This window comes from Pseudomonas fluorescens, assembly GCF_002837185.1.
Taxonomy (GTDB): Bacteria; Pseudomonadota; Gammaproteobacteria; order Pseudomonadales; family Pseudomonadaceae; genus Aquipseudomonas; species Aquipseudomonas fluorescens_AM.
Genome location: NZ_KZ477986.1, coordinates 137,425 through 235,286 on the forward strand (window position 1 = coordinate 137,425; position 97,862 = coordinate 235,286).

Annotated in this window: 76 protein-coding genes and 3 pseudogenes; 59 read left to right on the forward strand and 20 right to left on the reverse strand. The window is 61.9% G+C overall.

Annotated features, from left to right (window positions below; all coding sequences use genetic code 11):
• Positions 1 to 68: 68 nt before the first annotated feature.
• The 3 genes from CIB54_RS02725 to phhA all read right to left on the reverse strand — a co-directional run bounded on the left by CIB54_RS02725 (position 69) and on the right by phhA (position 2,508).
• Positions 69 to 1,262: an amino acid aminotransferase gene (locus tag CIB54_RS02725; protein ID WP_101218484.1), complete on the reverse strand. Its 1,194-nt coding sequence runs from the start codon at positions 1,260 to 1,262 to the stop codon at positions 69 to 71.
• A complete protein-coding gene (locus CIB54_RS02730; RefSeq protein WP_065949695.1) occupies positions 1,262 to 1,618 on the reverse strand; it encodes a 4a-hydroxytetrahydrobiopterin dehydratase in 357 nt (118 codons plus the stop codon). Before CIB54_RS02730 ends, CIB54_RS02725 begins: the two co-directional genes overlap by 1 nt.
• A gap of 98 nt (positions 1,619 to 1,716) precedes the next feature.
• A complete protein-coding gene (gene phhA, locus CIB54_RS02735) occupies positions 1,717 to 2,508 on the reverse strand; it encodes a phenylalanine 4-monooxygenase (RefSeq protein WP_065949694.1) in 792 nt (263 codons plus the stop codon).
• A 257-nt stretch (positions 2,509 to 2,765) separates the two neighbouring features.
• On the opposite strand from phhA, the gene CIB54_RS02740 reads away from it, so the two are divergent.
• From CIB54_RS02740 to CIB54_RS02920, 36 genes are all read left to right on the forward strand, one after another.
• Positions 2,766 to 4,328 (forward strand): sigma-54-dependent transcriptional regulator, encoded by a 1,563-nt coding sequence (locus CIB54_RS02740; RefSeq protein ID WP_065949693.1) that lies wholly within the window; start codon positions 2,766 to 2,768, stop codon positions 4,326 to 4,328.
• A 327-nt stretch (positions 4,329 to 4,655) separates the two neighbouring features.
• Positions 4,656 to 5,396 carry a flagellar basal body rod protein FlgF gene (locus CIB54_RS02745; RefSeq protein WP_065949692.1) on the forward strand — a complete coding sequence of 247 codons (741 nt, stop codon included), beginning with the start codon at positions 4,656 to 4,658 and terminating at the stop codon, positions 5,394 to 5,396.
• 70 nt (positions 5,397 to 5,466) lie between these two features.
• Entirely contained in the window at positions 5,467 to 6,252 is a 786-nt protein-coding gene (flgG, locus tag CIB54_RS02750; RefSeq protein ID WP_057721328.1) for a flagellar basal-body rod protein FlgG, read from the forward strand.
• 52 nt (positions 6,253 to 6,304) lie between these two features.
• Complete coding sequence (gene flgH / locus CIB54_RS02755; protein WP_065949691.1) at positions 6,305 to 7,000, forward strand: flagellar basal body L-ring protein FlgH; 696 nt, start codon at positions 6,305 to 6,307, stop codon at positions 6,998 to 7,000.
• A 27-nt stretch (positions 7,001 to 7,027) separates the two neighbouring features.
• Complete coding sequence (locus CIB54_RS02760; RefSeq protein WP_065949876.1) at positions 7,028 to 8,116, forward strand: flagellar basal body P-ring protein FlgI; 1,089 nt, start codon at positions 7,028 to 7,030, stop codon at positions 8,114 to 8,116.
• A gap of 4 nt (positions 8,117 to 8,120) precedes the next feature.
• Complete coding sequence (gene flgJ, locus CIB54_RS02765; protein ID WP_065949690.1) at positions 8,121 to 9,386, forward strand: flagellar assembly peptidoglycan hydrolase FlgJ; 1,266 nt, start codon at positions 8,121 to 8,123, stop codon at positions 9,384 to 9,386.
• Positions 9,387 to 9,396: 10 nt separating this feature from the next.
• Positions 9,397 to 11,442 carry a flagellar hook-associated protein FlgK gene (gene flgK, locus CIB54_RS02770; protein ID WP_101218486.1) on the forward strand — a complete coding sequence of 682 codons (2,046 nt, stop codon included), beginning with the start codon at positions 9,397 to 9,399 and terminating at the stop codon, positions 11,440 to 11,442.
• Between the two features lie 14 nt (positions 11,443 to 11,456).
• Positions 11,457 to 13,058 (forward strand): flagellar hook-associated protein 3, encoded by a 1,602-nt coding sequence (locus CIB54_RS02775; RefSeq protein WP_101218488.1) that lies wholly within the window; start codon positions 11,457 to 11,459, stop codon positions 13,056 to 13,058.
• Positions 13,059 to 13,336: 278 nt separating this feature from the next.
• On the forward strand, positions 13,337 to 14,266 hold the full coding sequence (locus CIB54_RS02780; RefSeq protein ID WP_101218490.1) for a ketoacyl-ACP synthase III: 930 nt from the start codon (positions 13,337 to 13,339) through the stop codon (positions 14,264 to 14,266).
• A 264-nt stretch (positions 14,267 to 14,530) separates the two neighbouring features.
• A complete protein-coding gene (locus CIB54_RS02785) occupies positions 14,531 to 15,946 on the forward strand; it encodes a flagellin N-terminal helical domain-containing protein (protein ID WP_065949686.1) in 1,416 nt (471 codons plus the stop codon).
• Between the two features lie 79 nt (positions 15,947 to 16,025).
• Positions 16,026 to 16,376: a flagellar protein FlaG gene (locus CIB54_RS02790; protein ID WP_065949685.1), complete on the forward strand. Its 351-nt coding sequence runs from the start codon at positions 16,026 to 16,028 to the stop codon at positions 16,374 to 16,376.
• Between the two features lie 81 nt (positions 16,377 to 16,457).
• Positions 16,458 to 17,867 (forward strand): flagellar filament capping protein FliD, encoded by a 1,410-nt coding sequence (gene fliD / locus CIB54_RS02795; protein ID WP_065949684.1) that lies wholly within the window; start codon positions 16,458 to 16,460, stop codon positions 17,865 to 17,867.
• 140 nt (positions 17,868 to 18,007) lie between these two features.
• Entirely contained in the window at positions 18,008 to 18,412 is a 405-nt protein-coding gene (gene fliS / locus CIB54_RS02800) for a flagellar export chaperone FliS (RefSeq protein WP_065949683.1), read from the forward strand.
• Positions 18,413 to 18,437: 25 nt separating this feature from the next.
• Positions 18,438 to 18,734, forward strand: a complete 297-nt coding sequence (locus CIB54_RS02805; RefSeq protein WP_101218651.1) for a flagellar protein FliT — start codon at positions 18,438 to 18,440, stop codon at positions 18,732 to 18,734.
• A 170-nt stretch (positions 18,735 to 18,904) separates the two neighbouring features.
• A complete protein-coding gene (locus CIB54_RS02810; protein WP_101218492.1) occupies positions 18,905 to 20,380 on the forward strand; it encodes a sigma-54 dependent transcriptional regulator in 1,476 nt (491 codons plus the stop codon).
• A 110-nt stretch (positions 20,381 to 20,490) separates the two neighbouring features.
• Positions 20,491 to 21,702, forward strand: a complete 1,212-nt coding sequence (locus CIB54_RS02815) for a sensor histidine kinase (protein WP_065949681.1) — start codon at positions 20,491 to 20,493, stop codon at positions 21,700 to 21,702.
• A 6-nt stretch (positions 21,703 to 21,708) separates the two neighbouring features.
• Positions 21,709 to 23,085, forward strand: a complete 1,377-nt coding sequence (locus CIB54_RS02820) for a sigma-54-dependent transcriptional regulator (protein ID WP_065949680.1) — start codon at positions 21,709 to 21,711, stop codon at positions 23,083 to 23,085.
• Between the two features lie 271 nt (positions 23,086 to 23,356).
• On the forward strand, positions 23,357 to 23,686 hold the full coding sequence (gene fliE / locus CIB54_RS02825) for a flagellar hook-basal body complex protein FliE (RefSeq protein WP_017134937.1): 330 nt from the start codon (positions 23,357 to 23,359) through the stop codon (positions 23,684 to 23,686).
• 16 nt (positions 23,687 to 23,702) lie between these two features.
• Positions 23,703 to 25,478: a flagellar basal-body MS-ring/collar protein FliF gene (fliF, locus tag CIB54_RS02830; RefSeq protein WP_065949679.1), complete on the forward strand. Its 1,776-nt coding sequence runs from the start codon at positions 23,703 to 23,705 to the stop codon at positions 25,476 to 25,478.
• Positions 25,471 to 26,487 carry a flagellar motor switch protein FliG gene (fliG, locus tag CIB54_RS02835; protein WP_057721344.1) on the forward strand — a complete coding sequence of 339 codons (1,017 nt, stop codon included), beginning with the start codon at positions 25,471 to 25,473 and terminating at the stop codon, positions 26,485 to 26,487. Before fliF ends, fliG begins: the two co-directional genes overlap by 8 nt.
• Positions 26,488 to 26,497: 10 nt before the next feature.
• A complete protein-coding gene (gene fliH / locus CIB54_RS02840) occupies positions 26,498 to 27,262 on the forward strand; it encodes a flagellar assembly protein FliH (protein WP_101218494.1) in 765 nt (254 codons plus the stop codon).
• Positions 27,252 to 28,610 carry a flagellar protein export ATPase FliI gene (gene fliI, locus CIB54_RS02845; RefSeq protein ID WP_101218496.1) on the forward strand — a complete coding sequence of 453 codons (1,359 nt, stop codon included), beginning with the start codon at positions 27,252 to 27,254 and terminating at the stop codon, positions 28,608 to 28,610. Before fliH ends, fliI begins: the two co-directional genes overlap by 11 nt.
• Before the next feature lie 3 nt (positions 28,611 to 28,613).
• The gene (fliJ, locus tag CIB54_RS02850) at positions 28,614 to 29,063 is read left to right on the forward strand and encodes a flagellar export protein FliJ (RefSeq protein WP_065949676.1); all 450 of its coding nucleotides are present in this window, start codon (positions 28,614 to 28,616) and stop codon (positions 29,061 to 29,063) included.
• Positions 29,064 to 29,247: 184 nt separating this feature from the next.
• Positions 29,248 to 29,553, forward strand: a complete 306-nt coding sequence (locus CIB54_RS02855; RefSeq protein WP_065884552.1) for an STAS domain-containing protein — start codon at positions 29,248 to 29,250, stop codon at positions 29,551 to 29,553.
• Positions 29,550 to 31,268: an ATP-binding SpoIIE family protein phosphatase gene (locus CIB54_RS02860; RefSeq protein ID WP_065949675.1), complete on the forward strand. Its 1,719-nt coding sequence runs from the start codon at positions 29,550 to 29,552 to the stop codon at positions 31,266 to 31,268. The genes CIB54_RS02855 and CIB54_RS02860 overlap by 4 nt, the downstream gene beginning before the upstream one ends.
• Positions 31,269 to 31,298: 30 nt before the next feature.
• Positions 31,299 to 31,643, forward strand: coding sequence for an Hpt domain-containing protein (locus tag CIB54_RS02865; RefSeq protein ID WP_065949674.1), 345 nt, complete (start codon positions 31,299 to 31,301; stop codon positions 31,641 to 31,643).
• A gap of 83 nt (positions 31,644 to 31,726) precedes the next feature.
• A complete protein-coding gene (locus CIB54_RS02870; RefSeq protein WP_101218498.1) occupies positions 31,727 to 33,010 on the forward strand; it encodes a flagellar hook-length control protein FliK in 1,284 nt (427 codons plus the stop codon).
• 212 nt (positions 33,011 to 33,222) lie between these two features.
• Positions 33,223 to 33,723, forward strand: a complete 501-nt coding sequence (fliL, locus tag CIB54_RS02875) for a flagellar basal body-associated protein FliL (RefSeq protein WP_065949672.1) — start codon at positions 33,223 to 33,225, stop codon at positions 33,721 to 33,723.
• Between the two features lie 9 nt (positions 33,724 to 33,732).
• A complete protein-coding gene (gene fliM, locus CIB54_RS02880) occupies positions 33,733 to 34,701 on the forward strand; it encodes a flagellar motor switch protein FliM (protein ID WP_010166091.1) in 969 nt (322 codons plus the stop codon).
• A gap of 34 nt (positions 34,702 to 34,735) precedes the next feature.
• Positions 34,736 to 35,203, forward strand: coding sequence for a flagellar motor switch protein FliN (fliN, locus tag CIB54_RS02885; RefSeq protein WP_065949671.1), 468 nt, complete (start codon positions 34,736 to 34,738; stop codon positions 35,201 to 35,203).
• Position 35,204: 1 nt separating this feature from the next.
• Positions 35,205 to 35,639, forward strand: coding sequence for a flagellar biosynthetic protein FliO (gene fliO / locus CIB54_RS02890; protein WP_065949670.1), 435 nt, complete (start codon positions 35,205 to 35,207; stop codon positions 35,637 to 35,639).
• Positions 35,639 to 36,382, forward strand: a complete 744-nt coding sequence (gene fliP / locus CIB54_RS02895; protein WP_032895954.1) for a flagellar type III secretion system pore protein FliP — start codon at positions 35,639 to 35,641, stop codon at positions 36,380 to 36,382. The genes fliO and fliP overlap by 1 nt, the downstream gene beginning before the upstream one ends.
• A gap of 4 nt (positions 36,383 to 36,386) precedes the next feature.
• Complete coding sequence (gene fliQ, locus CIB54_RS02900; protein ID WP_057721355.1) at positions 36,387 to 36,656, forward strand: flagellar biosynthesis protein FliQ; 270 nt, start codon at positions 36,387 to 36,389, stop codon at positions 36,654 to 36,656.
• Between the two features lie 4 nt (positions 36,657 to 36,660).
• Positions 36,661 to 37,446 (forward strand): flagellar biosynthetic protein FliR, encoded by a 786-nt coding sequence (fliR, locus tag CIB54_RS02905; protein ID WP_065949669.1) that lies wholly within the window; start codon positions 36,661 to 36,663, stop codon positions 37,444 to 37,446.
• A 3-nt stretch (positions 37,447 to 37,449) separates the two neighbouring features.
• Positions 37,450 to 38,586, forward strand: coding sequence for a flagellar biosynthesis protein FlhB (gene flhB, locus CIB54_RS02910; RefSeq protein WP_101218500.1), 1,137 nt, complete (start codon positions 37,450 to 37,452; stop codon positions 38,584 to 38,586).
• Positions 38,587 to 39,115: 529 nt separating this feature from the next.
• Positions 39,116 to 39,343 (forward strand): hypothetical protein, encoded by a 228-nt coding sequence (locus CIB54_RS02920; protein ID WP_101218504.1) that lies wholly within the window; start codon positions 39,116 to 39,118, stop codon positions 39,341 to 39,343.
• Between the two features lie 142 nt (positions 39,344 to 39,485).
• Here CIB54_RS02920 and CIB54_RS02925 read toward each other — a convergent pair.
• Positions 39,486 to 39,739: pseudogene (locus CIB54_RS02925) on the reverse strand (DUF6124 family protein).
• A 582-nt stretch (positions 39,740 to 40,321) separates the two neighbouring features.
• On the opposite strand from CIB54_RS02925, the gene flhA reads away from it, so the two are divergent.
• From flhA to yegS, 15 genes are all read left to right on the forward strand, one after another.
• Complete coding sequence (gene flhA / locus CIB54_RS02930) at positions 40,322 to 42,436, forward strand: flagellar biosynthesis protein FlhA (RefSeq protein ID WP_101218506.1); 2,115 nt, start codon at positions 40,322 to 40,324, stop codon at positions 42,434 to 42,436.
• Positions 42,437 to 42,448: 12 nt separating this feature from the next.
• Positions 42,449 to 43,765: a flagellar biosynthesis GTPase FlhF gene (gene flhF / locus CIB54_RS02935; protein WP_101218508.1), complete on the forward strand. Its 1,317-nt coding sequence runs from the start codon at positions 42,449 to 42,451 to the stop codon at positions 43,763 to 43,765.
• Between the two features lie 105 nt (positions 43,766 to 43,870).
• Positions 43,871 to 44,704: a flagellar synthesis regulator FleN gene (fleN, locus tag CIB54_RS02940; RefSeq protein WP_003192912.1), complete on the forward strand. Its 834-nt coding sequence runs from the start codon at positions 43,871 to 43,873 to the stop codon at positions 44,702 to 44,704.
• On the forward strand, positions 44,701 to 45,441 hold the full coding sequence (fliA, locus tag CIB54_RS02945; protein ID WP_065884564.1) for an RNA polymerase sigma factor FliA: 741 nt from the start codon (positions 44,701 to 44,703) through the stop codon (positions 45,439 to 45,441). Before fleN ends, fliA begins: the two co-directional genes overlap by 4 nt.
• 167 nt (positions 45,442 to 45,608) lie before the next feature.
• Positions 45,609 to 45,983, forward strand: coding sequence for a chemotaxis response regulator CheY (locus CIB54_RS02950; protein ID WP_015885173.1), 375 nt, complete (start codon positions 45,609 to 45,611; stop codon positions 45,981 to 45,983).
• 18 nt (positions 45,984 to 46,001) lie between these two features.
• Positions 46,002 to 46,790, forward strand: coding sequence for a protein phosphatase CheZ (locus CIB54_RS02955; RefSeq protein ID WP_065949663.1), 789 nt, complete (start codon positions 46,002 to 46,004; stop codon positions 46,788 to 46,790).
• A gap of 11 nt (positions 46,791 to 46,801) precedes the next feature.
• Positions 46,802 to 49,036, forward strand: coding sequence for a chemotaxis protein CheA (locus CIB54_RS02960; RefSeq protein WP_101218510.1), 2,235 nt, complete (start codon positions 46,802 to 46,804; stop codon positions 49,034 to 49,036).
• Positions 49,037 to 49,084: 48 nt separating this feature from the next.
• Positions 49,085 to 50,224, forward strand: coding sequence for a protein-glutamate methylesterase/protein-glutamine glutaminase (locus CIB54_RS02965; RefSeq protein WP_101218512.1), 1,140 nt, complete (start codon positions 49,085 to 49,087; stop codon positions 50,222 to 50,224).
• On the forward strand, positions 50,224 to 50,964 hold the full coding sequence (locus CIB54_RS02970) for a flagellar motor protein (RefSeq protein WP_065949886.1): 741 nt from the start codon (positions 50,224 to 50,226) through the stop codon (positions 50,962 to 50,964). The genes CIB54_RS02965 and CIB54_RS02970 overlap by 1 nt, the downstream gene beginning before the upstream one ends.
• Positions 50,965 to 51,106: 142 nt before the next feature.
• A complete protein-coding gene (motD, locus tag CIB54_RS02975; RefSeq protein ID WP_065933782.1) occupies positions 51,107 to 51,994 on the forward strand; it encodes a flagellar motor protein MotD in 888 nt (295 codons plus the stop codon).
• Between the two features lie 50 nt (positions 51,995 to 52,044).
• Positions 52,045 to 52,833 carry a ParA family protein gene (locus CIB54_RS02980; RefSeq protein ID WP_101218514.1) on the forward strand — a complete coding sequence of 263 codons (789 nt, stop codon included), beginning with the start codon at positions 52,045 to 52,047 and terminating at the stop codon, positions 52,831 to 52,833.
• Positions 52,833 to 53,630 carry a CheW domain-containing protein gene (locus CIB54_RS02985; protein ID WP_101218516.1) on the forward strand — a complete coding sequence of 266 codons (798 nt, stop codon included), beginning with the start codon at positions 52,833 to 52,835 and terminating at the stop codon, positions 53,628 to 53,630. The genes CIB54_RS02980 and CIB54_RS02985 overlap by 1 nt, the downstream gene beginning before the upstream one ends.
• A 79-nt stretch (positions 53,631 to 53,709) precedes the next feature.
• Entirely contained in the window at positions 53,710 to 54,192 is a 483-nt protein-coding gene (locus tag CIB54_RS02990; RefSeq protein WP_057721368.1) for a chemotaxis protein CheW, read from the forward strand.
• Complete coding sequence (locus CIB54_RS02995; RefSeq protein WP_065949889.1) at positions 54,193 to 54,585, forward strand: DUF2802 domain-containing protein; 393 nt, start codon at positions 54,193 to 54,195, stop codon at positions 54,583 to 54,585.
• A gap of 262 nt (positions 54,586 to 54,847) precedes the next feature.
• Positions 54,848 to 55,768, forward strand: a complete 921-nt coding sequence (gene yegS / locus CIB54_RS03000) for a lipid kinase YegS (protein WP_065949890.1) — start codon at positions 54,848 to 54,850, stop codon at positions 55,766 to 55,768.
• Here yegS and CIB54_RS03005 read toward each other — a convergent pair.
• The 3 genes from CIB54_RS03005 to CIB54_RS03015 all read right to left on the reverse strand — a co-directional run bounded on the left by CIB54_RS03005 (position 55,727) and on the right by CIB54_RS03015 (position 58,049).
• Positions 55,727 to 56,386 carry a response regulator transcription factor gene (locus CIB54_RS03005; protein ID WP_065949891.1) on the reverse strand — a complete coding sequence of 220 codons (660 nt, stop codon included), beginning with the start codon at positions 56,384 to 56,386 and terminating at the stop codon, positions 55,727 to 55,729. The genes yegS and CIB54_RS03005 overlap by 42 nt on opposite strands.
• Positions 56,383 to 57,276: a sensor histidine kinase gene (locus CIB54_RS03010; RefSeq protein WP_065949892.1), complete on the reverse strand. Its 894-nt coding sequence runs from the start codon at positions 57,274 to 57,276 to the stop codon at positions 56,383 to 56,385. Before CIB54_RS03010 ends, CIB54_RS03005 begins: the two co-directional genes overlap by 4 nt.
• Positions 57,277 to 57,602: 326 nt before the next feature.
• Positions 57,603 to 58,049 carry a hypothetical protein gene (locus CIB54_RS03015; protein WP_101218518.1) on the reverse strand — a complete coding sequence of 149 codons (447 nt, stop codon included), beginning with the start codon at positions 58,047 to 58,049 and terminating at the stop codon, positions 57,603 to 57,605.
• Between the two features lie 566 nt (positions 58,050 to 58,615).
• Between CIB54_RS03015 and CIB54_RS03020 the strand changes: the two genes are divergently transcribed.
• Both CIB54_RS03020 and CIB54_RS03025 read left to right on the forward strand, forming a co-directional pair.
• Positions 58,616 to 59,551, forward strand: a complete 936-nt coding sequence (locus CIB54_RS03020) for a chemotaxis protein CheV (protein ID WP_065888359.1) — start codon at positions 58,616 to 58,618, stop codon at positions 59,549 to 59,551.
• A 40-nt stretch (positions 59,552 to 59,591) separates the two neighbouring features.
• Positions 59,592 to 60,395 carry an MOSC domain-containing protein gene (locus CIB54_RS03025; RefSeq protein WP_065949894.1) on the forward strand — a complete coding sequence of 268 codons (804 nt, stop codon included), beginning with the start codon at positions 59,592 to 59,594 and terminating at the stop codon, positions 60,393 to 60,395.
• Positions 60,396 to 60,444: 49 nt separating this feature from the next.
• On the opposite strand, the gene CIB54_RS03030 is transcribed toward CIB54_RS03025, so the two are convergent.
• From CIB54_RS03030 to CIB54_RS03065, 8 genes are all read right to left on the reverse strand, one after another.
• The gene (locus CIB54_RS03030; RefSeq protein WP_065949895.1) at positions 60,445 to 60,726 is read right to left on the reverse strand and encodes a pyrimidine/purine nucleoside phosphorylase; all 282 of its coding nucleotides are present in this window, start codon (positions 60,724 to 60,726) and stop codon (positions 60,445 to 60,447) included.
• Between the two features lie 198 nt (positions 60,727 to 60,924).
• On the reverse strand, positions 60,925 to 61,467 hold the full coding sequence (locus CIB54_RS03035; RefSeq protein ID WP_065949896.1) for a 3'-5' exonuclease: 543 nt from the start codon (positions 61,465 to 61,467) through the stop codon (positions 60,925 to 60,927).
• A gap of 73 nt (positions 61,468 to 61,540) precedes the next feature.
• Complete coding sequence (locus tag CIB54_RS03040; protein ID WP_101218520.1) at positions 61,541 to 63,424, reverse strand: acetyl-CoA carboxylase biotin carboxylase subunit; 1,884 nt, start codon at positions 63,422 to 63,424, stop codon at positions 61,541 to 61,543.
• A 105-nt stretch (positions 63,425 to 63,529) separates the two neighbouring features.
• Positions 63,530 to 64,291 carry an enoyl-CoA hydratase/isomerase family protein gene (locus CIB54_RS03045; protein ID WP_065949898.1) on the reverse strand — a complete coding sequence of 254 codons (762 nt, stop codon included), beginning with the start codon at positions 64,289 to 64,291 and terminating at the stop codon, positions 63,530 to 63,532.
• A complete protein-coding gene (atuD, locus tag CIB54_RS03050; protein WP_101218522.1) occupies positions 64,288 to 65,445 on the reverse strand; it encodes a citronellyl-CoA dehydrogenase in 1,158 nt (385 codons plus the stop codon). Before atuD ends, CIB54_RS03045 begins: the two co-directional genes overlap by 4 nt.
• Positions 65,446 to 65,462: 17 nt before the next feature.
• The gene (locus CIB54_RS03055; protein ID WP_101218524.1) at positions 65,463 to 67,079 is read right to left on the reverse strand and encodes an acyl-CoA carboxylase subunit beta; all 1,617 of its coding nucleotides are present in this window, start codon (positions 67,077 to 67,079) and stop codon (positions 65,463 to 65,465) included.
• Positions 67,080 to 67,082: 3 nt separating this feature from the next.
• A complete protein-coding gene (locus CIB54_RS03060) occupies positions 67,083 to 67,955 on the reverse strand; it encodes an SDR family oxidoreductase (RefSeq protein WP_101218526.1) in 873 nt (290 codons plus the stop codon).
• Between the two features lie 12 nt (positions 67,956 to 67,967).
• On the reverse strand, positions 67,968 to 69,746 hold the full coding sequence (locus tag CIB54_RS03065) for an acyclic terpene utilization AtuA family protein (protein ID WP_101218528.1): 1,779 nt from the start codon (positions 69,744 to 69,746) through the stop codon (positions 67,968 to 67,970).
• A 154-nt stretch (positions 69,747 to 69,900) separates the two neighbouring features.
• Here CIB54_RS03065 and CIB54_RS03070 point away from each other — a divergent pair, with 154 nt between their 5' ends.
• Together CIB54_RS03070 and CIB54_RS03075 are read left to right on the forward strand one after the other, a co-directional pair.
• Positions 69,901 to 70,524 (forward strand): TetR/AcrR family transcriptional regulator, encoded by a 624-nt coding sequence (locus tag CIB54_RS03070; RefSeq protein ID WP_101218530.1) that lies wholly within the window; start codon positions 69,901 to 69,903, stop codon positions 70,522 to 70,524.
• Positions 70,525 to 70,616: 92 nt separating this feature from the next.
• Entirely contained in the window at positions 70,617 to 71,405 is a 789-nt protein-coding gene (locus CIB54_RS03075) for a substrate-binding periplasmic protein (protein ID WP_065949904.1), read from the forward strand.
• A gap of 361 nt (positions 71,406 to 71,766) precedes the next feature.
• Here CIB54_RS03075 and CIB54_RS03080 read toward each other — a convergent pair.
• The 5 genes and pseudogenes from CIB54_RS03080 to CIB54_RS03105 all read right to left on the reverse strand — a co-directional run.
• Positions 71,767 to 72,741 (reverse strand): annotated as a pseudogene (locus CIB54_RS03080) (DUF6396 domain-containing protein); the annotation flags it as partial.
• 56 nt (positions 72,742 to 72,797) lie between these two features.
• The gene (locus CIB54_RS03085) at positions 72,798 to 74,078 is read right to left on the reverse strand and encodes an SEL1-like repeat protein (protein ID WP_101218532.1); all 1,281 of its coding nucleotides are present in this window, start codon (positions 74,076 to 74,078) and stop codon (positions 72,798 to 72,800) included.
• Positions 74,078 to 75,985, reverse strand: a complete 1,908-nt coding sequence (locus tag CIB54_RS03090; protein ID WP_101218534.1) for a phospholipase D-like domain-containing protein — start codon at positions 75,983 to 75,985, stop codon at positions 74,078 to 74,080. The genes CIB54_RS03085 and CIB54_RS03090 overlap by 1 nt, the downstream gene beginning before the upstream one ends.
• The gene (locus CIB54_RS03095) at positions 75,982 to 78,687 is read right to left on the reverse strand and encodes a type VI secretion system Vgr family protein (RefSeq protein ID WP_101218536.1); all 2,706 of its coding nucleotides are present in this window, start codon (positions 78,685 to 78,687) and stop codon (positions 75,982 to 75,984) included. The genes CIB54_RS03090 and CIB54_RS03095 overlap by 4 nt, the downstream gene beginning before the upstream one ends.
• A 364-nt stretch (positions 78,688 to 79,051) precedes the next feature.
• Positions 79,052 to 79,603: an RNA polymerase factor sigma-70 gene (locus tag CIB54_RS03105; protein WP_065951085.1), complete on the reverse strand. Its 552-nt coding sequence runs from the start codon at positions 79,601 to 79,603 to the stop codon at positions 79,052 to 79,054.
• Positions 79,604 to 79,903: 300 nt separating this feature from the next.
• On the opposite strand from CIB54_RS03105, the gene CIB54_RS03110 reads away from it, so the two are divergent.
• The 4 genes and pseudogenes from CIB54_RS03110 to CIB54_RS03125 form a co-directional block, all read left to right on the forward strand.
• Positions 79,904 to 80,656 carry a thioesterase II family protein gene (locus tag CIB54_RS03110; protein WP_065951086.1) on the forward strand — a complete coding sequence of 251 codons (753 nt, stop codon included), beginning with the start codon at positions 79,904 to 79,906 and terminating at the stop codon, positions 80,654 to 80,656.
• Positions 80,657 to 80,707: 51 nt separating this feature from the next.
• Positions 80,708 to 93,619 carry a non-ribosomal peptide synthetase gene (locus CIB54_RS03115; RefSeq protein ID WP_101218539.1) on the forward strand — a complete coding sequence of 4,304 codons (12,912 nt, stop codon included), beginning with the start codon at positions 80,708 to 80,710 and terminating at the stop codon, positions 93,617 to 93,619.
• A 151-nt stretch (positions 93,620 to 93,770) separates the two neighbouring features.
• Positions 93,771 to 96,845, forward strand: coding sequence for a hypothetical protein (locus CIB54_RS03120; RefSeq protein ID WP_101218541.1), 3,075 nt, complete (start codon positions 93,771 to 93,773; stop codon positions 96,843 to 96,845).
• 221 nt (positions 96,846 to 97,066) lie between these two features.
• Positions 97,067 to 97,862, forward strand: a pseudogene (locus tag CIB54_RS03125) (hypothetical protein); the annotation flags it as partial.

Genomic DNA, 97,862 nt, shown 5'->3' on the forward strand with positions numbered 1-97,862 from the left:
CTAAATATAAGCTGGCTGATCCACTGCTATCGGGGGCAAGCCCCCTCCCACATTTGGCCTCGGTTCCGTCAGCCAGAAACGTCGGCGATGGCTTGGGCCAGTAGCGTCAGCCGTGTCGCATCAACCCCGGCCACATTCGCCCGGCCGGAACTGACCATGTACACACTGTGCTTTTCACGCAGCTGCCTGACCTGCTCGGCACTCAGACCGGTATAGGAAAACATCCCACGCTGTGTGCCGATATGGGCAAACCGCTCGGCCAGGCCGTGGGGCGCCAGTGCTTCCACCAGCCCGGCGCGCAGTTGCGCAATGCGTGAACGCATGGCTTCGACTTCGTCGCTCCACTGCTGTTTGAGCTCGGCATCGCCAAGGATGGTCGCAACCACGGCGGCACCATGGTCCGGCGGCGTCGACCACAGGTTGCGCGCCGTATTGGCGAGCTGGCTGCGCACATCCATGAGCTTCTCGGCATCTGCTGCACACACGATCAATGCGCCAACGCGGTCGCGATACAAACCGAAGTTCTTCGAGCACGAACTGGTGATCAATACTTCCGGCAGTTCAGCGGCAAACAGGCGCACCGCCCAGGCGTCCTGCTCCAGGCCGTCGCCAAAGCCCTGGTAGGCGAAGTCGATCAACGGCAGCAATTGGCGCTCGCGCACAATCCGCAACACCTGGCGCCAGTCATCCCGGGACAGGTCGAACCCGGTCGGGTTGTGGCAGCAGGCATGCAGCAGCACCACATCACCCTTGGGCACGTTGGACAGGGTGGCGAGCATCGCCGCCACATCCAGGCGATTGTCGCTGCTTACGTACGGGTAATGACTGACCTTGAGCCCGGCCTTGGCGAAAATGGTTTCGTGGATCGGCCAGGTCGGATTGCTCAGCCACACACCACGGCCAGGCAGGCTGTGGGCGATAAAGTCGGCGCTCAGGCGCAGGGCGCCGGTGCCCCCCGGCGTCTGGGTGGCGCCGGCACGGCGTTCGGCGATCAACGCCGAACCGGCGCCCAGCACCAGTTCGCTGATCAGTGCGCCGAAGACGGCATCGCCGTGCCCGCCGATGTAAGTCTTGGTGGCCTGGGTATCGACCAGGCGCTGCTCGGCACGTTTTACCGAGTCCGGGATCGGCGTCAGGCCCTGGTCGTCCTTGTAGACGCCCACGCCCAGGTCGAACTTGTCCGGGTTGGCATCCTGGGCGTACAGGTCCATCAGCCCGAGAATCGGGTCGCCGGGCACGCGGCCAATCGCATCGAAGTGCATTACTTGCGGCCCTCGGCGCGCTTGGCCACTTCATCGGTACGCGCGGCCATGATGAAGTCGTTGCGGTGCAGGCCCTTGATGGAGTGGCTCCACCAGGTCACGGTGACTTTGCCCCATTCGGTGAGCAGGCCAGGGTGATGGCCTTCGGCTTCGGAGATTTCACCCATGGCGTTGGTGAAGGCCAGGGCGAACTTGAAGTTCTTGAACAGGAAAACCTTTTCCAATTGCATCACGCCATCGCGCACTTCGATGTTCCAGTCCGGGATCTGTTTGATCAGCTCCGGCAGTTCTTCATCGCTGACTTGCGGGGCGTCGGCGCGGCAGGCTTCGCAGTGGGCTTGGTTCAAGGTGGTCATGGGCGGTGTCCTGAATTCGAATGTTTGAAGGTCAGTGGCGTTACCCTAAAGCAACGCGGGGCCAGGGAACAGACTCACCTGGCCTTATAACGTAAGGTTCAAGCGGCTTTTGGTTTGGGTGGAAACTTTGGCGCGTGCAGGCCCAACTCCATACCACGCTCGACCATGCCCATGATGTCTTCCTGCGCCACGTCGAACAGGCGCTTGAGCTCGGGCAATACGAAGTACAGCGGCTGCAGAATGTCGATGCGATACGGCGTGCGCATGGCTTCCAGCGGATCGAACGCCTGATGTTCGGGCTCGTCCGACAGGCAATACACACTTTCTTTAGGCGAAGACAGAATGCCGCCACCGTAGATGCGCCGGCCTTCAGGGGTATCCACCAGGCCAAACTCGATGGTCATCCAGTACAGGCGCGCCAGGTACACCCGTTGCTCCTTGGTGGCCGCCAGGCCGAGCTTGCCGTAGGTGTGGGTGAATTCGGCGAACCAGGGGTTGGTCAGCAGCGGGCAGTGACCAAAGATCTCGTGGAAAATATCCGGCTCTTGCAGGTAGTCCAGTTCTTCGCGGGTACGAATAAAGGTCGCCACCGGAAACTGCTTGCTGGCGAGCAATTCGAAGAAGGTCTGGAAGGGGATCAGCGCCGGCACGCGAGCGACTTGCCAGCCGGTAGTCTCGGCCAGTACTTGGTTGATCTCGCCCAGTTGCGGGATGCGATCCAGGGGCAGGCCGAGCTTGTCGATGCCGTCCAGGTATTCCTGGCAGGCACGGCCCTCGATCACCTTCAACTGGCGCGTGATCAGGGTGTTCCACACCGCGTGTTCTTCCGGCGGGTAGTGGATAAAACCTTGCGCATCGGGCTCGCGGGCCACGTAGTGCGTCTGCTTCATACGGCTCTCCTGCTAGGCATTCGTTCTTGTTATGTCCTGCTGTGTGTCTATTGATAACCCGGGCGCGGCGGGTTTCCACCCGGTTCAAAAGCCTTTGCGTAAGAAAAGTTACTGTTTTTCGTAAACTATTCGTTACGTATGCAGGACTGGTCGCGACCATGGGCTGGGAAAAGCCCGTCTACTGTCACATAATCTTGACGACTTTCTGCGCCAAGCGGCAAATAGACGCGGCGCCTTACCCACTTTCGGACCTTTTCATGCGTATCAAAGTGCATTGCCAGAACCGCATCGGCATCCTGCGGGACATCCTCAACCTGCTGGTGGAGTACGGCGTGAACGTCGCCAAGGGCGAGGTCGGCGGCGAGCATGGCAACGCCATCTACCTGTTCTGCCCGAACCTGGTGAACATGCAGTTCCAGGCGTTGCGCCCGCAGTTCGAGGCGATAGCCGGGGTGTTCGGCGTGAAAAGGGTAGGGCTGATGCCCAGCGAGCGTCGGCACATGGAGCTCAATGCGCTGCTGGGTGCCCTTGAGTTTCCGGTGCTGTCCATCGACATGGGTGGCTCGATCGTCGCCGCTAACCGTGCGGCGGCGCAGTTGCTGGGTGTGCGCGTGGACGAAGTGCCGGGCATTCCGCTGTCGCGCTACGCCGAAGACTTCGACTTGCCGGAGCTGGTGCGCGCGAGCAAATCGCGGATCAACGGCCTGCGGGTCAAGGTCAAGGGCGATGTGTTCCTGGCCGATATCGCGCCGCTGCAGTCGTCCGAACACGACGACAGCGAAGCCATGGCCGGCGCGGTGTTGACCCTGCACCGCGCCGACCGCGTAGGTGAGCGCATCTACAATGTACGCAAGCAGGAACTGCGCGGCTTCGACAGCATTTTTCAAAGCTCCAAAGTCATGGCGGCGGTGGTGCGTGAGGCGCGGCGCATGGCGCCGTTGGATGCGCCTCTATTAATAGAAGGCGAAACCGGCACCGGCAAAGAGTTGCTGGCGCGGGCCTGTCACCTCGCCAGCCCGCGTGGGCAATCGCCTTTGATGGCGCTCAACTGCGCCGGTCTGCCTGAGTCGATGGCCGAGACCGAGCTGTTCGGCTACGGCCCCGGTGCATTCGAAGGGGCCCGCGCCGAAGGCAAGCTGGGGCTGTTGGAGCTGACGGCGGGCGGTACGTTGTTTCTCGACGGCGTAGGGGAAATGAGTGCACGCCTGCAGGTGAAGCTGCTGCGCTTTTTGCAGGACGGCTGCTTTCGTCGTGTCGGCAGCGACGAAGAGGTGTATCTCGATGTGCGGGTGATCTGTGCGACCCAGGTCGATTTGTCCGAACTGTGCGCGCGCGGCGAATTTCGTCAGGACCTCTATCACCGCCTCAATGTACTGTCGCTGCATATCCCGCCGTTGCGCGAATGCCTTGATGGGCTGGCGCCCCTGGTCGAGCATTTTCTCGATCAAGCCAGCCGACAGATTGGTTGCCCACTGCCCAAACTGGCGCCTGCCGCAATGGACAAGCTCAGCCACTACCACTGGCCGGGCAATGTGCGGCAGTTGGAGAACGTGCTGTTCCAGGCGGTTTCGCTGTGCGAGGGCGGGACGGTGAAGGTTGAGCATATTCGCTTGCCCGATTACGGCGTGCGCCAGCCGCTTGGGGATTTCTCGCTGGAAGGCGGGCTGGAGGAGATTGTCGGTCGGTTCGAAAAGGCCGTTCTGGAAAGTCTCTATGCCGAGCATCCGAGCAGTCGGCAATTGGGCAAGCGCCTGGACGTATCCCACACCACTATCGCCAACAAACTGCGTGATTACGAAATCCTCAAGGCCGGGAAATAATCCGCTGACACACTGCGGTTAAAATGTGGGAGGGGGCTTGCTCCCGATAGCGGTGTGTCAGCCACAGATTGATCGACTGACCCACCGCCATCGGGAGCAAGCCCCCTCCCACATTTGATTTGCGTCGCCTACAAGACCGAGGCTTGCCGTGAGCGGCAGTAGTCCGCCGTTTTTTCGACTCTCGCCCATGCTCGAAATCTTGCTGCTCACCCGAAAACCCCCGCCCCGCCTGCACTTCAGCCATTTTTAAAAAGTTGGTTCGCAAATTGCTTAAGCCTCCTCAGTACAACGGTGGGCGGCAAGCGTCCGTCAGAAAGAGGATAGAGCGTGGACAAGTACCTTTATGTGGCAATGACCGGCGCCAGCCAGAATGCTCTGGCGCAGAAGGCCCATGCCAACAATCTGGCGAACATTTCCACCAATGGTTTCCAGCGCGACTTGGAGCAGGCGCGGTCGATGCCGGTGTTCGGTGACAGCTTTCCGGCGCGGGCCTTTGCCCTGACCGAGCGGCCGGCTACCGACTTCACCCCCGGCGCGATGATCGAAACCGGGCGTGACCTGGACGTGGCCGTCAGCGGCGACGGCTGGATGGCCGTGCAAACCCCGGATGGCGGCGAAGCCTACGTGCGCAGCGCCAGTATGAACGTGGACGCACTGGGCGTACTGCGGGCCGGCAACGGTATGCCGATCATGGGTAATGGCGGCCCGATTGCCGTACCGCCCCAGCAGAAAATCGAAGTGGGTTCGGACGGCACCATCAGCATCCGCGCCATGGGCGAAGGACCGCGGGTGATGGCGGAAGTGGACCGCATCAAGATGGTCCAGCCCGACCTCAAGAACATGACCAAAGGCCTGGACGGCACCATTCACACCAAGGATGGCCAGCCGGCCCAGGCCGACGCGAACGTCAAGCTGACCTCGGGCTTCCTGCAGGCGAGCAACGTCAATGCCGTTGAGGAAATGACCGCGGTATTGGCGCTTTCCAAGCAGTTCGAGCTGCACGTCAAGATGATGAACAGCGCCAAAGAAGACGACCAGGCCATGACCCGCGTCATGCAGATGAGCTAATCGCCTTAGCGGGCGTTTAAATAAACAGTGCAGCACGGCGCCAACAAACAGGCGCACAGAGGAGAACAGCATGCTTCCGGCTCTATGGGTTGCCAAGACAGGCCTGTCCGCCCAGGACACCAACCTGACGACCATTTCCAACAACCTGGCGAACGTGTCGACCACGGGTTTCAAACGTGATCGCGCCGAGTTCCAGGACTTGCTCTACCAGATCAAGCGCCAGCCAGGCGCCCAGTCGACCCAGGACAGCGAATTGCCGTCGGGTCTGCAACTGGGTACCGGTGTGCAGATCGTCGGCACCCAGAAAAACTTCAGCGCCGGTAACCTGCAACAGACCGGTCAGCCGCTGGACATGGCAATCAACGGCCGTGGCTTCTTCCAGATCCTGCAACCGGATGGGACCACGTCCTACACCCGTGACGGCACCTTCCACCTGGACTCCAACGGCCAGATCGTGACCGCCAACGGTTTCGCCCTGGAACCTGCCGTCGTGGTTCCGGCAGACGCCAAGACCTTTACCGTCGGCAACGACGGCACCGTGTCCATCACCGTGGCCGGCAACCCGGCGTCGCAAGTGATCGGCAACCTGCAAACCGCCGACTTCATCAACCCGGCCGGCCTGCAGGCCATGGGCAACAACCTGTTCCTCGAAACCGCCTCCAGCGGCGCGCCGCAAATCGGCACCCCAGGCCTGAACGGTTTCGGCACCACGCTGCAGAGCACCCTGGAAACGTCCAACGTCAGCACGGTCGAGGAGATGGTCAACATGATCACCACCCAGCGCGCCTACGAGATGAACTCCAAGGTGATCTCCACCGCCGACCAGATGCTCTCGTTCGTTACGCAGAATCTGTAATCAGTCTATGGGGCGCCTTCGAAAGCGCCTGCAACACCGTGAGGTTAGGGTCATGAATCGCTTTGTTTCTGTTCTGGCATTGAGTGGGATCGCCGTACTTACGGGCTGTGTCGCCCCGTCGCCGAAACCCAATGACCCGTACTATGCACCGGTGTTGCCGCGCACGCCGTTGCCGGCGGCGGCCAACAATGGCTCGATTTACCAGGCCGGTTTCGAGCAGAACCTGTACAGCGACCGCAAGGCGTTCCGGGTCGGGGACATCATTACCATCACCCTGAACGAGCGCACCCAGGCCAGCAAGAACGCCAACTCGCAGATCGGCAAGACCAGCAAAGCCAGCCTGGGCCTGACATCGTTGTTCGGTGGCGTACCCAACACCAATAACCCGCTGGGCAGTGGTGACCTGAGCCTTGACGCCGGTTACAGCGGCGACCGTGCCACCAACGGCAAAAGTGCGGCGGCCCAGGGCAACACGCTGACCGGTTCGATCACCGTGACCGTGGCTGACGTATTGCCCAACGGCATCATTGCTGTACGCGGTGAAAAGTGGATGACCCTCAATACCGGCGACGAGCTGGTGCGCATTGCCGGCATGGTGCGCGCCGATGACATTGCCACCGACAACACCGTGCCGTCGACGCGGATTGCCGATGCGCGCATCACCTACTCGGGTACGGGTTCGTTTGCCGATGCAAGCCAGCCGGGCTGGTTCGACCGTTTCTTCCTCAGCCCGCTGTTCCCTTTCTAGGTGGCCATTTTGAACGTCAAGCAACTGATGGCGGCGGTAGTGTTGCTGTCCCTGAGCGCCGTCTCCCAGGCCGAACGCCTGAAAGACATCGCCAGCATTTCCGGCGTGCGCTCCAACCAGTTGATCGGCTACGGGTTGGTGGTCGGCCTCAGTGGCACGGGTGACCAGACCACCCAGACCCCGTTCACCCTGCAAACCTTCAACAACATGCTGTCGCAGTTCGGCATCAAAGTGCCGGCGGGTTCGGGCAACGTGCAACTGAAAAACGTCGCGGCGGTGTCGATCAGTGCCGACTTGCCGGCGTTTTCCAAGCCGGGGCAGGTGGTGGACATCACCGTTTCGTCCATCGGTAACTCGAAAAGCCTGCGTGGCGGTACCTTGCTGATGACGCCGCTCAAAGGTATCGACGGCAACGTCTATGCCATCGCCCAGGGCAACCTGGTGGTGGGCGGATTCGACGCCGAAGGCCGCGACGGATCGAAGATCACCGTCAACGTGCCGTCGGCCGGGCGCATTCCGGGTGGCGCCACGGTTGAACGCACCGTGCCGAGCGGGTTCAACCAGGGCAACAGCCTGACCCTGAACCTCAACCGTTCCGACTTCACCACTGCCAAGCGCGTGGTCGACAAGATCAACGACATGCTCGGCCCAGGCGTGGCCCAGGCCATCGATGGCGGCTCGGTGCGCGTGACTGCGCCTCTGGACCCAAGCCAGCGTGTGGACTACCTGTCGATCCTGGAAAACCTTGAGGTGGACCCCGGCCAGGCGGTGGCCAAAGTCATCATCAACTCGCGCACCGGCACCATCGTGATCGGCCAGAACGTCAAGGTCTCGCCGGCGGCGGTGACCCACGGCAGCCTGACCGTGACCATCACCGAAGACCCGATCGTCAGCCAGCCCGGGCCACTGTCCAACGGCCAGACTGCCGTGGTCCCGCGTTCGCGGGTCAATGCCCAGCAGGAAGCCAAGCCGATGTTCAAGTTCGGCCCCGGTACCACCCTGGACGAGATTGTCCGCGCGGTGAACCAGGTGGGCGCGGCCCCCGGCGACTTGATGGCGATCCTCGAAGCCCTGAAACAGGCCGGCGCCCTGCAAGCCGACCTGATCGTGATCTGAGGCCATGGTCATGGATATGCGCAAGAGCGGTCTTACCAGCACGGCGGACTCGGGGTCTTACTCCGACCTGAACCGGCTTAACCAGCTCAAGGTCGGCGACGACAAGAACAGCGAAGGCAACATGCGCAAGGTTGCGCAGGAGTTCGAGTCGTTGTTCTTGAGCGAAATGCTCAAATCCATGCGTTCGGCCACCGAGGCCCTGGGCAAGGACAACCCGATGAACACGCCGGCGGCCAAGCAGTACCAGGAAATGTATGACCAGCAATTGGCGGTGTCGATGTCCCGCGAAGGCGGGGGGATCGGCCTGGCCGACGTGCTGATGCGCCAGATGCAGAAGAACAAGCCGGTGGACGCCCAGGCCGCCACCTTGCAGGGCCCCGCCACGGCCGAGACGGTGAAGAAGGTCGATGTGCCGACTGAAATCGCCGCCGGCACCCAGGCCGAGGGACCGTTGGGGCGCTCCAATGGCCAGCGTCCGTTGTGGGCCTACCGCGTCGCCGAGCCACAGGCCGGTGCCGCTGCGTCCCACAGCAACGACATGGAGCTGATGAACCAGCGCCGTATTGCCTTGCCAAGCAAACTGACCGACCGCCTGCTCGCGGGGATCGTGCCGAGTACCCAGGTCGAGGCCAAGGTCGCGCCGCTGCGCAACAGCGCCGCCGATGACAATGTGATCAATAGCGGTGCGCGCAGCGTTGCTGTGCCGAGCGCGAAGATGCAGGTCTACGGTCGCGCCATTGCCCAGCCACCGCTGGCACCGGCGAAGAAGGCCTTCAGCTCGCAGGATGAGTTCGTCGCCACCATGTTGCCGATGGCCAAGGCCGCCGCCGCGCGTATCGGTATCGATCCGAAGTACCTGGTGGCCCAGGCCGCCCTGGAAACCGGTTGGGGTAAATCGGTGATGCGTGCCGAAGACGGCAGCAGCAGCCACAACCTGTTCGGCATCAAGGCCGGCCAGAGCTGGCAGGGCGGCCAGGCGCGGGCGATCACCAGCGAGTTTCGTGACGGCGCGATGGTCAAGGAGACGGCGCAGTTCCGCTCCTACAGCTCCTACCAGGACAGCTTCCATGACCTCGTGACGCTGCTGCAAAGCAATGATCGCTATAAAGAAGTTGTGAAATCAGCCGATAACCCGGAACAGTTTGTACGCGAGTTGCAAAAAGCCGGTTATGCAACCGATCCGGCCTACGCCAGCAAGATTTCGCAGATCGCCAAAAATATGAACAGTTACCAGAATTACGCTGCCGCTGGCGCAACCACACATTTATAAGGTCTGAACCATGAGTTTGCTCAGTATCGGGATGTCAGGGCTCAATGCCGCTCAAGGATCGCTGTCGGTCTTGAGTAATAACATTGCCAACGCCAACACCTCGGGTTATTCGCGTCAGCAGACCACGCAGAATGCCAATGCCAACAACCCCTACGGCGGTGTGTATATCGGCAGCGGCACGACCCTGGCGGATGTGCGCCGGGTGTATAACGAATTCCTCGATGCGGCCTACCAGAACAGCACCGCGCTGAGCAACGACGCCAAGGCGTATGCCAGCCAGGCCAGCGCCATCGATAAGACCCTGTCGGACAAGACCACCGGCATGTCCTCGGTACTGAGCGGTTTTTTCGCCGCTGTGCAGACTGCGGCGGCCAACCCCAGCGATGTGTCCGCCCGGCAAGTGCTGCTGACCAGTGCCCAGACCCTGAGCAACCGTTTCAATTCGATCTCCGGCCAGTTGAACGAGCAAAAACAGTCGATCAATGGCCAGCTCGGCACCATGAGTGATCAAGTCAACCAGTTGACCTCGTCGATTGCGTCGCTCAACAAGCAGATCACCCTGGCCCAGGGCTCCGCCAGCAGCGCCCCGGCCAATCTGCTGGATGCACGCAACGAAGCGGTGCGTTCGCTCAATGAACTGGTGGGCGTGACCACCAGTGAAAAAAACGGCGTGTTCAGCGTCAGCACCGGCACCGGCCAATCTCTGGTACTGGGCGATCAGTCCAATACGATTTCGGCGGTCCCGAGCAACAGCGATCCGAGCCAGTACACCATTCAACTCAATGCTGGTGGCGGCACGGCGATCGACCTGGGCAATGTGCTCAGCGGCGGCAGCATCGGCGGCCTGCTGCGCTATCGCAGTGACGCACTGATGCCGGCCATCAATGACCTGGGGCGAATCGCCCTGGCCACCGCCGATACCGTCAACAGCCAGCTGGGCCAGGGCCTGGACCTGAACGGCGACTTTGGTTCGTCGCTGTTCAAGGACATCAACAGCGCGGCCGCCATCGCCCAGCGCAGTCAGGGCGCGATGGGCAACAGCAGCGGCTCCGGCAACTTGAACGTGAGAATCAGCGACACCAGCAAGCTGTCGACCTACGACTACAAAGTGACCTTTACCAGCGCCAACAACTACACCGTCGTGCGGTCCGACGGCAAGGCCATGGGCGCGTTCGACACCAACACCGCGCCGCCGCCGGTCATCGAAGGTTTCACGCTGGCCCTGGATGGCAAGGGCCCGATGGCAGCCGGTGACAGCTTCAAGGTCAGCCCCACCGCCAACGGTGCCAGTGGTATCGGCACCGGACTGACGGACGCCAATAAAATTGCATTCGCGGGGCCCTTGCTGGGTGAAAGCAGCAAGACCAATCAGGGCACCGGCACATTTACGCCGCCGTTCCTGACGCAGCCTATCGATATTCATGGCGGCGCCGACACCGCTCAACTGCGTACCGGCATTGAACACTCCATGCCGGTGAAGATGGTCTTCGGCAAGCCTGCGGCAGACGGCACCCAGGGCTACACCCTCAATGACGCCCAGGGTAATCCGATCGGCACCGGCACTATCGTTCCGGGCCAGGGCAACAAGATCACCGTCGACGTCCCGATGCGCGATGCCAATGGCGCACTGCTGGTGCCGGCCAAGAGCTTCAAGTTCGATACCACCGTCGGCGGTTCGCCCGCTGACGGCGACAGCACCACGTTTTCCTTCAACGCCTCGGGCAAGTCGGATAACCGCAACGCCCAGGCGATGCTCGACCTGCAAACCAAGGCCACGGTCGGCCTGTCCGATGGCAGTGGCGGCGGCGTGAGCCTGGTGACGGCCAACAGCCGCCTGGTCTCGACCGTCGGCGCCAAGGCCGCCTCCGCCGCCACCGACACTACCGCCACCGGTGCACTGCTCAAGGCCAACCAGGATGCGCGCAACTCGGTGTCCCAGGTCAACCTGGATGAAGAGGCGGGCGATATGATCAAGTTCCAGCAGTACTACACCGCGTCGTCGCAGATCATCAAGGCTGCGCAAGAAACCTTCAGCACGCTGATCAATAGTCTTTAAGGGAGTCTGGGACGATGCGTATTTCCACTGCTCAATATTTCGAAACCAGCTCGACCAAGTATTCGGATAATTACTCCGGCGTGGTCAAGGCCCAGGAACAAGCCAGTTCCGGCGTGCGCGTGCAAACCGCGGCAGATGATCCGGTGGCGGCGGCGCGCTTGTTGCTGCTGCAACAGCAGAAAGACATGCTGGGGCAGTTCAACGGTAACATCACCAGCCTGAAGAATTCGCTGACCAACGAAGAAAGCGTGTTGGCCTCGATCGACGATGCCTTGCAGCGTGCCACGCAACTGGCCCTGCGTGCCGGCGGCTCGGTGAGCGATGCCGATCGACGCTCGATTGCCAGTGAAGTCGGCGCGATTGAGGATCAAGTCCTGGGCTTGCTCAACAGCAAGGACTCTTCCGGTAACTACCTGTTTTCCGGGTCCAAGACCCAGACCCCGCCCTACAGCCGCAACAACGATGGCACTTACAGCTATCAGGGCGACGAAACGCCGCTGAGCCTGCAGGTTTCCAATACCCTGAGAGTCAGCGCAGGCGATACCGGCAAGACCATCCTGGAGGGCGCGGCCAACTCCAGCCGTACCCAGGCCACGTGGCTGGCGCCCGTGCCGCAGACAGTACCGCCGACTGTCAACGACAACAAAGTGGCGCTGTCGGCCGGGTTGGTGACGTCGAGCAGCGACTACGCCGGCAAGTTCGCTGACGGCCAGCCGTACAAACTGACCTTTACCAGCAGCACGCAATATAAAGTCGCCGATAAGAACGGCAACGATGTGACCTCGGAGATTGCCGGCAACGGTACCTTCGACGCCGCCAAGGAAGGCAGCTCCAGCGTGGCCTTGCGCGGGGTGAAATTCGACATAACCCTCAACCTGGGGGACGTCACGCCAGGCGCCAACGCCGATGCGCTGGTCAAGGACCGCTCCTTCAGCCTGGAGGCCAAGCCGGACACGTTCAGCGTCTCGCGTACGCCCAGCAATGCTTCCACTGCGCAGCTGACCGGGGCCCGCGTATCCAGCCAGGCGGACTACACCAGCACGTTTCCGACCAATAGCGGCGCACTGATCAAGTTCACCAGTGCGACCGCCTATGAGGTGTATGCGCAGCCCTACTCGAGCGACAGCAAGTCCATCGCCACGGGCGATACCGGCGGCGGCACCACGGTAACGGCCGCTGGCGTGACATTTGATGTCAGTGCCGGGCCGCCGCAACCGGGCGACCAGTTTTCCGTGGGGGCCAATACCCAGAAGACCCAGAATGCGCTCGATACCCTCGGCCAACTGCGCAAAGCGCTGGAGCTGCCGGCTGACGGCAATCCTGCGGCAACCATCAAGCTCAAGGACGTGCTGGACGCTGCCATTGGCAACCTCGCCAACTCCAGTTCCCAGATCACCAACGTACGCGGCTCCATCGGTGCGCGGGGCAATGCCCTGGATATCCAGGCCAGCGAAAACACCAGCGTGGGTATCGCCAATACCAGCACCATGAGCGACCTGGCCAACATCGATATGGGCGAGGCGGCGATCAACCTGACCCTGCAACAGACCATGCTGCAGGCTTCCCAGTTGGCGTTTGTGAAGATTTCCCAACTGAGCCTGTTCAGCCGCATGTAATAAGCGCGCTCGGCAAGCGGCCTCCCCTGGCGACAGGGGAGGCCGTTGTCGTTTCTGGCCGCACAAATGTTGCGGCGTTTTACATAAAGCGCGCAAAATTGAGTGACCTGTGAGTCATAAAGCGCATCTTCACTGTATCGTGTGAAAAGGATAAGTCGTCACAGGGGTCCTTGCGGGGCGGCTTTCAGCGAATTTTTTGGGGTTATCCCCTTTTATTGTCAGCACTTCGGGCGCAGGCCCTGGGGTGTTCTCCAGCTATTTAGTATTGGGAAGCCACAATGATTGGCATAAAAAGCATCGCCAGTTACGTGCCGGCGGACGGTATCGATAACTACGCCCAGGGTGCCAAATTCGCCAAGGATGAGGAATTCATCATTGGCAAGATCGGGTCGGCCTTCCTGCCGCGCAAGGAAGCCGCGCAGGAAACCTCCGATCTGTGTGTCGAAGCGGTCAACGCTTTGTTTGCCAGCAACCCGGACTTGAAGCGCGAGTCCATCGACGCGGTGATTGTCGTCACTCAGAACGGCGACGAAGAAGGGCTGCCCCACACCGCAGCCATCGTCCAGGACAAACTGGGCCTGCCAACCCACGTGGCCGCCTTCGATATTTCCCTGGGTTGTTCCGGTTACGTATACGGCATCTACGCAATGAAGGGCTTCATGGAAGCCACCGGCCTGAAAAACGGCCTGCTCATTACCGCCGACCCGTATTCGAAAATCGTCGACCCGCAAGACCGCAACACCACCATGCTGTTCGGCGACGCCGCCACCGCCACCTGGATGGGCGAAGACGCGCCGTGGTTGCTGGGCAAGTCCAAGTTCGGTACCGACGGTTCCGGCGCGCCGCACCTGAAGGTCAGCGACGGCGTGTTCTTCATGAATGGCCGCCAGGTGTTCAACTTCGCCTTGCTCAAGGTGCCGGCGCATTTGCACGAGCTGCTCGATGAGTCGGACCTCAAGGCCGATGACATCGATGCATTCTGCATTCACCAGGGCAGTGCGGCCATCGTTGACGCCGTGGCGCGACGCTTTGAAGATGCGCCGGTGGACAAGTTCATCAAAGACATGGTCGAGACCGGCAATACCGTGTCGTCGAGCATTCCGTTGCTGCTGGAAAAGCATGTGATGAATGCGGCCTGGCAGCGCGTGGCCATCAGCGGTTTTGGTGTGGGCCTGTCCTGGGGCTCGGCGATTCTGTATCGCCCATGACCCTTTGAGGGGCGCGTAAAAAAACGCCGATGATCGAACGATCATCGGCGTTTTTTATTTGGCGCCAGAAAAGCCAACAAAACCGGGGGTTTTAATCTCGGTAACTGCTTGAATTGCAAGGGCTGGCACAGGGCTAGTAAAAAAAATCAAAAAAACCCTCAAGCAACCGGCTACCACGACGATAACTATTACGTAGGTTCTCAGGCCACACCCGGCGGTTGCCAGGGCCGGAAGCCGCAGTATCCATCCATCGAGGATTTCGTCATGGCTTTAACAGTAAACACCAACATTGCTTCGATCACTACTCAGGGCAACCTGAACAAAGCTGGCGGCGCCCTGGCCACTTCCATGCAGCGCCTGTCTTCCGGCCTGCGTATCAACAGCGCTAAAGACGACGCAGCCGGCCTGGGTATCTCCAACCGTATGACCAGCCAGATCAATGGCCTGGGTCAAGCAGTGAAGAACGCCAACGATGGTATCTCCATCGCGCAGACCGCTGAAGGCGCAATGCAGGCTTCGACCGACATTCTGCAAAAAATGCGTACCCTGGCTCTGTCCTCGGCTACCGGCTCCCTGAGCACCGACGACCGTAAGTCGAACAACGACGAATACCAGGCTCTGACTTCGGAACTGACCCGTATCTCGCAAACCACCACTTTCGGTGGCCAGAAGCTGCTGGACGGTTCGTACGGTACCAAAGCTATCCAGGTTGGCGCCAACGCTAACGAAACCATCAACCTGAGCCTGGACAACGTTGCAGCCAACAACATTGGTTCGCAGCAGATCAAAAGCTTGGGCGTCGCTCCAGGTGCTGGTGTTGCAGGTGGCGACATTGCTGTCACCGGTAACGGCGAGACCAAAACCGTCAACATCGGCGCTGCTGCTTCCGCCAAAGCCATCGCTGCACAGCTCAATGGCGCCGTTGGTGGCCTGAGCGCTACTGCCAGCACCGAAGCTCAGTTCACTGTTGCTGCAGGTGCAGCGGCTGCTCCAGCTTCGTTCACCATGACCGTTGGCGGCCAAGCCACCACGTTCATTGGCGTAACCAGCACTTCCAACCTGGCTGACCAACTGAAGTCGAACTCCGCCAAACTGGGTATCAGCGTTAACTACGACGAATCCAAAGGCACACTGTCGGTTAAATCCGATACCGGTGAAAACCTGGCATTCAGCGCTTCGACCGCTGCCGGCACCATCACCGTTGCCACCAAAGATGGCGCAGGCGCTTACGGTGCCGGTGTTGCCCTGGCCGATGGCATTATCGCTACCGGTGCTGTGACCTTGAACTCTTCCAAGGGCTACTCCCTGGAAGGTGCCGGTGTGACTGGCGTGTTCGGTGCCGCGACTTCCGCTGCCTCGCTCAAGACCTCCGTATCGCAGACCGACGTGACCGACGCCACCAAGGCTCAGAACGCCGTTTCCGTGATCGACCAGGCTATCGCTACCATCTCCAGCTCCCGTTCGGGCCTGGGCGCTGTACAGAACCGTCTGACCAGCACTGTAGACAACCTGTCCAACATCCAGAAAAACACCACCGCTGCTCGTAGCACCATCCAGGACGTCGACTTCGCTTCCGAAGCCGCTGAACTGACCAAGCAGCAAACCCTGCAGTCGGCTTCCACTGCGATCCTGTCGCAGGCTAACCAACTGCCATCGGCTGTACTGAAGCTGCTTCAGTAATCACGGCGCTGGGTAACTGACGGAAGGGCGCGTTTACGTGCCCTTTCGTCTTTTCCAGTCCAGTCAGAGGAGATTGAACGTGGACATGAATGTGAAGCTGAACCTGTCTTATCCGCCTCAGGCCGTTCAAGCCTCCATGGCGCCTGTGATTGCTGACAAAGACAAGAGCAAGGTTGAGCCGGCCGCGCCAGCCGCAGATAAGTCCCAAACGGGCGATCTGGAAAAAGCGGTCACTGATATTAAAGAATTCGTACAAGCGGCCCAGCGCAATCTGGACTTTTCCATTGACGATTCCACCCACAGGGTTGTGGTCAAGGTCATTGCCACCGATACCGGTGAAGTGATCCGCCAGATCCCCTCGGAAACTGCGTTGAAGCTGGCGCAGAGTTTGTCCAGCGCCAGTCATGTGTTGTTTGACGACAAGGCTTGAGCTGGCACGAAACTTGTTGCTGTCAGGTCTTGAAGCGTTGTTCGTCAAGATAACGGCAGCCACCGCAACAGGAGAATGATGATGGCGGGTACAACGATTACTGGCGTGGGGTCGGGCTTCGACACCCAGGCGATTGTGAAATCCCTGGTGGATGCCGAGCGCGCGCCGAAGCAGGCGCAGATCAACCTCCAGTCGCAGAAGGCCACCACTCAGCTTTCGTCGATCGGCAAGATCCAGGCTGCCCTGGACGCCTTTCGCGGTGCGCTGACCAGCATGAGCACCGACAACAGCTTTACTGGCTTGAGCGGTAGCTCTTCGGATGAAAAGGTCGCCACCATGACGGCCAACCCAGGCGCCGCCAACGGCAGCTTCTCGCTGGTGGTCAATCAGTTGGCAACGCCTTCGAAGCTGTCGACCAAAAGTTTCGCCGGTGGCGCGTCGACGGTGGTGAATAACACCACCAGTGCAACGAAGCTGACGATCTCCCAATCGGGCAAGAACTTCGACCTTAGTGTGCCGGCGGGTGCGACCCTGCAACAGGTGCGTGACTCGATCAACTCACAGTTCGGTACCGCCGGCTTGAGTGCGAACATCCTGACTGACTCCAACGGTTCGCGCCTGATCCTGACCTCCACCAATGCCGGGGTCGGTTCGGATTTGACCCTGTCGGGTGACTCGGGGGTGGACACTGGCTACACCGTGGTGACTCCGCCTCAGAATGCCAAGTACACCATCGATGGTATTGCTGCCGAATCCAAGACCAACAGCATTACCGATGCGGTGAGCGGCGTGAGCATCAAGTTGCTCACCGTCTCGCCTACCGTTATTGCCAACGATCCGAATAAAGACAATCCGGTTCGTACGGCCCTGACCATTTCCGTGTCCACCAGCGCCACCTCCCTGAAATCCGGGGTCAAGGGCTTCGTCGACACCTATAACGCTTTGCTCAAGGCCATGAACGCCGAGACCAAGGTGACCAAGGATGCCGCCGGCAACTCCATCGCGGCGACCTTGACCGGCGACTCGACCATGCGCACTTTGCAGGGGGCGATCCGCAACGAGTTCAACGCGCTGTCCGGTAACGGCACCTTGAAGTCCCTGGCGCAGTTTGGCATCACGACCGACCAGGACACCGGTGCGCTGAGCATCGACAGCAAGCAGTGGGACAAGGCGGTACTGAGCAATCCCGCGGATATCAACAGCATCTTCAGCGGCAAGACCGGCCTGCTGGCGCGCTTGACGGCGGCGACCGACGCCTATGCCAAGCCCACCACCGGGATCCTGGCGACGCGCACCACGTCGCTGGCCGACAGCCTGAAGAACCTGACCAAGCAACAGACCTCGCTGGATGAGCGCCTGACCACCATGCAGGATGCGCTGACGCGCAAATACACCGCCATGGACACCCTGGTTGCGCAGCTGCGCCAACAGAGCAACAGCATCCTCGGTACGCTGAGTGCGATCAGTAAATCGCAAAGCAGCGAAAGCTGATTGAATGCGCATGAAAAAGCCCGGGTCCGTTGACCTGGGCTTTGTTTTTTCCGAGGCCGGCGGGTTAAAGTTTTTTGCAATCCCGTCGACATAATGGTTACTGCAACCCTTCTCGCTGTTGCCTGTCACGAGGTAGAAACATGAATCCCATGAGAGCCCTTCGCCAATACCAGAAGGTCAATTCCCATGCGCAAATCTCCGAAGCCAGCCCGCACCGTCTGGTGCAGATGCTGATGGAAGGCGGCCTGGACCGTATGGCGCAAGCCAAGGGTGCACTGGCACGCGGAGACATCGCTCAGAAGGGCCTGATGCTTGGCAAGGCGACTGATATTCTTATCGGTCTTCGCGATGGTCTGGATGCGGAGAAAAGTGACAACAAGGCTTATGTCCAGCAGTTGGAAGGCCTGTACGTATACATGACCAATCGTTTGATGGAGGCCAATCTGCACAATGATGCCGACATGATCGACGAAGTCGCTCGTCTGTTGATCACCGTGAAAGAAGGCTGGGATGCCATCGCTGCACCCCAAGGCGCCGCACAGTAAGGCCACCGGCCTTGAGGAACACGTCATGAGCCACGCACTGCAACGCATAGATGAAACCCGTGAAGCCCTGGTCGACGCACTCGCTGCGCGCAACTGGGACGCCATCGGCGAACTGGACCTGGGCTGTCGCAACGTGATCGATGACGTGCTCAGCCAGGCGCCGGTGGACGAGGATGCGCTGCGCGAAAAACTGGAGAGTCTGTTGGCGGTGTACCAGCGGTTGCTTGAGGTGACCACCGGCGAGCGCCAGGCGATTTTCGAAGAGATGTCGCAGATCAACCAAGCGAAAAATGCGTCAAAGGTCTACCATCTGTTCGGCTGATAGAAGCTCAGTTGGTCCGAACGGCGCGTCATATATTTGACTGTGCCAGCATTTTTGACTTAACTAGTGCTGTTTTCAGATTTCAGACGTCTAGTAGGTAATAAGTCTTACAGGCGTCTTGATTGCCCTGATTCCGGGGCAGGAAGTTTTACTAGGGAAGTTGCTATTGCATGTGGCGTGAAACCAAAATTCTGCTGATCGATGACGATAGCGTCCGCCGCCGCGATTTAGCGGTGATTTTGAATTTTCTTGGTGAAGAAAATTTGCCCTGCGGTAGCCATGATTGGCAGCAGGCTGTCAGCTCGCTGGCATCGAGCCGTGAAGTCATTTGTGTGCTGATCGGGACGGTAAACGCTCCTGGCGCTCTTTTGGGCTTGTTAAAGACACTGTCAACCTGGGATGAGTTCCTTCCCGTGTTGCTGATGGGCGATATTTCTTCCGTGGACCTGCCGGAAGACCAGCGCCGCCGCGTGCTTTCCACCCTGGAAATGCCACCCAGCTACAGCAAATTGCTCGATTCCCTGCACCGTGCCCAGGTCTATCGCGAGATGTACGACCAGGCCCGTGAACGCGGTCGCCATCGTGAACCCAACCTGTTCCGCAGCCTGGTCGGCACCAGCCGGGCGATCCAGCACGTACGCCAGATGATGCAGCAAGTGGCCGACACCGATGCCAGCGTGTTGATCCTCGGCGAGTCGGGCACGGGCAAGGAAGTGGTCGCGCGCAACCTGCACTATCACTCCAAGCGCCGCGACGGGCCGTTCGTGCCGGTCAACTGCGGGGCGATCCCGGCAGAGCTGCTGGAAAGCGAACTGTTCGGCCACGAGAAGGGCGCCTTTACCGGGGCAATCACCAGCCGTGCCGGGCGTTTCGAGCTGGCCAACGGCGGCACGCTGTTTCTCGACGAAATCGGCGACATGCCGCTGCCGATGCAAGTCAAATTGCTGCGCGTGTTGCAGGAGCGCACCTTCGAGCGTGTGGGCAGTAACAAGACCCAGAGCGTGGACGTGCGCATTATCGCCGCCACCCACAAGAACCTCGAAAGCATGATCGAGGTCGGCAGCTTCCGCGAAGACCTGTACTACCGCCTCAACGTCTTCCCGATCGAGATGGCGCCGCTGCGTGAGCGCGTGGAAGACATCCCGTTGCTGATGAACGAATTGATTTCGCGCATGGAGCACGAAAAACGCGGCTCCATCCGTTTCAACTCCGCCGCCATCATGTCGCTGTGCCGCCACGGCTGGCCGGGCAACGTGCGCGAGCTGGCCAACCTGGTGGAGCGCATGGCGATCATGCACCCCTATGGTGTGATCGGCGTGGTCGAGTTGCCGAAGAAATTCCGCTACGTCGACGATGAAGACGAGCAGATGGTCGACAGCCTGCGCAGTGACATGGAAGAGCGCGTGGCGATCAACGGCCATACGCCGGACTTCGGCGCCACGGCCATGCTGCCGCCCGAAGGCCTTGACCTTAAGGACTACCTCGGCAACCTGGAACAAGGCCTGATCCAGCAGGCCCTGGACGATGCCAACGGCATCGTCGCCCGCGCCGCCGAGCGCCTGCGCATTCGCCGAACCACTCTGGTGGAGAAGATGCGCAAGTACGGTATGAGCCGCAAAGAGGGTGATGAACAGGCGGATGATTGACGCGTGTTTTTCAGCGTCTTGATTTATAAGTAGTTTTTTTTCGGCACGGGTATTGCTATAGCCCTCGCAACGTTCCGTTTAACTGACGGTCAGCCAAGCGAGAGAGCACGATGCCCCACGCCGCCCAACTATCTGCAGCCCCTGCCATCCCGGGGCTGGTTTCGCCTGTAGAGCCGCCGACCCGCCAGGGTCTTGAACAGGCGTTCTCGCAGTTCAACCAGATGTCGAGCCAGCTGACCGATTCCTACAGTCTGCTTGAAGCCCGGGTGTCCGAGCTCAAAGGCGAACTGGCGGTGGTCAGCGCCCAGCGCATGCAGGAGTTGGCGGAAAAAGAACGTCTGGCCAACCGCCTGCAGAACCTGCTCTCGCTGTTGCCTGGTGGCGTGATCGTCATCGACGACCAGGGCCGCGTGCGCGAAGCCAACCCGGCGGCCTGCGACCTGCTCGGCCTGCCGCTGGAAGGCGAGCTGTGGCGCCACGTCATCACCCGTTGCTTCGCGCCGCGTGACGATGACGGCCACGAAGTGTCCCTCAAGGATGGGCGTCGCCTGTCCATCGCCACCCGTTCCCTGGATGCCGAGCCGGGCCAGTTGGTGCTGCTCAACGACCTGACGGAAACCCGTCACCTGCAGGATCAACTGGCGCGTCATGAGCGTTTGTCGTCGTTGGGGCGGATGGTCGCTTCCCTGGCGCATCAGATCCGTACACCGCTGTCGGCGGCATTGATCTACGCCAGTCATTTGACTGATGAGCAATTGCCGGCGGCCACCCACCAGCGCTTTGCCGGACGCCTCAAGGAGCGCCTGCACGAGCTGGAGCATCAGGTGCGCGACATGCTGGTGTTTGCCCGTGGCGAGCTGCCGTTGACCGACCGCGTGACCCCGGCTGGGTTGATGCAAGCCCTGCAGGCAGCGGCGGCCACGCATACCGAGGGCGCCAGCCTGCGCTGGCAATGCGACAGCCATCAGGGTGAGTTGCTGTGCAATCGCGACACCCTGGTCGGCGCGCTGCTCAACCTGATCGAAAACGCCACCCAGGCCAGCGGCCCGGGTGCGCGCCTCAAGGTGCACCTGTACCGCCGCGAGCAAACCCTGCGCCTGTGCATCAGCGACAGCGGCAGCGGTATAGCGCCGGCCGTGCTGCAACGCCTGGGCGAGCCCTTTTTTACCACCAAGACCAACGGCACGGGCCTGGGCCTGACCGTGGTCAAGGCAGTGGCACGTGCGCATCAGGGAGAATTGCAGCTGCGTTCCCGGTTGGGGCGCGGCACCTGTGCATTGATGACCTTGCCGCTGTTTTCCAGCGCGGCAAGCGCGGAGTAAAGGATCATGACTATCAAGGTTTTGTTGGTTGAGGACGATCGCGCCCTGCGTGAAGCATTGGCAGACACGCTGCTGTTGGCGGGCCATGACTACCGCGCGGTCGGCTCTGCCGAGGAAGCCTTGGAGGCGGTGGAGCAAGAAACTTTCAGCCTGGTGGTCAGCGACGTGAACATGCCCGGCATGGACGGCCATCAGTTGCTCGGCCTGCTGCGCGCGCGCCAGCCGCAATTGCCGGTACTGCTGATGACCGCCCATGGCGCCGTGGAGCGGGCCGTGGACGCCATGCGCCAGGGCGCGGCGGATTATCTGGTCAAGCCGTTCGAGCCCAAGGCGTTGATCGAGCTGGTGGCGCGGCATGCGCTTGGCGTGATTTCGACGGTGGAGGGTGATGGCCCGATTGCCTTTGAACCGGCCAGCGCGCAATTGCTCGAGCTGGCGGCCCGCGTGGCGCGCAGCGATTCCACCGTATTGATCTCGGGCGAGTCCGGCACCGGCAAGGAAGTGTTGGCGCGCTATATCCACCAGCAGTCCAGTCGGGCCCGGCAACCCTTCATCGCGATCAACTGTGCGGCGATTCCGGACAACATGCTCGAAGCGACCCTGTTCGGCCATGAAAAGGGCTCGTTCACCGGCGCCATCGCGGCCCAGGCCGGCAAGTTCGAACAGGCCGACGGCGGCACCATTCTGCTCGACGAAATCTCGGAAATGCCCCTGGGCCTGCAAGCCAAGTTGCTGCGCGTGTTGCAGGAGCGCGAAGTGGAGCGGGTGGGCGCACGCAAGCCGATCCAGCTGGATATCCGCGTGGTCGCCACCACCAACCGCGACCTGGCGGGCGAAGTAGCGGCGGGGCGCTTTCGCGAAGACTTGTTCTACCGCCTGTCGGTGTTTCCGCTGGCGTGGCGCCCGTTGCGCGAACGCCCGGCCGATATCATTCCCCTGGCCGAGCGCCTGCTGAACAATCACGTCAAAAAAATGAAGCACGCCCAGGCGCGGCTGTCGGCCGAGGCCCAGGCTTGCCTGGTCGCTTATCCATGGCCCGGCAATGTGCGCGAGCTGGACAACGCGATCCAGCGTGCGCTGATCCTGCAGCAAGGCGGCTTGATCCAGCCCCAGGATTTTTGCCTGGCCATGGGCAATGGCGTGGCGCCGTTGCCAAGCCTCGCGCCGGCACCGCTCGTCGCCGAAACGGAATCGGCCGGCGCCCTGGGCGATGACCTGCGCCGCCGCGAATTCCAGATGATCATCGATACCCTGCGCGCCGAGCGCGGCCGTCGCAAGGAAGCGGCCGAGCGGCTCGGCATCAGCCCGCGCACCCTGCGCTACAAGCTGGCACAGATGCGCGACGCCGGGATGGATGTGGAAGCGTATCTTTTCGCGACCTGACTTCGCGTCAATGCTGTTTGTAGGAGCGAGCTTGCTCGCGAAGCACTCATGGACGCCGCGTACATCCAGGAAGCACGCGTTATCGTTGACGTTTTTCGCGAGCAAGAACTAGGCGTCCCCCTCGCTCCTACAAAAAACGTGCGGTAACGAATTCGACAAGCTTTGTCGCCTTTTCTTACGAGTCGCAACGAAGCTGGCACCCTTGTTGCACCTCCCCCTGGTAACCGCTGCGTAGTGTCAAAAAATTGCGGGTCGTCGGAGAGAGAAGTTCATGAGCCAGGGTATTGAGTTCAATCGGTTGATGTTGGATATGCGCTCCATGCAAATGGATGCCATGGCTCAACCGAAATCCGTCGCGCCAGCGCCGGAATTGGGCCAAAGCAGTTTTGCCGACATGCTCGGTCAGGCAATCAATAAAGTCAGTGATACCCAGCAGGCTTCCAGCCAGTTGGCGACGGCGTTCGAGATCGGTAAAAGCGGCGTGGACCTCACCGATGTGATGGTCGCCTCGCAGAAGGCCAGTGTGTCCTTCCAGGCCTTGACCCAAGTGCGTAACAAACTGGTCCAGGCTTATCAAGACATCATGCAGATGCCGGTTTAAGGGCGAGATTTAACTCATGGCAGAAGCAATCGACAACGTACCCGCCAAGATAGACGGCAAACCACCGCTGTTTGGCCTGTCGTTCCTGGAAAATCTCTCCGAAATGACCATGTTGCGTCAGGTGGGCCTGATGGTCGGCCTGGCTGCCAGCGTGGCGATTGGTTTTGCCGTGGTGTTGTGGTCGCAGCAACCTGATTACCGGCCGCTGTACGGCAGCCTGGCGGGCATGGATTCCAAGCAGATCATGGAAACCCTCGCCGCCGCCGACATCGCCTACACCGTGGAGCCCAACTCCGGCGCCTTGCTGGTCAAGGCCGACGATGTGGCGCGTGCGCGGATGAAACTGGCAGCCGCCGGCGTGACGCCGTCCGACAGCAATATCGGCTTTGAAATCCTCGACAAGGACCAGGGCCTGGGCACCAGCCAGTTCATGGAAGCCACCCGCTACCGTCGGGGCCTGGAAGGCGAACTGGCGCGCACCATCTCCAGCCTGAACAACGTCAAGGGTGCCCGTGTGCACCTGGCGATTCCGAAAAGCTCGGTGTTCGTGCGTGACGAACGCAAGCCCAGCGCCTCGGTACTGGTCGAGCTGTTTTCCGGCCGTTCCCTGGAGCCTGGCCAGGTGCTGGCGATCGTCAACCTGGTGGCCACCAGTGTTCCCGAACTGAGCAAGTCGCAGATCACCGTCGTCGACCAAAAGGGCAACCTGCTCTCCGACATGGCCGAAAACTCCGCGCTGAGCCAGGCCGGCAAGCAGTTCGATTACAGCCGCCGCATGGAAAGCATGCTCACCCAGCGCGTGCACAACATCCTGCAACCGGTGCTGGGCAACGACCGTTACAAGGCTGAAGTGTCCGCCGACGTGGATTTCAGCGCCGTAGAGTCGACGTCCGAGCAGTTCAATCCGGACCAGCCCGCCCTGCGCAGCGAGCAGTCCACCAGCGAACAACGCACTGCCAGCAATGGTCCGCAAGGCGTGCCGGGGGCCCTGAGCAACCAGCCGCCGGCCCCGGCGTCCGCACCGCAAACCACCGGTGGCGCCGCTGCCACCGCTGGCGCGATTGCGGCCGGCCAACCGCTGCTGGACGCCAACGGTCAGCAGATCATGGACCCGGCCACCGGCCAGCCGATGCTCGCGCCTTACCCGGCGGACAAGCGTAACCAGTCCACCAAGAACTTCGAGCTCGACCGTTCCATCAGCCACACCAAACAGCAGCAGGGTAAGATCAATCGCCTGTCGGTGTCGGTGGTGGTCGATGACCAGGTCAAGGTCAACGCCGCCGACGGTGCCGTTACCCGCGCGCCGTGGAGCGCCGACGAATTGGCGCGCTTCACCCGCCTGGTGCAGGACGCCGTGGGTTTCGACGCCAGCCGTGGCGACAGCGTCAGCGTGATCAACATGCCGTTCTCCGCCGAGCGCGGCGAAGTGATCGCCGACCCGGCGTTCTACACCCAGCCGTGGTTCTGGGACATCGTCAAGCAAGTGCTGGGGGTGTTGTTCATCCTGGTGCTGGTGTTCGGCGTGCTGCGCCCGGTGCTCAACAACATCACCGGTGGGGGCAAGAAACAATTGGCGCCTTTTGCTGGCGGCGACGTCGAATTGGGCGGCATGGGCGGCCTGGACGGCGAGTTGGCCAACGACCGCGTCAGCCTGGGCGGCCCGCAAAGTATCCTGTTGCCAAGCCCGAGCGAAGGCTATGACGCTCAGTTGAACGCAATCAAGAGTCTGGTGGCAGAAGACCCGGGCCGTGTGGCCCAGGTCGTGAAAGAGTGGATTAACGCTGATGAATGATCGAGTCGCTGTGGCCAAGCTTTCCCGGGTCGACAAAGCTGCCGTGTTGTTGCTGTCGCTGGGCGAAACCGATGCTGCCCAAGTGCTGCGCCACATGGGCCCCAAAGAGGTCCAGCGCGTGGGCGTGGCCATGGCGCAGATGCGCAATGTGCACCGCGAGCAAGTCGAGCAGGTGATGAGCGAGTTCGTCGAAATCGTCGGCGACCAGACCAGCCTGGGCGTCGGCTCCGACAGCTACATCCGTAAAATGCTCACCTCGGCCCTGGGCGAAGACAAGGCCAACGGCCTGATCGACCGCATCCTGCTGGGCGGCAACACCAGTGGTCTGGACAGCCTCAAATGGATGGAGCCGCGCGCCGTCGCCGACGTGATCCGCTACGAGCACCCGCAGATCCAGGCCATCGTCGTCGCCTATCTGGACCCGGACCAGGCCGGTGAAGTGCTTGGCCACTTCGACCATAAAGTGCGTCTGGACATCATCCTGCGCGTGTCGTCGCTGAACACCGTGCAGCCGGCGGCGCTGAAAGAACTCAACACGATTCTCGAGAAACAGTTCTCGGGCAACTCGAATGCCTCGCGCACCACCCTGGGTGGCATCAAGCGGGCGGCCGATATCATGAACTTCCTCGACAGCTCGGTCGAAGGCCAGTTGATGGACTCGATTCGCGAGATCGACGACACCCTGTCCGGCCAGATCGAAGACCTGATGTTCGTGTTCAACAACCTGGCCGATGTCGACGACCGTGGCATCCAGGCGTTGCTGCGCGAAGTGTCGTCCGACGTACTGGTGCTGGCGCTCAAGGGCTCGGACGAGGGCGTCAAGGAAAAGATCTTCAAGAACATGTCCAAGCGTGCCTCCGAACTGTTGCGCGACGACCTCGAAGCCAAGGGCCCGGTACGCGTCAGCGACGTGGAAACCGCGCAGAAGGAAATCCTCACCATTGCCCGCCGTATGGCCGAAGCCGGAGAAATCGTTCTCGGCGGGAAGGGCGGCGAAGAAATGATCTAAGGCGCCCCACATGTCGAACAAAGATGAGACGCCCAGCGATCTGATTCGCGCGCGGGATGTCGGCGGGTTCGACATCTGGTCGTTGCCCAGCTTCGACCCCCACGTGCCGGAGCCAGAGCCTGAGCCGGTGGCGGAACCGCCGGCGCAGATGGAAGAAGTGCCGCTGGAAGAAGTCCAGCCACTGACCCTTGAAGAATTGGAAACCATCCGTCAGGAGGCTTACAACGAAGGCTTCGCGGCGGGTGAGAAAGATGGTTTTCGCAGCACCACCCTCAAGGTCCGTCAGGAGGCCGAAGAGGCCCTCAGCGTCAAGCTGGGCAGCCTGGAGCGCTTGATGGGCAGCCTGTTCGACCCCATCGCCGAACAGGACTCGCAGCTGGAAAAATCCATGGTCGGCCTGGTGCAACACATCACGCGCCAGGTGATTCAGCGCGAACTGGCGCTGGATTCCAGCCAGATCGAAAGTGTGATGCGCGAAGCCCTCAAGCTGCTGCCCTTGGGCGTGGGCAATGTGCGGCTGTACATCAATCCGCAGGATTTCGAGCAGGTCAAAGCCTTGCGCGAGCGTCATGAAGAAACCTGGCGCATCGTCGAGGATGCCGCGCTGCAGCCCGGCGGCTGCCGCGTCGAGACCGAGCACAGCCGCATCGATGCCACGGTGGAAACCCGCATCAGCCAGATCATGGCCAAGCTGCTCGACCAGGTGCACGAACAGGCGCTGCACCCGGCCGAGCCTGACCTGAGCGTTGACCTGGACGCCACCGATGCGCCTTGATCGCACCAGCTTCGCCAAGCGCCTGGGCACCTACGCCGAGGCCACTCAATTGCCCGGCCAGCCGATCCTCGAAGGGCGCCTGTTGCGCATGGTCGGCCTGACGCTTGAGGCCGAGGGCTTGCGCGCCGCCATGGGCAGCCGCTGCATGGTGATCAACGACGACAGCTACCACCCGGTGCAGGTCGAAGCCGAAGTGATGGGCTTTTCCGGCAACAAGATTTTCCTGATGCCAGTAGGCAGCCTCGCCGGTATTGCCCCGGGCGCCCGTGTGGTGCCCCTGGCCGACATCGGGCGCTTGCCGATGGGCATGAGCATGCTTGGCCGTGTGCTCGATGGCGCCGGGCGCGCGCTGGATGGCAAGGGCGGCATGAAGGCCGAGGACTGGGTGCCGATGGACGGCCCCACCATCAACCCGCTCAACCGCAACCCCATCAGCGTGCCGCTGGACGTGGGCATTCGCAGCATCAACGGTTTATTGACGGTCGGTCGCGGCCAGCGCCTGGGCCTGTTCGCCGGTACCGGTGTGGGTAAGTCAGTGTTGCTGGGCATGATGACGCGCTTTACCGAGGCCGACATCATCGTGGTCGGGCTGATCGGCGAGCGCGGCCGTGAGGTCAAGGAATTCATCGAGCACAGCCTGGGTGAAGAAGGCCTCAAGCGCTCGGTGGTGGTTGCCTCTCCGGCGGATGACGCACCGCTGATGCGCCTGCGCGCCGCCATGTACTGCACGCGCATCGCCGAATATTTTCGCGACAAGGGCAAGAATGTCCTGTTGCTGATGGACTCGCTCACGCGTTTCGCCCAGGCCCAGCGTGAGATCGCCCTGGCCATCGGCGAGCCACCGGCGACCAAGGGTTATCCGCCGTCGGTGTTCGCCAAACTGCCCAAGCTGGTGGAGCGTGCCGGTAACGCCGAGGCTGGCGGGGGCTCGATCACCGCGTTCTACACGGTGTTGTCCGAAGGTGATGACCAGCAGGACCCGATTGCCGACTCGGCGCGGGGCGTGCTCGATGGGCACATCGTGTTGTCACGACGCCTGGCGGAAGAAGGGCACTACCCGGCCATCGATATCGAAGCGTCCATCAGCCGGGTGATGCCGGCGGTGGTCACGCCGGAGCACATGGCCCGCGCGCAGTACTTCAAGCAGCTGTGGTCGCGTTATCAGCAGAGTCGCGACCTGATCAGCGTCGGCGCCTACGTGGCCGGTGGCGATCGCGAGACCGACCTGGCCATTGCCCTGCAACCGCAACTGGTGACTTACCTGCGCCAGGGCCTCAACGACAAGATCAGCATGGGCGAAAGCGAAGCGCATCTGCAGTCCATCTTCGCCCCCGCGCCGGGCGGCTAACCCATGGCCAACAGCCGCGCCGCGCGCCTGGCCCCAGTGGTGGAAATGGCCGAAAAGGCCGAAAAAGCCGCCGTGCAGCGCCTGGGGTATTTCCAGGGCCAGGTGCGCCTGGCGGAGAGCAAGCTGGGCGACCTGGAGCGCTTTCGCCTTGAGTACCAACAGCAGTGGATCGAGCGCGGCAGCAAGGGCGTGTCGGGCCAGTGGCTGATGGGGTACCAGGGCTTTCTCAATCAGCTGGAAACCGCCGTCGGCCAACAGCGCCAGAGCCTGGCCTGGCATCAGAACAACCTCGACAAGGCCCGTGAAAGCTGGCAACAGGCGTTTGCCCGCGTCGAAGGGTTGCGCAAGCTGGTGCAGCGCTATATCGATGAAGCACGAGCCATCGAAGACAAGCGCGAGCAGAAACTGCTGGATGAACTGTCCCAGCGCCTTCCGCGCCAGGAACAGTTCTAACTAGCGAAGCATTACAAATGTGGGAGGGGGCTTGCCCCCGATAGCAGAGTGTCAGTCAAGAAATCCTTGGCTGACACACCGCAATCGGGGGCAAGCCCCCTCCCACATTTGATTTGCTGTGTTGCTCAGATCGGGTTCGCCTGCTACACCTTGTTGCACAGACCCATGACAAGGAAGCAGTCACATGTCAATCGAGTCAGAAGTATCCCTGGACGGGAAGAAGTTGACGATCGCAATCAAGGGCCGGTTCGATTTCGGCAGCCACCAGGCATTTCGCGATGCCTACGAGCGTTACTACAAGGTGCCCGAGTTGTATGTGGTCGATCTTAAAGAAACCACCTACATGGACAGCTCGGCCCTGGGCATGCTCCTGCTGCTCAGGGACCATGCCGGTGGCGATGAGTCTCAAGTGCACGTCAGCAACAGCAGCCACGACGTGCGCAAAATCCTCGCCATTTCCAATTTCGACAAGCTGTTCGATATATCGTGAGAGTCCTGGCCCCCTTATCCGAGCCGCTGACCATCCTGATTGCCGAAGACAGTGCCGCCGACTTGCTGTTGTTGTCGACCATCGTGCGGCGTCAGGGCCACCATGTGCTCACCGCGACCAATGGCGAGCAAGCCGTTGAAGTGTTTGCACGCGAGCGCCCGCAGCTGGTGCTGATGGACGCGATCATGCCGGTGATGGATGGTTTTCTCGCCGCGCGCTGGATCAAGCAATTGGCGGGCGAGCAGTTGGTCCCCATCATCTTCCTGACCTCGCTGCGCGAAAGCGCTGCACTGGCCGAGTGCCTTGACGCCGGCGGCGACGATTTCCTGCCCAAGCCCTATAACCAGTTGATTCTGGCCGCCAAGATCAATGCCATGGACCGCCTGCGGCGGTTACAAGCCACGGTGCTGCAGCAGCGTGACCAGATCGCCCGGCACAACGACTACTTGCTACATGAGCAGCGCGCCGCCAAGGCCGTGTTCGACAAGGTCGCGCATTCGGGGTGCATCAACGCGGCGCCGAATATCCGCTACCTGCAATCGCCCTATGCACTGTTCAATGGCGACCTGTTGCTGGCGGCCTATACGCCGTCCGGCGACATGCATGTGCTGCTTGGCGATTTCACCGGCCACGGCCTGCCGGCGGCCATCGGTGCCATGCCCCTGGCCGAAGTGTTCTACGGCATGACCGCCAAGGGCTATGGGCTGACGCAAACCCTGCGCGAGATGAACGCCAAGCTCAAGCGCATCCTGCCGGTGGACATGTTCTGCTGCGCCACACTGTTGTGCCTGAGCACCGAGCGGCGCGTGGTGGAGGTGTGGAACGGCGGCATGCCCGAAGGCTATGTGCATGAGGTCGCCACCGGCAAGCGCACGGCGTTGATGTCGCGGCATCTGCCGTTGGGCGTGCTGCCGGCCCAGGCATTCGATGACAGCACCGAAGTCTGGCCCATGGCCCTGGGCGATCGGGTGTTCCTGCTCTCCGATGGGGTGCTGGACACTGCCGACGCCAATGACCAGTTGTTCGGCGCCGAGCGTTTGCAGCAGGTGTTTGCCGCCAACCGCGAGCCCGACCGCTTGTTCGAGGATATCGAGCAGGCGCTGGCGGCCTTTCGCGGTGAGGCACGGGACGACGTCAGCATGGTTGAAATCACGTTGCTGCCCGGCCAACCGGTCCGTGTGGCCGAACCGATGTATTCCGACAGTGGCCAGTCGTGCCCGCTGAATTGGTCGGTGAGTTTCGAATTTCGCGCGCAGACCCTCAGGCGCTACAACCCATTGCCGTATCTGCTGCAATTGCTGCTGGAGGTCCACGGCCTGCGTGAGCAGAGCGGCGCGCTCTACACGGTGATGGCCGAGTTGTATGCCAATGCCCTCGAACATGGCGTACTGGGGCTGGATTCACAGCTCAAGCGCGATGCCGATGGGTTTGCGCAGTACTACCGCCTGCGCAATGAGCGGCTGGCGCACTTGAACAGCGGCCATATCCGGGTGCATGTGCAGGTGTCCCCGACTGCGCAGGGCGGCAAAATGACGCTACGTGTCGAGGACAGCGGACCTGGCTTCGATGTTGACGAGGTGCTGGCGCGGCCGCAGGATGCTGACCGTCTGTCCGGCCGCGGCTTGAACCTGGTGCGTCAACTGAGCGGCGACGTACGCTGGTCCGATGGCGGGCGCTGCGTCTGCGTGGAGTTTTGCTGGAAGGCTCTGGCATAATCCGTCAATTCTTGATCAAGGAGCGAGCAAGTGGTCGATATACATCTGGACCCGGACGTGTTGTCGGGTTTGAAGGAGGTGATGGAGGGCGAATACCCGAAATTGCTGGATACCTTCCTTCATGATTCTCAGGAGCGTGTCACCGCGTTGCGCAAGGCGCGTGACGATGCCAAGGCGCTGGGGCATATAGCGCATAGCTTCAAGGGCAGCAGTGGCAACCTGGGCGCGGTGCGGTTGGCGCAGTTGTGCCAGCGATTGGAGGCTGAGTCCGCTGAGCCCGCATCGGATCTCGGTGCGTTGGTTGATCAGATTGACCGTGAGTTCGCGCTGGTCAAGCCGATGTACGAATCGGAGCGCCAGCGTTTCACTTTATAAGTCGTCGCTGCCAACCTGGCCCGACTCTTGCTCTATCTCCCGATACTGCATCCCCGACCCCCATGCAGTGGAGACCTTTAACTATGCCAGTCGCCCCCAATTCGCTCCTTCAGGCTGCCCCCGCGGCCAAGCCTCAAGCGCCTGCCGCCACCCTTGCGGTGGCGGCTGCGGACCCACGGGACAAGGGCCCTGGCTTTGCTCAAGTGTTCGCCAACCAGGGCGCCAAACCGACGCTGAAAACCGACAGCGCCCCGGGCAAATCGTCGCCGGCAACAGCCGACAACCCGTCTGCCGCCAGTACGCCTGCGGTTGCCGATAGCGGCAATTCCTTGCCTGCCAAGCCGTCGGATACCGACAAAGCGGCCGAGGACACACCCGCCGATCCGGCCCTGGCGCAACAGCCCGCGTCCGATACACCGGTGGATCCGGCCTTGATCGCCACGGTTACACCCGTCGCCGTCCCGCTGCCAACTCCAGCCTCTGCGGTGGCTGTGGAGGATGACACGCCCCAACCGGTGGCGGCCGCCGTCACCGTGATCGATGAGGCCAGCCAGCCGGCCTTCGACCCCGAAGCCGACCCCCTGGACGCCATGCCTGCCGTGCGCCTGGCGATGGAGCAGGGCGGTCATGTGTCGGCCGGCAGCCAGGCGCCGCAGAAAGCGGCGCCTGGCACGGCCCTGGATCAGCCGACCGCCGCGCAGAATTTTGCGGCGGGCCTGGCCACGATGGTCGATCAACAAGCCACCAAGGACAGCACCGACACCGGCGGCGAGAAAGCCTTTGGCGCGCTGATCGATGACGGCCTCAAGGACCTCAAGGATGCCGGCAGCGACACCCGCGTGGATGACTTCGCCAACCGCCTGGCCGCGCTGACCCAGGCCGCCACGCCAAAAACCGCCAATGCCTTGCCGCCAGTGGTCAACGCCCCGCTGGCCATGCACCAGAGCGGCTGGACCGAAGAAGTGGTCAACCGCGTGATGTACCTCTCCAGCGCCAGCCTCAAGTCGGCCGAAATCCAATTGCAGCCGGCCGAACTGGGCCGCCTGGATATCAAGGTCAACATGACGCCCGACCAGCAGGCCCAAGTCAGTTTCATGAGCGGCCACGCCGTGGTGCGTGAAGCGCTGGAAAGCCAGTCCGGGCGCTTGCGCGAGATGTTCGCCCAGCAGGGCATGGGGCAGGTGGATGTAAATGTGTCCGACCAGTCCCGGGGGCAGGAGCAGCAGCAACAGCAGAGCCAGGCGCGGGGTGTGGGCGCCAGCGTCGGACGCGGTGGCGACAGCGCCGGCCAAGTGGATGTGGCTGAGGCTGTGGCGCCGGTGACTCAGACCGTGATCGGCTCCAGCGCCGTCGACTACTACGCCTGACCTGAATCAGATAGAGATCCAAAATGTGGGAGGGGGCTTGCCGCCGATTGCGCTGTATCAGCGACAGATTTGTTGACTGACATACTGCTGTCGGGGGCAAGCCTCCTCCCACATTGGTTTGTGTTGCTGGCTTTCTCAGACAACTCTGGCATAACACTTGCTCTTGCCTATCCGTAGATCTATGAATCCCCGAATAGTGACGGATTATTGGCATGGCGAAGAGCGACGACGCAGCAACTCCCCCCGCAGGCAAAGGCAAGCTCAAGCTGATCCTGCTGATTGTGCTGGGCCTGCTCCTGGCCATTGGCGCCTCGATTGGCGGCACCTGGTACATCATGCACAGCAACGCAAGCAAACCGGCTCCCGCCGCCGACACCGCCACTAACGTCAAGCAACCGGCAATCTTCGAACCGATGCTGCCGGCCTTTGTCGCCAACTACAACCAGAACGGTCGCCAACGCTACTTGCAGGTGAGCATCACCTTGCTGGCGCGCAACCAGGCGGACCTGGACGCGCTCAAAGTGCACATGCCGGTGATCCGCAACAACCTGGTGATGCTGTTCTCGGGTCAGAGCTTCGACAGCCTGGCCACGCCGGTGGGCCAGGAGATGCTGCGCCAGAAGGTCACTGCCAGCGTGCAGGAAGTGGCCCAGAAAGAGCTCGGCAAAGTCGTAGTCGAGCAGGCGCTCTTCACTAACTTCGTATTGCAGTAGGATCACGACATGGCCGTGCAAGACCTGCTGTCCCAGGATGAAATCGACGCGCTGTTGCATGGCGTGGACGATGGTCTGGTACAGACCGAAATGGCTGCCGAGCCCGGCAGTGTCAAAAGTTATGACCTGACCAGCCAGGATCGCATCGTCCGTGGACGCATGCCGACCCTGGAAATGATCAACGAACGTTTCGCCCGCTACACCCGCATCAGCATGTTCAACATGCTGCGCCGTTCCGCGGACGTGGCGGTGGGCGGCGTGCAGGTGATGAAGTTCGGTGAATACGTACACTCGCTGTACGTGCCCACCAGCCTCAACCTGGTCAAGATCAAGCCGTTGCGCGGCACCGCGCTGTTCATCCTTGACGCCAAGCTGGTGTTCAAACTGGTGGACAACTTCTTCGGCGGCGACGGCCGTCACGCCAAGATCGAAGGCCGTGAATTCACCCCCACTGAGCTGCGCGTGGTGCGCATGGTGCTGGAGCAGGCCTTCATCGACTTGAAGGAAGCCTGGCAGGCGATCATGGAAGTCAATTTCGAGTACATCAACTCGGAAGTGAACCCGGCCATGGCCAACATCGTCGGGCCGAGCGAAGCCATTGTGGTGTCCACGTTCCACATCGAACTCGATGGCGGCGGCGGCGACCTGCACGTGACCATGCCGTACTCGATGATCGAGCCGGTGCGCGAAATGCTCGACGCCGGTTTCCAGTCGGATCTCGACGACCAGGACGAACGCTGGGTCAAGGCCCTGCGCGAAGACCTGCTGGACGTCGACGTACCGCTGAGCGCCACCGTGGCCCGTCGCCAGCTGCGCCTGCGCGACATTCTGCACATGCAGCCGGGGGACGTGATCCCCGTCGAATTGCCGGAAGAACTGATCATGCGCGCCAACGGCGTGCCGTCGTTCAAGGTCAAGCTCGGCTCTCACAAAGGCAACCTGGCGTTGCAAGTGATCGAACCGATCAACCGCCGCTGATCAACATTCATTTTTGCTACGCCGAGGACATGTAATGGCTACCGAACACGAAAACACTTCCGCCGAAGACCAGGCCCTGGCTGACGAGTGGGCTGCGGCCCTGGAAGAAACCGGCGATGTCGGCCAGGACGACATCGACGCGCTGCTGGCCGCCGACGCCGCGTCTGCACCGGCCGGCAAGCGCCTGGCGATGGAAGAATTCGGCAGCGTGCCGAAAAACAACGAGCCGGTGAGCCTCGACGGCCCCAACCTGGATGTGATCCTGGACATTCCGGTGTCGATTTCCATGGAAGTGGGCAGCACCGAAATCAATATCCGCAACCTGCTGCAGCTCAACCAGGGCTCGGTGATCGAGCTGGACCGCCTGGCCGGCGAGCCGTTGGACGTGCTGGTCAACGGCACGCTGATCGCCCATGGCGAAGTGGTGGTGGTCAACGAAAAGTTCGGCATCCGCCTGACCGACGTGATCAGCCCGAGCGAACGCATCAAGAAGTTGCGCTGAAATGAAGTACTCGATGGCGGGACTGTGGCTGGCGCTGCCATTGAGCGCGCTGGCGGCCGAGCCGGTCGCGCAAGCGGCGGCGGCACCGGCGGTCGGCAGCGTCGGCGGGCAGTTGACGCAGTTGCTGCTCGGCCTGTTACTGGTGATCGGCTTGATCTTCGTGCTGGCCTGGCTGATGCGCCGTGTGCAGCGCATCGGCCCGGGCAATGCCCAGGTGATCGAGCTGGTTGGCTCGCGCGCACTCGGCCCGCGGGACCGGCTGGTGCTGGTGCAGGTGGGCGAGGAGCAGATCCTGCTCGGCATCACCCCTGGCCGCATCACCCCGTTGCACGTACTCAAGACCCCGGTGGACGCGGCCAGCACCGAGACCGCCACGCCAGAATTCGCCCAGCGCCTGATGGAATTGCTGGGCAAGGATCAGAAGGATAAGAAGTAATGCGCGTGTTCCTGACGCTCATGCTGTTGCTGGCCGCGCCGATGGCACTGGGCGCCGACCCGTTGTCGATCCCGGCGATTACCCTGGGCACCAATGCGGCCGGCGCGCAGGAATACTCGGTCAGCCTGCAGATCCTGCTGATCATGACCGCGCTGAGTTTTATCCCGGCGTTCGTCATGCTGATGACCAGCTTTACGCGGATCATCATCGTGTTCTCGATCCTGCGCCAGGCCCTGGGCCTGCAGCAGACGCCGTCGAACCAGATCCTCACCGGCATGGCGCTGTTTTTGACGCTGTTCATCATGGCGCCGGTATTTGACAAGGTGAACCAGCAAGCCCTGCAGCCTTACCTTGCGGAAAAGCTCACGGCCCAGGACGCGATCGACAAGGCCCAGGGCCCGATCAAGGACTTCATGCTGTCGCAGACCCGCTCCAGCGACCTTGAGTTGTTCATGCGCCTGTCCAAGCGTACCGACATTGCCACCCCGGACCAGGCGCCGCTGACGATTCTGGTGCCGGCCTTCGTCACCTCGGAATTGAAGACCGCGTTCCAGATCGGCTTTATGATCTTCATCCCGTTCCTGATCATCGACCTGGTGGTGGCGAGCGTGCTGATGGCAATGGGTATGATGATGCTGTCGCCACTGATCATCTCGCTGCCGTTCAAGATCATGCTGTTTGTGCTGGTGGACGGCTGGGCGCTGATTATCGGCACCCTGGCCGGCAGTTTCGGGGGGGTATAGGGCTATGACCCCTGAAGTTGCCGTCGACCTGTTCCGTGAAGCGCTGTGGCTGACCACGCTGATGGTCGCCGTGCTGGTGGTGCCGAGCCTGCTGGTCGGCCTGCTGGTGGCGATGTTCCAGGCCGCCACCCAGATCAACGAACAGACCCTGAGCTTCCTGCCACGCCTGCTGGTGATGCTGATCACCCTGATCGTCGCCGGCCCGTGGCTGGTGCAAACCTTCATGGAATACATCCTGCAGCTGTACGGCAGTATTCCGCAGTTGATCGGCTGAGCCGATGCAGTCCTTGTTGGCCTTGACCGACACCCAGATCAGTACCTGGGTGGCCTCGTTCATCCTGCCGCTGTTTCGCGTCACGGCCATGTTGATGGCCATGCCGGTGTTCGGCACCACCCTCGTACCACGGCGTGTGCGCCTGTATTTCGCGGTGGCCATTACGGTAGTGATCGTGCCTGGCCTGCCGCCGATGCCGCCGGTCAGCGCGCTCGACCTCAGTGCGCTGCTGCTGATTGCCGAACAGGTCCTGATCGGCGCCATGCTGGGCTTTTCCCTGAGCCTGTTCTTCCAGGCGTTTGTGGTGGCCGGGCAAATCATCTCGATCCAGATGGGCATGGGCTTCGCGTCCATGGTCGACCCCACCAACGGCGTGTCGGCGGCGGTGATCGGGCAATTTTTGACCATGTTGGTAACCTTGCTGTTCCTGGCCATGAACGGCCATCTGGTGGCGTTCGAGGTGCTGACCGAAAGCTTTACCACTTTGCCAGTGGGCTCGGGGCTGGTGGTCAACCATTTCTGGGAGTTGGTGGGGCGCCTCGGCTGGGTGCTGGGCGCGTCCTTGCTGCTGGTGCTGCCGGCGATCACCGCGCTGCTGGTGGTCAACATCGCGTTTGGCGTGATGACCCGCGCGGCGCCGCAGCTGAACATTTTCTCGATTGGCTTCCCCTTGACCCTGGTGATGGGCATGGGGATTTTCTGGATCGGCCTGGCTGACATTCTCAATCAGTATCAACCGCTGGCGACCGAAGCCCTGCAGTTCTTACGTGACCTGGCACGGGCGCGCTGAGCCATGGCCGAGAGCGAGAGTGGTCAGGACAAGACAGAAGACCCCACGGAGAAACGTAAAAAGGACTCCAGGGAAAAGGGCGAGATCGCGCGCTCCAAAGAGCTCAATACCGTTGCGACCATGATGGCCGGCGCCGGTGCCTTGCTGATCTATGGCGGTGGTTTGGCGCTGGACTTGCTGGAGCTGATGAAGCACAACTTCAGTCTGCCCCGGGAGGTGTTGCTCAACCCCGATTCCATGGGCCAGTACCTGCTGCATTCAGGCAAGATCGCGCTGCTGGCGGTGCAGCCGATTCTCATCACCTTGCTGCTGGCCGCGTTGATCGGCCCGGTCGCCCTCGGCGGCTGGCTGTTCGCCGCCGGCAGCATGGCGCCCAAGTTCAGCCGTATGAACCCGGGCGCCGGGCTCAAACGCATGTTTTCCACCAAGGCCCTGGTGGAGCTGCTCAAGGCCCTGGCCAAATTCATCCTGATCCTGTTCGTGGCGTTGGCGGTGTTGTCGTCCGACATCGACGACCTGCTGCGCATCGCCCATGAGCCGCTGGAGTCGGCGATCATTCACAGCCTGCAAGTGGTGGGGTGGAGCGCGTTGTGGATGTCCGCCGGGTTGATCATCATCGCGGCAGTGGACGCGCCGATCCAGTTGTGGGAAAGCCACAAGAAACTGCTGATGACCAAGCAGGAAGTGCGCGACGAACACAAGGACCAGGAAGGGCGCCCGGAGGTCAAGCAACGCATCCGCCAATTGCAGCGGGAAATGTCCCAGCGCAAGATGATGGCCTCGGTGCCCGACGCCGACGTGATCATCACCAACCCGACCCACTATGCCGTGGCTCTCAAGTACGACCCGGAGAAGGGCGGCGCGCCGATGCTGCTGGCCAAGGGCAGCGACTTTACTGCGTTGAAGATCCGTGAGATCGCCGTGGCCAACGACATTCTGCTGCTGGAATCCCCGGCGCTGGCACGCTCGATCTTCTACTCCACGGATCTTGACCAGGAAATCCCCGCCGGGTTGTACCTGGCGGTGGCGCAGGTGCTGGCCTACGTCTACCAGATCCGCCAATACCGGGCGGGCAAGGGCAAGCGGCCTGATCCGCTCAAGGACCTGCCGATTCCGCCAGACCTGCGCCGCGACGCCTGAACGCTGCTGCTCACTGTAGGAGCGAGCTTGCTCGCGAAAAACTCACGGTCGCCGCGTTCATCCTGACGCCCCGCGTTATCGTTACCCACCTTCGCGAGCCAGCTCGCTCCTACAGGAGGGTGCCCATTACCTGTCAACTTTGACAGTAGCCATTACGCCGCCTTCACTGTTTGATACAGCGATGAGCCACGCAGCCATGCGCGGCTCGGGAGGCGGTGATGAGCAGGGGCACGGTCAGGTGGTGCGATGCGGTCAAGGGCATTGGCTTCAAGGCTCTGGATCGCGATGGCAATGAGGTTGGCGTTCAGTCGACAAGCGTTAAGAACGCTGACGTCCCCCAAGCCCCTCCCAAGCTGCGAAAACCCCACACGCGAAAAAAAGCACCGGATGCATGATTCGCCAGCTCTAGCACCTAACGGCGACCCCCGTCTACCTGTCAACTTTGACAGTAGCCACAGGGCGCTTCCCGTTGTTTATTACATACCTGGCACTTCGCGCATGTAGTAAACCAGATGCAGGGAGAGCGGTATTGAAGGCGGCGACGGGTACTGTCAAATCCTATGAGTTGACCCGCGGCGAGTGGTTGATTGCGTTGGACGACGGGGAAGAAAACATCTTCATCGATTGGAGCGATTGGCATTGGACTGCACTGTCGATTGGTGAGCAGATAACCTTTCAGATGATCCATAAACCCAACGGCGTCTATGCACTCCCCATCAGTGCGAGTAATGACACGGAGGCGGGACCCGATGGGTAAAGGAGAGCGGCAATCGCAACGGGCACGGTGAGGTCCGCAGGCTGAGAATGTGCGTACGGTTGACTCAACCGAATAGCCGTTTATTTCAAGGCAGATCACAGCTCAAATGTAGGAGGGGGCTTGCTCCCACAGTTGGACCGCGTTATGCGCTGCTTGCGGTGTCCGTCATTCCGGTGTCGGCGTGCACACGATCAGCCAGTAATTGCGCCAGTTCGATCAACTGCGCAACGCCAAGCAATTCCTCTCGTTTCGAGCCTTCCAGGTCAAAGGCCAGGTCGCAGCTCGGCGCATTGGCCGAAGCGAGTGTTTCGCTGAGGTTGACCAGCAGGTCTTCGCTGCTGATGCCGTCGGCTACGGTAACAGCCGGATGGGGGGATTTGGGGTGGGTTTGATCACTGTGAATATCCTCGGTAAAGGTGGAGCTGCCAATGATCGCCGCGATGCGATGGACGGTGGCAGCTGTGCGCAGGTTCGCGGACCGGTTACCAAGGAACCCGGCATACCCGAAGGTATCCCGCGCACAGCCACCATAAGGGCCGCACAGTAAACGACAAAAAATCGCTGACTGAAAGCGGACAATGGTGCTTCTGCGCATTGGTAAACCGGGCCGCGACGCCCGTCCGCTGCGTTTGCAGCGGTGTACGGAGACTAGAGAGCGGGTTTCCTAGGGGCAACCCAAATCCTTGTCGGAAATTTCCTGGGCATTACCTGGCTGCACACAAAACCAAATGTGGGAGGGGGCTTGCCCCCGATCGCAGTGTGTCAGTCAACAAATCCATAGCTGATACCCCGCTATCGGGGGCAAGCCCCCTCCCACATTTGAATGGATTCAGGCCCGATGGCCTGGGACGCTTGGCAGGTCGTCAGAGCCCGAAAGCAAAGTTGGAAGGCTTCTTGCAATACCGCCTTCAGGACGCCTCACAGCGTCAAAACTTTGCTTCAAGGACACGAGGAATACCGGTGGTAGATCGCTCTCAAATGCTCAGCACGGCCCGTGGCACCCTGACTGACCTGTCGCGGGGCAATCTGGGTGTGCCGTTGTTGTTGCTGGTGATGCTGGCAATGATGATGTTGCCGATGCCGCCGTTCCTGCTCGATGTGTTTTTCACCTTCAACATTGCTTTGTCGGTGGTGGTGCTGCTGGTCTGTGTGTACGCCCTGCGGCCACTGGATTTTGCGGTGTTCCCCACCATCCTGCTGGTGGCGACCCTGCTGCGCCTGGCGCTGAACGTGGCGTCCACCCGCGTGGTGATGCTCCATGGCCAGGACGGTCACGCCGCCGCCGGTAAGGTGATCCAGGCCTTCGGTGAGGTGGTGATCGGCGGTAACTACGTGGTCGGTATCGTGGTGTTCGCGATCCTGATGATTATCAACTTCGTGGTGGTGACCAAGGGTGCCGGGCGGATTTCCGAGGTGAGCGCGCGGTTTACTCTGGATGCGATGCCCGGCAAGCAGATGGCCATCGACGCCGACCTCAATGCCGGCCTGATTGATCAGAACCAGGCCAAGTCACGCCGGGCCGAAGTCGCCCAGGAGGCCGAGTTCTACGGTTCCATGGACGGCGCCAGCAAATTCGTGCGCGGTGATGCCATCGCCGGCCTGTTGATCCTGTTCATCAACCTGATCGGCGGCATGGCCGTGGGGATCTTCCAGCACGGCATGACCTTTGGCGATGCGGGCAAGGTGTACGCCTTGCTGACCATCGGTGACGGTTTAGTGGCGCAATTGCCATCACTGTTGTTATCCACAGCGGCAGCGATCATGGTGACCCGTGCTTCGGGCTCCGAAGACATGGGCAAGCAGATCAGCCGCCAGATGTTCGCATCGCCCAAGGCGCTGGCCGTGGCCGCCGGCATCATGGCCGTCATGGGCATCGTGCCGGGCATGCCTCACGTTTCGTTCCTGAGCATGGCGGCCATGGCCGGCGGCGCGGCCTATCTGTTCTGGAAAAAGCAGAATGCAGTCAAGGTCCAGGCCCAGCAGGAAATCGCACGCCAGCAGGAATTGCTGCCATCCCCGGCCCGCGCCCAGGAAACCAAGGAGTTGGGCTGGGACGACGTGACCCCGATCGACATGATCGGCCTGGAAGTGGGTTACCGCCTGATTCCGCTGGTGGACCGCAACCAGGGCGGCCAGTTGCTGGCGCGGATCAAGGGTGTGCGCAAGAAGTTGTCCCAGGACCTGGGCTTTCTGATGCCCACCGTGCATATCCGCGACAACCTCGACCTGGCCCCCAGCGCTTACCGCCTGACCTTGATGGGCGTGATCCTGGCCGAAGCCGAGATCTACCCGGACCGCGAACTCGCGATCAACCCCGGCCAGGTGTTCGGTACGCTCAACGGCATTACCGCCAAAGATCCGGCTTTCGGCCTGGAGGCGGTGTGGATCGAAGTCAGCCAGCGCAGCCAGGCGCAATCGCTGGGTTACACCGTGGTCGACGCCAGCACCGTGGTCGCCACTCACCTCAATCAGATTCTCTACAAGCACTCCCACGAGCTGATCGGCCACGAGGAAGTCCAGCAATTGATGGGTTTGCTGGCCAAGGCCTCGCCGAAACTGGCCGAAGAGCTGGTGCCGGGCGTGCTGTCGCTGTCGCAGTTGCTCAAGGTGCTGCAGGCCTTGCTCGCCGAACAAGTGCCGGTACGGGACATTCGCAGCATTGCCGAGGCCATCGCCAACAACGCCGCCAAGAGTCAAGATACTGCCGCGCTGGTGGCGGCGGTGCGCGTCGGTTTGTCCCGCGCAATCGTGCAAAGCATTGTAGGCGTTGAGTCTGAGCTGCCTGTTATCACCTTGGAGCCAAGGTTGGAACAGATATTGCTCAATAGTATTCAGAAGGCAGGGCAAGGCCAGGAAGAAGGTGTGTTGCTGGAGCCAAGCATGGCTGAAAAGCTGCAGCGTTCGTTGATCGAAGCCGCGCAGCGCCAGGAGATGCAGGGCCAGCCGGTGATTCTGCTGGTGGCCGGTCCGGTCCGCGCGATGTTGTCGCGCTTTGGACGCCTGGCAGTACCGAATTTGCACGTGTTGGCTTACCAGGAAATTCCTGACAATAAGCAAGTGACTATCGTCGCGACAGTAGGGCCCAACGGCTGAGGGTAGTGGGTTATGCAAGTTAAGCGTTTTTTCGCCGCCGATATGCGTCAGGCCATGAAGTTGGTCCGCGATGAGCTGGGCGCCGATGCCGCGATTATCGGTAACCGTCGTATTGCCGGCGGTGTCGAGCTGACGGCTGCCCTGGATTACACCCCCCAGGCCCTGGCGCCGCGCGTGCCGAACATGGAGCTTGAAGACGAGCTGCGCAAGACCGCTTCGCGCATCGTCTCGGCCCAGGCCGAACTGAGCATGCGCGGCGACAGCGACGCCACCACCAATCGCCAGTTGTTCGCCGGCCTGCCGCTGACCGCTTCCGAGCCGCTGGTGGAACCTACGTTTGTCGAACCGCCGCGTCCCGCCGCGCCAGCCCCGGCCGCCGCGGTCGATCAGCGTGCGTTCGATTCGATGCGCTTTGAACTCAACGGCCTGCGCGAGCTGCTCGAAGTGCAACTTGGCTCTTTGGCCTGGACGCAACTGCAAGGCAGCAAGCCGCAACAGGCCAACCTGTGGCGTCGCCTGCAACGCATCGGCCTCTCCGGCCCGTTGTCCCGCGACCTGCTGGCGCTGACCGCCGAAGTCGAGGAGCCGCGCCAGGCCTGGCGCATGCTGCTGGCGCACCTGGCACGCATGATTGCCACCCCGGAAATCGAACCCCTGGAAGAGGGCGGTGTGATCGCCATGGTCGGCCCCGCCGGCATGGGCAAGACCACCACCCTGGCCAAGCTGGCAGCGCGCTACGTGCTCAAGTACGGCGCGCAAAACATCGCGCTGGTGAGCATGGACAGTTACCGCATCGGCGCCCAGGAACAGCTCAAGACCCTGGGCCGCATCCTCAATGTGCCGGTGACCCATGTCGACCCGGGCCAGTCCCTGGCCAACGCCCTCGACCCGCTGCTGCGCAAGCGCGTGGTGTTGATCGATACCGCCGGCCTGCAAGCCAGCGACCCGGCCCTGCGCATGCAGCTCGAAAGCCTGGCCGGGCGTGGCATCAAGTCAAAAAATTACCTGGTGCTTGCAACCACCAGCCAGAAACAGGTTCTTACCGCTGCCTACCACAGCTATAAACGCTGCGGGCTGGCCGGTTGTATCCTGACCAAACTGGATGAAACTGCCAGCCTGGGCGAAGTGTTGAGCCTGGCAATCAGTCATGAACTACCGGTCGCCTACCTGACCGACGGGCCGCGGATCCCGGATGATTTGCATCTGCCGCGCCGTCATCAGTTGGTCAGCCGTGCTGTCAGCGTGCAAATGCAAGACGAGCCTAGCGAGGAAGCGATGGCCGATATGTTCGCCGACCTTTATCACAACCCGGCAAAGCGGGTGGGATGAGGCAGGATGAACACCGTGAAATGTACCTACATCGATGGCCTGCAAGCGATACACGCGGCCAAGCCATGTAGCCTGCGTCTAAGCAAGACAAGGTAAAGAAATAAAATGGGCAGCATGCATCCCGTACAGGTGATCGCGGTGACCGGCGGCAAAGGTGGCGTCGGCAAAACTAACGTGTCAGTGAATTTGTCCCTGGCCCTGGCAGAGCTTGGCCGTCGCGTCATGCTGCTGGATGCTGACCTGGGCCTGGCCAACGTGGACGTTCTGTTGGGGCTTACCCCCAAACACACGCTGGCCGATGTGATCGAAGGCCGCTGTGAGCTGCGCGATGTGCTGCTGCAGGGGCCCGGTGGGATCCGCATCGTGCCGGCCGCCTCCGGCACCCAGAGCATGGTGCACCTGAGCCCGGCGCAGCACGCCGGCCTGATCCAGGCCTTCAGCGATATCGGCGACAACCTCGACGTGCTGGTGATCGACACCGCCGCCGGGATCGGCGAGTCGGTGGTCAGCTTTGTACGCGCAGCGCAAGAAGTCCTGCTGGTGGTGTGCGACGAACCCACCTCGATCACCGATGCCTACGCCCTGATCAAACTGCTTAACCGTGACTACGGCATGAACCGCTTCCGCGTGCTGGCCAACATGGCCCAGAGCCCGCAGGAAGGGCGCAACCTGTTCGCCAAGTTGACCAAGGTCACGGATCGTTTCCTCGATGTGGCGTTACAATACGTCGGCGCAGTTCCCTATGACGAGTGTGTGCGCAAGGCCGTGCAAAAGCAGCGTGCGGTCTACGAAGCGTTCCCTCGTTCGAAGTGCGCACTGGCGTTCAAGGCCATTGCCCAGAAGGTCGATACCTGGCCGCTGCCTGCCAACCCTCGGGGGCATCTGGAGTTTTTCGTCGAGCGACTGGTGCATCAGACGAGCGCGGGACCTGTGCTATGACATCAAGCGGCTACAACCTTTACAAAAAGTCGGCACGTGACAGCCAGGGCGAATTGATCGAGCGCTATGCGCCCCTGGTCAAGCGTATTGCCTATCACCTGTTGGCGCGCCTGCCCGCCAGCGTGCAGGTGGAAGACCTGATCCAGGCCGGCATGATCGGCCTGCTCGAAGTGTCGACCAAATATGACGCGAGCAAGGGCGCGAGTTTCGAGACGTATGCGGGTATCCGTATCCGTGGCGCGATGCTCGATGAGGTGCGTAAAGGCGACTGGGCGCCGCGTTCGGTACACCGCAATACGCGCATGGTCAGTGACGCAATTCGTGCAATTGAAGCAAAAACCGGTCGTGACGCTAAAGATCATGAAGTTGCGGCCGAACTCCAATTGAGTCTCGACGATTATTACGGGATTTTGAACGATACCTTGGGCAGCCGCCTGTTCAGTTTCGACGACCTGTTGCAGGACGGCGAACACGAAGGGCTGCACGAGGACGGCGCGAGTGCGCATATGGAACCGTCACGGGATCTGGAAGATGAGCGTTTCCAGGGCGCGTTGGCGGACGCCATTGCCAATTTGCCGGAGCGTGAGCGCCTGGTGCTGGCGCTGTACTACGACGAAGAGCTGAACCTCAAGGAAATCGGTGAGGTCCTGGGGGTCAGCGAATCGCGTGTCAGCCAGTTGCATAGCCAGTGCGCGGCCCGCTTGCGGGGGCGGTTGGGAGAGTGGCGCGCGCGCTGACAGGCAGTGTGGGGACACTGCAGATGCTACCGCTAAGGCTTCGGCCTTCGCGGGTTCGCTCCGTGGTGCCCTGGGCAGTCCTTTTTGTGTAACGCCTGTTGATTGAAGTGGCGCGTCCAGGTGCTGGGCGCGTTTAAGACTGCTTGGAGGTCGAATTGGACAAGAACATGAAAATCCTCATCGTTGATGACTTCTCAACGATGCGGCGGATCATAAAAAACCTGTTGCGTGACCTTGGGTTCACTAACACGGTCGAGGCGGATGACGGCATTACGGCGATTCCGATCCTCAACAGCGGCAGCATCGACTTTCTGGTAACCGACTGGAACATGCCGGGCATGACCGGTATCGATTTGCTGCGCCATGTGCGCGCCGATGAAAAACTGCGCAGCCTGCCGGTGTTGATGGTGACCGCCGAAGCCAAGCGTGAACAGATCATCGAAGCCGCCCAAGCCGGGGTCAACGGTTACGTGGTCAAGCCATTCACAGCATTGGCCTTGAAAGAGAAGATCGAAAAAATCTTCGAACGCATCCACGGCTAATGCCATCGCGGGGGAGCTATGGAGCATAAAGAAACGTCACAGGGCGACTTTGAGTCGACCCTGAAAAAGCATGCTCACCAGTTGGTCGACAGCCTGGAAAAAGGCCAGTTCGCCGACGCGGTGCAGTTGATCCATGAGCTTAACCAGACCCGTGACCGCGGCCTGTACCAGGAAGTGGGCAAGCTCACACGCGAGCTGCACAGTGCGATCGTCAATTTCCAGATTGACCCGCGCATGCCCCAGGCCGAAGAGATTTCGCAGATCACCGATGCCACTGAACGCCTGTCCTATGTGGTCAGGCTGACCGAGGCGGCGGCCAACCGCACCATGGACCTGGTGGAAAACGCCACGCCCCTGGTCAACGGCATGGCCAGCGAAGCCCACGCCCTGAGCGTGGACTGGGGCCGTTTCATGCGCCGCGAAGTAGGGGCTGAAGAGTTCCGTGAGCTGGCGCGTCGGGTTGACGGTTTTCTGTCGCGCAGCGAACAGGAAAATCGCACGGTGGCCAGCAACCTCAACGATATTCTGCTGGCCCAGGATTACCAGGACCTCACAGGCCAGGTGATCAAGCGAGTGACCCAACTGGTCACCGAAGTGGAAAGCAACCTGCTCAAACTGGTGCTCATGGCCGGCCAGGTCGACCGTTTTGCCGGCATCGAACATGACCGTGAAGCGATCCTCTCGGAAAAAGATCCACAAAAACATCTCGCCAAGGGTGAAGGTCCGCAGATTCATGCCGATAAACGTGAAGACGTCGTATCCGGTCAAGATGACGTAGACGATTTGCTGTCCAGTTTAGGCTTCTAAGGAGCACCCACATGAGCTTCGGCGCCGATGAAGAAATCCTTCAGGATTTCCTTGTAGAGGCCGGCGAAATTTTAGAGCAACTGTCCGAACAACTGGTCGAGCTGGAAAGCCGCCCGGATGATGCGAACCTGCTCAATGCAATTTTTCGCGGTTTTCACACTGTAAAAGGGGGCGCCGGCTTCCTCCAGCTCCATGAGCTGGTGGAGTGCTGTCACATCGCCGAGAACGTGTTCGACATCCTGCGCAAGGGTGAGCGTCAGGTTGACTCGGAATTGATGGACGTGATTCTCGAAGCACTGGATGCGGTCAACGGCATGTTCAGCGAAGTGCGCGAACGTGCGCCGATCACGGCCGCCACCCCGGAACTGCTGGCCGCCCTGGCGCGCCTGGCCGAACCGGCTGCCGAAGCACCTGCGGTGCAAGCCGAGCCTGAACCGGTGGCGCAAGCCGAGCCGGACGTGACCGACAGCGAGTTCGAGCAACTGCTCGACTCGCTCAATGCGGTCAAGGCTCAAGCTGAAGCGCCGGTTGCGGCTGCGCCGGTCGCCACGCCGACCAGCGAAGACATTACCGACGCCGAATTCGAATCCCTGCTCGACCAGTTGCATGGCAAAGGCCAGTTCGCAGCCGACGCCGTGGCCCCGGCTCCGTCGGATGCCGCGCCCGCTACGCCGGCAGCGCCGGCAGCCAATGCCAGCACCGATATTACCGACGACGAGTTCGAGGCACTGCTCGACCAACTGCATGGCAAAGGCACGTTTGTCGCCGAAGCCTTGCCGCAAGTCGCGGCCACCGCCGCCGCCCCAGCCACCCCAGCCGCCAAGGCTGAACCGGCCGGCGACGGGCTGATCTCCGACCACGAATTCGAAGCGTTGCTCGACGAGTTGCACGGCAAGGGCAAATTCACCGAAGTGGCCCCGGCCGCCGCCGCTCCCGCCGCCGCAGCTGTCGTTACGCCCGCACCGGTTGCCGCCAAGGCCGCAGCGCCGGCTGCCAAGCCCGCGCCTGCAGCGGCTGCGGCGCCAGCCCCGGCGCGTGCTGCCCCGGCGCCGGTCGCGGACAAACCTGCCAGTGAAGCCGAAACCACCGTGCGCGTAGACACCGCGCGCCTGGACGACATCATGAACATGGTCGGCGAACTGGTACTGGTGCGTAACCGCCTGGTGCGCCTGGGTTTGAACAGTGGCGACGAAGCCATGCAGAAGGCCGTGTCGAACCTCGACGTGGTCACCGCCGATCTGCAGACCGCCGTGATGAAAACGCGGATGCAGCCGATCAAGAAAGTCTTCGGGCGCTTTCCGCGGCTGGTTCGCGATCTGGCGCGCCAGCTCAAGAAAGAAATCAACCTGGAACTGGTGGGTGAAGAAACCGACCTCGACAAAAACCTCGTCGAGGCCCTGGCCGACCCGCTGGTCCACTTGGTGCGCAACGCCGTCGACCACGGCGTGGAAACCCCGGAAGAACGCGAAGCCTCGGGCAAGTCACGCAACGGCAAGGTGATCCTGGCGGCGGAGCAGGAGGGCGACCACATCCTGCTGTCGATTACCGATGACGGCAAAGGCATGGACCCGGCCATCTTGCGCAATATCGCGGTCAAGCGCGGCGTGATGGACAAGGACGCCGCCGACCGCCTGACCGACACCGAGTGCTACAACCTGATCTTCGCGCCGGGTTTCTCGACCAAGACCGAGATTTCCGACGTGTCCGGCCGTGGCGTCGGCATGGACGTGGTGAAGACCAAGATCAGCCAGCTCAACGGCTCGATCAATATCTACTCGACCAAGGGCCAGGGCTCCAAGATCGTCATCAAGGTGCCGTTGACCCTGGCGATCATGCCGACCCTGATGGTGATGCTGGGCAACCAGGCGTTCGCCTTCCCGCTGGTCAACGTCAACGAGATCTTCCACCTCGACCTGTCGCGCACCAACGTGGTGGACGGCCAGGAAGTGGTGATCGTGCGCGACAAGGCCTTGCCGCTGTTCTACCTCAAACGCTGGCTGGTGGCCTCGGCCAAGCATGAAGAGCAGCGCGAGGGCCATGTGGTGATTCTCTCGGTGGGCACCCAGCGCATCGGCTTTGTGGTCGATCAACTGGTGGGCCAGGAAGAAGTGGTGATCAAGCCTTTGGGCAAGATGCTGCAGGGCACCCCGGGCATGTCGGGTGCCACCATCACCGGTGACGGTCGCATCGCGCTGATTCTCGATGTTCCGAGCATGCTCAAGCGTTACGCCGCACGGCGTATTTGATTCTGGCGGGGCAGGGCGCGAGTGCCCGCCCCGTCTAACGGAGTGTTTATGGCAGTCAAGGTCCTGGTGGTGGACGATTCGGGTTTCTTCCGCCGCCGCGTCTCGGAGATTCTTTCCGCCGATCCAACGATCCAGGTAGTCGGCACGGCCACCAACGGCAAAGAGGCGATCGATCAAGCCATTGCGTTGAAGCCGGACGTGATCACCATGGACTACGAAATGCCGATGATGGATGGCATCACGGCCGTGCGTCATATCATGCAACGTTGCCCGACACCGGTGTTGATGTTCTCCTCGCTGACCCACGAAGGCGCCCGGGTTACCCTGGATGCGCTGGATGCCGGCGCGGTGGACTTCCTGCCGAAGAATTTCGAAGACATCTCGCGCAACCCCGAGAAGGTCAAGCAGATGCTGTGCGAGAAAGTGCACAGCATTTCGCGCAGTAACCGCCGCAGCCTGTTCAGCGCACCTGCCCCTGCCTCTGCGCCGACGCCTGCACCCGCACCTGCAGCGGCGCCAGCGTCGTCGTTCAGCCGCGCCGCGCCGGCACCGGCAGCGCGTCCCGCGCCGGCAGCCCCCAGTCGTGCCGCGGCATCGAGCACCCATTCGCCCGCGCCCAAGCGCAAGGCCTACAAGCTGGTCGCTATCGGTACGTCCACCGGCGGGCCGGTCGCCTTGCAGCGTGTATTGACCCAACTGCCGGCCAACTTCCCGGCGCCGATCGTGCTGGTGCAACACATGCCCGCCGCCTTCACCAAGGCCTTCGCCGAGCGTCTGGACAAGCTGTGCCGCATCAGCGTCAAGGAAGCCGAGGACGGCGACATCCTGCGCCCTGGCCTGGCGCTGCTGGCCCCGGGTGGCAAGCAGATGATGGTGGACGGCCGTGGTGCGATCAAGATCCTGCCAGGCGACGAGCGCCTGAACTACAAGCCGTGCGTGGACATTACCTTCGGTTCGGCGGCCAAGTCCTATGGCGACAAAGTTCTGGCGGTGGTGCTCACCGGCATGGGCGCCGACGGCCGTGAAGGCGCGCGCCTGCTCAAGCAGGGCGGCAGCGCCATCTGGGCCCAGGACGAAGCCAGCTGTGTGATCTATGGCATGCCCATGGCCATCGTCAAGGCCGACCTGGCTGACGCGGTCTACAGCCTGGACGACATCGGCAAGCATCTGGTGGAGGCCTGCCTCTGATGGATGTCTTGAGCCTGATCGGCATCACCCTGGCGTTTGTCGCGATCATCGGCGGCAACTACCTGGAAGGCGGCCACCTCGGCGCCCTGGCCAACGGCCCGGCGGCGCTGATCGTGATCGGCGGCACCGTGGGCGCGGCGTTGCTGCAGTCGCCGCTGAACTCGTTCAAGCGCGCCATGCAGATTCTGGTCTGGATTATTTTCCCGCCACGGGTCGACATGCCGGGCGGCATCGACCGCGTGGTCAACTGGAGCCTCACCGCCCGCAAGGAAGGCTTGCTGGGCCTGGAAGGCGTGGCCGATGCCGAGCCCGACAGCTACGCCCGCAAGGGCTTGCAACTGCTGGTGGACGGCGCCGAGCCGGAAGCGATCCGCAGCATCCTCGAGGTGGATTTCTACACCCAGGAAAGCCGTGACATCAATGCGGCCAAAGTGTTTGAAAGCATGGGCGGCTACGCGCCGACCATCGGCATCATCGGCGCGGTGATGGGCCTGATCCACGTGATGGGCAACCTGGCCGACCCTTCGCAACTGGGCAGCGGCATTGCCGTGGCGTTTGTCGCCACCATCTATGGCGTGGCGAGCGCCAACCTGGTGCTGCTGCCGGTGGCGAGCAAGCTCAAGTCGATTGCCATGCGCCAGTCCCGCTACCGCGAAATGCTGCTCGAAGGCATCCTGTCGATTGCCGAGGGCGAAAACCCGCGCTCCATCGAACTGAAGCTCCAGGGCTTCACGGATTGATGGGTATGAACCCTGTAGGAGCGAGCTTGCTCGCGAAAATCGTCAACGATAGCGCGTGCATCCTGGATGAGCGCGTTGTCCTTGCGTGTCTCGCGAGCAAGCTCGCTTCTACAGTTGCGTCGGTTTGTGGAGGGGAGTGCCTGTGAGCCGTCGCCGTCGCGAGCCTGAAGAACACGTCAACCATGAACGCTGGCTGGTGTCGTACGCGGACTTCATCACCTTGCTGTTTGCGTTTTTCGTGGTGATGTATTCGATCTCGTCGATCAACGAAGGCAAGTACAAGATCATTTCCCAGGCACTGGTCGGGGTGTTCAACGATTCCGAGCGTGCGCTCAAGCCGATTCCCATTGGCGAAGAGCGGCCTAGGACGGTGACCCCGGCCAAGCCACTGGTCAACGACAGCGATGAGACTGCCGCCGGCATCGGCGGCACCAGCGACCCGCTCAAAAGCATCGCCGACGATATCAGCGCCGCGTTCGGTGACCTGATCAAGTCCAACCAGATGACCGTGCGCGGCAATGAGCTGTGGGTGGAGATCGAGCTCAATTCCAGCCTGTTGTTCGCCAGTGCCGATGCGCTGCCAAGCGACCAGGCCTTCACCATCATCGACAAGGTGGCGGCGATCCTCAGGCCGTTTGAAAACCCGATCCACGTCGAAGGCTTTACCGACAACGTGCCGATCAGCACCGCGCAGTACCCGACCAACTGGGAACTGTCCTCGGCGCGCGCGGCAAGCATCGTGCGCATGCTCGCGATGCAGGGGGTCAACCCCCAGCGCCTGGCGTCGGTGGGCTACGGTGAATTCCAGCCGGTGGCCAATAACGCCACGGCCGAAGGCCGCGGGCGCAACCGGCGCGTGGTGCTGGTGGTGTCACGTAACCTGGATGTACGCCGCAGCCTGACCGGCACCGGCACGGCGAATGCAACACCGGATGCGGCATTGAGGCGTGCTGGCACACAAACTGCACCGGCCCCTGCAAAGCCGCCGGTGCGGACAAGCTCCGTCAATTCTCCGTCACCGGCTCAATAACCCATGCAATGTCTCGGTCGCGCCTGTGCCCGCCGGGAGGAATCAACCGAATGAGAGTCTGGGCAGTTGCCAATCAAAAGGGTGGAGTCGGCAAGACCACCACTTCCATCGCTTTAGCCGGCTTGCTGGCCGAGGCGGGCAAGCGTGTGGTCGTGGTCGACCTCGACCCCCACGGCTCCATGACCAGTTATTTCGGCTACGACCCGGATGCGCTGGAACACAGTTGCTACGACCTGTTCCTGCACAAGGGCAGCGTGCCGAGCGACCTGCCCGGGCAACTGCTGCTGCCCACCAGCAATGACAGTATTTCGCTGTTGCCGTCCAGCACCGCCCTGGCCACCCTCGAGCGCCAGTCGCCGGGCCAGAGCGGCCTGGGCCTGGTGATCGCCAAGACCCTGGCGCAACTGTGGCAGGACTTCGATTACGCGATCATCGACAGCCCGCCGTTGCTCGGCGTGCTGATGGTCAATGCCTTGGCGGCCAGCCAGCAGTTGGTGATCCCGGTGCAGACCGAGCACCTGGCCGTCAAAGGCCTGGAGCGCATGGTCAGCACCCTGGCGATGATCAACCGTTCGCGCAAACAGGCGCTGCCGTTCAGCATCGTGCCGACCTTGTTCGACCGGCGTACCCAGGCGTCCCTCGGCACCCTGCGCGTGCTGCGCGATGGCTACCCGGACAGCATCTGGAATGGCTACATCCCGGTGGACACGCGCCTGCGCGACGCCAGCCGCGCGGGGCTTACGCCGTCGCAGTTCGACGGCAAGAGCCGTGGCGTACTGGCTTACAGGGCGTTGCTCAAGCACCTGCTGTCCCAGCAGCTTGTGGCGCAGGTGGCGTGATGAACCGTCCCGTTCAATTCAAGACCCGCCCGCAACTGGCACTGGAATCCTACCTGGATGCCTTGCTGCAGGACGCCACTGCCGAAGAACTGCCGGAACCGCTCCTGATGCCGGAGCCGGAGCCGGTCGTCGAGCCTGAAGCTGCGCTGGATGAGTTCCAGTTGGCGGTGCTCGAGGAGCAGGCCCGCGACGCCCTGATCGAGGCGGTGCCCGTGGTGCTGCCGACCACGCCTGAAGGGGTGGCGCCGGTGGTGGTCGAGCCGATCGTGCAAGTGCACCTGCCGCCGAGCATCACGCCGCCACCGGTGACTGGTGATGGTCGCCCGTCCTGGGCCGCCGAGCCGTTCGAATGCCTGTTGTTCGATGTGGCCGGCCTGACCCTGGCGGTGCCGCTGGTGTGCCTGGGCTCGATCTATTCCCTGGAAGGCCAGGAACTGACGCCACTGTTCGGGCAGCCGGAGTGGTTTCTCGGCATCCTGCCCAGCCAGGCCGGCAATCTCAAGGTGCTGGACACGGCGCGCTGGGTAATGCCCGACCGCTACCGTGACGACTTTCAACAGGGCCTGCAGTACGTGATCTCCGTGCAGGGTTACGAGTGGGGGCTGGCGGTGCATCAAGTCAGCCGCTCGTTGCGCCTGGACCCGAACGAAATCAAATGGCGCAGCCACCGTGGCCAACGGCCGTGGTTGGCGGGCACCGTGATTGAACACATGTGCGCATTGCTCGACGTCGCCGAACTGGCCGAGTTGATCGCCAGTGGCGCGGTCAAGACGATGGCGCAGAACAAACGCAGTTGATTGGACAATAGAAGGTCGTGCGGTTGCGCGGCCCATTAGCACACACGCCGTCGATAGCGGCATTTGAGGGGTCAGAAAGATGAACAAGTCAGCGTCCGCACAAGGTTTGGATGATCCGATCCTGCAATGGGTGACCTTCAAACTGGACAACGAGTCCTACGGCATTAACGTGATGCGCGTGCAGGAAGTGCTGCGCTACACCGAGATCGCCCCGGTACCGGGTGCACCGAGCTACGTGCTGGGCATCATCAACCTGCGCGGCAACGTGGTGACGGTGATTGATACCCGCCAGCGCTTCGGCCTGGCGCCGACCGATGTCAACGACAACACACGCATCGTCATCATCGAAGCCGACAAGCAAGTGGTCGGGATCATGGTCGACAGCGTCGCCGAAGTGGTCTACCTGCGTCAGTCGGAAGTGGAAACCGCGCCGAACGTGGGCAACGAAGAATCCGCCAAGTTTATCCAGGGCGTGTGCAACAAGAACAACGAGCTGTTGATTCTGGTTGAGCTGGACAAAATGATGAGCGAAGAAGAATGGTCGGAACTGGAGAGTATCTGATTGTTCCTTGAGGCGGCGGTGATTGTCCTGGCCCTGTTGTGGGCCGGGACCTTGACATTCCTGCTGCGCTACATGCGCCAGCAACGCGAGTTGGCCCTGCAACAGGCCGAGCGTGATGTGGTGCGTGACCGGCGCATTCTGGAGCTGGTCAAACGCGTCGATCATTTCCAGCAGACTGCGGTGCGGGTAGGCGACGAGGTGCATGAACTGCGCGCGATTCTCGGGCCGTTGCCGGATAAGTTGGTGCAGTTGGAACAGCGCGATCCTTCGAACCTGTCGTTCGCCCAGGCGGCCAAGCTGGTGGGCATGGGCGCGACGGTGGATGAATTGACCCAGTCCTGCGGCCTGACCCAGGCCGAAGCGCAGTTGATGAGCAAGTTGCACAAGAACTGAGCACTGCTCGGTTCAATTGTGGGGGCTTGAACTGGCAGTCGGCGACGATCTGACGGCTGCCTTCGGTCCAGTGTGGGAGGGGGCTTGCCCCCGATAGCGGTGGGTCAGTTATCGATGTATTCACTGTTGCTCCCTTATCGGGGGCAAGCCCCCTCCCACAGGGTGATCTGCGTACATCAGTCAATTTTCTCCCGTCACAGACTTTTCCACTTCCCCAAGGGTCAACATCCTGCAAGCACTTTGACTCAGGAGATACCCCCAAATGACCACCCCCAAAGCCCTGTTGATCCTCCACGGCAAACAAGCCCTCAACGAGGACGTGCGCAGCGCCGTGCAGAGACGGCGGGAGCTGGGCTGGGAACTGGCGGTGCGAGTGACGTGGGAGGGCGGCGATGCCCAGCGCCTGGTCAACGAGGCGCTGGAGAGTGGGTATACCCATATCATCGCCGGCGGTGGCGACGGCACCTTGCGCGATGTGGCTGAAGCCATGGCGCAAGCCAGCACCGACGCCAGCCTGGTGTTGATGCCCCTGGGCACCGCCAACGACTTCGCCAAGGCTGCCGGTGTGCCGCTGGAACCGGCCGGCGCCCTGGCGTTGCTGGATGTCGAGCCAAGGGCAATCGACCTCGGCCAGGTCGGCGGGCAGATCTTCCTGAACATGGCCACCGGCGGTTTCGGCAGCCAGGTTACCGCCAACACCTCCGAAGACCTGAAGAAAGTCCTCGGCGGTGCTGCTTACCTGTTCACCGGGTTGTCGCGCTTCAGTGAATTGAAGGCCGCGTACGGTGAACTGGAAGGCCCCGATTTCCATTGGAAAGGCGAGTTGCTCGCGCTGGGCATCGGCAATGGCCGCCAGGCCGGCGGCGGGCATGTGCTGTGCCCGGGGGCGCTGGCCGATGACGGGTTGCTTGACGTCAGCATCCTGCCGGCGCCCCAGGAAGTGGTGGGGACCTTGCGCGAATTGATGAGCAACGGTTGGGGCCTGGACACCATGTTCGTGCGCGCCCGCCTGCCATGGGTCAATATCAAGGGCGCGCAAGGCTTGTACATCAACCTCGATGGTGAGCCGCTGGAAGGCGACGATCTGCATTTCGAGGCCTTGCCCAAGGCCCTGCGAGTGCACCTGCCGCTGGGTTCGCCCCTAGTCGTCCAGGCTGATGATCTGCTCGCGCACCGCGAATAACACCAGGCCCGCCACGTCGAAAATCTGCAGACGCTTCATGATCTGCGAGCGATGCGCTTCCACGGTCTTGATGCTTAAACCCAGGCCGTGGGCGATTTCCCGGGTGGACTTGCCGCGCACGATCAAGCGCAGGATTTCCAGCTGTCGCGTTGTCAGGTTGTGGCTGTGGGGGACGGGCGAAGCCGGGCCCTGGCTGCGGATCAGCGCCTGGTTGATCACCGTGTGGGCGATGGCCGGGCTCAGGTAGCGTTCGTTGTTGCGCAACGCCCGCAGGGCGTGTTCCAACTCGTTGCCTGTCATGTCTTTGAGCAGGTAACCGTGAGCGCCCGACTCCAGTGCGCGCATGATCAAGTCGGGCTCGGTGTGCATCGACAGGATCAGCACCTTGCTCTTGGGGTAGGCCCCCTTGAGTTGCTGCAGGGCATCAAGGCCACCGGTGTGTTTCATCGACAGGTCCAGCAGCACAATGTCCGGCTGCAGGGCGCGGAACTGCTCGAGCAATTGCGCACCATCGCTGGCTTCGCCGATCACGTTGTAGCCGGGAATATCCAGGATCAACGCACGAACGCCGGCGCGAATCAGCGCGTGGTCGTCCACCAGGAGCAGGTTGCAAGTCACCGCGCAACCTCAGGCGCGCTGGCCCGGTCGAGGTCGCGAGGCGCCCAGGGGAACAATGCGTCGATCCGCGTCCCTTTGCCTGGCCGGCTGCTGACGCACAAGGTGCCTCCCAGGTGGTCCATCCGCTCGTACATGCCGGCCATGCCGCGCTGGCCTTCGAGGCCTGGGTCGGTGGCCGGCGAAAAGCCCAGGCCGTCATCGCAGATCATCAGCGACAGGCCTTCGGGCAGGCGTTGCAGGCGCACCAGCAGGTTGTGCGCCTGGGCGTGACGGAGCATGTTGGTCACCGCTTCCTGGGTGATACGAAAAGCCGCCACGGCCATTTCTTCAGGGATTCCGGCCAGGTGTTGCCGGCATTCCAGGCTCCAGCACACCTCGGTTTTTTCCAGGGTCTTGAGCAGGTGCGCGCGCAAGCTCGCTTCCAGGCCCAGGCTGGCCAGCTGGCGCGGGTTGAGGATGGCGGACACGTCGCGCACCTTGGCCAGGGTTTCGTTGAGGGTATTGCACAGCGCCGTGCATTGATCCTGCAGCTCTGGCGGCAGGCGACGCTGCAGCCATTCGCTTTGCAGCTTGGCGGCGGTCAGCAGTTGGCCGATGTCGTCGTGCAGCTCGCGGCTGAGGCGATGCCGTTCGTTTTCCTGCACCTGCAGCAGGCGATCGGCCAATTCCTGGGGATGGAACTTGATGGATTTGCGCGAACGCCATTGGTGCAGGCCCACCACCGCCAGCGTGGCCAGGTTGAGCAGCAGGATCAATAGCGACAAGGGTGACGCGTGTACGTACGCCCAGGCGCTGGCAGACAACGAACACAGGCACAGAGCGAGGATGATGCGGCGTGCAGTGCTGCGCGACACAGACCTTGAGAAAAGTGGCTTGAGATTGGCGTACATAACGGATGAAGCCACTGAGGGTTCGCTGCGGGGAGACCGGTTGGCCGGGCTCTGTTTGGAATACGCTGCCGGATCGTGTTTAAACATGATGAAGTTGAGTCACTTCGAGCGGGGCATAGTACCACCCCTGTTACCGTTGGTCGCCTGATTGGTTTATGGCCCGCGCAAATACTCTGGGGGGTAATCCCAGAGTTAGAAAGTAAAGTTGTATTATTAAAGTTGGTTTGTATAGTTATCGCGTTGATGGCGAATGGATATTTACTCGTGCTTCGCCATTATCGGTCGTTTTTGGATATGTCGATTATTGAATACGACAGGTATAAGGCTCAAGCCCCGCGATGCAACGGTTGCTGCCGCTCTTGATTGAAATCCTTTTGCGGAATCTGCAAGGTCACTGTCGCGATCAACGCTGTCTGCTCACTCTCGTCCAGGGGCAGCTCACCGGTGCGCGTGTCGATCAGCTCCAGTTGCCAGGCCAGCAGCGTCAGGCAGTCATGCAACGCATCCAATGCCTGGTCATGCAGTTGCATGGGGTTCCGGGCGTTGGCAATGAGCGCTTGAAGGCGCCGTGAGAAATCGCTGATCGCTTGCAACGACAGGCTGTCGGCCTTTTCAGCCAGTTTGGCCAGGCTGGTTTTCATGCCGTCGATGGCGTCGTTGTCATCGCGGATCAAATGTAGATGGGTCAGGCACTCTTGGGACTTGGCCAGCAGCTTTTCGGCCTCCAGCAGAAACTCGGGAAGTGCCGTTCGCTGTGCGTTCGCGCTATTCATCGTGCATGTCTCCGCAACTCAAGCTCGGTTGATGAGATATCGCACCGGGTGAATGGCTTAAAGCTAGCGCTGAAATAGGATTGAGGCTTGTAGGCAGCTTCCGATATTTGCGTAGGACGTTTATTGAAATGCCCACGAAAGTCGTGCGTAACCCCAGCTGAGCGGGATGACACGACTTCAGTTGCCGATACGTGAGTGCCTGGGCGGCCGGCGGGCCTAGGGCTTGGGGTGGCAAACAAAAGCCTGACTCCATTCATGCAATGAGAATGGCGTCACATTAATGGCTATTAGATATCGCGAATATCAGGTCGGGCCTGATTGCGTATAGGGGAATCCCCTATGCAGTGGAACCGCATGTCGATTCGAGTGTCGCGCAACAGCGCAACACTGCCCAGGAGGGGTAGGTGAAGTAAAGCATGATGTCAGTATGACATCAATGCATTTACGTGGCATTTTACCGGGGTCAAGGTCTGGCGTTTGGCGCCGATAACTTGCGTATATGAACTGCGCACTTTCACAACTGCATTCTCTCAGCGCGAAACCCACCTGCACACCAGGAGCTCTTAATGGCCGGCATTCTCGACACGGTAGATCAACGCACGCAATTGGTGGGTGAGAATCGCCTGGAAATTCTCATGTTCCGCCTGTTCGGGCGGCAGCTGTTCGCGATCAACGTGTTCAAGGTGCAGGAAGTCCTGCAACTGCCCAAGCTGACCCTGATGCCCCAGCGTCACCCCTTCGTGTGTGGGGTGGTCAACCTGCGCGGCCAGACCCTGCCGGTGATCGACCTGTCCCAGGCCATCGGCATGCGCCCGCTGGTGCCCGGGCCCAACAGCACCATCATCGTCACCGAGTACAACCGCTCGGTGCAGGCGTTCCTGGTAGGGGGCGTCGACCGCATCGTCAACATGAACTGGGAAGCCATCCTGCCGCCGCCGGCCAGCGCCGGGCGCCAGCATTACCTCACCGCCATCAGCAAGGTCGATGACCAGCTGGTGGAAATCATCGATGTGGAAAAAGTCCTCGCTGAAATCGTGCCCTACAACGCCAAGGTCTCGCGGGAAAAACTCGAAGACCCGGTGCTGGAGCGTGCCCGTGGCCGCGAAGTGCTGCTGGTGGACGACTCCAACGTGGCGCTCTCGCAATTGCGTGACACCCTCGGCCAGTTGGGCGTGAAGATGCACATCGCCAGCGATGGCCTCAAGGCGCTGAACATGCTCAAGGCCTGGGCCGACAGCGGCCAGGTGATGACCGACAAGCTGCTGATGATCTTCACCGACGCCGAAATGCCCGAGATGGATGGCTACCGCCTCACCACCGAAATCCGCAACGACCCGCGCCTGCGTGGCCTTTACGTGGTGCTGCACACCTCGCTGTCGGGCAGCTTCAACGAGTCGATGGTGAAGAAGGTCGGCTGCGACAATTTCCTCTCCAAATTCCAGCCCGACAAGCTGGTCGATGTGGTGCGTGAACGACTGATGCTGGACGAAGTGCCCGCCTGACTTTAGGGTGTGACACTTTGTTCCCCAGGAAAGCAGGCTCATGCTCCGTCTCAGCGCGTTGTACCGTTACCCCTTGAAGTCCGGCAAGGCCGAGGCCCTGCAGCAGATTGGCCTGGACAAGCTCGGGCTGGAAGGGGATCGACGCTGGATGCTGGTGGACGAAGCCAGCGGGCGATTCCTCACGCAACGCGCCGTGGCAGCGATGAGTCAGTTGACTGCCCTGTGGAACACGGCGGGCGGCCTGACCCTCAGTTCGCCGGGGTATGGGACGTTGGACGTGGCACTGCCCGGCGCCGATGTGTTACGCGGTGTGACCATCTGGCATGACACCCTGCGCGTACCGGACGCAGGCGATGCAGCGGCGGCCTGGGTCAGCGCCTTCATCGGTAAACCGACGCGCCTGGTGCATATGCCCATGGATCGCGCTCGCTTCACCCAGCATGGTTTCGGCGAGGATGGCGATCAGGTGGGCTTTGCCGACGGTTACCCCTTGCTGCTGATCGGCCAGGCTTCGCTGGACGATGTGTGCACCCACATCGGCCGGCCGATGGACATGCTGCGCTTTCGCCCCAACCTGGTCATTGAAGGCGCCGAGGCTTTCGCCGAGGACGGTTGGAAACGTTTGCGCATCGGCGCTGTGGAGTTTCGCGTGGTCAAGCCCTGCTCACGTTGCATCCTCACCACCATCGACCCGCAGACCGGCGAGCGCAGCCCGGACCGCGAGCCGTTCGCGACCCTTCAGGCCTATCGCAGCACCGAGCAGGGCGCGATGTTCGGCCAGAATCTGGTCAACGATGGGGTTGGGCAGCTGGAAGTCGGTATGCCGGTGACGGTACTGGAATGAAAAATGCCCGTCTCGCAGGAGACGGGCATTTTTTTGCACCGGTTGGCATTCAGCCGCGGTATTCGCACAGGTATGCGGTGTCTACGGCGACCTTCAACTGGAACTTGCTGTTGGCCGGCACGTTGAACTGGCTGCCGGCAGCGAAGGTTTCCCACTCGGCATCAGGCAGTTTGACGATCAGGGCGCCGGAAACCACGTGCATGATTTCACGCTGGGCGGTGCCGAATTCGTACTCACCCGGGGCCATGACGCCGATGGTGGCCGGACCTTCCTCGGTGCCGAAAGCGATCGACTTGACGGTGCCGTCGAAGTATTCGTTGACTTTGAACATGGGTGAATCCTCGGAAAAAGGGTCAGAGATTACGCCAACCGCTGTAGGAGCGAGCTTGCTCGCGAATAACCTGAGAGCACCCCGTTGAACCAGATGCGCTACGTTATCGCTGGCGATCTTCGCGAGCAAGCTCGCTCCTGCAGGTGGGCAGCATCAGGCAAAAAGGTTGATCAGTATGCCCAAGCGTTTCAGAGCTGCCTAGACCGGCAAAATCAACGGCAGCAGGCGTGCCGTGTTGCGTGCATCTTCCAGGGCCCGATGCTGTTGGCCAGCGAACTGCATCCCCGCCAATTGCAGCGCGCCATTGAGCCCCAGGGGCTTGTCCAGGCGCCGGGCCTTGGCGAAACGCTGCTTGAGGTTGACATGGGGCGTCTGGCCGAGCGCACTGGCCAGGCCATGGCGTTGCCATTCCAGTTCAAGCTGCACGCGATCGTAATCGCCCCAGCTGGCCCAGCCTTCCAGACGGGGCTGATGCTGGCCCAGCCAGCGTTCGAACAGCGGCCACACCTCGGTGATGGGCGCTGCCGCGTCGATGTTGGCCTGGGTAATATGGGTCAATTGGCGGCAAAAGGGCGTCAGCAGTGGCCGCCGCAGCGGTCGCACGAAGCGCTGGAAGTGATCCAGCTCGCGGCCCTGGCGGTTGACCAGGCTCGCGCCGATTTCGATGACTTCCATCTCCGTCACGGGCCAGCCGCCGTCATCCGTTGTGGCTTCAAGGTCAATAATCAGCCAATGAGGCATGCGCAGGTTCCCGTACTGTTCCTGTCCTGATGGGGATAGAGCGTAGCCGGGCCATGTAGTTCCGCCCAGGGGCTTATTCAATCTCCAGCAGAACCTGACGATTGCGCACTTGATCGCCGGTCACCACCTGCACGCCCTTGACAACGCCGTCGATGCCGGCCTTCAGCGGGTGTTCCATTTTCATCGCTTCGAGCACCAGCAAGAGCTGGCCTTTGGTGACGATGTCGCCGACGCTGACCTGTATGTCGACGACAGCGCCATCCATCGGCGCCTTGACCGTGCCGCTGCCGGCATCGACCTGGCGGTTGGCGACCTCGTGGGTGCGGTTCGTCACTTTCATGCCGGGTAACCACAGTTGGGTATCGTCAAGGCAGTAGGCGATACGCCGGCGGATGCCATCGAGCACCAGGGTGACCCAGCGGCCGTCGATGCTGAGTGGCAGTGCCTCTGCGCGCACCTTGTGGATTTGGCCATTGACCTCAAGGTTATAGGTGCACGGGACATGTGCGCTGTTGCGCCAGCCTGCCACGCCCTGGCGATGCTGGTCGGCGCTGTGTCGGTAAAACAGCGTGGCGGCCAGGGTGAGCTGTTCCTTTGACGGCACCCACGGCGGTATGTCGCCGAAATGTTCCGGGATAAATGCGGTGCTGAAAGCGCCCGCGATGAAACTCGGATGCTTGAGCACATCAGCCAACAGTCGCTGATTGGTGGTGACGCCGAGTAACACTGTATCTTCCACCGCCCGCAGCAATTTGCGCCGCGCCTCTTCGCGGCTTGCGCCGTGCGCGATGATCTTGCCCAGCATCGGGTCGTAGAACGGGCCGATGGTTTCGCCTTCGCTCAGTCCATGGTCGATGCGCACGCCTGGGGCAGGTTCCCAGCGCATCAGTTCACCGGTTTGGGGCAGGAAGCCCTGGGTCGGGTCTTCGGCGTACAGGCGCACTTCCATGGCGTGACCGCTGAGCGTCACCTCAGCCTGTGTCAGCGGCAGGGGCTGGCCGGCGGCGATTTGCAGCTGCCAGTCGACCAGGTCAAGCCCCGTGATCAGTTCGGTGACCGGGTGCTCGACTTGCAGGCGGGTGTTCATTTCCAGGAAGTAAAACCGGCCGTTGCCGTCGAGCAGGAATTCCACCGTACCGGCGCCGACGTAGTTCACCGCGCGGCCCGCCTTGAGTGCGGCGTCGCCCATGGCCTGGCGCAGTGCCGGGGTCATGACCGGGCAGGGCGCTTCTTCGATGACTTTTTGATGGCGCCGCTGGAGGGAGCAATCGCGTTCGCCCAGATAAATCAGGTGGCCGTGGCTGTCGCCGAACAGTTGGATTTCAACGTGGCGTGGATCGATCAGCGCCTGTTCGAGGATCAGTTCGTCGCTGCCGAAGGCGTTCAGCGCTTCGGAGCGCGCCGTGCGCAGTTGCTCCAGCACGTGGTCCGAGTGCTGCACCAGGCGCATGCCACGCCCGCCGCCACCGGCGCTGGCCTTGATCATCAGGGGGTAGCCGATGCGGTTGGCTTCGGTGTGCAGGGTCGCGTCGTCCTGGGCGCTGCCCTGGTAACCGGCGATGCAGGGAACGCCGGCCTGGAGCATGGCGAGTTTGGACAGGCGCTTGCTGCCCATCAGTTCGATGGCGTCGGGGCTGGGGCCGATGAAGGTGATCCCGGCGTTCAGGCAGGCCCTGGCGAACTCGGAATTTTCCGAGAGGAAACCGTAGCCGGGGTGGATGGCGTCGGCGCCGGTGCGTTGGGCGGCGTCGAGGAGGGCGGCTATGTTCAGGTAGGACTGTTGTACGGGGGCGGGGCCGATGTTCACGGCCTCGTCGGCCATGCGCACGTGCAGGGCGTGGGTGTCGGCGTCGCTGTACACGGCGACGGTGCGGTAGCCCAATGCCTGGGCGGCGCGTTGGATGCGGCAGGCGATTTCGCCGCGGTTGGCGATCAGGATTTTTGTGAAGGCGGGCATTGGTTTATCCCTTGCTGATGGGTGTCTGGTCCGGCCTCATCGGGGGCAAGCTCCATCCCACATTGGAATGCATTCCCCTGTGGGAGGGGCTTGCCCCCGATGGCGTCATTTGCACCACCGAGGCTTACGCTTGTGCACAAACGCCTGCGTCCCCTCAATCCCTTCCTCGCTCATCAGCGCCTCGGCAAACCAGTGCGCGCCACGGTCCAGCACGGCCTCAAGCGGCTCATCCACGCTCGCCAGCAACAAGGCTTTTGTCCGTCCATTCGCCCCCGGCGCGCACTGCAGCACTTGCCCCAATACGTCATCCAGGCGCTCGGCCAGCGCCTGCGCATCGTGCTCGACAAAATGCACCACCCCCAACCGTCCCGCTTCAACCCCATCAAACCGCGCCGCCGTCAGCGCCAGGCGCCGGGCCTGGGTCAAACCGATGCGCTTGACCACAAACGGCGCAATCTGCGCCGGCAGCAAGCCCAGGCGGGTCTCAGGCAAGCCGAACTGTGCCTTAGCGTCGGCCAGCGCAATATCGCTGACACACGCCAAGCCAAATCCACCGCCCAGCACCGCGCCTTGCAGTACTGCAACCACCACCTGCGGCAACGCCTCGACTTCCTGCAGCAAGGTGCCGAACGCCCGGTTCAACGCCTGCAACTGATCGCCCGCGCTTGCCAGGTCCTTTACGTCGGCCCCCGCGCAAAAGTGCCCGCCCGCACCGCTGAACACCACGACGCGTATCTCGCTGCCCAATCGGGCCATGGCCTGGCGCAGCTCATTGACCATCTCCAGGCTCATCGCATTGCGACATTCAGGGCGGTTGAGTGTGATGTGCAGCACACCGTTATGGGGTTCCAGCAACAGGGTATTCATGACTTTTTCCCGGGCAGGGTGCCCATCAGTTTGCAGAGGATGCCCAGCATGATTTCATCGGCACCGCCGCCGATCGATACCAGGCGCACGTCGCGATAAGCGCGGGCCACCGGGTTGTCCCACATGAAGCCCATACCGCCCCAATATTGCAGGCAGCTGTCGCTGACCTCGCGGCCCAGGCGGCCGGCCTTGAGCTTGGCCATGGAGGCCAGGCGCGTCACGTCCTGGCCGTTGATGTACTGCTCGGTGGCCTGGTAGACCAGCGCGCGCAGGCATTCGATTTCGGTCGCCAGTTCAGCCAGGCGAAAGTGGATCACCTGGTTATCGATCAGCGCCTTGCCAAAGGTGTGGCGTTCCCTGCAGTAGTCGATGGTGCTGTCGATGCAGTACTCCAGGCCTTTGAGCATATTGGCCGCGCCGAACAGGCGTTCTTCCTGGAACTGCAGCATCTGCATCATGAAGCCCGCGCCTTCCTGGCCGATGCGGTTGCGCTGCGGCACGCGCACGTCGTCAAAGAACACCTGGGCGGTCTCGGAGCTGTGCATGCCGAGCTTTTCCAGGGGCGGGCTGACGCTGATGCCAGGGGTGTTCATGGGCACCATGATCAGCGACTTGTTGACGTGCGGTTTGTCGTCGCAAGTGTTGGCCAGCAGGCAGATAAAGTCGGCACTGGGCGAGTTGGTGATCCACATTTTGCTGCCGTTGATCACGTAGTCGGCGCCGTCCTTGCGTGCATGGGTCTTGAGCCCGGCCACGTCGGAACCGGCGCCGGTTTCCGACACGCCGATGCAACCGACCTGCTCGCCGCTGATGGCCGGGCGCAGGAATTCGTCGCGTAGCTCGTCCGAGCCGAAGCGGGCGAGGGCCGGGGTGCACATATCGGTCTGCACGCCGATGGACATGGGGATGCCGCCGCAGCGGATGCTGCCGAACGCTTCGGCGGCGACAATCGAGTAGCTGTAGTCCAGGCCCATGCCGCCGAACTGCTGCGGTTTGGAAATGCCCAGCAGGCCGAGGTCGCCGGCCTTGCGGAAGATGTCGTGGATGGGGAAGCGCCCGGCTTTTTCCCAGGCGTCCACGAACGGGTTGATTTCGCGGTCGACGAAGGCGTGGACGGTGCGGCGCAATTCCTGGTGTTCCTGGGTGAAGATCATTTTTATTGTTCTCCTGATTAGAAGCGCGCCACGCCAAAGCTGTTTGGCTGCAACTGGCGTATTTCAGCCTCATGGCAAATATCCAGCAGCAAACCCAGGAGCGTGCGGGTCTCCCGCGGGTCGATCAGCCCGTCATCCCACAGATTGGCGCTGCCATACAGCGCGGTGGACTGGCTGTCGAGTTTCTGCGCGGTGACCTGCTCAAGCAGGTCCAGCGCCTTGGGATCGGGCACCAGGCCGTCTTTCAACTGCCGGGCCTCGGTGATGATGCGCAGCACCTTGCCCGCCTGCGCGCCGCCCATCACCGCCGTGCGGCTGTTGGGCCAGGCGAAGATGAAACGCGGGTCCAGGCCACGGCCGCACATCGCGTAGTTCCCGGCACCATAGGAGCCGCCGACCACAATCGTGAGCTTGGGCACGCGGGCATTGGCCACCGCCTGGATCATCTTCGCGCCGTGCTTGATCACGCCTTGCTGCTCGGACTCGGTGCCGACCATGAAACCGGTGGTGTTGTGCAGGAACAGCAGCGGCGTGCGGCTCTGGTCGCACAGCTGGATAAACTGCGCGGCCTTGCTCGCGCCTTTGGGCGTGATCGGGCCGTTATTGCCGATCACGCCGACGGCATGGCCATGGATATGCAGGTGGCCGCAGACGGTGTGCGCATCGAACTCGCCCTTGAATTCAAGAAAGCGCGAGCCGTCGGCCAGGCGCGCAAGAATGTCGCGCACGTCGTAGGGCTTTTTCGGATCATCCGGGATCAGCCCCAACAGCTCTTCAGCGCGATACAGCGGCTCGCTGTAGACCCGCTGGGGCGTCGGCGGCAGCCGGTCATTCCAGGGCAGCAGGCTGACGATCTCGCGCACGATACGCACGCCATCGGCGTCATCTTGCGCCAGGTATTCGGCGGTGCCGGCGACTTGCGCGTGCATCTGGGCGCCGCCCAGTTCTTCATCGGTGGCCACTTCGCCAGTCGCCGCCTTGAGCAGCGGCGGCCCAGCGAGGAACAGCTTGGCCTTGCCGCGCACCACCACCACGTAATCCGACAGCCCCGGCTGATACGCACCGCCGGCGGTGGCCGAGCCGTGCACCACGGTGATCTGCGGCAAGCCCATGGCCGACATGCGCGCCTGGTTGGCAAAGCTGCGCGCGCCTTCGACGAAAATCTCGGCGGCGTAATTGAGGTTGGCGCCGCCGCTTTCGGCGAGGGTCACCACCGGCAGTTTGTTGTCCATGGCGATCTGTTGCAGGCGCAGGGATTTTTTCAGGCCGGTGGGGGAAATGGTCCCGCCCTTGATCGCGCTGTTGTTGGCCACCACCAGCATGCGCACGCCGCTGACGTAACCGATGCCGGCGATCAACCCGCCACCGGCGGCGCTGCCGTCCTTGTCGTCATGGAGTTTATAGCCGGCCAGGCTGGCCAGTTCCAGGAACGGTGCGCCGGGGTCGAGCAGCAGATCAAGGCGTTCGCGCGGCAGCAACTGGCCACGTTTGTCGAACCTGGGGCGGGCCTGCGCGGCCTTGAGGAGCAGATCGTGTTCCAGTTGGCGCACGTGCTGGAGGCTGTGCAGCATGGCTTCGCGGTTTTGCGCGAACTGCGGGCTGTGGGCGTCTATCAGACTCTCGATGACCGGCATGCGCTAGTGCTCCGCCTTGAGCACATCGGGCAGATAGGCGCGGTGGAAACCATTGAAGCCTTCGCTTGGCGCCTGCGCCTTGTGCAGCGGCCAGGCACGGCTGCCCAGGCTGGCGGCGCCGTCGATGCGCAGCGTGCTGCCGCTGATAAAGGCGGCGGCGGGGCTCAGCAGAAACACGATGGCCGCACTGACTTCCGACTCGGTGCCGATCCGCTTGAGCGGCACGTGCTCGCGCAGGGTGGGGATCACGGCCTTGAACGCGCCGTCGTAGGTGTCCATGCCGCTGGAGGCGATCCAGCCGGGCGCTACCGCGTTGACGCGCACCCCGGCATAACCCCATTCAAACGCTGCGGTCTTGGTGAAGTTGTCCATCCCCGAACGCGCCGCGCCCGAGTGGCCCATGCCGGGCATGCCGCCCCACATGTCGGCGAGCATGTTGACGATGGCGCCGCCGTGCCTGCTCATGGACTGGTTGAACACTTCCCGCGCCATCAGGAAACCGCCGACCAGGTTGGTGCGCAGCACGGTTTCAAAGCCTTTTTGATTGATCGAGGCCAGTGGCGAGGGGTACTGGCCGCCAGCGTTATTCACCAGGCCGTGGATCGGGCCGTGGTCGTCGATGATCTGCGCGACCAGCCGCTTCACGGCGTCTTCATCGCGAACGTCACAGGCATGCCAGTGGGCGGTGCCACCGTCTTCGGCGATTTCCGTCGCCACCGTGTGCAGTTTGTCCGGCTTGCGCCCCACCAGGATGACGCGCGCCCCCAGCGCTGCCAGCTCATGGGCGGTGCAGCGGCCAATACCGCTGCCGCCACCGGTAACAATCACGCTTTGCCCCTGGAACAGGTCGGCTTTGAAGATCGAGTCGAAGGCCACGGCGACGGTCCTTTAAGTGAGGGAATCTGCGATGTGTTGCGGCACGGCGATGGGGATTTCCAGCAGTTGCTGGGCAAACGCCTTGCCCTGGGGGTCGATGCGCAGGCTGGCAATGCCGCCGCCGCCGAGGGCGTTTTCCAGCACGAAGTTCAGGCTGTGGGTGCCGGGCAAATACCAACGTTCGACGCGGCCATACACCGGGTCGAGCACGTGGCTCATCCAATCGACAATCACTTCAGGCGTGAGCACTTCGGCGATCCACGGCAGGTACTCGGGATCGCGGGCAATCACGCCGATATTGCTGTGATTGCCCTTGTCGCCGGAGCGCGCCACCGCGAGTTTCACCAAGGGTACGCTGGCGTCGGCGCGGCCCTGGGGTTTGGGCGGCTCGATGGGCGCGGCAGGGGTGAGCGGCGGGCGTGCGGCGGGCAACTGCACGGCGTGGCGCCGGCCTTGGTAGTCGAGGGTCACGGCGCACTTGGGCTTGTCGATCAGAAACGAAAATAACCGGATCAGTGGATACACCGTGGGCCTGCCGCCGACGATCCCGGCCAACCCCGGCGCCATGCCGGTGGCAGCCTGGGCGATTTCGCGGGCGAACAGGGTCAGCGCCTGCCTGCTCGAGTGGCGCACCGCCCATTTGATCACCACCTCCCGACAATCCTGGCGCTGGGCGCGGCCACCATAAGTGGCTTCGCTGCCGAGCAGTTCGATATTCACCTCGGTGTAGGGCGCCCAGCCGCGTTGGCTGAACAGTTCCGAGGTCTTGTTGATGATGGCCTGGCTGACCCGGTCGGCCTTGGCCACCGCATCGATGCCGGCCAGCAGGCAACTGGCGGTGCAGCGGAAACCGTCGAGGTAAGTGGCGCTGACCTTGTATTGATCGGTAGGCGGCACGCCCCTGGCGCCGTGCACGTGCACGCACTGTTTGCCTTGTTGCTGCACCTTGACCTGGCTGAAATCGCAGATCACATCAGGCAGGCGGTAGGCGCGCGGGTCACCGATCTCATACAGCAGTTGTTCGGCCACACTGAGTTCGCTGATCAGCCCGCCGCTGCCCTCGACCTTGTTCACCGTGAACTGACCGTCGGCGCTGACTTCGACGATGGGGAAGCCGATGTGCTCATAGTCCGGCACATCGCGCCAATCGGTGAAATTGCCGCCGGTGCACTGCGCGCCGCATTCGATGATATGCCCGGCCAGGGCGGCTTGGGCGAGGTGGTCATAGTCGTGCCACGACCAGCCGAACTCATGCACCAGCGCCGCGCTGACCACTGCGCTGTCGACCACGCGGCCAGTGATGACAATATCGGCGCCGAGCTCAAGCGCCGCGCTGATGCCCGGCGCGCCGAGGTAGGCATTGGCGGACACGCACGCCGCAGGCAGCGGGGCGCCGGTGAACATGTCGGTGACCTCGGGCAGGTGTTTGAGCTGCGCATGCAGGTCATCGCCGAGCAGGACCGCGATCTTCAGGGGCACCTGGGCGTTATCGCAGGCCGCTTGCAGAGCCGCCGCGCAGGCCTGGGGGTTGATGCCGCCGGCATTGCTGATCACACGGATACCCTGGCGCTGGATATCGGCCAGCAACGGCGTGAGCACCTCGACAAAATCCGTGGCGTAGCCGGCCTTGGGGTCTTTCAGGCGGGCGCCGGCGAGGATCGACAGGGTCACTTCCGCCAGGTAGTCGAACACCAGGTAATCCAATGCGCCGCCGTGCACCAGTTGGGCGGCGGCGGTGCAGGTGTCGCCCCAGAAGGCGCTGGCGCAGCCGATACGAACCGTCTTGCTCATGAGAAATCCTTCCTCGAATGGCTGGTTGCGAGGCTACCAAGCAAGCGCTTGGTTTGTAAACCCTGCACACAAGTTTTTACCCAAGCGCTTGCTTGGGTGCCGGCCACGGCCTAAATTGCCCGCCAAGACGATAGTAGACATAAGGGAAAGCAGCATGGATGACCACCAAGCCCTGCGGGTGATGCGCACCATGGTCGACGGTGGCCAATTGACCGACCCCGAGAGTGCCCGGGGCAAGTTGCTGCAAACCGCGGCTCACCTGTTTCGCAACAAGGGCTTTGAGCGCACCACCGTGCGCGACCTGGCCGGCGCGGTGGGTATCCAGTCGGGCAGCATCTTTCATCACTTCAAGAGCAAGGACGAGATCCTGCGCGCGGTGATGGAAGAAACCATTCTCTACAACACCGCGATGATGCGCGCAGCGCTGGAGCAGGCGGGCACGGTGCGCGAGCGCGTGCGGGCGCTGATCCGCTGCGAATTGCAGTCGATCATGGGCGGCAGCGGTGAGGCGATGGCGGTGCTGGTGTACGAATGGCGTTCGTTGTCTGCCGAAGGTCAGGCCCAGGTACTGGCCTTGCGCGATGTGTACGAGGACATCTGGTTGCAGGTACTGGGCGAAGCCAAGGCTGCCGGTTATATCAAGGGCGACGTGTTTATCACCCGGCGTTTCCTGACCGGTGCGTTGTCCTGGACCACCACCTGGTTCCGTACACAGGGCAGCCTGACACTCGAAGAACTGGCCGAAGAAGCCCTGCTGATGGTGCTCAAGGCGGATTGAGGCGCACGCTATCAATTTACCGGCAACCGTTGTCTCTCCCGGGAAAAACGCCTAGCTTATCGCCATCATAGAATTCAACGGTGTGTGCCTAGATGTTTTCGCCATGGCGGCTGGCTGCAGGACTTACATTATGGGCGCTGGGTACCGCAGGGTGGACGCAAGCCGGCGCCGCGCAGTTGGTGAGGGTCGGCGCGGCGCATTTTCCGCCGTATACCGTACGCCCTGAGCAAGGCGCCGATACCGGGTTGCTGCCGCAATTGGTCGAAGCGTTGAACGCCGTGCAAAGCGACTATCAGTTCGTGCTGGTGCCCACCTCGATCCCCAGGCGTTTTCGCGATTTCGAGCAAGGCCGGGTCGACATGGCGATCTTTGAAAACCCCTCCTGGGGTTGGACGAACGTTGCGCATACCAGCGTCGATATGGGGCTGGAAGACGCTGAAATCTTCGTCGCCGTGCGTGAGCCCGGTCGCGACCAGCGTTTTTTCACCGACCTGGCCGGCAAGCGCCTGGCGGTGTTCAGCGGTTACCACTACGCCTTCGCGCACTTCAACCCCGACCCCAAGTACCTGGCCGAGCACTTCAACGCCACCTTGACGTATTCCCATGACAGCAACTTGCTGATGGTCGCCCGGGGACGTGCCGATATTGCCTTGGTCACCCGTTCGTACCTGAGTGATTTCATGGTGCGTAACGCTGACCTGGCGGACAAGTTCCTGGTGTCGGAGCGCATTGATCAGGTCTATCACCATTACGCGCTGCTGCGGCCCAAGGCACCGATCAGCGGGCCGGTATTTGCCGAGCTGCTCAAGCGCTTGCGTGATAACGGCCAGATGCTCAGGATCTTCGCGCCGTATCGGATTGATATAACGCCGCTGCCCTGAGCGCGCCGCCGATCAAGTGTGGGAGGGGGCTTGCTCCCCGATGGCGGCCTTGGAGCCGACCGGTATCTTGTGACGGCCCCGATCCAAATGTGGGAGGGGGCTTGCCCCCGATGGCGGTGGGTCAACCAACATCAATGTTTGCTGGGGCGACGTCTTCGCGGGCAAGCCCTAATGCCAGTCAGCCAAGGCTAGGAGCGAGCTTGCTCGCGAAAAACTCACAGGCGCCGCGTTCGTTCAGGAAGCACGCGTTATCGTTGACGTTTTTCGCGAGCAAGCTCGCTCCTACAGACGGCGGTGTACGCTTAACTGACCGGCAGAGGTTTCATCTCCCGCAGCCACTTCCAGTTGGAATGCCTCAATGCTGGATCAGGGTTTCGCTGGGCTTTGGTGGCGGGACATTGGCCAGGCGGGCTTCCAGCCATTGCAGCTTACCGTCCCAGGCGGGGAGCTTGGCCGGGGGCAAGGGGAGGATTTCGTTGATTTCGGGGACTTTGGGGTCGGCGTAGGAGTATCTCGCAAGAACACGCCAGATTGTTTTATAGCGCTCAGCGCGTTCAAGGTCTTGCTGTTGGCCGAGGTAGTTCAGCGTATCGGAGGGAGGAATACCTCTGAAGCCATCTCTCAACCAGCCAGCAGAGGTTTCGTCACCCGCCATCACTCCCAATTGGAATGCCTCAATTGCCTCCTGGTACTGCTCCTTATTTTTAAGGCTGACGCCCAGAGCGCCGGCGGCCTTGCCGTGACCCTGCTCAGCCGCACAGCGGCGCATCTGCCGGGCAACGTCCGGCGCAATGTCAATTGGCGCCAGTATGTCCCCCACCTCGTACTGGGCTTGGGCACTGCCATCATCAGCTGCCTTACGGAAATAACGAAGCGACATGGCTTTATCCTGCTTCAACCCCGCCGAACCGCTCTTTAGGAAGAGGCCAATAAAGTAGTACCCCGTCGCCACGTTTGCGTCGATCAGTTGCTGGCTCAGACGCAGGTGATCCTCACCACGGAGCGTGAAGTGGCCGCGCAGGGTGCCGTTTTGCAGGTTGATGTTGGCCTTGTAGTGGCCATTCTCGGCCGCAATCCGGTACAGCCGTTCTATCTCGGCGTCGACGCTTTTATCCTGCTTGAGCAGGTTGTTCTTCTGCAACCAACGGGCGTACTGGAACAGCTCATCGGTCTCGGCGGACGGCGCAGGGATCTGCTCGTGTACGCAGGTGAAGGCCGGCTTGGCTTTGATCTCGGTCAGCGGGTTCACGGAGGTGTTCTGGGGCGGGTGAGTGGGGGCGCTGCCGTTATCGCAGGCGGCCAGCAGCAGGCTTATCAGCAATAGGAATCGACGCATCAGTCACGGTGCCTCAGGTTCTTCTCGCCGTAGATAAGAATGATGCCTTTCATGCCCTATCCCAACAGCTGCCATTCGATGCCTTCCTCATTGATCGTGATTATGTCGGGGAGCAAAAAGCGAGGTTTACGATTCTGGACACGCAGGGTGGGCATGATGTCGTTCTTCTCAAAACGGCGGATGACACCCTCGTTAAACCTCGAGTATGGATCGCGACTCAGGCGGGCTGCCTGCCAGTAGCCTGTCTGCGGACAGGCCTGGCCGCTGGAGCAGGTCGGCGCGGGGTAGCTGGCCTTGATGAATGCCGGAGAGTCGGGTGTGGCTCGGCCGGTCGCTGGCTCAAGGTGCTTGGCGTTGGCCAACTGCTGGATCAGGGTTTCGCTGGGCTTTGGTGGCGGGACATTGGCCAGGCGGGCTTCCAGCCATTGCAGCTTACCGTCCCAGGCGGGGAGCTTGGCCGGGGGCAAGGGGAGGATTTCATTGATTTCGGGGACTTTGGGGTCAGCATAGGAGTAGTCCGCGAGCAGACTCCAGATTTTTTCATAGCGCTCAGCGCGTTCAAGGTCTTGCTGTTGGGCGAGGTAGTACAGATCATCGGAGGGGAGAGTCCGAAAGGTCTTTCTTAACCAGCCGGCAGAGGTTTCATCTCCCGCAGCCACTCCCAGTTGGAATGCCTCAAGTGCGCTTTGGTACTGGCCCAGTCCTTGAAGATTGACACCCAGGTCGGAAGCCGCATCACCATGTCCCTGCTCTGCAGCACAACGGCGCATCTGCCGGGCGACATCTGGCGCTATGCTGCTCGGTGCCAACTTGTCACCCACAGAGTACTGAGCTAGGGCGCTGCCCTGATCAGCCGCCTTACGAAAGTAACGCAGCGACATGGCCTTGTCCTGCTTCAACCCCGCCGAACCGCTCTTCAGGAAGAGACCGATAAAGTAGTACCCCGTCGCCACCTTTGCGTCGATCAGTTGCTGGCTCAGGCGCAGATGATCCTCACCACGGAGCGTGAAGTGGCCACGCAGGGTACCGTTTTGCAGGTTGATGTTGGCCTTGTAATGGCCATTCTCGGCCGCAATCCGGTACAGACGCTCAATATCGGCGTCGACGCTTTTGTCCTGCTTGAGTAGGTTGTTCTTCTGTAACCAACGGGCGTACTGGAACAGCTCATCGGTCTCGGCGGACGGCGCAGGGATCTGCTCGTGTACGCAGGTGAAGGCCAGCTTGGCTTTGATCTCGGTCAGCGGGTTCACGGAAGTGTCCTGAGTCGGGTGAGTAGGGGCGCTGCCGTTATCGCAGGCGGCCAGCAGCAGGCTTGTCAGCAATAAAAACCATCGCATCAGTCAAGGTCCTTCACTGTCTTTTCGTCGTAATAAAATTCGATAAGTGGGGCCCAGGGCACTCCTGTTTTATCATCTGCCTGGCGATCTTTGTTTTTTTTGATGATGCCCGTCCAAGCATCAAACGCTTCCTTCGGATCATCCTGCGCGCCCTTCCTATCCGTATGCAGATTCCACAATCGCCGCCGCAACGCCTGGGTCACACTCATCCACTCATGGGCAATATTCAGCTCGCTATCCACCTGCATGCTGCGAGTGTTGATGTTGGCTGAACCGTGGGTAGTGAACACGTCGTTGACGATCATCAGTTTTGAGTGGATGTACACCGGCATCCACGGCTTCCCCGCAGGCGAATCAGGTGCTACCAGCGAGCACACGTGAATTTTCAGCCCCGGGCGCGGCTCAGGGGCTAGCGTGCTTGTCTCGATCGCCTTGATTTGGTCGTTGAGCACGGCCTGCCGATAACGATTGTGTCTGGCGGCATCCTGTTGGGCTTCCCGGGCTTTATCGCTCATCTCGTCGCCCCCCAGTGCGTCGGTCAGGAGGGTCAATGTAATCAAGGCCCTTTGTTCGAGGAGTTCTGCCAGGGTCGGCGCCTGCGCGTCTGCTTGGGCTTTAGCCTGTTGAATGCGCTGCAGCTTGGTGATTTCAGGAATGGTATCGCCGCGCCCCAGGCTTTCGAGCATGCGCTGGGTGTTCAAGGAACCTGGGCCTACGCCATCCGGGCTGGCATTGGTGATCACAAACAGGTGCAAGTTGCCATGTAAGCCCGGATCGCGACCTGCGCGGGTTTGGTCGGCGGCGGCCTTTTTGATGGCCTCCGCCAACGGTGGCCAGCGAAAGTACTGGTTCTCGATATAGATAAATTGGGTCGCGTTGTTGACCGCCTTCAGGTAGACCTGCTCGATATCGTACTTGGCGTGTTGTGGCTGCGTGCGCAGGATTTGCGCCAATTGGCGGGTAACGCCGGGCGTGCATTGCAGTTGGGGGCCCACCGTCATTGCGTTGCGCGATGCGAGCAGATCCTCACCGGTTTCCTTTCGCCACGCGGTGGCGAAGTTATGGTGCAGGTGTTCCAGAATCGGCCCGCTGACTTGACTCGAAATATCCTGACGTGGGGTATCGCCACGGGGACCACCATTGGGGGCTGGTTTGTTACCCTCGCAACGGTTCAGCGCCGTATGGGCGTCATTGTCCCAGTACTCGTCAAGCATGTTGTGCCCCATGACAAAGCCGACGGCGCTGTCCGTCTGTTCATAGTCGACCAGGACTGTCTTCTGATGGTGGGTTGCGGCGATGGCCAACGCACCTAATGTACTGTGGCTGAGCTGCGGGTCGAGGCTTTTGTATTTGACCTGATAGGCAATTTCAGCCCGTTCATACACGCTGAAACCGCGACCGACGAACACCGGTATGTTGCGCGCCGCTCGCATCGCAGGCGCCAGGTGATCGGCGAACGCACATCGGGAAAACCACTGTCGATCCTTGGCGTATTGGTCATCGGTGGAGGGTTGTAACGCCCGATTCTCGATGCGATACGGGCCTTTGCCAGGCAGGTTGGCTTCGCCCCCAACCCCGGCGCTATTAAACGGCGCTTCCCAACCCAGCACCCGGACCTCGACCCCTTCCCGGGCTTTGGCCATGAGCAGTTCACCAATGCTCGGGCTCTTGCCGTCACGAATAAAGTACATCGACGGCTGGAAGCCCCAACAGATGATATCGATGGTTTTACTGGCTTTCGCGATAGCCAAGTGCACGGCCTTGAAGGCTTCTTCACCGTTGATCAGCGGTTGATAGGTGGCCATCGCGGGAGGGTATTCGGTGTTCTGCACGTACCAGGGCGAAGTGCAGGTCACCTGATGGGTGTGTTGCAAGGCGACGGGAGTAACGATGTCGGGTTCAGTCATGAGGTTTTCCCTTCCTGCTCACTGATAGGGCTCATCACGGCGGCGTAAAGAGCCCGGTGATCCGTGTGGGATGTGGGCTGGCTCACCTCGGTGTCGGCTTGTGAGCGGTGGTTGTGCATGCCGCTATTGGCCAGGTGTGCTTGCTCGGCATTGCGATAATCGCTGGGCACCGGTATCTGGTAGCTCACGCCGTTGGCCAATTCCAATCGGTACTGCTGAGTCACCACCTCGTGGTCGATTGACACTTGCCCGGTCTCGTCCAATACGCCTCTCTTGAGCACTGCACCGTCGGCGTAGAGCGTATAGGGCATGCCTGCCCAGCCTTGATTGGATGCGTTGGGGGCTTGCGGCACGCTGAACTGCAACCTCTGTTTGGACAGGCTTTGTGGATACTCGGGATGCGAGGCCGTGAGGCTCGCTGGGCCGCTGAATTCGAAGTGCGCTGACTTGACGTTGTAGTCCCCCTGGGTTCCAGACTCGATGCAGTTCTGATCGAGGGTGATGTAGCTGCCACCGGCATTCAGAGTGATTTTCTTCTTCGCGACGATGCGTATTTCGTCTTCGGTGCTGGTGATCTCCAGGCCATGGCGCGCCATCAGTTGCAGTGTGTCGTTCTGTGCCTGGATGACTACCGGGCCCTGATTGGCGATCAGCTTGATGCCCAACTTGCGTACAAACAGGTTGACGCCTTGCCCCACGCCGATGAACAGGCGCTTGACCACACTGATATCCGCCTCGGCCCCGGCGTTGATCATCAGGTTATTTTGAGCGGCCAATTGCAGGTGCTGGCCGCTGGTTACAGCAACGCCTTGGGGAGCGCTGAGCACGATGACCGAGGCTTTGAGTTGATCGAGCTGGTCTCGCATCATTTTCAGTTGCGCTTGCACATCCGCTGGGTCTGCGTTGGCGGCCTGGGCATCAGCCGACAACCCTTGCAACTGATCACCGGCCCGCTGTAACCGGCCCAGAGCGGCAGCCATTTCAAGCATCTGCCCCTGAGCGTTGGGCTGCACGTCAGCAGTGATGAAGACGCCGCTGCCCGCGCGGATGGCAGCATGCCCATCGGTGCGCAACTCCGCACCCTGGCCTCGCGCCTGGCGCTGGCTATCGACGATATGCCCCAGATTCAACTGGCTCTTACCGCTGTGCTCGGTGCTGAGCTTGACGTGCTCCTGCCCCCGCGTGTCATCCATGCGCATTTTGTTATTGGCTGGAGTACGCAGCACGTTGCGTTTGTAGTTGCGTAACGTCACGTGGTCCACGCGGTGACTGTCGTGCAGCGCATGGGCGATGTAGGGCCGGTCGGGGTCGCCCTGTTCGAAGGCGATGGCCACTTCGGTGCCGGGAATCAGCGGCAGGTGCAGGCCGTGTGTGTCCCCGGCGTAGGGGCGGGCCAGTCGTAGCCACACGCTTTCTTCGCCAGGTTTCCAGGTGTCGCGGTCGAACAGGAAATTGACCTTGTAGCGCCCTTCGAGGTCGATGTGACCGTAGGGGTCATGCGCCTGCGGGCTGGTGAGGCGGGCTGGCACGGTACCGGCGATTTGCGGTTTGTTTTGCAGCGCTGGGCGAAAGCACACGGTTTGCGAATAGGGAATGGCTTCAAAGGTCACTTCGAAACTTCGGTCGCGGGCGGCGTGGCTGGTCAGTTGGGTAATGACCGCACCCGCAGCGAAAGCCTGTGGGGCGCCGCCGGAGATTTTGAGTACCTGCCCAGGAGCCAGTGTGGCGCTGCTGCTGATGCCGCTGAGCTGGGTCTGGCCGTTGAGGTAACGCTCGTGGCGCAAGCGGGCGTAGAAGTAGCCACTTTCACTTTGCAGGTCTTCGTCCCGGGCCAGGGCGTCGCCCAGTACGCGGTAGGGCTCGGCGTAGAGGTAGGCCTCGCCGTAGGTCGTCGTTGCGCCTCGGGTTTGATCAATCTCCCCCTCCAGGTGAGCACTGGCGTCGCGGTGGTGGTAGGCGCGGATATGGACCTGCTGCTCGACTACCTGGTGCTGGGATTGCAATTGCCACACGCCGTCCTGCGTGCTGCTGCTCAACCCGGATTGCGGTCGAAAAGGCAACTCGACGTCGAATTGGTACAGGCGTTGATCGTCGCAAAACTCGACCACATCTATACTCAGGCGCTCGTCACTGGTGAAGCGATACCAGATACCGACGTCGGCCAGCAGCCGGGTGATAAACGCCAGGTCGCTTTCGCCGTATTGCATGACTTGCTCGCGTCTGGGGTAGTCGCGCTTCAAGTCGAACAGAAAGTCCTGGCCCTCGAAGCCGTGGTGACTACGCAAAATGCTTTCGACGATTTCCGGCACCGACTGGTGCTGGTAGATGCGAAATTGCTTGCCTCGGCCGAGTAGAGCCAAGTGCGGCTCCAGGGTGATTTCGTAGCGGGCTTGATCAACGGAGCCGGACAACCGTTTAAAACCGGTGAGCACACCGTGCAGGGTGCGCAGTGGTTTTACCGCAGGTACGGGAAGCCCCAGGAAAGGCAACTTTTGCGGCGCGGCATGCAAGCTGAAACTGGCGTTTTGGCCCAGCATTTTTTCAGCAGGGAGGTCGCCGTCGGCGGCGTTGAATTCCACAACATAATTGAACAGCTGACTGAGGCCTTCTGTGCCTTTGAAGGTCAGGACGTCGAGCGCTGCGTCAACGTTGCTAACGGTGAGCGTGTGGCGACGGTGGTCGAACAAAACGCTGGAAGTCATTCCTTCTACTCCTGGGCACGAAAGCCCGGAGAGTAAAGATTTCTTATCGGCGATTAATGTCGGAAGGTTCGCCTTTACGAGACAGTAACTTCCTAATTGCGGTTTAGCGAATACTCTGCCAGTCCATCTGCAATCCAGACGCCAAAGCCTGAGCGCGACCTGACCACGCCTTGAACACCCGACCAGCACTGCGCCAATAGACGAAATGCTTCGGCGCTTCGATGCGCGGTTGGCGGCGATGCTGTACTACTGCTTTCTGGACCCGGCATGTAACGAGAGGGGCGTCGGTTCCGCGCACCATCAACGCGCGGCGCTGCTGATCCTTGACCTGCAAACACATAACCCACATGAGACCTGCGCTATTTTAAATCCGCCGCGCAAACGTATCGCTGTGGCTGCCCGACACTTTGCGGCAGTGCACCAACGCATCGCGAATCATGAAGTTCACCAGTGTTGGCGAGACCCCGAGTTCCTTGGCGATGTCTTTCTGCGGCACGCCGTGCAGGCGGTACATCTCGAAGGCGTAGCGGGTGCGCTGCGGCAGCTCGGTCAGGGCGTCGGCGATGTTTTCCAGGGTGTTGAAATTGATGTGGGAGGTTTCCGGTGAAGCGCCGTGGATAACCACATTCAAGCCTTCCTCTTCGGTCCCGGAGTATTTGAGTTCCAGGGCCTGCTTGCGGTAGTGATCGATCGCCAGGTTGCGCACGATCTGGAACAGATAACTCAGTTGAGCCTTGAACGAGGAGGTGATGGTCGGTGCCGATTGCAGCCGAAAGTAGGCGTCCTGCACCACATCCTCGGCACGGGAACGACAGCCGGTAATACGCGCCGCGATCTTCACCAGGATCAGTCGATTGTCGACGAATGCCTGGAGAAGTGGTGAGTCGCACCTGCCTGTGGATACTTGTTCCGTCATGGAAATCACCTTGTTGCAAAGAGGTTGGGGGAGGGCTTCCTTGCTGAGGCCTCCTACACATCGGGCAACAAATTATGCTGAATGATAATGATTGTCAAATGAGAAGGCGAACTAATCTTATGCCTTTGGGTAAGGTGTGAACCGCGTCTCGCTTGGCTGCGGCGACTAATTATTTGCCGGGGCCGTCCGTTCTTCTGGGTGACAGGTCCGTTAGCAAACGGCCAGGGATCAGCACCCGCAGGAGGGCGAAATGGGTTTTTATCGTGCACACAGCGTGTTTCAGCTTGGAGTCCTCGGGTGATGAGTACGCCAACGCCGCTGCGTCTGTTCTGCCTGCCCCATTCAGGCGCCAGCGCCTCGGTCTACGCACGTTGGCGCCGCGTGTTGCCGGACTGGTTGCAGGTCTGCCCGCTGGAACTGCCGGGGCGGGGCATGCGCATGGGTGAACCGCTGCAGCGCGATATCAAGGCCCTGGCTGCCCAGCTCGCGATTGAAATCAGCCGCGACCTGAACGGCCCTTATGCGTTGTTCGGCCACAGCCTCGGCGGCCTGCTGGCGTTCGAGCTGGCGCATGCACTGAACGCGCGCAACGTGGCGGCGCCACTGGCGTTGTTCGTCTCCGGCACCGCCGGCCCGGCGCGGCGCGATGTCAGCGAATACGCCATCGAAAAAACCGACGCCCAACTGATCGCCCGCTTGCGCGAGCTGCAGGGCACCTGCGACGCCGTCTTGGCCAATCCCGAATTGATGCAGTTGATGCTGCCGATCCTGCGCGCCGATTTCCTGCTGTGCGGCAGCTTCACTTATGGCGAACGTGAGCCGCTGGGTGTGCCGATCCATGTCTTTGGCGGCAAGCAGGACAGCGTACGCGCCGACCAATTGCTCGACTGGCAGCTCGAGGCCGCCAGCGGCTTTTCCCTCGACATGTTCGATGGGCATCACTTCTTTCTCGTGCAGCACGAAAGCATCGTGCTGCGCTGTATGCGGCGCTATGCCGAGGCCCACCTGGCCCGTTGGCGCAGTGGCGCGGCGCGGCAACGCGTCGCCGGCTGAACCTCACCGACTTCCCGAATTTCCCGCAAGCCGATTTCAGGCAGGAACCCCATGATGGACGCCTTCGAACTTCCCCGCACTCTGGTCCAGTCCCTCCAACGCCGTGCCGCGCAGACGCCGGACCGGATAGCCCTGCGCTTTTTGGCCGAGTCCGCCGAGCACAGCGTGGTGCTCAGCTACCGTGACCTGGACCAACGCGCGCGCACCATCGCCGCCGCCTTGCAAGCCGATGTCGCGTTGGGCGAGCGCGCGGTGCTGTTGTTTCCCAGCGGCCCGGACTATGTCGCGGCGTTCTTCGGTTGCCTGTACGCCGGGGTGATCGCGGTGCCGGCTTACCCGCCGGAATCGAGCAAGCGGCATCACCAGGAGCGCTTGCTGTCGATCATCAGCGATGCCGAGCCGCGCCTGCTGCTGACCATCGCCAGCCTCGCCGATGGCCTGGCGCAGATCGAAAACGCACCCCCGCTGTTGAGCGTGGACACCCTCGACCCGCAGCTTGCCGACCGTTGGGTCGCCCCCGAGTTGCAGCCCGACGACATCGCCTTCCTGCAATACACCTCCGGCTCCACCGCGTTGCCCAAGGGCGTGCAAGTCAGCCACGGCAACCTGGTGGCCAATGAAGTGCTGATCCGTCGGGGTTTCGGTATCGACCTCAACCCGCACGATGTGATCGTCAGTTGGCTGCCGCTGTACCACGACATGGGCCTGATCGGCGGCCTGCTGCAACCGATTTTCAGCGGCGTGCCGTGCGTGCTGATGTCGCCGGCCTACTTCCTGGCGCGGCCGTTGCGCTGGCTCGAAGCGATCAGCGAATACGGCGGCACCATCAGCGGTGGTCCGGACTTCGCCTACCGCCTGTGCAGCGAACGGGTCAGTGAGTCTGCCCTGGAACGCCTGGACCTGAGCACCTGGCGTGTGGCCTATTCGGGCTCCGAGCCGATACGCCTGGATACCCTGGAACGGTTCGCCGAAAAGTTCGCCACGTGTGGCTTTACCGCGAATAATTTCTTCGCCTCCTATGGCCTGGCCGAAGCGACCTTGTTTGTTGCCGGTGGCCGCCGTGGCCACGGCATCCCGGCGCTGCACCTGGATGCGCAAGCGCTGGCCGCCAACCGCGCCGAGCCGGGGCAGGGCAGTGCGGTCATGAGTTGCGGCACCCATCAGCCGGACCACGCCGTGCTGATTGCCGATCCCCACACGCTCAGCGCGTTGGCCGACAATTGCGTGGGCGAACTCTGGGCCAGCGGCCCGAGCATTGCCCACGGTTACTGGCGCAACCCCGAAGCCAGCGCCAGGACCTTCGTCCAGCACGCCGGCCGGACCTGGCTGCGCACCGGCGATTTGGGGTTTATCCGTGACGGTGAGGTGTACATCACCGGGCGCTTGAAAGACCTGTTGATCGTGCGCGGACACAACCTGTACCCGCAGGACATCGAACAAACCATCGAGCGTGAGGTGGAGGTGGTGCGCAAGGGCCGGGTGGCCGCCTTTGCGGTGAATGACCACGGCGTGGAAGGCATTGGCATTGCCGCGGAAATCAGCCGCAGCGTGCAGAAAATCCTGCCGCCCGAAGCGCTGATCAAGGCGATTCGCCAGGCAGTGGCCGAGGCATACCAGGAGGCGCCGTGCGTGGTGGTGCTGCTCAATCCGGGCGCGTTGCCGAAAACCTCCAGCGGCAAGGTGCAACGGGCGGCGTGTGCGTTGCGCCATGCCGATGGCAGCCTCGACCGTTATGCGCAGTTCCCCGACGTGCAAGCGCAGGCCAGTGAAGCAGCGCTGGAATCGGCCTTGCAAGACCAGATCGCCGCGATCTGGTGCGAGCAACTGCAGGTGGCCACGATCGCCGCCGATGATCACTTTTTCCTGCTTGGCGGCAACTCCATCAGCGCGACCCAAGTGGTCGCGCGCCTGCGCGAAACCCTGGGCCTGGAGCTGAACCTGCGCCTGCTGTTTGAAGCGCCTACCCTGCAAGGCTTCGCCGCCAGCGTCGCGCGCCTGCAACAGGACGGCGGCGTTGCCCAGGGCGCGATTGCCCCTCTGTCGCGCCAGGACGACCTGCCGCAATCCCTGGCCCAGAACCGCCTGTGGATCACCTGGCAACTGGACCCCCACAGCAGCGCCTACACCATCCCCGGCGCCCTGCGCCTGCGCGGCGAGTTGGACGAAGACGCCGTGCGCGCAAGTTTCCAGCACCTGATCCAGCGCCACGAAGCCCTGCGCACACGCTTTTACGAGCGCGATGGTCAGGGCTTCCAGCGTGTCGAGGCCGCGACCGATTTCGCGTTGCACGTCATCGACCTCAGCGACTTGCCCCATACCGAGCGCGAAGCGCGTGCGCAGCAGATCCGCGAAGACCAAGCGCGTACCCGGTTCGACCTGGAGAACGGCCCGCTGCTGTGGGTCACCCTGGTGCGCCTGGACGATGAAGACCACCAACTGCTGGTGACGTTGCACCACATCATCGCCGACGGCTGGTCGCTGAATGTCCTGATTGACGAGTTCTCACGGCTGTACGCCGCTGCCGTCCAGGGCCAGCCCCTTGAGTTGCCGCCATTGACCCTGCAATACGCCGACTACGCCAGTTGGCAGCGCCAATGGCTGGCCGCCGGCGAAGGCCAACGGCAGTTGGCGTACTGGAAGGCGACGCTGGGGGACGAGCATCCGCCGCTCGACCTGGCCACCGACCACCCACGCTCGGCGCAGGTGCGCAACAGTGCCGCGCGGCATACCGTACGCCTGGGCACGCCCCTCAGTGACGCGATTGGCCAGACCGCGCGCGCCCATGAGTCCACCCCGTTCATGCTGCTGCTGGCCGCGTTCCAGGCCCTGTTGTATCGCTACAGCGGCCAGCGCGATATCCGCATCGGCGTGCCCAATGCCAATCGCCCGCGCCAGGAAACCCAAGGCCTGGTCGGTTTCTTCATCAACACCCTGGTGCTGCGTGCCGAGCTCGACGCACGCCTGCCGTTCAACCAACTGTTGGCCGCGACACGCCAGGCTGCACTGGACGCCCAGGCCCATCAGGACCTGCCGTTCGAGCAACTGTTGGAGGCCTTCCCCCAGGCACGTGAACAAGGCCTGTTCCAGGTGATTTTCAACCACCAGCAACGTGACCTGGGTGCCTTGCGCCGCCTGCCGGGCCTGCTCGCCGATGAATTGCCGTGGCACAGCCGCGAAGCCAAGTTCGACCTGCAACTGCACAGTGAAGAGGATCGCCATGGGCGCTTGAGCCTGTCGTTCGACTACGCCGATGAACTGTTCGACAGCACCACCGTCCAGCGCCTGGCCGAGCATTACATCCACCTGCTGCAAGCGGTCTGCGCGCAACCGCAGCACGCCGTAGGCGAGCTGAAACTGAGCGCAGAGGACGAGCAACACGCGTGGAGCCAGGCGCCGTGCGCACCGGCCCGGCAATGGCTGCCCGAGCTGCTCAACCTGCACACCTCGGACACCCCTGCGCTGGTCTGGCAGGGCGCCAGCCTGAGCTTTGCCCAGTTGCACACCCAGGCCAACCGCCTGGCGCATTACCTGCGCGACAAAGGTGTGGGACCGGACGTGTGCGTGGCCATCGCCGCCGAGCGTTCGCCGCAGTTGCTGATCGGTCTGCTGGCGATCATCAAGGCCGGTGGCGCCTATGTGCCGCTGGACCCGGATTATCCCGCCGAGCGCCTGGCCTTCATGCTCGAGGACAGCGGTGTGCACCTGCTGTTGACCCAGACCGCGCTGCTGGAACAGCTGCCCACGCCCGCAGGCGTGTGCGTGATTGCCATGGACAGCCTGCACCTGGACAGCTGGCCGAGCCAGCCGCCGGGCCTGCACCTGCACGGCGACAACCTCGCCTATGTGATCTACACCTCCGGCTCCACCGGCCAGCCCAAGGGCGTGGGCAATACCCACGCGGCGCTGGCCGAGCGCTTGCAGTGGATGCAGGCCACCTACCGGTTGGACGCCAGCGACGTGCTGATGCAAAAGGCGCCGATCAGTTTCGACGTGTCGGTGTGGGAGTGTTTCTGGCCGCTGATCACCGGTTGCCGTCTGGTACTGGCAGGCCCCGGCGAGCACCGTGACCCTCATCGCATTGCGCAACTGGTGCAGGAACATGGCGTGACCACGCTGCACTTCGTGCCGCCGCTGCTGCGGTTGTTTATCGACGAACCGTTGGTGGCCGAATGCACCAGCCTGCGCCGCCTGTTCTCCGGCGGCGAAGCCTTGCCCGCCGAGCTGCGCGACCGCGTATTGGCACGACTGCCGGCGGTGCAATTGCACAACCGTTATGGCCCGACCGAGACCGCGATCAACGTCACCCATTGGCATTGCGCTGTTGAAGATGGTGAGCGCTCGCCGATTGGCCGGCCACTGGGCAATGTGATCTGCCGGGTGCTGGACGAGCACCTCAACCCGCTGCCGGCCGGTGTACCGGGTGAATTGTGCATCGGCGGCCTTGGCCTGGCGCGCGGTTACCTCGGCCGGGCCGGGCTCACCGCCGAGCGCTTTGTCGCCGACCCGCTGGGCGAGGCCGGCGCGCGCCTGTATCGCACCGGCGACCGTGCGCGCTGGAGCCTTGAGGGGGTGCTTGAATACCTGGGGCGCCTCGATCAGCAGGTCAAGCTGCGCGGCCTGCGCGTGGAACCGCAGGAAATCGAAGCGCGCATGCTGGCGGTGGAGGGCATCGCCCAGGCCGTGGTGCTGGTGCGTGACGAGCAGTTGATCGGTTACTACAGCGGCCCCGTCGAACTGGATGCACAGGCGGTAAAAACCGCACTGGCCGCCCAGTTGCCCGAGTACATGGTGCCCGCCCACCTGATGTACCTGGACGCCATGCCCTTGAGCCCAAGCGGCAAGCTCGACCGCCGCGCATTGCCGCAACCGGTGTGGCAAGCCCGCGAACATGTCGAACCCCAGACGCCGTTGCAGCAGCAGATTGCAGCGATCTGGCGCGAAGTGCTCGGCCTGCCACGTATCGGCCTGCGCGACGACTTTTTCGCCCTGGGCGGCCACTCGTTGCTGGCCACGCAAATCATCTCCCGCACCCGCCAGGCCTGCGACGTCGAGCTGCCGTTGCGCACCTTGTTCGACGCCAGCGAGCTGGGCGATTTCGCCGCGCAAGTGGGCCTGATCCAGGCGTCGGGCCAGCGTAACCAACAGACGGCAATCGCCAAGGTTGACCGCAGCGTGCCCGTACCGCTGTCCTACTCCCAGCAACGCATGTGGTTCCTCTGGCAAATGGAACCCGACAGCCCGGCCTACAACGTCGGGGGCATGGCGCGCTTGCGCGGGGTGCTGGATGTGGGGCGTTTCGAGGCAGCCTTGCAGGCCCTGATCATGCGTCACGAGACCCTGCGCACCACCTTTCCGAGCGTCGATGGCGTGGCCTGTCAACACGTCTGGCCACAGACCAACCTGCGCATGGACTGGCAGGACTTCTCGGCACTCGATGACACCGAGCGCCAGCAGCGTCTGCAGCACCTGGCCGATCAGGAAGCGCACACCCCGTTCAACCTGGAACGCGGGCCGTTGCTGCGCGCTTGCCTGGTCAAGGCCGGCGAGCAGGAGCATTACCTGGTGCTGACCCTGCACCATATCGTCACCGAAGGCTGGGCCATGGACATCTTTGCCCGTGAACTCAGTGCGCTGTACGAAGCCTTTATCGATGAGCGCGACTCACCGCTGGCGCCGCTGCCGGTGCAGTACCTGGACTACAGCGTGTGGCAACGCCAATGGCTGGAATCGGGCGAGCGTCAGCGCCAGCTGGATTACTGGACCGCGCAACTGGGCAGCGAACATCCGTTGCTGGAACTGCCTGGCGACCGTCCGCGCCCAGCCGTGCAAAGCCACCGCGGCGAGCTGTACCGCTTTGACCTGAGCGATGAGCTGGCCGCCCGCGTACGCGCCTTCAACGCCGAACAGGGCCTGACCCTGTTCATGACCATGACCGCCACCCTGGCCGTGTTGCTCTACCGCTACAGCGGCCAGACCGACCTGCGCATCGGTGCGCCGGTGGCCAACCGTATCCGCCCGGAAAGCGAAGGGCTGATCGGTGCGTTCCTCAACACCCAGGTATTGCGTTGCCAGCTCAATGGGCAGATGAGTGTCGCGCAGTTGTTCGAGCAGGTGCGTCACACCGTGATCGAAGGCCAGTCCCATCAGGACCTGCCGTTCGACCATCTGGTGGAGGCGCTGCAACCACCGCGCAGCGCGGCGTACAACCCGCTGTTCCAGGTGATGTGCAACGTGCAGCGCTGGGAGTTCCAGCAGAGCCGCCAACTGGCCGGCATGACTGTCGAGTACCTGGCCAACGATGCCCGCGCCACCAAGTTCGACCTCAACCTGGAAGTCACCGACCTCGACCATCGCCTGGGCTGCTGCCTGACCTACAGCACCGATCTGTTCGACGAGCCGCGCATCGCACGCATGGCCGCGCATTGGCGCAACCTCTTGGAAGCGCTGATCGACAATCCGCACCAACGCCTCAGCGAACTGCCGTTGCTCAGCGCCGCCGAGCAGCGCGCCCTGCAGGACAGCCTCGGGGTTGAAGCCGCAGCGCATCGTCTGGACCAGTGCATTCACCCGCTGTTCAGCCAGCAGGCGCGCAAGCGTGCCGATGCGCCGGCGCTGACCTTTGCCGGTGTGACCCTCACTTACGCCGAACTCGAGGCCCGCGCCAATCGCCTGGCCTGGATGCTGCGCGAACGCGGCGTCGGCCCGCAGGTGCGCGTCGGCCTGGCGCTGCCGCGCTCGCTGGAAATGGTCATCGGCCTGTTGGCAATCCTCAAGGCCGGCGGCGCCTACGTGCCGCTGGACCCGGAATACCCGCTGGACCGCCTGCATTACATGATCGAAGACAGCGGCATCGGCCTGCTGCTCAGCGACGCGGCGATGTTCCAGGCCCTTGGCGAGCTGCCGCCAACGCTGGCGTGCTGGTGCCTGGAAGATGACTCACCGTTGCTGAAAAACTATCCGGCCGATGAGCTGCCTTTTATCAACCTGGCGCAGCACCAGGCGTACCTGATCTACACCTCCGGTTCCACCGGCCAGCCCAAAGGCGTGGTGGTGTCCCAGGGTGAAATCGCCATGCATTGCCAGGCCGTGATCGAGCGTTTCGGCATGCGCCCGGACGACTGCGAACTGCACTTTTATTCGATCAACTTCGATGCCGCCACCGAGCGCCTGCTGGTGCCGTTGCTCAGCGGTGCCCACGTGGTAGTGCGCGCCCAGGGCCAGTGGGACGCCGAAGAGATCTGCGCGCTGATCCGCAGCCATCGCGTGAATATTCTCGGGTTCACGCCCAGCTACGGCAGCCAGTTGGCACAGTGGCTGGCCACGCAACAGCAGACCTTGCCGGTGCGCATGTGCATCACCGGCGGTGAAGCACTGACCGGTGAACACCTGCAGCGTATTCGCGCGGCGTTCCAGCCTGAGGTGTTTTTCAACGCCTATGGTCCGACCGAAACCGTGGTGATGCCGCTGGCCAGCCTGGCGCCGGAGCACCTGGAGGAGGGCGCCGCCAGCGTGCCGATCGGCAGCATCGTCGGCGCGCGCGTGGCGTATATTCTCGACGCCGACCTGGCCCTGGTGCCGCAAGGCGCGAGCGGCGAGTTGTACATCGGCGGCGCGGGCCTGGCTCAGGGCTATCACCAGCGCCCGGGCATGACGGCGGAGCGCTTTGTCGCCGACCCGTTCACCCCCCGTGGCGGCCGCTTGTACCGCACCGGTGACCTGGTACGTCAAGGTGCCGATGGGCAGGTGGAGTACCTGGGGCGTATCGACCATCAGGTGAAGATTCGCGGTTTCCGCATCGAATTGGGCGAGATCGAAACGCGCCTGCTGGAGCATCCGGCCGTGCGTGAAGCGGTGGTGCTGGCGCTGGATTCGCCGAGCGGCAAACAGCTGGTGGCGTACCTGGTCAGCGACGCCGAGCACGGCGCCTTGCGTGATGCGGTGAAGGCCCATCTCAAGGCGCACTTGCCGGACTATATGGTGCCCGCCCACGTGATGGTGCTCGACAGCATGCCGCTGACCGCCAACGGCAAGCTCGACCGGCGCGCCTTGCCGCAGCCCGATCCGCAAGCGAATCGCCAACAGTACGTGGCGCCACGCAACGCCCTGGAGCATAGCCTGGCGGCCATCTGGTGCGCGGTGTTGAACCTGCAGCAAGTCGGCCTGGACGATAACTTCTTCGAACTGGGCGGCGATTCGATCCTGTCGATCCAGGTGGTCAGCCGTGCGCGGCAGGCGGGCATTCATTTCAGCCCGCGTGACCTGTTCCAGCACCAGACCGTGCAAAGCCTGGCCGCTGTCGCCACTTACACCGATCAGGCCGGCATCGAGCAAGTCAGCGCCGAGCAAGGAACGCTCACCGGCCGCTCGGGCCTCACGCCGATCCAGCATTGGTTCTTCGACACCGACATTCCGATGCGTCAGCACTGGAACCAGGCCCTGGTGCTCAAGCCGCTGCAACTGCTCGACCCGCATCGCCTGGAGCAGGCCTTACTGGCAGTGCTGGAACATCACGACGCGCTGCGCCTGAGCTTCACCCAGCGCGATGCCCAGTGGCACGCCGAACACCTGGCCGTGCCCCAAGGCGGCGTATTGATGCAGGCGCAGGTGCGCGACATGGACCACTGCACGGCGCTGTTCACCGACACCCAACGCAGCCTCGACCTGGCACACGGCCCGCTGTTGCGCGCCTTGCTGGTGGACGGCCCGCAAGGCCAGCAGCGCCTGCTGATCGCCATCCATCACTTGGTGGTGGACGGCGTGTCCTGGCGCGTATTGCTCGAAGACCTGCACACGGTTTATCGCCAACTGAGCGAAGGCCAGTCCGTCAGCCTGCCGGCCAAGACCAGCGCGTTGCGCGATTGGGCGGCGCGTTTGCAGGCCTATGCCCATAGCGAGTCTCTGCGTGAAGAGCTGGGCCTGTGGCAAGCGCAACTGGCTGGCCCGGCGCTGGCGTTGCCAGTGGATCGCCGACACGGCGCACTGCGCCAGCGTGACGCCGAGACCGTCAGCGTGCGCCTGGATGTCGAGCGCACCCGGCAGTTGCTGCAACAAGCGCCGAGCGCCTACCGCACCCAGGTCAACGACCTGCTGCTGACCGCCCTGGCTCGCGTGCTGTGCCGCTGGAGCGGTCACGACGCGGCGTTGATTCAACTGGAAGGCCACGGCCGCGAAAGCCTGTTCGATGATATCGACCTGACCCGCAGCGTCGGCTGGTTCACCAGCGCTTATCCGTTGCGCCTGACCCCGCAGGCGGAGTTGGGCGAGTCGATCAAGGCGATCAAGGAGCAACTGCGCGGCGTGCCGCACAAAGGCTTGGGCTACGGCGTGCTGCGCTACCTGGCGGACGAGCTGTGCCAACGCAGCCTGGCTGCGCTGCCGAGCGCCGACATTACCTTCAACTACCTCGGCCAGTTCGACCAGAGCTTCGGCGCCGACGCGCTGTTCCATCCGCTGGAGGAATCCGCCGGCCTTGCACACGACCCCGATGCACCGCTGCCCAACGCGCTGAGTGTCGACGGTCAGGTGTACGGCGGTGAACTGGTGCTGCGCTGGACCTTCAGCCGCGAGCGCTACGATCAGCAGACCATTGGCAAACTGGCCGAGGCGTATCTGGCCGAGCTGCAGGGCCTGATCGCCCATTGCCTCAAGGACGATGCCGGCGGCCTCACGCCGTCCGACTTCCCGCTGGCACGGTTGACCCAGGCGCAACTGGACAGCTTGCCGGTAGCGGCCGGCGCCATCGAAGATGTCTACCCGCTGACCCCGATGCAAGAGGGCCTGCTGCTGCACACCCTGCTGGAACCGGGCACCGGTCTGTATTACATGCAGGACCGCTACCGCATCGACAGCGCCCTTGATCCCGAGCGTTTCGCCCAGGCCTGGCAGGCGGTGATCGCCCGCCACGAAGCTTTGCGTGCCTCGTTCTGCTGGAACGTGGGTGAAGACATGCTGCAAGTGATCCACAAACCCGGCAGCACGCCGATTGACTACCTGGACTGGAGCGCCGACCCCGAGAGCGAGCACGAGCCGCGCCTGCAAGCGCTGCTCAAGGCCGAGCGCGAGGCCGGTTTCGATCTGCTCAACCAGGCGCCGTTCCACCTGCGCCTGATCCGGGTGGGCGAGGCGCGCTACTGGTTCATGATGAGCAACCACCACATCCTTATCGATGCCTGGTGCCGTTCGCTGTTGATGAACGACTTCTTCGAGCTCTACCAGGCGCTGGGCGAAGGGCGCGAGGCGCAACTGGCCACGCCGCCGCGCTATCGCGACTACATCGCCTGGCTGCAACGCCAGGACCTGGACGAAGCGCGCCAGTGGTGGCAGCGCAACCTGCAAGGTTTCGAGCGCACCACACCGATCCCCAGCGACCGACCGTTCCTGCGCGAACATGCCGGCCACAGCGGCGGTATGGTGGTGGGCGACTGCTACACCCGGCTGGATGCCCGTGACGGCGCGCAATTGCGCGAGCTGGCCCAGGCTCATCAGCTCACCGTCAACACCTTCGCCCAGGCGGCCTGGGCGCTGGTGCTGCGGCGCTTGAGCGGTGATCGCGACGTACTGTTCGGCGTCACCGTGGCCGGGCGTCCGGTGGACATGCCCGAGATGCAACGCACCGTGGGCCTGTTTATCAACAGCATCGCGCTGCGGGTGAAGCTGCCCGAGGACGGCCAGCCTTGCAGCGTGCGCCAGTGGTTGAGCGGTTTGCTCGACAGCAATATGCAACTGCGCGAGTACGAATACCTGCCGCTGGTGACTATCCAGGAACACAGCGAACTGCCCAAGGGCCAGCCGCTGTTCGACAGCCTGTTCGTGTTCGAAAACGCCCCGGTGGAAACCTCGGTGCTCAGCCATGCGCAAAGCCTGAATGCCACCTCCGATTCCGGGCGTACCCACACCAACTTCCCACTGACCGCCGTGTGCTACCCGGGCGATGACCTGGGCTTGCACCTGTCCTACGACCAGCGCTACTTCGATGAAACCACCGTGCAAGGCATGCTCGCCGAGTTCAAGCGCCTGTTGCTGGCGCTGGTGCAGGGCTTCCATGGCGACATGGCCGACCTGCCGCTGATCGGCGAGCAGGAGCGCGCGTTCCTGGTGGACGGCTGCAACCAGAGCGAACACGACTACCCGCTGGCGCGCAGCTATGTCGAGTTGTTCGAGGAACAGGTGGCGCGGCATCCGCAGCGTATCGCCGCCAGTTGCCTTGACCGGCAATGGAGCTATGAGGCGTTGAACCGACGCAGTAACGGCCTGGGGCATGCGCTGATTGCCGCCGGTGTCGGCCCGGACCAACCGGTGGCGCTGCTGGCCGAGCGTGACCTTGCGCTGCTCGGCATGATTATCGGCAGCTTCAAGGCCGGTGCCGGTTACCTGCCGCTGGACCCCGGCCTGCCCGGTCCGCGCCTGAGCCGCATCATCGAGCTGAGCCGCACGCCCTTGCTGGTGTGCACCGAAGCGTGCCGGGAACAGGCCATCGCACTGCTCGACGGCGTCGACTGCCAGTTGCTGGTGTGGGAGGAAATCCCCGCCCGTGGCGAGAACCCGGGCGTCTACAGCGCCCCGGACAACCTCGCCTACGTGATCTATACCTCCGGTTCCACCGGCCTGCCCAAGGGCGTGATGGTCGAACAGCGCGGCATGCTCAACAACCAGTTGAGCAAAGTGCCGTACCTGCAACTGAGCGACGCCGATGTGATCGCGCAGACCGCTTCACAAAGCTTCGATATTTCCGTGTGGCAGTTCCTTGCTGCGCCGCTGTTTGGCGCACGGGTGGATATTGTGCCGAACGCCCTTGCCCATGATCCGCAGGGGTTGTTGGAGCACGTTCAAACACAAGGCATCACTGTGCTGGAGAGTGTGCCGTCGCTGATCCAGGGCATGCTCGCCCAGGACCACATCCGCCTCGACGGCCTGCGCTGGATGTTGCCGACCGGTGAAGCGATGCCGCCGGAACTGGCGCACCAGTGGCTGCTGCGCTACCCGCAGATCGGCTTGGTCAACGCCTACGGCCCGGCGGAGTGCTCGGACGATGTGGCGTTCTACCGCGTTGACCTGGCTTCGACCCGTGGCACCTATCTGCCGATTGGCACGCCCACCGACAACAACCGTCTGTACCTGCTGGACGGCGCGCTGGAGTTGGTGCCCCAAGGGGCCGTCGGTGAACTGTGCGTAGCCGGCATCGGCGTCGGTCGGGGTTACGTCAGCGACCCGCTGCGCACCGCACCGGTGTTTGTGCCGGACCCGTTCGGCGCACCGGGTGAGCGCTTGTACCGCACGGGCGATCTGGCGCGGCGGCGCAGTGATGGCGTGTTGGAATATGTCGGGCGGGTTGACCACCAGGTGAAAATTCGCGGCTACCGCATCGAACTGGGCGAAATCGAAGCGCGCCTGCACGAACAACCCGAGGTGCGCGATGCGGCAGTCGGTGTCCAGGAGGGCGTCAACGGCAAGCACCTGGTGGGCTACCTGGTGCCGGTTGATGAAACCCTCAGCCCAAGCGAACGCCTGGACCGCATCAAGCAACGCCTGCGCGCCGAACTGCCGGAATACATGGTGCCGCTGCACTGGCTGTGGCTGGAGCGCCTGCCGCTCAACGCCAACGGCAAACTCGACCGCAAGGCCCTGCCGGCCCTGGAAATCGGCCAGCTGCACAACCAGGACTACCTGGCGCCGCGCAATGAACTGGAAACCACCCTGGCCGCGATCTGGGCCGAAGTGCTCAAGGTCGAACGGGTAGGGGTGCAGGACAGCTTCTTTGAACTGGGCGGGCATTCGTTGCTGGCGACACAGATCGCTTCGCGGGTGCAGAAAACCTTGCAGCGCGATGTGCCGTTAAGGGCGATGTTCGAGTGCAGCACGGTGGCGGAACTGGCCGAGTACATCGAAGGGTTGGCGGGGAGCGAGATCAGTGCCGAGAAGGTGGATCGGTTGAGTGATTTGATGGCGCAGTTGGAGGGATTGTGAGACGGCCGCTGGTCTGAAGTGTCGGGATTTTCCGGCGCAACTGTTAATTCTGACAGTAGGCAGTGTTCCTGTTCCACGTGTTAGATACCCGCAGTTTCCGGCCCATCGGGTCGGGCCCGACGGTGATCTAACGCTGGACAGGAGTCTTATCGTGGCGAGCAAAACACCTGCTGGAAAAACCGGTTCCGTTCAGGCAGCAAATTCGCTGCCAGCCGTTGAAACGGAACTGCCCTATGCGATTATCGAGCACGCTGCGAACAACAGCGTGCTGTATCCCATTGACGCCCGTGATGGCACGACGGCCACGCTGACGCTGCCGGCGAACGCCACTGATGTCATGTTCTACATGGCGGTCAAGGGGCAGGACGAGCCGAGCTTCGAACCGGTATCTGTCGAAAATGGCGTCAATGTCGTCGGCATTCCGCCACAGTGGATCAGCTACTGCATCGGGCACACGGTCTTGATCAAGTACACGGCCAATGCAGGGGGGCGGGCCCTGGAATCCTTGACGCTGGAGTTGGAAATCCAACAGATCAGGGAGGAGGACCTCTTCGTTTCAAGGCCGGTGTTCACGCATGCCAAGGAGGAGTGGAATACCTGGTACCTGCGCATGCAAGAGTTCTCGGGTGATGAAATTGTCGCGATCAACGCCTGGCCGATGATTCAACCCGGGCATCGTCTGTTTGTGGTTGTTGCGGGTAACCAGCACGTTGCGCCTTATCGCTTCACCTGGGTGGCCAAGAATCATGTGGTGCAGGAGCACGAAGCTCGTCCAGAGCATGTTTTCCGCTTCAAGCTTTCGCGAGGCTGGCTGTCCAGGCTGGACGATTACTCGGCGATCACCGCTCACCTGGGCGTGATTTGGGACACAACCGAACCGGTATACCCTGAGCCAGGCGATCCGATTCTGGAGAATCCGCTGCCTGTGAACGCCGAGGATTTCCACCTGCGCACCACTTCATTGCTGCGTGTCGACCCTGCGCTGGACCTGAAACCGCCGCACTTGCGCGAGTCTACGCAATACAACGATGAGTGGTGCCTCAACCCTGAAAACACCCAGGAGGGAGGGGAGATCATCATCCAGGGTCTGGACACTTACAAAGGTGACGAGGTGAGGTTTTATGTATCCGGGCCCGCTTACGCGAAGAAACTGTTGGGTGATTTCACGGTTGAACAGAACGGCGAGATGCCTTTCGTCAAATTGCCGGCCTGTGTGGTGGCGTGTTTCTTCAACAAACAGATGACGTTGAGCTATGACCTTGCCGCCGGCGGCCCGGCACAGTCGTCCCAAGCGAGAGTGATCAGTGTTTTAACGCCCGAATTCCAGCGCCCGCTGATTGAAGAGGCGAACCAGGATCGCATGCTGTGCCTCGATAACTTCCCGGGGGACGCGAAGGTGATAGCGCCTCTGGGAGGCTATGGTGAGTGCGCGAGCCATTGCTGGATGTGGATCGATGCTGAATATGCAGACGGCAGCGCTTACCGCTTTGATATTCTGGACGGTGAGATTGTCACGCACGCCTGGAAAAGCGACGGCGTCAGGGCTGATATTCCAAGGGCAGCATTGGAAAAGATCGGCGATTGCTCCACGTTCGAACTGCGCGTCAAGACGGGCTTTTGCGAGGCGAGCGAACTGAAGAACGCCCACGAATTTCCGCCCGCGAGGTTCACGATCTACCAGGAGCCGTTGGCGCCACGGGCACCCACAGTCAGGGAAGCACAAGGGGGTGTTCTGGTGCCGTGGAACGCTCGCGAAGGGGTGCATGTCGAGGCGGTTTACGAAGGCTGCCAACCCAGCCACCAACATACTGCCCAGTGGTGCCTGGACGGAGCAGACAGTTGTTGGCCACTGCCTTTACAGAAGGGGGCGTCCGGCCCGGTCACGTTCCTGGCGTCCCGCGAACAGATGATCAACAGCTTCCGCAAGACGGCACTGATTTCTTACACCGTGATCAATGCCTGCAAGCAGATGGTGTCCGAGACACTCGAGTTGCAGGTCGGTGAGCCACTCATGCAGCGGCGTCCTCGTCCAGTGGTGAAACAAGCCACTGGCGACGTCTTGGATCTGCGTACCTTCCCTGGGAAGGACGCGCAAGTCATTGTCAAAAGTACCGATGTCGATGTCGATTTGGCGTGGTGGTTTTTCGTCGAGGGGCATGTCGGGGTTATGACGCTTGAGGGGACTGCGCAAGACGGTTCCCCAATCACTGTACCGATCATGGCGAGGCCACTCGAAAGCGGTGATAGGGACGGGTTGTCGTGTCTGATTCCACATTCGGAGTTGGAGAAGTTGAAAGATGATACGTATATCACCATCAATTTTTCGCATTTCATTGGTCCGCTTGGAAGTGTCGAGATCAAGTTCCAGGCCTTGAGGTTGCTGTTTATAAACCCTGTCTCTCTGCCCGTGCCCTCTGTGCCGGAAGCGGAGAACGGCGAGTTGAACTTTCTTCGACTGTGCTGTGAGAAGGATGCCCATCTGGTTGTGGCCCCTTGGGACAAGATCGCTACGGACAACCGAATCTCGTTGATCTGCACCGGCACGGCAATTGGAGGCGGCCCCCATTCCGTGGTTTTGCTGCCGGAGCGCGACGTTGCCCCGCTGGAGGTTCTGGAGGGCTTGAATATTGCGATTACAAATGCGCAATTTTTTGCATTCGCCAACGACAGTGTCATTACGCTGCGCCTGAGCGTGAGGTTTGCGAACGATACGCTGCGATCTTTCGAGCCGGTGGCACTGGAGCTGATCAAAAGCAGACAGATCGTCGAAAGGTTTGATGGGCAGCCTGACAAGCTGCTCAAACCCGGGGAAAGTCTGCGCCTTTCGACGATGACCATCACCATGGTTCAGTTGGCTACAAATGCTCGCGGCGGTATATACACCTTCGCAAACGTAGGGGAGTTTATGTCAGGACCGGCTTTCGGGTTTTGCATCGACACGGCTGGCTTTATCACCCCGACGCAGATAACACGCTTTGCATTCGACGTGCCCTGCGCCTGTCTGCGGTTTGCATATGTTCATCTCGATGGTCAGGCAACCGTGCGTTTCTACGGTGAAAGCGGGGTGCCCATCGAAACGCGTATCGTGGACTCAGCCAAGGGGGGGCGGCACCAATGGGTTGAGTTCAAGGCGGGCAAAGGTGAGTTGCTCGCAAGCTTTGAGGTTGAAGTGGGCGAGCACGGATACCTCGATAACTTCACTATGTGTAGTCCCGTGAATGCCTAGAGCCAGGCAATGAAGGGCGGGGTCACACAGACCCCGCCTTTGAGCCTTGGCGGAGTTTGAGCGGTTGTGCGTACACCACTGGTCTGGAATATCGAGTTTTCCCAGCAGAACTGTTAATTCTGACAGTAGGCAGCGGTCCTGATCCACGTGTTAGATATCCGCAGTTTCCGGCCCATCGGGTCGGGCCGACGGTGATCTAACATCTGGACAGGAGTCTTATCGTGGCGAGCAAAACACCTGCTAAAAAAACCGGTTCCGTTCAGGCAGCAAATTCGCTGCCAGCCGTTGAAACGGAACTGCCCTATGCGATTATCGAGCACGCTGCGAACAACAGCGTGCTGTATCCCATTGACGCCCGTGATGGCACGACGGCCACGCTGACGCTGCCGGCCAACGCCACTGATGTCATGTTCTACATGGCGGTCAAGGGGCAGGACGAGCCGAGTTTCGAGCCGGTATCTGTCGAAAATGGCGTCAATGTCGTCGGCATTCCGCCACAGTGGATCAGCTACTGCATCGGGCACACGGTATTGATCAAGTACACGGCCAATGCAGGAGGGCGGGCCCTGGAATCCTTGACGCTGGAGTTGGAAATCCAACAGATCAGGGAGGAGGACCTCTTCGTTTCAAGGCCGGTGTTCACGCATGCCAAGGAGGAGTGGAATACCTGGTACCTGCGCATGCAAGAGTTCTCGGGTGATGAAATTGTCGCGATCAACGCCTGGCCGATGATTCAACCCGGGCAGCGTCTGTTTGTGGTTGTTGCGGGTAACCAGCACGTCGCGCCCTATCGCTTCACCTGGGTGGCCGAGAATCATGTGGTGCAGGAGCACGAAGCTCGTCCAGAGCATGTTTTCCGCTTCAAGCTTTCGCGAGGCTGGCTGTCCAGGCTGGACGATTACTCGGCGATCACCGCTCACCTGGGCGTGATTTGGGACACGACCGAACCGGTATACCCTGAGCCAGGCGATCCGATTCTGGAGAATCCGCTGCCTGTGAACGCCGAGGATTTCCACC

Excerpts from the sequence above, each read along its gene's own strand:
- flgJ (WP_065949690.1), top strand. The coding sequence starts at position 8,121 with ATGGTCATGGATATGCGCAAGAGCGGTCTTACCAGCACGGCGGACTCG.
- CIB54_RS02785 (WP_065949686.1), top strand. The coding sequence starts at position 14,531 with ATGGCTTTAACAGTAAACACCAACATTGCTTCGATCACTACTCAGGGC.
- CIB54_RS03035 (WP_065949896.1), bottom strand. The coding sequence starts at position 61,467 with ATGCCTCATTGGCTGATTATTGACCTTGAAGCCACAACGGATGACGGC.
- phhA (WP_065949694.1), bottom strand. The coding sequence starts at position 2,508 with ATGAAGCAGACGCACTACGTGGCCCGCGAGCCCGATGCGCAAGGTTTT.
- CIB54_RS02775 (WP_101218488.1), top strand. The coding sequence starts at position 11,457 with ATGCGTATTTCCACTGCTCAATATTTCGAAACCAGCTCGACCAAGTAT.
- CIB54_RS03075 (WP_065949904.1), top strand. The coding sequence starts at position 70,617 with ATGTTTTCGCCATGGCGGCTGGCTGCAGGACTTACATTATGGGCGCTG.
- fleN (WP_003192912.1), top strand. The coding sequence starts at position 43,871 with ATGGGCAGCATGCATCCCGTACAGGTGATCGCGGTGACCGGCGGCAAA.
- CIB54_RS02820 (WP_065949680.1), top strand. The coding sequence starts at position 21,709 with ATGACTATCAAGGTTTTGTTGGTTGAGGACGATCGCGCCCTGCGTGAA.
- CIB54_RS02870 (WP_101218498.1), top strand. The coding sequence starts at position 31,727 with ATGCCAGTCGCCCCCAATTCGCTCCTTCAGGCTGCCCCCGCGGCCAAG.
- fliF (WP_065949679.1), top strand. The coding sequence starts at position 23,703 with ATGGCAGAAGCAATCGACAACGTACCCGCCAAGATAGACGGCAAACCA.
- fliD (WP_065949684.1), top strand. The coding sequence starts at position 16,458 with ATGGCGGGTACAACGATTACTGGCGTGGGGTCGGGCTTCGACACCCAG.
- fliL (WP_065949672.1), top strand. The coding sequence starts at position 33,223 with ATGGCGAAGAGCGACGACGCAGCAACTCCCCCCGCAGGCAAAGGCAAG.
- CIB54_RS02970 (WP_065949886.1), top strand. The coding sequence starts at position 50,224 with ATGGATGTCTTGAGCCTGATCGGCATCACCCTGGCGTTTGTCGCGATC.
- CIB54_RS03105 (WP_065951085.1), bottom strand. The coding sequence starts at position 79,603 with ATGACGGAACAAGTATCCACAGGCAGGTGCGACTCACCACTTCTCCAG.
- fliO (WP_065949670.1), top strand. The coding sequence starts at position 35,205 with ATGAAGTACTCGATGGCGGGACTGTGGCTGGCGCTGCCATTGAGCGCG.
- fliQ (WP_057721355.1), top strand. The coding sequence starts at position 36,387 with ATGACCCCTGAAGTTGCCGTCGACCTGTTCCGTGAAGCGCTGTGGCTG.
- flhB (WP_101218500.1), top strand. The coding sequence starts at position 37,450 with ATGGCCGAGAGCGAGAGTGGTCAGGACAAGACAGAAGACCCCACGGAG.
- CIB54_RS03070 (WP_101218530.1), top strand. The coding sequence starts at position 69,901 with ATGGATGACCACCAAGCCCTGCGGGTGATGCGCACCATGGTCGACGGT.
- CIB54_RS02960 (WP_101218510.1), top strand. The coding sequence starts at position 46,802 with ATGAGCTTCGGCGCCGATGAAGAAATCCTTCAGGATTTCCTTGTAGAG.
- CIB54_RS02955 (WP_065949663.1), top strand. The coding sequence starts at position 46,002 with ATGGAGCATAAAGAAACGTCACAGGGCGACTTTGAGTCGACCCTGAAA.
- CIB54_RS03015 (WP_101218518.1), bottom strand. The coding sequence starts at position 58,049 with ATGAATAGCGCGAACGCACAGCGAACGGCACTTCCCGAGTTTCTGCTG.
- flhF (WP_101218508.1), top strand. The coding sequence starts at position 42,449 with ATGCAAGTTAAGCGTTTTTTCGCCGCCGATATGCGTCAGGCCATGAAG.
- fliH (WP_101218494.1), top strand. The coding sequence starts at position 26,498 with ATGTCGAACAAAGATGAGACGCCCAGCGATCTGATTCGCGCGCGGGAT.
- CIB54_RS02805 (WP_101218651.1), top strand. The coding sequence starts at position 18,438 with ATGAGCCACGCACTGCAACGCATAGATGAAACCCGTGAAGCCCTGGTC.
- CIB54_RS02740 (WP_065949693.1), top strand. The coding sequence starts at position 2,766 with ATGCGTATCAAAGTGCATTGCCAGAACCGCATCGGCATCCTGCGGGAC.
- CIB54_RS03030 (WP_065949895.1), bottom strand. The coding sequence starts at position 60,726 with ATGTTCAAAGTCAACGAATACTTCGACGGCACCGTCAAGTCGATCGCT.
- CIB54_RS03110 (WP_065951086.1), top strand. The coding sequence starts at position 79,904 with ATGAGTACGCCAACGCCGCTGCGTCTGTTCTGCCTGCCCCATTCAGGC.
- CIB54_RS03010 (WP_065949892.1), bottom strand. The coding sequence starts at position 57,276 with ATGTACGCCAATCTCAAGCCACTTTTCTCAAGGTCTGTGTCGCGCAGC.
- flgK (WP_101218486.1), top strand. The coding sequence starts at position 9,397 with ATGAGTTTGCTCAGTATCGGGATGTCAGGGCTCAATGCCGCTCAAGGA.
- CIB54_RS03055 (WP_101218524.1), bottom strand. The coding sequence starts at position 67,079 with ATGCCGGTCATCGAGAGTCTGATAGACGCCCACAGCCCGCAGTTCGCG.
- CIB54_RS02985 (WP_101218516.1), top strand. The coding sequence starts at position 52,833 with ATGAACCGTCCCGTTCAATTCAAGACCCGCCCGCAACTGGCACTGGAA.
- CIB54_RS02965 (WP_101218512.1), top strand. The coding sequence starts at position 49,085 with ATGGCAGTCAAGGTCCTGGTGGTGGACGATTCGGGTTTCTTCCGCCGC.
- fliN (WP_065949671.1), top strand. The coding sequence starts at position 34,736 with ATGGCTACCGAACACGAAAACACTTCCGCCGAAGACCAGGCCCTGGCT.
- CIB54_RS02730 (WP_065949695.1), bottom strand. The coding sequence starts at position 1,618 with ATGACCACCTTGAACCAAGCCCACTGCGAAGCCTGCCGCGCCGACGCC.
- fliI (WP_101218496.1), top strand. The coding sequence starts at position 27,252 with ATGCGCCTTGATCGCACCAGCTTCGCCAAGCGCCTGGGCACCTACGCC.
- CIB54_RS02815 (WP_065949681.1), top strand. The coding sequence starts at position 20,491 with ATGCCCCACGCCGCCCAACTATCTGCAGCCCCTGCCATCCCGGGGCTG.
- fliJ (WP_065949676.1), top strand. The coding sequence starts at position 28,614 with ATGGCCAACAGCCGCGCCGCGCGCCTGGCCCCAGTGGTGGAAATGGCC.
- CIB54_RS03025 (WP_065949894.1), top strand. The coding sequence starts at position 59,592 with ATGCTCCGTCTCAGCGCGTTGTACCGTTACCCCTTGAAGTCCGGCAAG.
- flhA (WP_101218506.1), top strand. The coding sequence starts at position 40,322 with ATGCTCAGCACGGCCCGTGGCACCCTGACTGACCTGTCGCGGGGCAAT.
- fliS (WP_065949683.1), top strand. The coding sequence starts at position 18,008 with ATGAATCCCATGAGAGCCCTTCGCCAATACCAGAAGGTCAATTCCCAT.
- CIB54_RS03065 (WP_101218528.1), bottom strand. The coding sequence starts at position 69,746 with ATGAGCAAGACGGTTCGTATCGGCTGCGCCAGCGCCTTCTGGGGCGAC.
- CIB54_RS02980 (WP_101218514.1), top strand. The coding sequence starts at position 52,045 with ATGAGAGTCTGGGCAGTTGCCAATCAAAAGGGTGGAGTCGGCAAGACC.
- CIB54_RS03045 (WP_065949898.1), bottom strand. The coding sequence starts at position 64,291 with ATGAATACCCTGTTGCTGGAACCCCATAACGGTGTGCTGCACATCACA.
- flgG (WP_057721328.1), top strand. The coding sequence starts at position 5,467 with ATGCTTCCGGCTCTATGGGTTGCCAAGACAGGCCTGTCCGCCCAGGAC.
- CIB54_RS03040 (WP_101218520.1), bottom strand. The coding sequence starts at position 63,424 with ATGCCCGCCTTCACAAAAATCCTGATCGCCAACCGCGGCGAAATCGCC.
- CIB54_RS02780 (WP_101218490.1), top strand. The coding sequence starts at position 13,337 with ATGATTGGCATAAAAAGCATCGCCAGTTACGTGCCGGCGGACGGTATC.
- CIB54_RS03085 (WP_101218532.1), bottom strand. The coding sequence starts at position 74,078 with ATGCGATGGTTTTTATTGCTGACAAGCCTGCTGCTGGCCGCCTGCGAT.
- CIB54_RS03095 (WP_101218536.1), bottom strand. The coding sequence starts at position 78,687 with ATGACTTCCAGCGTTTTGTTCGACCACCGTCGCCACACGCTCACCGTT.
- CIB54_RS03020 (WP_065888359.1), top strand. The coding sequence starts at position 58,616 with ATGGCCGGCATTCTCGACACGGTAGATCAACGCACGCAATTGGTGGGT.
- yegS (WP_065949890.1), top strand. The coding sequence starts at position 54,848 with ATGACCACCCCCAAAGCCCTGTTGATCCTCCACGGCAAACAAGCCCTC.
- fliP (WP_032895954.1), top strand. The coding sequence starts at position 35,639 with ATGCGCGTGTTCCTGACGCTCATGCTGTTGCTGGCCGCGCCGATGGCA.
- CIB54_RS02725 (WP_101218484.1), bottom strand. The coding sequence starts at position 1,262 with ATGCACTTCGATGCGATTGGCCGCGTGCCCGGCGACCCGATTCTCGGG.
- flgH (WP_065949691.1), top strand. The coding sequence starts at position 6,305 with ATGAATCGCTTTGTTTCTGTTCTGGCATTGAGTGGGATCGCCGTACTT.
- CIB54_RS02990 (WP_057721368.1), top strand. The coding sequence starts at position 53,710 with ATGAACAAGTCAGCGTCCGCACAAGGTTTGGATGATCCGATCCTGCAA.
- CIB54_RS02760 (WP_065949876.1), top strand. The coding sequence starts at position 7,028 with ATGGCGGCGGTAGTGTTGCTGTCCCTGAGCGCCGTCTCCCAGGCCGAA.
- CIB54_RS02950 (WP_015885173.1), top strand. The coding sequence starts at position 45,609 with ATGAAAATCCTCATCGTTGATGACTTCTCAACGATGCGGCGGATCATA.
- fliA (WP_065884564.1), top strand. The coding sequence starts at position 44,701 with ATGACATCAAGCGGCTACAACCTTTACAAAAAGTCGGCACGTGACAGC.
- atuD (WP_101218522.1), bottom strand. The coding sequence starts at position 65,445 with ATGATCTTCACCCAGGAACACCAGGAATTGCGCCGCACCGTCCACGCC.
- fliR (WP_065949669.1), top strand. The coding sequence starts at position 36,661 with ATGCAGTCCTTGTTGGCCTTGACCGACACCCAGATCAGTACCTGGGTG.
- fliM (WP_010166091.1), top strand. The coding sequence starts at position 33,733 with ATGGCCGTGCAAGACCTGCTGTCCCAGGATGAAATCGACGCGCTGTTG.
- CIB54_RS02855 (WP_065884552.1), top strand. The coding sequence starts at position 29,248 with ATGTCAATCGAGTCAGAAGTATCCCTGGACGGGAAGAAGTTGACGATC.
- fliG (WP_057721344.1), top strand. The coding sequence starts at position 25,471 with ATGAATGATCGAGTCGCTGTGGCCAAGCTTTCCCGGGTCGACAAAGCT.
- CIB54_RS02810 (WP_101218492.1), top strand. The coding sequence starts at position 18,905 with ATGTGGCGTGAAACCAAAATTCTGCTGATCGATGACGATAGCGTCCGC.
- CIB54_RS03115 (WP_101218539.1), top strand. The coding sequence starts at position 80,708 with ATGATGGACGCCTTCGAACTTCCCCGCACTCTGGTCCAGTCCCTCCAA.
- fliE (WP_017134937.1), top strand. The coding sequence starts at position 23,357 with ATGAGCCAGGGTATTGAGTTCAATCGGTTGATGTTGGATATGCGCTCC.
- CIB54_RS03090 (WP_101218534.1), bottom strand. The coding sequence starts at position 75,985 with ATGACTGAACCCGACATCGTTACTCCCGTCGCCTTGCAACACACCCAT.